This window comes from Yersinia sp. 2466 StPb PI (assembly GCF_041538325.1).
Taxonomy (GTDB): Bacteria; Pseudomonadota; Gammaproteobacteria; order Enterobacterales; family Enterobacteriaceae; genus Yersinia; species Yersinia enterocolitica_E.
The window spans coordinates 1,211,100-1,326,442 of sequence record NZ_JAULSL010000001.1; the positions used below are offsets into that span (position 1 = coordinate 1,211,100).

Below are 115,343 nucleotides of genomic sequence, written 5' to 3' on the forward strand. Positions count from 1 at the left end.
TACAAGGAAGCGATGATTGTGATTTTGTGTGTGGTGTTAAACGTGAGCTTAATGATATTTTTGAATCATTTAAGATTAAATATGATTTTAATCAAAAGTCAAAGTTTAATGAATTTGAGATCAATTTGGGTAAAAGTGATAATGAAATTGATCTTGTAACACTCATTAATAATTATATGGGGAGTGAGAATAAGCTTACGAGTAGAGTAAATGGTATTCATTATAATTTTATTAAAAGTATTAACTTGAATTTTAATCAATCAACACTTAGTAAAAAATATGAACTTACTTTAAATCATAACGGTCGTTATGATTTAATAAAAAAAGAGTCGCCAACCTCCGTGGTTAAAAGTGCCGGTTATAATGATTTTATTTCTTACCTAAATATATCAGTTGGAACTCCAAGTGAGCAGGTAATAAACGTAAAGTCTTTAAAAAATGAAAATGTGGGGTTTGAATATTGTCAGGGTGATGAAATAGTAGATATATGCAGTGCAAATTTCCCTAAGTGGAAGGATGTTATAATTACTCATGGAAGAGGTGGGTTGAGTAATAGTGAATGGAATGAAAATTATAATTCAATCAAATCGGAAAACTCTGGAAAAGGATGTAAGTTTTGGAATGAATATTATACGTTAACAATAACTAATACTACATTACCGCAAGCTTTAGAGAATGATTTAATTTATCTTAAAAATAGAATAATCCCAAGTATATCCGATATGATTAAAGTGGTAATGGATAAAGCATACCCCCCTTCAAAGGGATTATGGGGGCGATTAATTTATTTTATTGTTGCTCATTTATTTCCTTCACTATCTAAGGAAGTAAATGAGAAAATGATTAAGTCTAAAAGTGAACTTGAAGATTTTTATTTGTTACTATTGGGTGCAAAAAAAGAAGTGCAAGATGCAGAGCAAAATATAGACAAAGCCCCCTGTATTTATCACTTGGCCCTTCAGTTATTAAAACAATGCATACCTGCGCAATACCCTTTCGACCCTCTCAATATATTATCCCCAGATCGTAAAGTTTGGTTAGCACTGCAAAAGGAATGGCTAGAGCCGCTAAAGCCACCAAACCAGAACCCGCTCAATAGTTGAATAAAGATAAACTGCCGTTTCCGCACTTTGTTGTCGTGGCAGTTCGCGGTAAACTGGGGCTAAGTTTTGGCTCACTCATCAGGAAGCACTATGCATTGCCCGTTTTGTGCCGCTGTGGATACTAAAGTCATTGACTCCCGTCTGGTGAGCGATGGTTCGCAAGTGCGCCGTCGCCGCCAGTGTTTAGATTGTAATGAACGTTTTACCACTTTTGAAGTGGCTGAGCTGGTGCTACCGCGCGTGGTTAAAAGTGATGATGTGCGCGAACCCTTCAACGAAGATAAATTACGGCGTGGCATGCTGAAAGCATTAGAAAAGCGTCCGGTTAGCTCTGATGATGTCGAAACAGCAATAAGCCATATCAAATCCCAATTGCGCGCCACGGGCGAGCGGGAAGTTCCGACGAAAATGGTGGGTAACCTGGTGATGGAAGCCCTCAAACGGCTCGATAAAGTGGCCTATATTCGCTTCGCCTCGGTCTATCGTAGCTTTGAAGATATTCGTGAATTCGGTGAAGAAATTGCCCGTTTGCAGGATTAATTCGCGTCAAATGGTTATTTAGCGAGGGTCGCGTAGCCATAAAGCGGCGCAATAAACGGAAGGAAAGCCATGCAGACTGATGAGTTCTATATGGCCCGCGCTTTTGAACTCGCGCGGTTAGGGCGGTTTACTACCTCGCCAAACCCAAATGTTGGGTGTGTGTTGGTGCGTGATGGTGAAATTGTCGGCGAAGGGTATCATCTGCGTGCCGGAGAGCCACACGCCGAAGTACATGCATTACACATGGCGGGTGAAAAAGCGTGCGGTGCAACGGCTTATGTCACCCTTGAGCCTTGTAGTCACCACGGGCGCACGCCGCCTTGTGCGGATGCACTGGTGGCCGCTGGTGTAACCCGAGTCGTGGCGGCAATGCAGGACCCCAATCCGCAAGTTGCCGGGCGCGGGTTATATAAATTGAAACAGGCCGGGGTTGCAGTCGACCACGGTTTGATGTTGGCGGAAGCTGAAGCCGTGAATCTTGGTTTCCTAAAGCGGATGCGTACCGGTTTTCCTTATTTGCAATTGAAAATGGCGGCATCATTAGATGGACGTACCGCGATGGCCTCGGGTGAAAGCCAGTGGATTACGTCGCCACAGGCACGCCAGGATGTGCAGCGTTTTCGAGCTGAGAGTTCGGCGATTCTCAGTACCAGTGCCACCGTAATAGCGGATGACCCTTCGCTCACGGTGCGCTGGTCGGAGTTAGATGCCCAAACGCAAGCCTTGTATCCCCAAGATTCGCTGCGCCCACCGGTTCGGATTATATTGGATAGCCATAACCGTGTAACGCCTGAACACCAAGTGACACAACAAAATGGCCCATGCTGGCTGGCGCGCGTTGAGGCGGATCAGCAGCCATGGCCAGATAATGTCGAGCAGTTATTGTTACCTCGCCATGGTAATGGTGTGGATTTGGTATTATTGATGATGCAACTTGGCAAGCGGCAAATTAACTCAGTGTGGGTTGAAGCTGGGCCACAATTGGCAGGCGCACTATTACAGGCCGGTGTGGTTGATGAGTTAATTCTGTATATCGCGCCAAAACTGTTGGGTAGCGATGCCCGCGGATTGTGCCAGTTGGCTGGATTAACGCATTTAGCACAAGCCCCTGAATTTGTCTTCAGTGATGTACGTCAGGTGGGGCCAGACTTACGTTTGCGTTTGAAACCGAAGTATTAATTGAATTTTCTGGCAGAATTTCCCGAAGCTCAATCATCGTCTTGCCAAGCGTTTTGTAAATGCGCAGGGGCGGGGCGTGAAAGAATATGATAGAATCCGCCCCCCTGCGGGGTATGAACCCATATTGAGGAAAGCTATGAACGTTATCGAAGGTGTTGTTGCTACTCCTAATGCCCGCGTGGCGATTGCAATTGCGCGTTTTAACAACTTTATCAACGACAGTCTGCTGGAAGGTGCAATTGATGCCCTGAAGCGCATTGGTCAGGTAGCTGATGACAACATTACTGTTGTTTGGGTACCGGGTGCCTATGAGTTGCCGCTGGTTGCCAATGTATTAGCAAAAACAAATCGTTACGATGCGGTAATTGCGCTGGGTACGGTTATCCGTGGGGGAACTGCGCACTTTGAATATGTTGCTGGTGAAGCGAGTTCTGGCTTGGCAAGTGTCGCCATGAATAGCGATATTCCAGTCGCTTTCGGTGTGCTGACCACAGAAAGTATTGAGCAGGCAATTGAGCGTGCTGGTACTAAAGCGGGTAATAAAGGTGCAGAAGCTGCCCTGACCGCACTTGAAATGATTAATGTAATCAAAGCTATTAAAGGCTGAATTTAGTTAAGGGGAATTCCGTGAAACCTGCTGCTCGTCGCCGCGCTCGTGAGTGCGCTGTTCAAGCGCTTTACTCTTGGCAGTTGTCTAAAAACGACATCGCTGATGTTGAATTACAGTTCCTGTCGGAGCAGGATGTCAAAGATGTAGACATCTCCTATTTTCGCGAATTGCTGTCAGGGGTCGCAGTTAATGCCACATCTTTGGATGCGTTAATGACACCTTTTCTTTCCCGCCAGCTCGAGGAATTAGGTCAGGTTGAAAGAGCTATTCTGCGTATTGCACTGTTTGAACTGAGCAAACGTAATGATGTCCCTTATAAAGTGGCAATCAATGAAGCTATCGAACTGGCCAAAACTTTCGGTGCGGAAGATAGTCACAAGTTCGTAAATGGCGTGCTGGATAAAGTAGCTCCGACAGTACGTAAAAAGAAATAATATACCCAAAGTCATTGGCAGCGCTAACACCGCGTCAAGTGAAGAGGGATATGATTAAGGCCGGGAACCGGCCTTAATCATATATCGGTAAACACTCCTGGAATTGTATTATGGCATGTGGCGAATTTGACCTCATTGCCCGCTACTTTGACCGGTTTAGAAGTAATCGCCGGGATGTAGAGCTGGGTATTGGAGACGACTGCGCACTTCTCACAGTGGCAGAAAAACAGCTGTTGGCCATCAGTACGGATACACTGGTGTCGGGCGTTCATTTCCTACCGGATATCGATCCGGCCGATCTTGGTTACAAATCTTTAGCGGTAAACCTTAGCGATTTAGCTGCAATGGGTGCCGATCCTGCCTGGTTATCTCTTGCTCTAACCCTACCCAATGTAAATGAAGACTGGTTGCAGGCATTCAGTGATAGCTTATTTGATCAGCTTAACTATTACGGTATGCAACTGATTGGTGGTGATACGACTCGTGGGCCATTGAGTCTAACGCTGACCATTCAAGGGTTGGTACCGGAAGGGCGGGCATTGACCCGAGCTGGTGCGCGAATTGGTGACTGGATTTATGTTACCGGTACGTTGGGTGACAGTGCCGCAGGACTGGCGATTTTGCAAAATGCGTTGCGAGTTGATAACGAAGCCGATAGGTCTGCATTAATTCACCGTCATTTGCGGCCACAGCCACGCGTGCTGCAAGGGCAGGCATTGCGCGACCTTGCCAGCTCTGCCATTGATATCTCCGATGGGTTGATTTCTGATCTGCAACATATCCTGAAAGCGAGCAATTGTGGGGCGCGTATTGAGTTGGATGCATTGCCTTACTCTGATGCGCTAACACGTCAGGTTGACGCTGAACAGGCTCTACGCTGGGCGTTGAGTGGTGGTGAAGATTATGAGTTGTGCTTTACCGTACCTGAGATAAACCGTGGTGCACTGGATGTCGCGCTCAGTAATACCGGCGCAGGCTATACTTGTATTGGGCAGGTAGGCCCGCAATCGGAAGGTGTTAAATTCTTCCGTGAAGGTAAGGCAGTACAACTGGATTTTCGTGGTTTTGATCACTTCTCAACAGGTAAATCCCATGGATGAAGCCAAACGCCGTTTGCGGTTAACCAATCCTTGGCATTTGCTGGCCACCGGCTTTGGTAGTGGTTTATCACCATGGGCACCCGGTACCATGGGGTCAATTGCGGCAATCCCATTCTGGCTGCTATTGATCCAGCTCCCATGGCAGCTTTATTCTTTGGCTGTGATGTTCAGCATCTGCATTGGTGTCTACATTTGTCATCGTACCGCCAAAGATATGCAGGTTCATGACCATGGCAGTATCGTTTGGGATGAATTTGTCGGCATGTGGATAACCCTGATGGCATTGCCCGTCAATCATTGGCAATGGGTCGCTGCGGGTTTTGTCGCGTTCCGAGTTTTTGATATCTGGAAGCCTTGGCCGATTCGCTGGTTTGATCGCAATGTCCATGGTGGCATGGGGATCATGATCGATGACATTATTGCCGGGGTGATTGCGGCTGCTATTATTTTTGTCGTGGGGCATTACTGGCCAGCAGATCTGTTCTACTGATACCCGTCATCTTTCAAGTTGCAGGTGTGTTGGCTGCATTCGCTTACCCGAATCACTGACTCATGTCAGCTCATCGGGATGCACTTACTTGCCGCCTTCCTGCACCTTGAAATCTATAGGGTATATGTGTGGCCATCTTTCAAGTTGCAGGTGAAATTCGAACCAAGGGAAACACTCCGTTCGGGTCGTAGTGGCGCGAGCCACCGGAGTGGCTGTAGGAGTGGTCGGCCTTGGCTCAATCTGCGTAAATTAAGTTGTTATCACGCCAGCCACGTTTCAATCTGGCGTTGTATACCCGCAGCATCTAACCCAAACTCAGCGCGCATTTCCTCTTGTTCACCTTGTGGCACAAAGCTGTCCGATAAACCGAGATTCAGTACCGACACTAATTGCCGTTTCGCCATCAGCAATTCATTCACACCACTACCCGCACCACCCATGATGGCGTTCTCTTCCACGGTGACTAATACCTCATGGCTGGCAGCCATTTCCAGTACCAACGCCTCATCCAATGGCTTTACAAAACGCATATCCACCAAGGTGGCATTGAGGTTATCGGCCACGAGCTGTGTCTGAGCCAGTAAAGTACCAAAGCACAATATGGCAATCTTTTCACCTTCACGACGCACAATACCTTTACCTATCGGCATGATCTCTAACGGTTTCAGGTCGGTACCGGTGCCGTTGCCGCGTGGGTAACGTACCGCCGCAGGGCCGTTGTGGTGATAACCGGTGTGAAGCATCTGACGGCACTCGTTTTCATCGCTTGGGGTCATGATGATCATATTTGGAATGCAGCGCATGAATGAGAGGTCAAACGCACCCTGATGGGTTTGGCCATCCGCGCCCACCAGGCCACCACGGTCAATAGCAAATAGAACGGGCAGGTTTTGGATGGCAACATCGTGAATCAGTTGGTCATATGCTCGTTGCAGGAAGGTGGAGTAGATAGCCACAATCGGTTTGTAGCCCCCAATGGCTAACCCTGCGGCAAAGGTCACTGCATGTTGCTCAGCGATAGCCACATCGAAATATTGCTGGGGGTATTCACGAGAGAAACGCACCATCCCAGAGCCTTCGCGCATAGCAGGGGTGACGGCCATTAACTGGCTGTCTTTGGCGGCGGTTTCACATAACCATTCACCAAAAATCTTGGAGTAAGTCGGCAGGCTACCCTGGCTTTTCGGCAAAGTACCGGAGGCGGGATCAAACTTCGGCACAGCATGCCAGCCAATCGGATCTTTCTCAGCCGGTGCGTAGCCTTTGCCCTTTTTAGTCATGATGTGCAGCAGCTGCGGGCCTTTCAGGTCACGCATGTTTTTCAACGTTTGTGCCAATGCTTGTACATCGTGCCCATCAACCGGGCCAATATAATTAAAGCCTAACTCTTCGAATAAGGTACTTGGCACCACCATCCCTTTTAGGTGCTCTTCAGTCCGTTTCAACAGGTCTTTAATCGGTGGTAAGCCAGAAAATGCCTTTTTGCCACCTTCACGCAGGCTGGCATAGAGCTTACCCGATAATAACTGAGCCAGATGATTGTTCAAACCACCGACATTTTCTGAGATAGACATTTCGTTATCGTTGAGGATAACCAGCATGTCTGAGTGAATATCACCGGCATGATTCATTGCTTCGAAAGCCATACCCGCCGTAATAGCACCGTCACCGATAACACAAACAGTCCGCCGCCCTTTACCTTCCCGTTCAGCTGCGACAGCCATCCCCAGGCCTGCACTGATTGAAGTTGAGGAATGGCCAACCGAGAGCACATCATATTCACTTTCACCACGCCAAGGGAAAGGATGTAAACCATCTTTCTGGCGAATAGTACCGATCTGTTCGCGACGACCGGTTAATATTTTGTGAGGATAAGCTTGATGGCCTACGTCCCACACCAGATGGTCGAAAGGTGTGTTGTAGACGTAATGCAACGCGACAGTTAGCTCGACTACGCCCAGCCCGGAAGCAAAGTGCCCACTGGAGCGACTGACGGACGCGAGCAAATACTGGCGTAGTTCATCACATAACTTCGGCAGGCTTTCTTTGGGCAACATGCGCAGTTCTTCAGGATTTTCTGCAAGTGCCAATGTCGGGTATTTGGCTATATCAAGGCTCATTCGATGCTCATATCAAAAGTGGGTGCATACCCTTAGAATCTGTTGCAGCAGGAGGGTTCGCTTTACCTGACTGCAACGCTAAGTTCTTGGGGTATAACAGCGTTTATTAACGGTCAGTATATTTCTAATTATCACGCTCAATAATAAAACAGGCTAACGCCTGCAACGGCGCTATGTTATAGGATTGTTCTGACAAGGTATTCAGGGCGCTGAGCGCTTCCTGATACAGATCCATCGCTTTAGCTTTAGCGCAATCTAACCCCAGCAGTGCTGGATAAGTGCTTTTGCCGAGTTGTTGATCTGAACCCTGACGTTTACCAATTGTAGCTGTATCGCCAATAACGTCTAAGATATCGTCCTGAACCTGGAAGGCCAGACCAATGGCCTCACTGTACCTGTCAAGTAACGGTAACGCTTCGCGCCCTGGTGTGCCCGCAGCCAATGCACCGAGGCGAACCGCGGCACGGATCAATGCGCCGGTTTTGTGGCGGTGGATGCGTTCAAGCTCTTCCAGTGAAATCTGGCGCGCTTCGGCTTCCAGATCCAATGCCTGACCCCCACACATCCCCGCGACACCGCTGGCCTTAGCTAATTCGGCAATCATCGATAAGCGATCTTTATCTGCCACATCGGGCATCTGCGCTTCAGCCAGAATAGAGAACGCGAGCGTTTGCAGTGCGTCCCCCGCCAGAATGGCATTGGCCTCACCAAATTTCACATGGCAAGTCGGCTGCCCACGACGTAAATCATCGTCATCCATCGCCGGTAAATCATCATGAATCAATGAATAGGCATGGATACATTCAATTGCCGCCGCAGGAGCATCTAAATTAGTCAGCGACAGACCAAACATTTGGCCGGTGGCGTAAACCAGATAAGGGCGCAGCCGCTTACCGCCGAGCACGGCACCATAACGCATAGCGGCGACTAAGTCGCTGTCGCCAAAGGGTAGCGGAGCAATAAAATCAAGCAGCGCCTGATTGACCCGTTGCTGATGAGCTGCAAGTTGATGATGAAAATCAGCAGATGAGTGGGCGATAGACATAAGGCTATTCAGTATCCGGGGTGAAAGGTGCCAAGGGTGCATCTACATCATCACTGAGAAGAACTTGCACTCGCTGTTCCGCTTGTAACAAGGTTTGCTGCCCCTGGCGGGCCAGTTGCACACCCCGTTCGAATTCGTTTAACGCTTCTTCCAGCGCTAATTCACCGGACTCCAGGCGGGTCACAATCTGTTCCAGTTCACTGAGAGATGTCTCAAAACTGGTCACTTTGGTTTCTGGTGTTGCGGGTTTTTTCGCCATAGCTCTATTCGACTCGATATTTTTATGAAACGTAACATTAATGGTGCGTAACGCATTCCTGCTAATGAGGTTTTTTCTGAGAGTAACTCACCATACCAATTACATTCGGGCCAAAAAATTATTACCGGCTATTCTAGCGGATAATGAAGGGGAAATCGTGACGTTTAAGTCGGGTTTTTAGTACGCAGTGGCACGTCTAATAGTGATATACTCCTCGGCTTGCATGTTTTCGCTAAAGCCTTTGACTGTTGCTATCAATAGCAGCGCCATCACTCCATAACCAGACAACTAAAGACTGCCATGAAGTTTATCATTAAATTGTTCCCAGAAATCACCATCAAGAGTCAATCTGTGCGATTGCGCTTCATTAAGATCCTCACTACGAATATCCGCAATGTACTGAAAAACCTTGAGGACGATACCCTCGCGGTAGTCCGTCATTGGGATCATATTGAAATTCGTACCAAAGATGACAATCTTGGCCCGGTTATCTGTGATGCGTTGACCCGCGTGCCGGGGATTCACCATATTCTCGAAGTAGAAGATCGCAGCTACACCGATATGCACAATATTTTTGAGCAGACGCTGGAAGCCTATCGCGAGACACTGATCGGGAAAACTTTCTGTGTGCGGGTGAAGCGCCGCGGTAAGCATGAATTTTCGTCAGGTGATGTTGAACGCTATGTTGGCGGCGGTCTGAATCAGCATATTGAAAGTGCAAAAGTTAAACTGACCCATCCTCAGGTTACGGTTCATTTAGAAATTGATCAGGACAAACTGACACTGATCAAGGCGCGTCATGAAGGGTTGAGTGGCTTCCCGATCGGCACACAAGAAGATGTGTTATCGCTGATTTCAGGCGGTTTTGACTCGGGTGTGTCCAGCTATATGCTGATGCGTCGTGGTTGCCGCGTGCATTATTGCTTCTTCAATCTCGGCGGCTCGGCCCATGAAATTGGTGTCAAGCAAGTAGCTCATTATCTGTGGAACCGTTTTGGCAGCTCCCATCGGGTGCGTTTTGTTGCCATTGATTTTGAACCGGTTGTCGGCGAAATCCTCGAAAAAGTCGAAGATGGTCAGATGGGCGTGGTACTCAAGCGCATGATGGTGCGTGCGGCATCGCAGGTTGCAGAACGTTATGGTGTGCAGGCACTGGTTACCGGTGAAGCTCTGGGGCAAGTTTCCAGCCAAACATTAACCAATCTGCGGTTAATTGATAATGCTTCAGACACCCTGATTTTGCGCCCACTGATTTCCCATGATAAAGAGCACATCATTAATCTGGCGCGGCAAATAGGCACTGAAGATTTCGCAAAAACCATGCCGGAATATTGCGGCGTGATTTCGAAAAGCCCGACGGTGAAAGCGGTTAAAGCCAAGATTGAAGAAGAGGAGTCCCACTTTGATTTCTCTATTCTGGACCGGGTCGTCAGCGAAGCCAAAAACGTTGATATTCGTGAAATTGCCGAGCAAAGCCGTGAGCAGGTTGTTGAGGTTGAAACTGTTGCTGAACTGGCCGATACCGATGTGTTGCTGGATATTCGCGCACCGGATGAGCAGGACGAAAAGCCGCTTAACGTGGGCAGTGTAGAAGTTCACGCATTACCGTTCTATAAACTGAGTTCGCAATTCGCCAGTCTGGATCAGAGCAAGACTTATCTGCTGTATTGCGATCGCGGGGTGATGAGTCGTTTGCAGGCGCTTTACTTGCGTGAGCAGGGGTATACAAACGTAAAAGTGTACCGCCCTTAAATTATTATATTTAACGGCTACTGCGCTTTGCCATTCTGGACTTGCGCAGTGCTCGCTACGCCTCGTTGGGGATAGTTAACGGCTAGTTCAGGTAAGTAATTCGGGTGACAAATCTGCCCGGAGCAGATTTGAACGCTGCTTGCAGCGGCCTCGCAGAGGTGAGGCTCATGGACGGGCCGAGTAGTGCGCGTAGCTAACAACCCTGCGGCTTCAAGTCCGAAGGGTATAGTTATAAATACCTGGCGGTAGTACCAACTGCCAGGCGATTTCTTCGGCCTTTTCCCTGCCGAGCAGCAAAAATACGATCTTCAGTGCGAAATCGAGGGAAGTACCCGGCCCTTGGCTGGTGACCAAATTCACCCGCCGATCATAAACTACCCGCTGATCCATCCATTTAGTGGCATCGATTTTATCTTTCAGTGCTGGGAAGCCGGTCATATTGCCAACAGGGAACAAATTGTGATGCTCAAGTACCAAGGCGGGAGCAGCGCAAATGGCGGCCACCAGTCGTCCTTCATTATGGGTTTGACGCACAGTAGCAACCAGCAGTGGGCTATCGCGAAAACATTCCGCACCTTTTATGCCACCAGGCAGGACCACCACATCAAATTTCTGATCCGCCACATCCACTAAACGGGTATCTGCCAGCAAGCGGACACCGCGTGAACAGACAATTTCCAATGCTCCATCACTGGCGACACTGGCGGTTGTTACCTCGATACCGGCGCGCACCAGAACATCAATAGTGGTGACCGCCTCGGTCTCTTCGCTACCAGGAGCCAGGCAAACCAGCGCCGATACGCTCATACTCATTTTCCTTACGTTTTATTAAATCATATAAGTGGGCATTTTCCGGCAACGTCATACCGTGGTTGCGCGCACGCCGCAGTAAATAACCAGTAATGTAATCTATCTCGGTATGCCGCTGGCAGCGTAAATCCTGCAATAACGACGAGGTATTATCTGCGGTACTCTGGATAACATCGTTAACATAACTTAACAGGCTGCTGGTTGAGGTGTGGTAGCCCTCCATCTCCATCACACTGGCTACCTCGGCACATAAACTGCTAATCAGCTCCGGGTAGCGCTGCAAGTCACCATTGCGGCAGTTATACAGCCCTGTGAGCGGGTTAATTACACAGTTTACCGCCAGTTTTTGCCAACAAGCTGCTGATATATCGTTATGCCAAGCGACATCCGGCAGTGCCTGATGTAGTACATCGGCCAGATGGCTGATATCTATTGCCGTTGGCGAGGTTGGGCCAATATGTGTAATCCCACTGGCAACATGGACTATCGTGTTGCCGTCATGCCGGGCTGCATGAGTGGTTACACCATGCAGGAAGGTATACTCATGGCGCGGCAGTTCGTCCTCTGTGCCCATACCATTATGCAGCAGTAAAATTTTACACTCAGGGTTAAGCTTGGGTAATAGGGCGATGACAGCGCTGGATACTTGCCACGCCTTTAAGCACACCAGTAATAATTCACTTTTTGACAAGTGCTCTGGATCATTAGTCGGCAGGTTCTGGTTGAACGCCTCATTGCTTAACGTAATAACATTGACTGAACAAAAGGGCTGTGGCACACGGAGCCAGCCTTGTACATCATGGCCTTGCTGATACAGCGCTGATAGCCATAACTGCCCGAGAGCTCCGCAACCAAGCACAGTAATTTTCATTGAAACCCCCTTGGTGTAAGCGGAAAGCACACTGCATCGTTCTAAATGTTATGCTTTGATTATACCCTAAATAATTCGAGTTGCAGGAAGGCGGTAAGCGAGTGAACCCCCAAGAGCTTACATAAGTAAGTGACTGGGGTGATTGAGCGCGGCCAACGTACATGCAGCTTGAAGTATGACGGGGATATAGACTTTTTAGTCATTAAACGCAGGGCTAGCAACAAATCGGGTCCGCTAATAATGGCGGCTTCGTTGAGTAATTGTCTGCGGCATGGCTTTGTCTGCGTAGATAAAGCGGTTATTATGCTTGCCAGTCATCTTATCAGGAGGAGGGAATATGCCATCTTTCGACATCGTATCTGAAATTGATATGCAGGAAGTGCGTAACGCAGTTGAAAACGCCACCCGTGATCTGGCGAACCGTTGGGATTTTCGTAATGTTCCGGCGAGTTTTGAGCTAAATGAAAAGAACGAAAGTATCAAAGTCGTCAGTGAATCTGATTTTCAGGTTGAGCAGTTGTTGGATATCTTACGTGCTCAATTGAGCAAGCGTGGTATTGAAGGTGCTGCATTAGAAATCCCGGAAGAGATGGAGCGCAGTGGGAAAACCTACAGTGTGGACGCCAAGCTGAAACAAGGGATCGAAAGTGTCCAGGCTAAGAAGCTGGTTAAGCTGATTAAAGACAGCAAGCTGAAAGTTCAGGCACAAATTCAGGGCGAACAAGTCCGGGTAACAGGTAAGGCACGTGATGATTTACAGAGTGTCATGGCCTTGATTCGTGGTGCTGATCTGGGGCAGCCGTTCCAGTTCAATAACTTCCGCGACTGATATTGAGTTAACGAGCCAGGTACAAAGGTGTTGATAGCCTTTGTACCTTAGCGCTCTCTTATACCGCGTTAACTAACTGCTCTAACTGGTTGCGATTAGTCTGTTTGGTATCAACTTTGATATATGCACTGCGTTCGGCCATCACTACAACCGCTTCTGTCACCCCTGGTTGAGCCTTGAGCCGCTGTTCCAATGCTGAGTCTTTCACCGCCAATTCAGATAAGGTAATGCGCAGGCTACTGACATAGGGGGGTTCTTGCATAGTTGCACTGACTGCAAACCACACTAGCGCAATCACCGCACCGCCAGCAAACACCATACTTGCCCCTTCCATGCCAAATAGCCATCCCCCCAAGCTGCCGCCAATAGCCACGCCAATAAATTGACTGGTGGAATAGATCCCCATTGCCGTGCCTTTATACCCGGCTGGTGACTCTTTACTGATCAACGAGGGTAAAATAGCCTCCATCACATTGAACGCAATGAAGAATAATTGCACTCCAGCAATAATCACCCAGAGGTTGTGACCGGCAGACCACAGCACTACTTCGGCGGCAAACAGCACCGCAACGCAGCCCATAAAGACCTGTTTCATGCGGCGTTTGACTTCAGCATAAATAATGAACGGCACCACCGCTGCGAATGAAATCAGCATTGTCACCAGATACACTTTCCAGTGTTGAGCCGGGACTAAACCTGCGCTGGCCATAATCTGCGGTAATGCAACAAAGCTCGACATCAGCAAAATATGCAGGCACATAATGCCAAAATTGAGCTTAAGCAACCGGCTGTTACTTAACACCTTACTGACGCTACCTTTAACAATACTGGACTCGCGGTTAAGTACATGGTTATCAGCATCCGGCACCACAGCTAATGTAATGACAATACCTAATAGCGCCAGTATGGCGATAGCCCAGAACAGGGCATGCAGGCCAAAGGCATGGGTGACGATAGGCCCGAGCACCATGGCAATCGCAAAGGTAATACCAAAACTGACACCGATAAATGCCATGGCTTTGGTACGATTTTGTTCACGGGTCAAATCAGATAGCAGCGCCATGACGGCAGCGGCAATGGCACCGGAGCCTTGTAGCGCGCGGCCCAGAATAATGCCCCAAATAGAGTCACTCATGGCAGCAATCACACTACCAAGGGCAAAAATTAACAGGCCGCCCACGATCAGCGGTTTGCGGCCAATACGATCGGAAACTAATCCAAAGGGGATCTGAAAAATAGCTTGAGCCAGTCCGTAGATGCCAATGGCTATGCCGATTAGCGCTTCGCTGGCGCCAGACAGTGCCATACCATAGGTGGTGAGAACCGGCAAAACCATAAACATGCCCAGCATGCGCAGTGAGAAAACGCTGCCCAGCCCCCAGGTTGCCCGAAGCTCAAGCGGAGTCATTTTATTGTCGTTCATTACACCTCAAAAAACATTCTGCACGATATCGTCATCTTTCAAGGTGCCGGTGTGTTGGCCGCACTTTGAAATCTATAGGGTGTATTGTAATGATGTTAATAGGGGCCGGTAAATCTATTGATGTTTAGAATGTATTACAGGCGAGATTTTAGGTGAAAGCAGGGTAGGGCAGAAAGAGAAAGTGGCTGGCAGGAACAGGCCCATCAGCCACTCTATTTGTGTCTATCAATGTGGTAGGTGTTACCCGACGTAAGTCAGTAATCCAACCGAGGAAGGGACATTGAAATCGACTGACATCATGACGCTCAATGACGTAATAGCAATGATTGAGAAGACAAAAAGTTTTCTCGCCCATACGCTGTCATTGGTCGCTTTGTAGCCACGTAATGCCATACCCAGCCACCAGACACTGACCGCCGCTGCGACAACCAGATACTTATAACCGGCATAACCACTTAATGTCAGCATCAGGGTCGCAACCATAAACGCCAGAATATACAGGGTAATATGGTTTTTGGTGACCGATATGCCTTTTATTACCGGCAGAACCGGAATGTTGGCAGCCTGATAATCCTTAAAGCGGAAAATTGCTATGGCATAGGAGTGCGGCATCTGCCACAGACTGAAAATCAGCAGCAAAATCAATGCACCCATATCGAACTGGCCGGTGACCGCACAGTAACCAATTACTGGTGGTGCGGCTCCTGACAAGCTGCCGATCAATGTCCCGTAGACTGACTTGCGTTTCATGTAGAGGCTATAAACCCCGACATAGATAACGAAACCGATAATCGCCAGCATCATTGCTAATAGATTGGCGGCCACGTAGAGCAACAGCATGCCAACAATACCCAGTACGGACGCATAAATCAGGCTCACTTTCGGATCGATAAGCCCTTTGACCAGGACACGATTCTTCGTTCTCTCCATGATGCTATCGATATCACGGTCGATATAGTTGTTAAATACGCACCCGGAGGCAACAACTAACGAGACACCGATCAGGGTGGCGAGAAAAAGGGGGTAATCAATCACGCCTTTGGAAGCGAGGAGAAATCCCCCAACGACAGAAATTAAATTGCCGAAAATAATTCCTGGTTTAGTTACTTGCAGGTATTGCTTAATCATCACATGCAGCTCTTCAGTCAACCATCATATTGATGTTGAGGTTGTACATAATCCAGAGTGAGCCCACTACAACGATTGCGATAATCATAGCGGTGAACAGGAACGCCACCAGATTCCAACGTTCTTCAGACGATCCATTCATATGCAGGAAGTACACCAGATGCACAATAATCTGCACCACAGCTAAACCGACCACTGTGGCCAGAATAGTTGTATGAGAGGCGGTACCGCTCATCACCATAGCGAATGGAATAACTGTCAGAATCACCGATAGAATGAAGCCAATAAGATATGACTTCAAGCTACCGTGGCTGGCTCCACCGTGAGTCGTTGTTGGGTGACTAGATGTTGGATGACTCATTACATGACTCCTAACAGATAGACAACGGTGAATACGCAGATCCACACCACGTCCAGGAAGTGCCAGAACAAGCTCAGACACATCAGACGGGTGCGGTTGGTTTCATTCAATCCGCGTTTTGCTACTTGAATCATCATAATGATGATCCAGACCAGACCTGCGGTAACGTGAATACCGTGGGTGGCAACCAGTGCGAAGAAGCTAGACAGGAACGCACTGCGATCCGGGCCATAGCCTTCAGCAATCAGGTGATGGAATTCATAGATTTCCATTGCCACAAAGCCCAGACCGAACAAGAAGGTCAGACCCAACCAGGTGTTGACCTGGTTTTTATGGCCTTTGTTCATGCCCAGCATCGCAATGCCGTAAGTAATACTACTGAACAACAACAGGAAGGTTTCGACCAGAACAAAGTTCAAATCGAAGATATCCCGCCCTGAAGGACCGCCAGCGGTCCCGTTTACCAGCACTGCATAGGTTGCGAACAATGTCGCAAACAAAATACAGTCGCTCATCAGGTAGATCCAGAAGCCGAAGACTTTCGTCGCTCCCGCATCGTGATGCCCATGCTCTGCATGGGCGACGTTGTGGTTAGTCAGAGTTTCAGTTGACATGATTCACGCCTGCTTTGCTGATTTGTTCATGATGAAGATCCTCAATGCGCTCAACTTCTGCAACTGGCACATAGTAATCAACATCCTCGTCGAAGCTCTTCACAATCCAAGTAACAATCATGCCGACGAAGCCAATAATGGCCAGCCACCAGATGTACCAGATCATGGCAAAGCCGAAGATCAAGCTGAAGCCAGCAATAATCACACCTGCACCGGTATTCTTCGGCATGTGGATTTCTTCGTATTTCGCCGGACGTTTGTACGCTTCGCCTTTCTCTTTCATATCCCAGAACTCGTCACGGTCGACGACGTTAGGCACTACGGCGAAGTTATAGAACGGCGGTGGGGAAGAGGTAGACCACTCCAGCGTACGGCCACCCCATGGGTCACCGGTCAAGTCACGATTTTGTTCGCGGTCACGGATACTGACGAAGACCTGAATAACCTGACACAAAATACCGCAGGCAATCAGTACTGCACCACCAGCAGCCACCATCAACATCGCGTGGAATTCTGGATTGATATCTTGGCTCAGACGACGGGTCATACCCATAAAGCCCAGAACATACAGCGGCATAAAGGCTACGAAGAAACCGATTATCCAGAACCAGAAGGCACGGATACCCCATTTCTCATTAAGCGTAAAGCCAAAGGACTTAGGCCACCAGTAAGTCAGGCCAGCAAAGCAACCGAACACCACACCACCGATAATTACGTTATGGAAGTGGGCAATCAGGAACAGGCTGTTGTGCAGTACGAAGTTCGCACCTGGAACCGCCAGCAGAACCCCGGTCATCCCACCGATAGAGAAGGTGATGATGAAGCCAATGGTCCACAGCATTGCAGAGTGAAACTGAATACGGCCCTGATACATGGTGAACAACCAGTTGAAGATTTTCACCCCGGTTGGGATGGAAATGATCATCGTAGCTATACCGAAGAAGGCGTTAACGTTGGCACCGGATCCCATAGTAAAGAAGTGGTGTAGCCAAACGATAAATGACAATACGGTGATAGCGATGGTTGCCCAAACTAAAGAGGTGTAACCAAACAGACGTTTTTTAGAGAAGGTCGCAGTAACCTCGGAGAACACCCCGAACACCGGCAGGACCAAAATGTACACTTCTGGATGGCCCCAGGCCCAAATCAAGTTGATGTACATCATCATGTTGCCACCCATATCATTGGTAAAGAAATGGGTGCCAAGGTAACGGTCCAGAGTCAGTAACGCGACAGTTACGGTCAGGATCGGGAAGGAAACGATAATCAAAATGTTGGTGCAAAGTGCCGCCCATGTGAAGACAGGCATCTTCATCATCGACATGCCAGGTGCACGCATTTTCAAAATAGTGGCGAAGAAGTTAACACCGGTCAACAAAGTCCCCAGACCGGAGATTTGTAGACTCCATATCCAGTAATCTACCCCGACACCTGGGTTGTACTCTTTACCTGATAGTGGCGGATAGGCCAACCAACCGGTTCCCGCGAATTCACCGACCCCCAGAGAGATGTTAATTAACACCACCCCGACCACAAAGAACCAGAAGCTCAATGAGTTCAGGAACGGGAAGGCAACGTCACGAGCACCGATTTGTAGCGGTACGACCACGTTCATCAGACCCACAACAAAAGGCATCGCCATGAAGAAAATCATGATAACGCCGTGAGCGGTGAAGATCTGATCATAGTGATGAGGTGGCAGGAAGCCGGCCTCACCAGCGGAAGCAAGTGCTTGCTGGCTACGCATCATGATAGCGTCGGCAAAACCACGCAACAGCATGACCATGGCGACCAGGATATACATGATACCGATTTTTTTATGGTCAACCGAAGTCAGCCATTCGCTCCATAACCATTTCCATTTGCCGAAATAGGTCAGAGCAGCAACAAGAGCCAGCCCACCTAGGACAATTGCAGCAACGGTAACCATAATGATTGGTTCGTGTAGCGGAACCGCATCAAGTGTTAATTTTCCCAACATCGTTTTATTCCTCGGCTCCGGCGTGAGCGGCGTGTTCGCCCATATCCATGCCCTGGCTCATATCCATACCTGAATGGGTATCATCGCCTTTCTGGTGCATGTTCATATCGCCCATAAACTTGCCAATAATTCCTTTAAACAGCTCCGGTTTAACACTGGAGAAATACTCAACCGGGTTATTTTCGCTCGGTTCAGCCAGTTTATTGAAATCGTCAGTGGTATTCAGGGTGTTCGGCGATTTTTTCACCTGTGCGACCCACTGGTTGAACTCTTCCTGCGTCGGTGTTGCGATTGCAGTGAATTTCATACCAGAGAAGCCTTTGCCACTGAAGCTACTGGAAATACCATTATATTTACCAGGTTCGTTAGCAATCAGATGCAGTTTGGTTTGCATCCCGGCCATCGCATAAATCTGCCCGCCTAACTGAGGGATAAAGAACGAGTTCATTACTGAGTTAGAAGTGATTTTGAAATTCACCGGAACGTCAGTAGGGAAGGCCAGTTCATTAACTGTAGCAATACCTTGTTCTGGATAGATAAACAGCCATTTCCAGTCAAGGGAAACCACTTCAATAGTGATCGGTTCTTTACCAGCCACTACGATAGGTTTGAACGGGTCAAGTTCGTGGGAGGTTTTCCAGGTTATCGTCGCCAAAATAGCGATGATAATGATTGGAACAGCCCAGACAACAAGCTCAATTTTGTTGGAATGGGACCAGTTTGGGGTGTAGGTCGCACTTTTGTTGGACGCGCGGAACTTCCATGCAAAAGCAAACGCCATAAAAATAACCGGAACCACGACGATCAACATTAAACCGATAGCAGTAAGTATCAGTGTTTTTTGTTCGACTCCGATTGCGCCTTTGGGGTTCATCAATGCCATATCGCAACCACTGAGCATTACAGTGGCTGCAAATAAAGACAACATACCCATATTTTTAATGTATTTCTTAAGTCTCATCTAACGACCTCAATTACAAAAGGGCTCTATTGTCGTTTCATGTGTGCGGGCATTTTACGGGAAGGTTGCAAGACTGTAAACATGCTTAAGATTGTGTCAGCGGCTTGTTGACACTTTATGTTAAGGGGGTCACAGATGTTGCCTTGCGCGGTAATTTACTAATAGCAACAATATGTTGGCGGTAGGACATAGCTGCCAGACTGCGGATGTTAAGGAAAAACAACAGTAATTAGCCTTTTACTCATGGGAAATACTGATTTTAAATTCGTAGATAGACTTATTTTATGTAAATAATATGTGGTGTAAAAGTAAATTAAAATATATTCCGAGGTGATCTAAATAGCCACCTCGGAATCATTTAGCTAGAAATTATATTTAATAGAGTAAATGATGGCATCTTGTAAAAAGTCTTCCCCCAACTTGTTATAAGCATAGCGGTACTGAATACCGGTGGTAAATTGCTTAATCGGTGTCCACCACAGTGAAATGGCACCATTCACACCGTTACGGCCGCCATTGCCTGCTGCATAGCGTTCTGCACGGTTGAATTCAAGCTCGTTCCAGTTGGTAATACTGAATTTTTCATCAAACGCGGTGAAGTCATAACCTGCAACCCAACCCACCACATAACCGTTATTACCTGAATAATAGGTTTGATCAACATAATGTAATGCCACGAAAGGCTTCATCCACACGCCCGCTAGCGTTGCGTTATAGCCAATACCGTACAGGGTGTTCACTTCGTGGAAGTTACTGTAATCATTACCTTCAGCACTCGGTAGCGAGTAAGTACCATAGACGTGACCGTACAGATTGAAACCGGTATCACCTAAATAGTAGCGGCCAGTAGTTTTAAAGGTGTAGCGCTGATTATCGCCGGGTTGTGCTGTTTTTGAATTAAATGGGTTTTCTAGATCAAAGAAACCATAGACCTCCCCCCAGCTATAACCTGCACCCCCTTCTAACTCGATATAAGCGAAGTCATCTTTATGTGATGAACCCCCTGATTTATGCGTAGTGCTTCGGGTCCAGTCAAGATAGTTCATGCTGATATTACCAAAACCCCACTGGTATTCAGCTTGTGCAACTGGAGCCAAAGTGACTGTTGTCAGCGCGAGCGCACCGATAAGAATTTTACGCATAAATGCCTCTGTGTAGTTGAAAGATGTCAGGGGAAACAAAAGGACACAGTCCTTAACAAAAAGTGCGCTCATCATAGTCCCACAGCACGAAAGGATAAATAGTTGAAAGTGATGCGGATCTCATTTTGTGAATAGCAATGTGCAACTGTTACTTAAATATGTGACTCATATCAATAAGTGAGCAAGGAAGGATTCAGGTGGCTTATTTTACTGGCATAAAAAAGGCCGGTATAAGTACCGGCCTTTGTCATCTAATGCAGTTTATTAGGCTAATTTTTCGCGCCTGAGTGCCAGATAATCTAATATTCCACCCAGAAGCATCCCGACTACGCTGAGCTGAATGCCGCGTAACAACAACATATCAGCTACGTGTGGAGCGGCGGTCCAATCCAATGCGTTACTTATCAGTAAAATTAGCCATATAGCTAACAATATGCAGCCAACCGTCAACAAGCGTAGCGCCCAGCGATAAGCGGTTTTAAAAGCAGTTCGAGGCATAAATTCATCAGTTTTCTGGGTGTGTTCCAGCGTTTGGCGACAAATATACAGTAGGAATAGGCCTGGAATGGCTGCCGCAATAGAGAATAGATAGAACAATGGCCAGCCATGTGTTTCAACAAACCATCCAGCAATCGGGCCAACATAAACGCGCCCAACGGCGGACAGCGCCGATAACAGGGCAAATTGTGTCGCGGAGAATGACTTGTTACACAATGTCATCAGCAATGCGACAAAGGCCGCAGTTCCCATGCCACCACACAGATTCTCCAGGAAGATGGCACTGCCCATGGAGAAGATATTCTTGTCAGTGATGGATAACAGCCAATAACCCACATTCGAGATAGCTTGTAAAATACCGAATATCATCAACGCGCGGAACAAGCTCAGGCGTTGCATTAACAGGCCGCCATACAGTGCGCCAATAATTGTGGCAATCAGTCCTAATGATTTATTCACCAACCCGACTTCACCGGCATCAAACCCAACGCCACGGATCAGAAAAGTGGTACTCAAACTCGCGGCAAAGGCATCGCCCATTTTGTACAACACAATTAACAGCAGAATCAGCCATGCATTGTTGCGGCCAAAGAAATCACGCAATGGGGCGACGATCGCCTGTTCCAACGTTTTTGGTGGCGCGATACGGATATCAGGTTCAGGAGCTAATAAGGTAGCAAACACCCCAATTAACATTAACCCGGCCATTAACCAGTAAGTGGATTGCCAGCCAAGATAGCGATCCGCTATCCATAGCGCCAGCCCGCCAGACACCAGCATTGCGAGACGATAACCCAGTACAGAAACTGCGGCACCAGTACCGCGCTCTTCTGCGGTGAGCAAGTCGGTTTTATAGGCATCAAAAACAATATCTTGCGATGCCGAACAGAAGGCGACCAACACGGCGATTGCCGCCAACCACCATAAATGCTTCGCCGGCTCCATAAAGCCCATGGCAATAATCGCGGCGATTAATAACAGTTGGCTTATCACCAACCAACCGCGCCGACGGCCAAGAAACGAGGGAGTGTAGCGGTCCATCAAGGGGGACCAGAGGAACTTGAAGACGTAGGCCTGACCAACCAGAGAGAAGATACCAATGGTTTTCAGATCGACGTTCTCAACCGTCATCCATGCTTGCAGCGTACCACCGGTAAGGGCCAAGGGAAGGCCGGAAGCAAACCCCAACAACAGAAGAATAAGGGAGTTACGTTGGGTAAAAAGGTTTGAATAGCGATTGGGCATGTGAGACCTACATGCTCTGCCCCAAGGTCGGGGCAAAGCATTCTGTTAAGCAGTAATAATGATATTAAGCAAACAACCGATTAGCGGGCATTTTGTTTGATAAAGCCGCTGACGCTAGTATCTTGCGCCATATCTGCAATAACATCGCTCAACACCGTATTAACGGCATTGGTGATTTTTTCGTTAGTTGCAGTAAATGCGCCCTGAACGTTGTAGCTGGCACGGTAGTTTTTAACCTGTTTATTACCATTTTTTGCGGTCGCAGTAATGGAAATATCCGCTTTAGTGGTGATGTTGTAGCGCAGGTTACCTTCCTGTACATCGGCAAACAGTTGGTTTACTACAATCTGCAAATCAACTGGAGCATCGGTACCAATCATATAGCCACGAGCAGTCATCTGTTTTTCCAACACTTCCTGTAACAGGAAGCGCAGGTCACGGGATGGGGTTAATACCACCAGTTGGCCTTCACGATTTACTTTAGCCAGTGCAGCATCTTGACGCTGGTCTGCACCATTAATGCTGATAGTAATCCCCATCAGAGTTGGATCTTGTGGTGGTAATACCACCTTCGGGGTGACATTCAGAGTGTTGTTACTGGCAGCACAACCCGCCAGTATAAAAACAGCCAACAGCGGGAAAAGAATTTTCTTTAGCATGTTCACTTTCTCAATAGTTATGGAATTCTTTAATAATCAGAGCGGGATAGCTGCCATGTTATTTTGCGAATGTGCAGTCGCGCCATCATAGCACTGAGATTGGCTGGTGGAAGATCCTGATGTAGAGAAATTCAGCAAAAAAAGTGATTTTTCGCCCTGTGACCTTTCATTTCGCTTAAAGACCTTACAAGTAACCTTTTCCCCTGACTATCAGATTAGCCTTATACCTTAAATGAGCAGAGGGAGATATTCGGGATATTTTGTATCTGAAATGTTATAAAACAGCGAAAATCAACTAATATTGCAGTAGATAGTGGGCTTGCAATAGATAGGTATTGGGTTTGGAATAGATAGGTAGTAGGCAGCTTTCTGCCTCAGCGGTAAGGAGATTATGATGATTTTGATTCGGGAACAAATTGAAGAAAAACTAAAAGTGGCATTTGAACCGGATCATTTGGAGGTGATTAATGAAAGTTATCGCCACAATGTTCCAGCCGGTTCTGAAAGTCATTTTAAAATTGTGATCGTCAGCGATAAATTTCAAGATCAGCGCTTTCTCAGTCGCCATCGTGCGATTTATAGTGTGTTGGCTGATGAGCTGGCCGGCACTGTTCATGCATTGGCTTTACATACCTACACGCTGAAAGAGTGGGCGGGGTTACAAGACACGGTACCAACTTCTCCATCTTGTCGTGGCGCAGGTACATTGGCTTAAGTGACAGTATTAATCCAAAACAGGCTGGATAACAGTAGTAATTCCGGCCTGATTTAGGGTATTAGTAGGTGAGAATTTAGCAAGCGGCCTCAGGGCCGTTTGTGTTTCTGTATAGGCGACACATTTATTTCCTTAGTGCGCCACAGGAGTTTTAGCTGAGGGAACGATTCACGCGTGAATTTTACCGCGACAACATTCGCTTGCTTTCCTCGACTCATAACCTGTGCGCCGCTATAATGTCGCGTCTTATTTTTCCGGAATGGTTTCGGGACGCTTCTGACATCTGGGATACTCGGTTCTGTATAATGCGGCCGTCCCGGTTCTTAGAGGGTGTTTTCAGAGTTAGCATCATTTAATGGTGTTGCTTTGTTTGCAGCTTCTGGAGTTGACCGAGCACTGTGATTTTTTTGAGGTAACAAGATGCAAGTTTCTGTTGAAACCACTCAAGGCCTTGGCCGCCGTGTAACAATTACTGTTGCTGCTGACAGCATTGAGAAAGCAGTAAAAAGCGAATTAGTGAAAGCCGCTAAAAGTGTTCGTATCGACGGTTTCCGTAAAGGCCATGTGCCGATGAACATCGTTGAACAGCGTTACGGCGCATCTGTTCGCCAGGATGTTCTGGGTGACCTGATGCAACGTAATTTCGTTGATGCGATCATTAAAGAAAAAATCAACCCAGCTGGTGCACCAAACTATGTGCCTGGTGAATTCAAGCAGGGCGAAGATTTTACTTATTCCGTTGAGTTTGAAGTGTACCCAGAAGTTGAGTTGAAAGATCTGGAAAGCATTGAAGTAGAAAAGCCAGTTGTTGAAGTAAACGACGCTGACGTTGATACCATGCTGGAAACTCTGCGTAAGCAACAAGCTACCTGGAAAGAAACTGACGCTGCTGCGACTGCAGAAGATCGCGCAACTCTGGATTTCACCGGCTCTATCGACGGTGAAGAGTTTGAAGGTGGTAAAGCGTCTGATTTCGTACTGGCAATGGGCCAGGGTCGTATGATCCCAGGTTTCGAAGAAGGTGTTATCGGCCATAAAGCCGGTGAAGAATTCACCATCGACGTAAACTTCCCAGAAGATTACCACGCAGAAAACCTGAAAGGTAAATCAGCTAAATTTGACATCGTGTTGAAGAAAGTTGAAGTGCGTGAGCTGCCAGAACTGACTGAAGAATTCATCAAGCGTTTCGGCGTTGCTGATGGTTCAGTAGCAGGTCTGCGTGCTGAAGTGCGCAAAAACATGGAGCGTGAGCTGAAAGGCGCAGTGCGCAACCGTGTTAAAACTCAGGCAATTGACGGTCTGGTCAGCGCTAACGAAATTGACGTTCCCGCGGCACTGGTTGAAGGTGAAATCGACGTTCTGCGCCGTCAGGCTGCACAGCGTTTTGGTGGTAACGAGAAACAAGCTGCTGAACTGCCACGTGAATTGTTCGAAGAACAAGCTAAACGTCGCGTAGTTGTTGGTTTGTTGCTGGGCGAAGTTATCAGCCAGCACGAGCTGAAAGCGGATGAAGATCGCGTTAAAGCACTGATCGAAGAAATGGCATCTGCTTACGAAGATCCACAAGAAGTGATTGAGTTCTACAGCAAAAATAAAGAGCTGATGAACAATATGCGTAACGTTGCTCTGGAAGAACAAGCAGTAGAAACTCTGCTGGCTAAAGCCAAAGTAACTGAAAAACCAACTACCTTCAGTGAACTGATGAATCAGACCACTGCTGCGTAATGTTTTTTAGCGCATCAAGCTGGATGTAATATATCGCCAAAAAATTGGCGTTGCAGGTAGGTTGCAATTGAACAAATACCGATGAGCTAAAGCAGTAAAGTGATTCGGGTGAGTGTCGGTAGCTGGCACTCTGCAACTCCTGATACGAAGGGTATATCCGGTTTTTTGATTGATTAAGCCCGTAGCCTTTGGCTACGGGCTTTTCTTTTTGTAACAATAATCACTCAATAGTATGATTAATCTGGCATGTTTCGCCCTAATCTGCGCTATATTTGAAAAGTGAAATGCAATACTTAACAGATGAACAATCAATAGAGCGTCAGGATTACAGCAAAGATAATGAGCGTCCGCTTGGTTAAAAAAAAGTGCTCAGGGGCTTGAAAAAGACGATTAATCCCCCAATTAACCTAACAGACGTTCATATAAGATGTTGATGAAACACTGGCTGATTACCACCGTCGAATGTGTCTGGGTAACCAGACGGCTTGCACGCGACCTTGATGCATGAACATAGTCATCATTACTTATCTCAAGTAGAATCGGTTATGAATGGCGCCAAAGTAAATTCTATTAGGAGACGGTAATGTCATACAGTGGCGAACGAGATCAATTTGCACCTAACATGGCTCTGGTGCCAATGGTGGTTGAGCAGACTTCACGTGGGGAGCGTTCTTACGATATCTTCTCCCGTCTGTTAAAAGAGCGCATTATTTTCCTGACCGGTCAGGTTGAAGACCATATGGCCAACCTGATTACGGCACAGATGCTGTTTCTGGAAGCAGAAAATCCAGAAAAAGACATCTTTTTGTATATCAACTCACCAGGCGGGGTGATCACTGCTGGGATGTCAATTTATGACACCATGCAATTCATTAAACCTGATGTCAGCACTATCTGTATGGGCCAGGCATGTTCAATGGGTGCGTTCCTGTTGACTGCGGGTGCTAAGGGTAAACGTTTCTGCTTGCCGAATTCACGGGTAATGATTCACCAACCGTTGGGCGGTTTCCAGGGGCAGGCGACAGATATTGAAATTCATGCCAGAGAGATTTTAAAAGTGAAATCGCGCATGAATGAACTGATGGCACTTCACACGGGAAAATCTCTTGAAGAAATAGAGAGAGACACTGAACGTGACCGTTTCTTGTCGGCTGAAGAGGCTGTAGGATACGGATTAGTTGATTCCGTGTTCACCCGTCGTGACTAACGACTTATTTCTGTGAGCCGATATACTATAGTGTATGTAAATAGAACAAATCGTGTAATCGAACAGTTGTATTGCACATTGTTCACTAACTACCCGATATATCGGCTGTCCGCTGAAGGTTAGCGTGGCGTCCAGCAATAGCGAGAATAGTCTCCCTGCCACCATAGTTTCGGGTGTGGCAGATACTGAAGAAGAGGTTTACTGATGACAGATAAGCGCAAAGACGGTTCTGGAAAGCTGCTGTATTGCTCTTTCTGCGGCAAAAGCCAGCATGAAGTGCGTAAGCTAATTGCCGGGCCGTCAGTGTATATCTGCGATGAATGTGTCGATTTGTGTAACGACATTATTCGCGAAGAGATCAAAGAAGTTGCCCCGCATCGGGAGCGCAGTTCGCTGCCTACGCCGCACGAAATCCGCCACCACCTGGATGATTATGTCATCGGTCAGGAACCGGCGAAAAAAGTGTTGGCAGTTGCGGTATACAACCACTATAAGCGTTTGCGCAATGGTGATACCAGTAATGGCATCGAACTGGGCAAAAGTAATATTCTACTGATTGGCCCAACCGGTAGTGGTAAAACACTGTTGGCAGAGACATTGGCTCGTTTCCTGGATGTGCCGTTTACCATGGCAGATGCGACCACGCTAACTGAAGCAGGTTACGTGGGCGAAGATGTTGAAAACATCATTCAGAAGTTATTGCAGAAATGTGATTACGACGTGCAGAAAGCGCAACGTGGTATCGTCTATATCGATGAAATTGATAAAATTTCACGTAAGTCTGATAACCCGTCTATCACGCGTGACGTCTCGGGTGAAGGTGTGCAGCAGGCCCTGTTGAAATTGATTGAAGGGACGATTGCTGCCGTACCACCACAAGGTGGCCGTAAGCATCCGCAGCAGGAGTTTTTGCAGGTTGATACCTCTAAAATTCTGTTTATCTGTGGTGGTGCTTTCGCCGGCCTGGACAAAGTTATCGGGCAGCGCATTAACACCGGAACGGGTATCGGTTTCGGGGCTACGGTAAAAGGCAAGTCAGAAAAAGCAACCGAAGGCGAGTTGTTGAGTCAGGCTGAGCCAGAAGATTTAATTAAATTCGGCTTGATCCCTGAATTTATTGGCCGTTTACCGGTAGTTGCAACACTGAGTGAATTGAGTGAAGACGCGCTGATTCAGATCCTGAAAGAACCGAAAAACGCACTGACCAAACAGTATCAGGCGTTGTTCAATCTCGAAGGTGTGGAGCTTGAGTTCCGCGATGAGGCGTTGACCGCAATCGCCAAGAAAGCGATGGCACGTAAAACAGGTGCTCGTGGCCTGCGTTCTATCGTAGAGGGCGCATTGCTAGATACCATGTACGATTTACCGTCAATGGACAGTGTGGAGAAAGTGGTGGTAGATGAGTCAGTTATTGCTGGCCAATCTGCGCCGATGCTGATTTATGGCCAACCGGAAGCCCAAGCTTCTGGCGAATAATTAGCCAAATAATCCAGATGGTTAGTATGACAATGGGGGATTTTATCCCCCATTTCTTTTTCCTCGCATTGTAATCGTTGAATGTAAGACATTCGTCCCCATATACTCAATTACCTATTTAGTGAAACTCGTGATGACTCGTGTTTCACGAGATTCCCAGTAATCTGGCGGAAGCTAAACTAAGAGAGAGCTCTATGAACCCTGAGCGTTCCGAACGCATAGAAATCCCCGTATTGCCTCTGCGCGATGTGGTGGTTTATCCGCATATGGTGATCCCACTGTTTGTTGGCCGGGAAAAGTCGATTCGGTGCCTGGAAGCGGCAATGGACCATGATAAAAAAATCATGCTGGTTGCGCAGAAAGAAGCTTCGACTGATGAGCCTGGTATCAACGATCTGTTTTCAGTAGGCACTGTAGCCTCGATTTTACAAATGCTGAAGTTACCTGATGGCACGGTCAAAGTGCTGGTTGAAGGGCTACAGCGTGCGCGTATTACCACGCTTTCCGACAGCGGTGAGCATTTTGCTGCTCAGGCAGAATATCTTGAATCGCCAGTGATGGACGATCGTGAACAAGAAGTATTGGTTCGCACGGCGATTAATCAGTTTGAAGGCTATATCAAACTGAATAAAAAGATCCCACCAGAAGTGCTGGCTTCACTGCACAGCATTGATGATGCAGCACGTCTTGCGGATACTATCGCGGCACATATGCCGTTGAAGTTAAATGATAAACAGGCTGTTCTGGAGATGTTCGATGTTACCGAACGTCTGGAGTACCTGATGGCGATGATGGAATCAGAAATCGATCTGTTACAGGTTGAAAAACGGATTCGTAATCGCGTCAAAAAACAGATGGAAAAGAGCCAGCGCGAGTACTATCTGAACGAGCAAATGAAGGCCATTCAGAAAGAACTGGGCGAGATGGACGATACGCCTGATGAGCACGAAGCGCTGAAGCGTAAAATCGAAGCGGCCAAAATGCCGAAAGATGCACGTGAAAAAACCGAAGCTGAGCTGCAAAAACTGAAAATGATGTCACCGATGTCTGCGGAAGCAACCGTAGTACGTGGTTATATTGATTGGATGTTGCAGGTGCCTTGGAACAGCCGCAGTAAAGTTAAAAAAGACTTGGTAAAAGCGCAGGAAGTTCTGGATACCGATCACTACGGTTTGGAACGAGTTAAAGATCGTATTTTAGAATACCTCGCAGTACAGAGCCGTGTTAGCAAGATTAAAGGGCCAATCCTGTGCCTGGTAGGGCCTCCTGGGGTGGGGAAAACCTCTCTGGGGCAATCTATTGCTCGTGCTACTGGCCGCCAGTATGTCCGTATGGCGCTGGGAGGGGTGCGTGATGAAGCGGAAATCCGTGGTCATCGCCGCACCTATATCGGCTCTATGCCGGGTAAATTGATCCAGAAGATGGCGAAAGTTGGGGTGAAGAACCCACTCTTCCTGTTGGATGAGATTGATAAGATGGCATCCGATATGCGCGGTGATCCTGCGTCAGCACTGCTGGAGGTTTTGGACCCAGAACAAAACGTTGCATTCAACGATCACTATCTGGAAGTGGATTATGATCTGTCGGATGTCATGTTCGTTGCCACCTCCAACTCCATGAATATTCCAGCGCCGTTGCTGGATCGTATGGAAGTTATTCGCCTGTCCGGTTATACCGAAGATGAGAAACTCAATATTGCCAAGCAGCATCTGTTGCCGAAACAGTTTGAGCGCAACGCCATTAAGAAAGGCGAACTGACCATCGATGACAGTGCCATTATGAGCATTATCCGTTATTACACCCGTGAAGCTGGGGTGCGTAGTCTGGAGCGTGAAATCTCCAAACTGTGCCGTAAAGCAGTAAAAAATCTGCTGATGGATAAAACGGTTAAGCACATTGAAATCAACGGTGACAACCTGAAAGACTTCTTAGGTGTGCAGAAGGTCGATTATGGCCGAGCTGATACTGAGAATCGCGTAGGTCAAGTGACTGGGCTGGCATGGACGGAAGTGGGTGGTGACTTACTGACTATTGAGACTGCATGCGTTCCGGGCAAAGGCAAGCTGACTTACACCGGCTCGCTGGGTGAAGTGATGCAAGAATCAATTCAGGCGGCACTGACAGTGGTACGTGCGCGCGCAGATAAATTAGGTATTAACCCTGATTTCTACGAAAAACGCGATATCCATGTGCATGTGCCTGAAGGTGCGACGCCGAAAGATGGCCCGAGTGCAGGTATTGCTATGTGTACCGCGCTGGTTTCTTGTCTGACCGGTAACCCAGTGCGCGCGGATGTGGCGATGACCGGTGAAATCACCTTGCGTGGTTTAGTATTGCCAATCGGCGGTTTGAAAGAGAAATTGCTGGCAGCTCACCGTGGCGGGATCAAAATTGTGCTGATTCCCGAGGATAACAAACGTGATTTGGAAGAGATCCCAGACAATGTTATCGCTGATCTGGAGATTCATCCGGTTAAACTAATTGATGATGTTTTAGCCATCGCGTTGCAAAATCCAGCCTTCGGGGCACAGCCGGTAGCGTCAAAATAGTGACGGATCGCAAGAAGTATTGATAAAACTGATGCTGGTAAGTGAAATGCTACTTGCCAGCTATTTTTTGTGCCGCTAAGTTAGTTCGTCTGTCCGACAAAAGTTTATGCCTTTGGGCTGCTTGCCAAGGTTGGATAGGATTGATATAACAGCTGCGCTGTCGTGTTGTCCGTAGGGATTTTCGGCGCGACGATAGAATTCTAAAGGGGATGAAAGAGTGAATAAGTCACAACTGATCGACAAAATTGCCGCAGGTGCAGATATTTCCAAAGCGGCCGCTGGGCGCGCGTTAGATGCAATTATTGCTTCTGTTACTGAATCTTTGAAAGAAGGGGATGATGTAGCTCTGGTTGGTTTTGGTACTTTTGCAGTACGTGAGCGTTCTGCACGTACTGGCCGCAACCCTCAGACAGGCAAAGAAATCAGTATTCCTGCTGCTAAAGTACCAGGCTTCCGTGCCGGTAAAGGCTTGAAAGACGCAGTAAACTGATTGCCGCGTCAATTCTCATCTGCGCGTATACCCAAAGGAAATGAAGTAGCAGCCAGGTTGTAAGCGAACGAATACCGATGAGTCTGCTCAGGTCAGCGATTCGGGTTAGTGAAAGTAGCGGGCACCTGTGCAACTTCAAGTACCAAGGGTATATATTGTTTGTGTTAAACAATAACCTGACGCAGTTGAGCTGGTAAGGTAAGATACAAGGCGCATCGTTAATGATGCGCTTTTTTTTCGCTTAGGCAGTTGAACTGGCTGAGCGCTAAACGGGGGTAAAATGTTAGTCTGACGAGAGAATATCAGCGACCCGTTTAGAGCAAAAATAGGCAGTAACAAATAGAGTAAGCAGTTTAACGCGCAGCAGCACGAAGGGCTGTCGCAAGGAATGCTGGGTTTATTTAGACCTGCGCAACAGTTTTAATCCATATTACAGCGGAGTATTGTCACATTATGATGGACAATTTACGCGCGGCTGCTAATAACGTCGTGCTCAAAATCATTCTGGCCTTGATCATGTTGTCCTTTATCCTGACCGGGGTTGGCAGCTATCTGATTGGCGGTTCCAACGACTTCGCAGCCAAAGTTAATGGCCAAGAGATTAGTCGTGCTCAGTTAGAACAAGCTGTACAGAGTGAGCGTGGCCGCTTGCAGCAGCAATTAGGTGAACAATTCTCCGCACTGGCCGCCAATGAAGGCTACATGCTGCAATTACGCCAGCAGGTATTGGGGCAGTTGGTCAACAACATGTTGCTTGACCAGTACGCCAAAAAACTGGGCCTGACTGCTAGCGACGAACAAGTTAAAGATGCCATCCGCCAGGCACCTTATTTCCAGACCGATAATAAGTTCGATAACAACAAATATCTCGAACTGGTTAATCGGATGGGCTACACCCCTGATCAATTCGCGCAATTACAGCGTCAGCAGCTCATTAATCAACAATTGCTGCAAGCGTTTGGTGATACTGGCTTTGTTCTGCCTATCGAAGCACAGGCGATGTCAGAGCTGATTTTGCAGCAACGTGAAGTTCGTCTGGCGACAGTTGATCTCAAAGCCCTTCAGGCACAGCAGAAAGTCACTGATGAAGAGCTGCAAGCCTACTACGACCAGAACAAGAATAGCTTCATTGCACCGGAACAGATGAAAGTCAGTTTCATTACGATGGATGCTGCCGCGATGCAGGACAAAATCACGCTCACCGAGGAAGATATCGCGGCGTATTATGAACTGCATAAAAGCAGCTATACCCAGCCGGAACAACGCAACTACAGTGTGATTCAGTTTAAAACTGAAGCTGAAGCCAAAGCGGCGTTAGAGGAGCTGAAAAAAGGTGCTGATTTTGCTGCGATGGCAAAAGAGAAATCTACCGATATCATTTCCCGCAAAAATGGGGGGGAACTGGGGTGGTTGGAACCAGAAACTACGGCTGATGAACTGAAACAAGCGAATTTGACCGAGAAGGGCCAACTGTCTGATGTGGTTAAATCTTCGGTGGGTTATCTGGTTGTTCGCTTAAATGACATCAAACCTGCCCTGGTTAAACCTTTGTCAGAAGTGCATGATGCACTGGCAAAACAAGTTAAGCAGGAAAAAGCTGTTGACGCTTACTACGCGTTACAGCAAAAGGTCAGTGAAGCCGCTACCAGTGATAACGAATCTCTAGCCTCAGCGGAAGAAGCAGCAGGTGCTAAAGCTAAGCAAACTGGCTGGTTTACTCGCGACGCAGTACCTGCTGAGGTTAACTTCAAACCGGTTGTACAGGCAATCTTTGACGGTGGCCTGGTCGGTGAAAATGGTGCGCCAGGTAGTAATTCAGATGTAATCACTGTTGACGGCGACCGTGCTTTTGTTATCCGCATTGATGCTCATAAACCTGAAGGTATTCAACCATTTGATCAAGTACGTGATCAGGTTGCTGAGTTGGTGAAACGTCAGAAAGCAGAACAATTGGCACGTGTTGATGGTGAGAAACTCCTGACTGCTCTGAAACAAGGTAAAGGCGAAGAGGCGATGAAAGCTGCTGGTATCAGCTTTGGCGAGAAGAAAACCTTGTCACGTGCACCAGACGATGATCAATTAGTGCAGACTATTTTTGCCTTGCCTCATCCGCAAAAAGATCAGTCGGTTTATGGCTTATCCCAGGATCGTCAAGACAACATCGTACTGATCGAACTGCTATCAGTAACGCCGGGTAAATTGCCGGAAGGCGAGATGAAGACCTTTAGCGCTAAAATGCTAGAAGGGTCAAGCGGTGTGACTTTTGATGCATTGATGGCAAATCTGCACAAACAGGCAACCATTAAGATGGGGCCAGCGGAGCAACAGCAGCCGCAATAAAACCATAATTGCCATGAGTCTCGCATACATCTGCAACTCGATGTAATAAAGAAAGGTCGCTTTGGCGACCTTTCGCATATCTGAAATCTACCCTTTGTGATGAATCGGAGGTTGCGGCAAGGTAGTCATGCTGTCAAACACAAGGAGGATACAGCATGAAATTCATAGGAAAATTATTTGTTATAACCGCATTGTTCGCAGGTCTGAATATCCAGCAGGTAGTTTTTGCCGCTCCCGTCAGCCCTACGAGTACGACTCAGAATAAAGACCTCAATTCGCAAAGCCATACTCCAATAAATAGCCAGCTAAAAGCAGGCTCTTCGCCTGCCAAAGTGGCGGATAAGACCAATGCAACGGCAACAACCACAGCTGGCAGCTCAACGGACAGTGCATATAGCCAAATCAATATTAATAGTGCTAATGCGGAACAGTTGGCCCAGTTCCTGAGCGGAATTGGCAGGAAGAAGGCAGAGGCTATCGTTAATTATCGCGAGCAGTTCGGCCCTTTTACTGATGTTGAGCAGTTACTCGAAGTTCCAGGTATCGGCCCCTCGTTTTTAGAGAGAAACAATACCAAGCTTAAAATGTAACTTTAGTTGGTGATGGGGATGTGCTGTGGTCAGACAGATATCAGTGACTATTTTCACCACAAATAATCCCCATCTTTTCATAATGTAAGTCGCAGTAGCAGAGGGAAACTGTGATTTCGCTCTAGATTATATCGTAAGCATGCGATGAAGTGATTTCCCTCTGCTAATCTTGCTGTGAGGTCGTACCAGTTGTGCGGGTATTCTCTTGCCAACTCTATTTTACTGCCGAAGGTACGTAATTTTTATTCACTGTCTGGAGAAGCTCGCTGTCATGCATACTCATATTAAAGTCCGGGGTTTTCATATTGATGTTTTCCAACATGTTAATAATGCCCGCTACTTAGAGTTTCTCGAAGAAGCGCGTTGGGAATGGCTTGATGGGGAGCCAGCAGCGCAATGGATGGCTGAAAACCAAATCGCTTTTATCGTGGTTAATATCAATATCAACTACCGTCGGCCTGCAGTATTGGGGGATCTGCTACGAATCGATAGCCAGTTATTAAAGCTAAACGGTAAAAGTGGTGTGATGAAACAGACTGTCACGCTAGAGCCTGAATCTATTCCGGTGGCAGATGCAGAACTAACGTTTGTCTGTATCGATCTGCGTAGTCAGAGAGCATTGCCCATTGAGGGAGAACTAAGGGAAAAACTGGACGAGTTTGTCAATCGAGGTATTACAGGATAACTCGGCTTTGTTGCCGGGGAGGGATATTTTCCCTGAATATCTGGTTAAATGTGCAATGGCCGCGATATACCTCGCTCTGATGAGCGAGGTCACGATTAGAACAAGGCAATGGGTCGATTACAGTGGCTATCTGAGTGAACAATAATCAAGCTAGCCCGGTTTTTTGTTTCAAGCTCAATAATACTTTTGGCTTATTAGCAAGATAGAACGCCAGCCCTTTGGCTCGTAAATGGCAGGCAGCACATTGGCCGCAACCATCGCCTTGAATCCCATTGTAGCAAGTAAGTGTCTCGTGGCGGACCAGCTCGAGTTGCTGATAATAATCAGCTAGTGCCCAGGTTTCTGCTTTATCCAGCCACATTAAAGGGGTAATGAAAGCGATATCTCGGCCAATACCCAAATCGATTGCATGGTTGAGTGCCTTCACGAACTCATCCCGGCAATCAGGGTAGCCGGAGAAGTCAGTCTCACAAACCCCTGTGATAACCGTCGGAGCTTGCACTTGATAAGCATAAATTGCGGCTAAGGTCAGGAATAGAATATTGCGACCAGGGACAAACGTACTGGGAACCGTATCGGCATCCTCTTCATCAAAAGAGGGGATAGGGATACTGTCTCGGGTCAGACTGCTCACCGCTAACTCATTGAGCATGCCAACATCTAGCACTTTGTGTGCTTTAGCACCAAGCTGCGTGGCAAGCGCGCGAGCAACATCAATTTCTGCGCGGTGGCGCTGTCCGTAATCGAATGTAATGCAGTGGACTTCATCATATTGCTGTAATGCTTGAATTAAACAGGTAGTGGAATCTTGCCCACCACTAAATACAACGACAGCGCGTTTCATACTGTGACCTCGTACGGCTGTGAGCCTCGAAAGAGCCAACCCACAGCAAAATAAAGAATTGGCGGTATGTTACTCAGTTCACGGACGAAAGGGTAGCAACCTGCATTTGGCAATCAGGTAGTCGCCGGTGGGAGCCATGCCTGATTGAAATCAAACCAACCATATGCGGTTAGGGTAACACCGTTAATCCGTGGCGGAGCATTGACCTGATACTGATAATTGAATAGTGGGAGAATCAGCCCTGCCAGCATCAGACCATTATAATATTCACGCAATTGGCGGAAACGCTCAGCCGCAAGTTCAGTTTGCTGAATCTGTATCAGTGTTTGTTGCTGTAGTTCTAATTGAGCAGGGGAGAGTATACCGCGCCACAGCGGATCAAGTTGGAGCCAGCTTTCCATCGCCGCTTCAGGAGATTCACCAACTAAGTGGTCCGCTAATAATAAGTCTGCCTCTTCAATTTGATGAGTATCTTTCCACTGCTTATCACGACTGGCGCGGATTTCTAATGTGCAACCATGGGTTGCCAATACCGCTTTTAGTTGTTCGGCAACACTCTCAAGTTCCATTGGAGGTTGATAGGTCAGTATCAGATGGGCAGGCAATGGCGGGTTTTCATCGGCGCTAAACCGGGGGATAGGCCAGCCGGGTAGCATTTCATGACTAGGCGTTATCACACCACGCCGAATGGATAACTCTTCTAAGATGCCGGAAGTTTGCACTAGCATCAGCAATTTGGCTATTTGCTGGGGAGTAATATTATTGAGGTGCCGATTGATGGCCAGATAGCAAAATCCAAGGCTCATACTGCGCTGAACAGGGCGGGCTAAAGGGAAATCCTCCTCCTGTCCAATGGTTATACGTACCGGGTGTTGGCAACTCCCATCCGCTGACTGTACGACAAGGCTTGGAGTTATCCAGTATTCAATGAATTCCAGATAAGGATGTTGCAAATGGTAAAATTCGTGCTGCTCCAACCGGACCAGATGTGGGTTAAAGGTCGCTAACTTAAATGGGCCAGCCCCCAGAAGTGAGGCGTCGGGATGAAACAGTTTACACGGTAAATCTGCCAGCCGATGTGCCAGCCAGTAATCAGGATGCAGCAGCGTAAATTTCAGGCATAAAGCATGGGGCAGGGTAATCGTTGCAATATTGGCAAAACTCGGTTGGCTGCGTGGATTTGCCCGCAGCAGTGCCAGCGTTTGCAACAACTGCTCGCTGCGGATATGTTCCCCATTATGCCAACGTAATTGACTGCGTAAGAAGAATTGCCAGGTTAAACCATCATCGCTGACTTGCCAGTGATGGGCCAGATCCGGTTTTGGCAGTGGGTCTCCGGTGTTAAATCGGGTCAGGCCAGCATGTAAAGTATAAATCAGATGCTGCTCTGCCCGGCCACTGACGGTCATTGGATTTAACGGTTCAAGCTCCCGATAATAAGGGATTCGCAGTATTGGGCTATCGGCTTGCCATTGTCCCCCCATGTGAGGGTTTAGTAACGCTTGAAGGCGTTCAGGTTCCAGTTGGGCGAGTGCGAGAGCAGCTTGATGGTCACCTTGCTCAAGGAACAATTGCAGGTAGGTTGCGCGCAGCGCATCTGGTTTTTTCAGGCATTGTAGTTGCGCGCGTTTGCCGCGGCCAACTTGTGAATGCCAACTGAGCCAGTCATTCGCTTGTAGTTGTTGAATCAGAGTGCGGGCATGTCGCTCACTGCAAAATAGTAGGCCTGCCAGTTCACTGACGGTGGTAGCCGCCGGTTGATCGCCGAACTTTTGGTACAAGCGCTGATATTGGGTTAGTCGGTGAATAATGCGCATAATTAAGATGTTATCCCATTAAGGCTATTTTAGCTCTTGGACGAACTCATCAAATGCCTTTATTTTTAAATGACTTAGGGATCTGCACGGTTCATTCTCATGTGGCGATGAGTTACAACGTGATCTGGCACTCTCAGTGCTGTGCGTGTTCAAACTGATAGTATCCATTACGCCTATTCGGGCTGCTTATAAATCAGGAATAGTTTAATTTAATTGTTCACTATTAGTTCCGTAAATAGTACGTCATAATTTTATTCATACCACCAGTTTTGCTGTTATCGAGGTTTTAAATGTACCGTTTAGCCGCTTTTGATATGGATGGAACCTTACTGATGCGCGACCATAAAATTGGCGGCGCTACATTGAATGCGTTACACCAGTTGGTGGACAACGGGATGATCCTAACCTTTGCTACCGGTCGACATTATATTGATATGAAAGGGATTTTATCTCACTCAGGCATAAATGGTTATTTGATCACTGGCAATGGGACCCGAGTCTGTGATGTAGAGGGTGAAGCATTATACGGTATGGATTTGCCCGCAGAACTGGTGGAGTTTGTGTTACGAACTCCGTGGCAGACCCGTGCCAGCATCCATATTTTCCGTGATGATGGTTGGTTTACTGATTGTAATGACCCTGCGCTGCTGACTGCACATAAAACCAGTGGCTTCCAGTTTCAGCTCACGGCACTGAGCGCATTGCCTCTAACTGGTAATCATAAGATTTGCTTTATTGCCTCACATCAGGAATTGACCGAGCTTAAAACCCAGCTTGAGCAGCAGATGGGCGGCGAAGCCGATTTTTGTTTTTCAGCGGTTGATTGCCTTGAAGTGTTGCCTCGTGGATGCAACAAAGGGGCGGCTTTAGAGCGATTAAGCCATCATCTCAATTTAACACTGGCCGATTGTATGGCCTTTGGTGATGCGATGAATGATAAAGAGATGCTATCGCGGGTAGGTCTTGGCTTAGTGATGGGAAACGCATTACCGCAATTGAAGCAAGAGTTACCTCAGTTACAGGTTATTGGGCGCTGTGAACAACAAGGCGTCGCTCACTATTTGCAACATTGGCTAAGTTCACCACACCTCACCTATTCCCCCGAATTCTGAGGTTTATCTCCTTGGTACTTAGAGTTGTAGCAGTGTTAACGGGCTTACTCACCCGAATCACTGATGGTGTCAGCTCAGCGGATCACTCGCTTGCTGCCTAACTGCACCTTTTGATGACTTGAGGATAGCTATTAGCCAGCCGGATAATCATCCGGTTTTTTTCTGCCAAAATTCGGTTTTCCTCGGTCATCCAAGAGGGGAAAACCGAATTTTATCGGTTAATTACAGGTTATTTAATTCATTACTAAATGGGGTCAGATCACCAATGTTATTACTGACCCATTCGGTATTGTAATAGGTATCCAGATAGCGTTCGCCACTGTCGCAGAGCAACGTCACAATAGCGCCGGTTTTGCCTCGCTCACGCATCTGTTTGGCTAATTGTAATGCGCCCCAGACGTTAGTGCCGGTGGATGCCCCCACTTTGCGTCCCAAAATACCTTCCAACCAATGAATGGTTGCAACACTGGCAGCATCGGGTACGCGCAACATACTGTCGATCACTTCTGGAATAAACGAAGGCTCAGCCCGTGGGCGGCCGATCCCTTCAATACGGCTGCCGCAACTACCGGTAACCGTGCGGTCGCGGTTACAGAAACAGTCATAAAATACTGAGTTCTCTGGGTCGACTACCATCAATTGGGTGTCATGCCCTTGGTAGCGGATATAGCGGCCTAAGGTCGCCGATGTGCCGCCAGTGCCAGCACTCATGACGATATAGTCAGGTACCGGGAAAGGTTCACGCGCCATTTGGCGGAAGATGCTATCGGCAATGTTGTTATTGCCACGCCAGTCGGTAGCGCGCTCTGCATAAGTGAACTGATCCATATAGTGGCCATTCAGGTCACGAGCCAGTTGTTCAGATGCTGCATAAATTTGTCCAGCGCTTTCAACAAAATGACAGCGACCACCATAGAAGGTGATCTGCTCGACTTTGCGCCGCGCAGTGCAACTTGGCATAACTGCAATAAAGGGCAGGCCAATCAGCCGGGCAAAGTAGGCTTCAGACACTGCCGTGCTTCCTGAGGAAGCCTCGATTATCGTTGTTCCTTCTGTAATCCAGCCATTACATAAGCCATAAAGAAACAGTGAACGAGCTAAACGGTGCTTTAGGCTACCGGTTGGATGGGTGCTCTCATCTTTTAAATAGAGATAAATACCGGGGAAAGCCGGCAGGTTTAGGCGGATCAGGTGAGTATCAGCGGAGCGTTGGAAGTCAGCTTCTATTTCACTGATAGCATTTTTTACCCAAGTGTTGGTCATTTCATGGCCTGCGATGTAGGTAGTAAACTAATGATGACTAGATTAACGGTTATTAAAGAAAAAAACGTTGCCATTTTTCCTTCTTTATCGCCAAATGGTAGAAATTTATTCTATGGTTGCTCGTTATGTTAGATAAAACTGACCGTAAACTCCTCTGTATGTTGCAAGAAGATTGCACTCAATCACTGCAAGTACTGGCCGAAGCCGTCAATCTTACCTCCACACCCTGCTGGAAACGGTTAAAACGCCTTGAGGATGAAGGATTTATCCGTGGGCGCGTGGCACTGCTGGACAGCGAAAAATTGGGGTTGGGGCTTACGGCATTTGTGCTGATTAAAACTCAGCAGCATAATAGTGGCTGGTATCAGGAATTTGTTGAATTTACTAAGCAAATGCCAGAGGTGTTGGCGTTCTATCGTATGGCCGGAGAATATGACTATCTGATGCAGGTCGAAGTTGCCGATATGAAAAGTTACGACAATTTTTACAAACGCATGGTTAATGGTGTTCCGGGGCTGATTGATGTGACATCAAGTTTTGCGATGGAAAAAATCAAATATACAACTATGTTGCCTGTTCCTGAGTGAATATTTGGATTAAAAGCCCTTTTACCGATGCTATGCTACCCCCTTCATCGCGCGTAGCGAGAAAATACCGATGTATTCGGTGTCAGACCAGGAATAAAACTGAGTGAGATTGTTTGCACAACTAGGCTGGTATTTTCGCCGTGAATGGCGCCGCTATGTAGGCGCGGTGTTGTTGTTAATTATTATCGCTATCCTACAACTGTTGCCGCCTAAACTGGTCGGAGTAATTGTGGATGGTATCAGCACAAAACAGATGCCTACCAATATGTTACTGGTATGGATTGGTGTGATGCTGATAACCGCTATTGTGGTCTACCTACTGCGTTATGTCTGGCGTGTTTTATTATTTGGTGCCTCTTATCAATTGGCTGTGGAGTTGCGGTCAAACTTTTATCGCCAACTTAGCCGCCAGGCCCCTGGTTTCTATTTACGTCACCGTACCGGCGATTTAATGGCTCGTGCGACGAATGATGTTGATCGCGTGGTCTTTGCTGCCGGTGAGGGGGTGCTGACGCTGGTGGATTCGTTGGTGATGGGATGCGCGGTGCTGATTGTAATGAGCACCCAAATTAGCTGGCAATTAACACTGTTATCATTGTTACCTATGCCGGTAATGGCGGTGGTGATCAAATATTACGGTGACCAACTGCATCAACGTTTCAAATCGGCCCAAGGGGCATTTTCTACGCTGAATAACCAGGCGCAAGAAAGCCTGACCAGTATTCGCATGATTAAAGCTTTTGGCCTGGAAGATCATCAATCACAGCAGTTTGCTCAGGTAGCGGCAGAAGCCGGTGCCAAGAATATGTATGTCGCACGTATCGATGCCCGTTTTGATCCAACTATCTATATCGCCATCGGGATCGCGAATTTATTGGCGATTGGCGGCGGCAGTTGGATGGTGGTTAATCACAGTATTACTTTGGGTCAACTTACCAGTTTCATCATGTATCTGGGGTTGATGATCTGGCCCATGCTTGCCTTGGCGTGGATGTTCAATATCGTTGAACGAGGCAGTGCCGCCTATAGCCGTATTCGCAGTTTGCTGGAAGAAGCGCCGGTGGTTAAAGATGGTGATATTGAGCTGAGCGATGGGCGTGGCACACTCGCGGTGAATATTCGCCATTTCTATTACCCAGGTAGTGAACAGCCTGCGTTACATGATGTGGCGCTGAAATTAGCACCGGGGCAGATGTTGGGGCTATGCGGGCCTACAGGGTCGGGTAAGAGTACCTTACTGGCATTGATTCAGCGGCAGTTTGATGTGGATGATGGTGCTATTTGTTATCAAGGGCATGCGCTGTCTGATATTAGGTTGCATGACTGGCGTGGCCGTTTATCTGTGGTCAGCCAAACGCCATTCCTCTTTTCTGATACGGTTGCTGGCAACATTGCATTGGGTAAACCTGATGCCACGCAGGCTCAAATTGAGCGGGCCGCTCGTTTAGCCAGTGTGCATGAAGATATTTTACGCCTTCCTCAGGGTTATGACACTGAAGTGGGTGAGCGCGGTGTGATGCTATCTGGCGGGCAGAAACAGCGGATTTCCATCGCCCGCGCACTGTTGCTGGATACTGAGATCCTGATTCTCGATGATGCGCTATCCGCAGTTGATGGTCAGACCGAATATGAAATCCTAAAAAATCTGCGTGAATGGGGTGAGCATCGTACCGTGATTATCAGTGCGCACCGTCTTTCAGCGTTGACCGAAGCCAGCGAAATTTTAGTGATGCAACATGGTGGCGTGATGCAGCGCGGGACACATAACGTATTAGTCAGTCAATCCGGCTGGTATCGGGAGATGTACCGTTATCAACAACTGGAGGCAGCATTAGATGATGGTGAGTCGGAGGCCAAAACCGATGAGTAAAGTTCAGCAACTTTGGCCGACACTTAAGCGCCTGCTCTCCTATGGCTCCCCTTATCGTAAACCGTTAGGGTTGGCGGTATTGATGTTATGGATTGCGGCTGCCGCCGAGGTCAGCGGCCCGCTTTTGATAAGTTATTTTATTGACCATGTGGTCGCAAAAGGCACTTTGCCCCTCGGTTTAGTCAGTGGGTTGGCATTGGCTTATCTGTTGCTGCAACTGTTGGCAGCAGCATTGCATTATTTTCAGGCATTGCTTTTTAACCGTGCTGCCGTAGGTGTGGTTCAGCGCCTACGTATTGAAGTGATGGATGCCGCTTTGCGTCAACCTCTCAGTGCGTTTGATACCCAGCCGGTCGGGCAATTGATTTCCCGTGTCACAAATGACACCGAAGTCATTAAAGATTTATATGTGATGGTGGTCTCCACCGTATTAAAAAGCGCGGCATTAATTGGCGCGATGCTGGTGGCGATGTTCAGTCTGGATTGGCGTATGGCGCTAATTTCTATCTGTATCTTTCCAGCAGTGCTGGTAGTGATGGCCATTTATCAACATTACAGCACACCCGTAGTGCGGCGAGTCCGGGCTTATTTGGCTGATATTAACGACGGTTTTAATGAAATTATTAACGGCATGGGCGTGATTCAGCAGTTTCGCCAGCAAGCTCGTTTTGGCGAACGTATGGAGTCTGCCAGCCGTGCGCACTATATGGCACGCATGCAAACTTTACGCTTGGAAGGGTTTTTATTGCGCCCGCTGCTGAGCCTGTTTTCTGCCTTGGTACTGTGTGGTTTGTTACTGTTGTTCGGTTTCAGTCCTGATGGCTCAGTGGGGGTGGGTGTGCTGTATGCTTTCATTAACTATCTGGGCCGCTTAAATGAACCCTTAATTGAACTCACATCACAGCAGTCAGTCATGCAGCAAGCTGTGGTGGCTGGGGAACGTATTTTTGATCTGATGGACCGCGCCCAGCAAGGATACGGTACTGATGATCGCCCACTGACCAGTGGCCGTATCCAGGTGGATAATGTCAGCTTTGCTTATCGTAGCGATAAAATGGTGCTGCAAAATATCTCCCTTGATGTACCTTCGCACGGGTTTGTTGCTCTGGTCGGGCATACCGGCAGCGGAAAGAGTACGTTGGCTAACCTGTTGATGGGCTACTACCCGGTGCAACATGGTGAGATTCTGCTAGATGCTCGTCCTTTATCCGCGTTATCCCATCAGACCTTGCGCCAAGGGGTGGCCATGGTGCAACAGGACCCAGTGGTGTTGGCTGATTCCTTTTTCGCCAATGTGACTTTAGGCCGTGATATCTCTGAACAGCAAGTGTGGGAAGCTCTGGAAACGGTGCAACTGGCCCCTTTAGTCCATGCGCTACCCGATAGATTGCACAGTCTGCTTGGTGAGCAGGGGAATACCTTGTCAGTTGGGCAAAAACAGTTGCTGGCGATGGCGCGAGTATTGGTACAGGCTCCGCAAATCCTGATTTTAGATGAGGCGACTGCCAATATTGACTCTGGTACTGAGCAGGCCATTCAGCGGGCATTGCGGCTAATCCGAAAAAATACCACGCTGGTAGTGATTGCTCACCGCCTTTCAACCATTGTTGATGCTGATACCATCTTGGTGTTGCACCGTGGTGTGGCAGTGGAGCAGGGTAAGCATCAAGAGCTGCTGGCCGCCCATGGGCGTTATTATCAAATGTATCAATTGCAATTGGTTAGCGAAGATTTAGCCGCCATTGATCAGGTAGAGACGGCGGTAAGTTAATTAATAAGTTGTGGGGCTAAGCGGCCCCGCACTATTTTCTGTGTTTTCCTAAGTCAAATCGTTAATGCATATCCCCGTTAATGCCCATTTTGCAGCTTTCGTGCACCATAATCTTGCAATGCAATAGGTCGTCGATGCTGTCGTGCACTTCTGTGACGCGCTTCGCACTATTTTGGTGCGCGAAAATTATTCAATACGATGAATTCAGCCGCTACACGGCTGACTCATGTATCTCAACCGCCCTAGCTTCGCCATTTCCGCATTAAATTATATCTATCATTACTTATGGCATAGCCTTTGCTTTACTTCATTTGTGGCAGACATGAATTCGACTTAATTCGAGAAGGGGCAAATATGAAGCTGGTTACCGTGGTTATCAAACCATTTAAGCTGGAGGATGTGCGTGAAGCCTTATCCTCTGTGGGTATTCAGGGGCTGACCGTAACCGAAGTAAAAGGATTTGGTCGCCAGAAGGGACACGCAGAGCTCTATCGGGGAGCTGAATACAGTGTCAATTTCTTACCTAAAGTGAAAATTGATATCGCAATTGCTGATGATCAATTGGATGAAGTGATTGACGTGATCAGTAAGGCGGCCTATACCGGCAAAATTGGTGATGGCAAAATTTTCGTTGCTGAATTGCAACGTGTTATTCGCATCCGTACCGGCGAAACCGACGAAGCAGCACTGTAATTTGCAGGCTCAAATTTAGTGAATAGGGATGGGTTGATGATGAAAAAACTTTTATCCATGTTGGGCCTGAGTTCGGTAGCGATGCTGCCTTCTTTGGCAATGGCCGCAGCACCGGCTGTAGCTGACAAAGCTGATAATGCTTTTATGATGATTTGCACCGCGCTGGTGCTGTTTATGACTGTGCCCGGTATTGCCCTGTTCTACGGCGGTCTGCTGCGTTCCAAGAACGTATTATCGATGATGACTCAGGTCATGGTGAGCTTTGCTCTGATCTGTGTGCTGTGGGTGCTCTATGGCTATAGTCTGGCTTTCGGCACCGGCAATGCATTCTTTGGTAGTTTCGATATGGCGATGCTAAAAGGTATTGGTTTGACCAGCCTGAGTGGCACTTTCTATCAATATATCCATGTGGTGTTCCAGGCTTCATTTGCCTGTATCACGGTCGCACTGGTGGTGGGATCATTCGCCGAACGTATTCGTTTCTCTGCGGTATTAATTTTTGCAGCACTGTGGTTCACCTTCTCATATTTGCCGATGGCACATATGGTATGGGGTGGTGGTTTCCTGGCAATGGATGGCGCACTGGACTTTGCCGGTGGTACTGTTGTGCATATCAACGCCGCGATTGCTGGTTTGGTGGGCGCTTACTTACTGGGTAAACGTGCTGGTTTTGGTAAAGAAGCGTTCAAACCTCATAACTTACCTATGGTGTTTACCGGTACTGCGATTCTGTATATCGGTTGGTTTGGCTTCAATGCCGGTTCAGCCAGTGCCGCGAATGAAATTGCTGCACTTGCCTTCTTGAATACGGTAGTTGCAACAGCGGGTGCTATCTTGTCTTGGGTCTTTGCTGAGTGGATTTTACGCGGCAAACCGTCGCTGCTGGGGGCATGTTCCGGTTGTATCGCAGGTTTGGTTGCGATTACGCCAGCGGCAGGTACAGTCGGGGTTGGCGGTGCATTGATTATCGGTCTGGTCGGGGGTGTTGCCGGTCTGTGGGGTGTGGTTCTGCTGAAAAAATGGCTGCGGGTAGATGATACCTGCGACGTATTCGGTGTCCACGGCGTGTGTGGGATTGTCGGTTGTATCCTGACCGGTGTCTTCACCTCGGCTTCACTGGGCGGTACAGGTTACGCCGCTGGCGTCACTATGGGCCATCAGGTAGGTGTGCAACTGTTCAGCGTCGGTGTGTGTTTGGTCTGGTCTGGTGTTGTTGCCTTCGTTGCCTTTAAAATTGCTGACCTGTTGGTTGGCCTGCGGGTACCAGAAGAACAAGAACGCGAAGGTCTGGATGTTAACAGCCACGGCGAAAATGCATACAACCAATAAGCTAGAAGTAGCAGTAAAATAAATAATAATGATGATAGCAGCAGGGGCGATATGATATCGCCCCTGTTCTATTTTTGGCAAAGGCTATCGAGGTATCATCGATGCAAACGAATGACACCTTCCTGCACGGTAGAAGCCACTAATATCCCTTCCCGGCTGTAAATCTGGCCACGGACAAAGCCCCGCGCGCCGGAAGCAGAAGTGCTTTCTACTGCATACAGCAGCCAATCGTCCAGGCGAAATGGCCGATGGAACCACATAGAATGATCTATCGTGGCAATCTGCACTCCTGGCTCCAGGAAACCAATCCCATGTGGCTGCAAGGCCGTTGGCAGGAAATTAAAATCAGAGGCATAACCCAGTAAATACTGATGAACCCTCAGGTCATCTGGCATGGCACCGTTGGCGCGGAACCAGACATAGCGATTCGGTTCTTCTACCGAGCCTTGCAATGGGTTGTGGAATTTCACCGGGCGCATTTCAATTGGCTGATGGCCGATAAACTTTTCCCGTACTTTTTCGGGGATCATATGTGCGAACTGGCGGGCAATGTCTGTTTCTGACATCAACCCTTCCGGTGGGGGAACGTCCGGCATGGTATTTTGGTGTTCGAACCCCTCTTCTTGACTCTGGAACGATGCCGTCATATAGAAGATGGGTTTACCATTCTGAATCGCACTGACCCGGCGGGCGCTGAAGCTGTTGCCATCACGTAGTGTTTCGACGTCATAGATAATGGGCTTGCTGCTGTCCCCTGGGCGCAGAAAATAGCTGTGGAAAGAATGTACTGCCCGCTCTGCCGGTACGGTTTGTTTTGCTGCATAGATAGCCTGACCCACTACCTGACCACCAAATACCTGGCGCAAGCCCAGATCTTCACTTTGGCCACGAAAGATACCTTCTTCAATTTTCTCAAGGAAGAGCAGATCGAGTAGTTTTTCTAATGCTTGACTCATGTTGTGGCCCCTGATGGTTGAGTTTATACACAGTGTGCTGAATCCGTTGGGCGCTCGTCAATATATTGCTGTGAAAGGCCTGTTCAACTGAGGAATATCGGATAAGGAATAGTCTGATAAATGCCTCAATGGGGTAAGCGTCAGCGGGAAGTAGAATATTGTGCTATAATTGGCTTGCTAGGTGGTTGAAGCCACTTATTAAACGCCGGCTGTTGTGTAGATAGCTTGCATCTTAATAATAAGAAGGAGTGCGACCTATGAAACCTTGGCAATCAATGAAATTCTGGCAGATAGCGGGTGGGGCAGCATTAGTGGTAAGTTTGGCTGGGTGTGCTCATCGAGGGGCTGATGTTCCGGTTCCCGCGCCGGCAGGTGTAACCACTGCTGCCGCACCTATTGCACAGCCTGCTGTACAGGGGACAGTGAACATCCGCGAGCGCATTGCATTACCACCTGATGCCGTAGTTACGGTTACGCTGTCGGATGCCTCACTGGCTGATGCACCATCACGGGTTATCGCCCAGAAAGCAATTCGTACTGAGGGCAAACAGGCTCCGTTTAGTTTTGCTTTGCCGTTTAACCCAGCCGACATCCAGCCAAATGCACGTATTATTGTAAGTGCAGCGATCACTCGCAATGGCCAGTTATTGTTTATCACCGATACCATTCAAGAAGTGATCAACCGTGGCGCGGGTACCCAGGCTAATCTGTTATTGGTCCCTGCAACCTCTGTTGCTATAGAAACAACCCCAGGGGGACCGGCAACAATACAGGGCGCGCCTACCATAACAGGCAGTGCGACCATCCAGTAATGTTTAACCCGCCATGAGCCGGTTTTTCAGAAAAGCCAATTAATTTGGCAATAGCGCCACAGGATAGCCACTATTCTGTGGCGTTTTTATTAGCGGTATTGCCAGCGATAGCGGCGTAAATCAATTCGACCCGAAGTATCGATATCAATGCCTTCAGCCAGTAATGCCTTTTTTTGTCTAAGATAATCATCACCAATTAATGATATTTCGCCATGACGATTAATCACCCGATACCAGGGTAAGGCAGAGCCTTCCGGCAAGCGTTTGAGAACTCCACCGACTTGGCGTGCAGCTCTGGGGGAGCCAATCAGCCGCGCGATATCGCCATAAGTGGTCACCTGTCCATAGGGGATAGCGGCCACCACTTGGAAGACCCGTTGGCGGAAACTGTCGACAAACGGTAGGTCACCCGATTCTGTGGGCAAATCTGATATTGCAGATTCCCACTGATTTTGGCTCTCTGTTTTTGATGATGTCACAGCATTCTCTTTTTTATCTGCATGGGCGGATAGTGCGACGTTATAGAAATAAATAGAGCGATATAAATAGAACGAGATAAATAAATAACATCATCAATGCTTTTGGTGCCAGCAGAAAAGAGATTTAACCCAAACCTGAGGGGAAGTGGGCAAGAAACCACCGGTTAGTGCGGGTTGTCTTGCTATTTGGTGGGTCATGGTCGATAATGCCCACCGCTCCAGAGTACAAGGAGCCGTTAACGTCAATGGAGGTCCTGTTGGTTCTCCCGCAACACTAACTTGTGAACTCGGTCAGATCCGGAAGGAAGCAGCCGTAGCAGGCGAGGTGTGTGCCGGGATGTAGCTGGCAGGGCCTCCACCATTTCTGATAAGTGCATGATATCCATCATATTAAACACTTGTTTCGTGCATTGAAACGGCAGTGATACAACTTTTGTGTATCGCCTAGGGCGCTAATCAATGTCACATCTTATACTTTCCCGTCATGGAATCTGGTACTACCATAGAGTCTACCTGACACCTAGAAAACGTCGTGAAATTCGAATCAGCTTTATCACAATGATATTATGCCGGTGCATAGTGTTTTTGGTGCTTCCGTATCGATAATCTGAATCCTATTCAAACCTTTCTACTTTGAAACTAGCTTGTTTTTTATTATCTGTCCGTCTTTCATGATGATAGTCAGGTTTTTTTCAGGATCTGCCAGCAGTCCGATATCAGCGAGTGGATCGCCGTTAACCAGCAATAAATCAGCTAAGGCTCCGACTTCGACAACACCAAGTTTTCCTGGATATGGATTGCGTCGATCTGATAGCGCTAACAATTTTGCATTATCAGATGTTGCCATTCTGAGCACTTCGGCGGGCGTATACCACCGTGTCATTGTAGAAAGCTGTGAGCCTTGTCGGGCTGCCAAATTTCCATCAAATAAAACATCTGTTCCGAACGCAACTTTCACCCCGTATTTTTTAGCTAAGCGATAAGCGTTATCAGTCCCGGCAAAAATCTGCGCTGCTCTGGCTTGTCCTGCGGGATCGGGCAGTTGATTTGCATTCTCGTCCGCCAAAAAAGGCTGCAGACTCCACCATGTACCTGTATCTGCCATTAATTTTGCAGTTGCATCATCTGCCAATTGACCATGCTCAATTACTTTTGCTCCAGCTTTGATAGCATTGCTAATGGCTTCAGGGGTATAAGCATGGACTGTCACATAAGTACCCCAATTAGCCGCGGCCTCGACTGCGGCGTGAATTTCATCGACGCTAAGTTGAACTGTATCTAATGGGCCATAGGGAGAAGATACGCCACCGCCTCCTGTCAACTTGATTTGGCTAGCTCCTTGCAACAATTGCTCTCTGGTGCGCTTTCGAATTTCATCGGCTGAATCAGCTATCGCAGACATGCCAATTCGTTCTGGGTAACTTAATTGATCAGGGGTAGCCGGTATTTCTGAAAGCATCCGAAAATCACCATGACCACCCGTTTGTGAAATCATTGCTCCTGATGGCCAGATGCGTGGCCCTTTGATTACGCCATTATCAATTGCGAGTTTTAAGCCAAACGCGGGTCCACCCAAATCTCGAACGCTGGTAAAACCACGTAGAAGTGTTGACTCTGCTTCAGCACCGGCCAGCAATGTGATAAAACTTAACGGAGCGGTTGAAGCTAATGCCATGGAAGGACGAGCCATAAAAGTATGCCAGTGGGCATCGATAAGGCCCGGCATCAATGTTTGACCATTGCCAGCGATATGCACGGCATCAGTTGCTGGATTAATCGGTTGAGCAGAAATTTGAGTGATTTTATTGCCTTCAACAACCACATTCATTTTGGACGTTAAGGTTGTGCCGTCAAAGACCCGGACATCTTCGAAGATAGTCATTGGTAATTTATTTGGCGATTGAGCATAAGATAGTGAGGGTAGGAGGCTGACCATACAGGCAGCCACAAATGTTGTTTTGATTGTCTTTGACATCAGTATTTTCCTCTCGTATCTGAGAACAAGATAGCGTTGAATATTATATATATCTTATCATCTCTTTTATTTTGGCACTGTTGCAAATAGCTGCTTAGGGCAAACTGTTGATGATAGGAGGTTGGATCCATTTTTTGCCCGACTGCTGCCGTGATTATATCTGGCATGATCTCGCGGCGGTGCTTTATTTCCTTAGCGATGGATACCTATTTCTTCGTCAGCCAGGGAGACGTTGTGCTCCAAAAAATAATATCTGCGCCAAGATAATCGTCGGCAAATTGTACAAACTCATCCTTGCTAAATGGCTTACCCGTGTTAGGGTTCTTGTAGGTCAAAGTCGGCTCCTGCACTGCCATGGCAATGAGTGCTAGCCTCCACCATTTCTGATGTTATCTTCCTAGTGTGCTTACCTAAAGTGTCAACCCTTCTTGTTGAACCTCTTCTTTACGTTTTCTTATGCTATTGGTCAGATATTTTCAGTTAGACGTATTAATGAAGGGGGAAATAAGATTTTTCTCATTTATTTATTGGTTTAGGTGTCTATTTACATTTAAGATTTAGCAAAGGATTAATAATATTTTGAAATTATTAGCGCTAAGAGTGAATTTTAATAAATGAAGCGGACAAAGCACTTTGACTTAAATGCCCTTCCACTCTGCTGATAACTCACTGGATTTACCTAAATCCTGATATGCAATAACGCGGGATTCAAGTTAACCTTCAATACCGTGGGCCTATCAAGACATTTATCTCAAATTAAAACACGAACGAATTGCCTGGTTCATTGAAGCCGATAACGACTATCGGCTCAACGTTGTGTGTCTTAACCAGCGTTAAGCAGACTATTTCACATGTTGCCAAACCGTAGGTGGGATTTTATCATAAAGCTTATTCATTGTGAGTTCAGCCAGGCGATGGTCTGCCGCTGAGTAAAATAATTCCAACTCATCATCGGAAAGCTCATACTTATTCTTTTCAATTACACGTTCCAATGTATCAATAGTCGTACATTTTCTTAAACGCATCAGGTAGTCAGTTTTTGTCATGGTGGTTTTTCTTCTCGATATACAAATTAATATAGGGAAACTATCCCTTAAGTTTTCATCAGGGTACAGATGTATTCTCCTGAGAAAAGTCTGAATAAACGCTCTTTGGTTTTTTGCCAGCGCCGCAATTCAGGATCATTGATTCCGTAACTACTAAACAAAGTATATGTATCGTCTAAATATTCTTCCACTAACTCTGAAAGGTCGCCGTCATCCGGGTATTTTATTTTAAAACTCATCACAAATGAAGCTATATGCTCGATCAAATCATTGAGTTGCAGATTTACGGCAGATGTTGGGTCATTTACCCACCCATGATGGCTGTCGCCAAGGGTAGCAATGCCTTCATCATACAAGTTTTCACATAGAAACTTCAACTGGGCAATGTCATGCCGTTTAGGCGAGTACTCATCCATATCATCCCCTCCGTAAAGTCTTAATTCGGTGTTGATAACACAATGTGAGTAGATAGATAATCATATAAATGTAGAAGCTTATCGTTAACGTAAATAAACTTGTCTTGATATGAATATAAATCATTTCTTCGCTCACCGCGCAACTTTATTACTTAATCTTACAATTCGTCAGCGGTTGAGGGCCTGTCATTGTTAATTATATCAAAAGTGATTCTTTCTGGATGTACAATAAATGTTACAGCACCGGTTAAGGTTTCTTCAGTATTGATATCCAAACAGGGGTTAAAGATATGCCATTGATAACAGTAAGTCATTGAATAGCAGTTATCTTCTACGTGAGAAATATCAAGAATTTCTAATGAACCCGCCGTGTACCTGGCATTTTCTGAATAATACATTAAGCCGGAAACCAAACTTCCTTCAATTTCACGGATATTATTGCTGATAACACTCTTGAGTAATGAAATCGCGTAACACCCTGAGGTGAAGTCCCCGGCTATTTCATTGTTCATTAATTGTCCGCTCATGGTGGCAAGATTAATTCATTCCTGTATCGCTATTGTAACAAAAAATGCTTTGGCATTTGTTTTTCAGCAACTACGAGCATGATTTGAATCAAAAAAATCAAATTTAATGAGATTTTTTCAACTAATACTATCAGCTACATGTTGTGATGTTATTTGATGCACTTGCTTTCAATAACACGCTCTTCCTATAAAATAACGCAGTCTAAATAGGATTCTTCATATTTAGGGTTATTACTCACGATTAATTTAACTACTCTCTATTAACCTAGAATGCTCAGCGGGTTTGGTCAAGAGCAGGGGGGGGATATTACCTGTTTTCTATTGTGTAATTTATCGTTTTGCGAGCATTACCGAACAATGTTGAGGTTAGAATACCAAAACCCTGCCTGACCTCACCAGTGGAGTAACAGTAAAAATTGTTTAATTTACTGTTACTAAGCATGTTTGCGCTGTCTAGTTTGCCATTAGCGGCAAGTTTGCTTCCGTTTACTGAGGGCGGTGGGGCTAGCGTGCTAAAACTTGTTACTTTTAAAACTCGTCAATCATGATGTTTTCTTGAATTTAATAATTTTATGTGATGTTATAATGTATCACATGAAAACACATGCTCTGTTCTACTATGAATAAACACGCTTTCCTTACCTGGTTAAACCAGCCTTCCTACTGGACATTGTTCTCACTTTCGTCATTACAGCGCATCTCTGGCGTCGCCTTACTTTGCTTGCTGCTGTGGGGAGCTATTTATTGGGCGAATATATTGCCATGATAAAGTTGAGAAATATTGAGATTGGATATGATCGGCATGCACTTACCCCGCCAATTAAGGGTGGTTTTGCTGCCGGGTCTCTCACGGCCATTATTGGGGCAAATGGAGCGGGTAAATCAACCCTACTTAAAACATTGGCAGATTTACAACCCGCAGTGATGGGGGAAATAACTTTTACCGGAGAAGATCGCCCTCAAATAGCCTATCTCCCACAGCAAGCTGAGTTAGATAAACAGTTCCCCATTGTCGTTCAGGATGTCGTGGCGATGGGATGCTGGCCCCAAAGTGGGCTACTAGGGGGCATTAATCATCAATCACGGCAACGAATCAAAAAGGCATTAGACACGGTCGGTATGCCGGAAATAGCGCGCCAACCCGTCGCTGAGCTTTCCGGCGGGCAGTTACAGCGGGTGCTGTTTGCCCGTCTTTTAGTGCAACAAGCACAACTGATATTACTGGATGAGCCTTTTACCGGTATTGATAGCCAGACCGTGCGGCTGTTACTCGATGTTATTCATCGGTTACACGATGAGGGGCGGACGATTATTGCTGTCTTACACGATATGTCGATGGTCGCTGAACATTTCCCCCGCGCCTTGTGGTTGACACCTCTTGGTAACTGTTGGGACTCATCTGAGCAGGTTCTGGCGCAATGGCATCACTGCCACAGCTCATCTTGCGCACTCTCTTCTCTGGCTCCTCAACCCGAACAGCAAAGGGTTATCAACTGATGACATTGTTCCATTTATTTGCTGATCCTTTTGTAGATTTTGGCTTTATGCGGCGGGCATTAGTCGCCTGTCTGGCTTTGTCACTCAGTTCAGCTCCTTTAGGGGTTTTCTTGTTATTACGGCGAATGAGCCTGGTGGGGGATGCTCTATCTCACGCGGTATTGCCGGGAGCGGCTATCGGTTACCTCATTTCAGGAATGTCACTGGTGGCAATGGGCGTGGGTGGGTTTATTGCCGGATTAGCGGTTGCTATGTTGTCCGGTTGGGTCAGCCGACGAACACTATTAAGAGAAGATGCCAGCTTTGCCGGTTTCTATCTGGGCTCGCTGGCATTGGGGGTCACGCTGGTCTCTCTACGTGGCTCGAGCATGGATCTGCTCCATGTGTTATTTGGTTCTATTTTGGCTGTTGATGTCAGTGCCATGACCATGGTCGGCGTTATCACGACGGTCTCGATGTTGGCTTTAGCGGCGATTTATCGCGCACTGGTGATTGAGTCATTCGACCCTGTCTTTCTACGGGTCAGTATGGGGCGCTGGCTGATGGTGGTCCACGCTCTGTTTTTATCGCTGGTGGTTATCAATCTGGTCGCCGGGTTTCAGATTCTTGGCACCCTGATGTCGGTAGGATTAATGATGTTGCCTGCTGCCAGTGCCCGTTTTTGGGCCAAAAATCTCCCTCATACATTAGGTATTGCCATGGCCATCGGCATGGTTGCCAGTTTTGTCGGCTTGTTGTGGTCTTATTACGCCTCGTTACCTGCCGGGCCGGCAATAGTCCTTAGCGCCAGCCTGATTTTCTTTGTATCTATTTTATTTGGAACGCGTGGTGGTGTTTTAGCAACCGCGCGCCGTTAAGAAGTACCGGTCGTTAAAGGAGAGTTAAATGAAGCGTTTACCTATTAGTTTGGCGGTAGCTGCCCTACTGTCTAGCCCATTGGCGATGGCAAAAACTGTTGAAGCTGTAGCCAGTTTTTCTATTTTAGGCGATATCGTCCAGCAGGTGGGGGGCGAGCATGTCAATGTGGTGACATTGGTCGGCCCGGATGGGGATCCCCATAGTTTTGAACCGATGCCGAAAAATAGTAAACAGTTATCTAACGCTGATGTGGTGTTTATCAGCGGGCTAGGGCTTGAAGGGTGGTTGGAGCGTTTGATCAGTGCTTCTGGCTATAAAGGGCAGGTCGTTGTCGCCTCAACCGGGATCGATACGCGTAAAATGGATGAAGAGGGAAAGAGGGTGACGGACCCCCACGCATGGAACAGCATGGCGAATGGTATCAAGTATGCCAACAACGTAATGAATGCATTGATTGTCGCCGATCCTGAGGATGCTGATTATTTCCGTAAACGTGGTGGAGAATACATTCAGCAATTGGAAAAACTGGATGCTTATGCGAAAGCTCAGTTTGCCACGATCCCGATAGATAAGCGTAAGGTCCTGACCAGCCATGATGCTTTCGGCTATTTTAGCCAAGAGTATGGGGTTAACTTCTTATCGCCCGTCGGATTCTCCACTGAGGCTGAAGCCAGTGCCAGCGATGTAGCCGCGCTAATTAAACAGATCAAACAAGAGAAAATAAAAACGTATTTTATTGAAAATCAGACTGATCCGCGTTTAGTAAAACAGATTGCCGCAGCCAGTGGTGCTAAAGCTGGTGGTGAGCTTTACCCTGAAGCCTTATCCGCAACCGGTGGCCCGGCAGCAACCTATGCTGAAGCTTTTAAACACAATGTAGATACCATTGTGAACAGTATGAAGTAACTATAAACCAATAAACAAAGTGGCTAGTGCTCAGTCTTTGATTTTGGTCAGAGGCTGAGTACTTGACCTTGGTTGATAACTCTCTTCTTTAACATGAAAAAGCCCCGTTGGGCAGCAACGGGGCTTATCAATACCATCAACTGATGGGCTAAAAACCAAATCAAAATCAACGCTTCTTATGAGTCCCTCCCTGAACTGCTTTAAAACGTGGATTACTTTTACAAATAACGTATACCCGACCACGGCGACGAACGATTTTACAATCGGGATGACGGTTTTTAGCTGAACGTAATGAACTCAATACTTGCATGATTAACTCTCAGGATTAGCTGGTTTTTTTAGTCAAGAAGCGACCAAAACGTTGATTGAAGCGCGCAGTACTGCCTTCTTTGGAGAACTCTTTTTGTTTACCGGTGTAGTACGGATGTGAGGCTGAGGAGATATCCAGCGTGACATAAGGATAGGTCTGCCCATCGCGCTCAATGGTGCGTGCTGTGGCAATGGTGGAACCCACGGTGAAATAGGTATCTGCGCTGGTGTCGTGAAAAACTACTGTCCGGTAGTTAGGGTGGATGCCGGGTTTCATAAAAACTCCAATTGTTATGTTATACTATAACAATAATTATGCGCTATTCACTTTTGAGTTTCAAGTACAGAAAATAAAAAACCCGCAAACCTAAGTCTGCGGGTTTTCTTAATGATGTATTTCATCAATTGTGGTGACGTAAGGTTTACTTGGCCTTATGGTCAACCGCATGCGAGTGTTCTACATCTTCGTTTTTTCGACTAAAGCGACGGCGAACCACCACGAAGAAGACCGGAACAAAGAAGATAGCCAGTACAGTTGCGGTTACCATCCCGCCCATAACACCTGTACCTACCGCATTCTGTGCACCAGAACCTGCGCCACTACTGATAACCAGTGGCAGAACCCCTAGGATAAAGGCTAATGACGTCATCAGAATTGGTCGCAGACGCATACGTACTGCTTCCAAGGTTGATTCCACCAAACCTTTCCCTTCTTTGTCCATTAAGTCTTTAGCAAACTCAACAATCAAGATGGCGTTCTTGGCCGATAGTCCGATAGTGGTCAATAAGCCTACCTGGAAGTAAACGTCGTTATTGAGCCCACGCAGAGAGGCCGCCAGTAACGCGCCCACAACACCCAGCGGTACCACCAACATAACTGAGAATGGAATCGACCAGCTTTCATACAGCGCAGCCAGACATAAGAACACCACAATCAGTGAGATGGCATACAACGCGGGAGCCTGGTTACCTGACAGACGTTCTTGATAAGACATGCCGGTCCAGTCATAACCGATGCCGCTTGGCAATTTAGACGCCAGATCCTGCATCAGGTCCATTGCCTCACCGGTACTTTTACCCGGCGCTGCCTGACCCAGAATTTCCATGGATGGCAGACCGTTATAACGTTCAAGTCGAGGTGAGCCGTATTCCCATTTCGCGGTGGAGAAAGTATTAAACGATACCATCTGACCGGTGTTGTTACGGACATACCACTTATCGATATCGCCCGGTAACATACGGAAAGGCGCATCAGCTTGTACATAAACTTTCTTCACACGACCACGGTCGATAAAGTCGTTTACGTAACTGCCGCCCATCGCTGAACCGAGCGTGGTATTGATATCGGAAATCGAAACACCAAGAGCCTGTGCTTTTTCCTGATCAACTTCCACTTTGAACTGAGGTGTATCTTCCAGTCCGTTCGGCCGCATACCGACCAGCATATCTGAGTGTTGCGCCGCCATACCGAGCAGTTGGTTACGCGCTTCAGTTAATTTCTGATGGCCGACGTTACCCTGATCAATTAACTGGAAGTCAAAGCCGGTAGCAGTACCCAACTCCACAATCGCTGGCAAGTTAAAGGCGAAGACCAAACCGTCTTTGATTTGCGAGAAGGCAGCAGATGCGCGGCCGACAATTGCTGGAACTTTGTTCTGTTCTCCCGGACGCTCATCCCAGTTTTTCAGACTGACGAATGCCAGACCCGTGTTCTGACCCTGACCACTGAAACCGAAGCCGTTAACGGTAAATACAGAGTTAACCACGTCTTTTTCTTTGTCGAGATAATAGTCAGTAACCTGATTTAGCACTTTCTGAGTACGTTCTTGCGTCGCACCCGCAGGCATTTGCACCATGGTCAGGAATACACCCTGATCTTCTTCTGGTAAGAATGATGTCGGCAAGCGTAGGAACAACACGCCCATACCAATCACTATCAGCAGATAGATCAGCAGATAACGGCCAGTGCTGCGCAAAATGTTGGCAACGCTGTCAGTGTAGTGATGGGTGCTTTTCTCGAACATGCGGTTAAACCAACCGAAGAAGCCGGTACTCGGCCCATGTTCACCTTTGGTTATAGGTTTCAGCATTGTCGCGCACAGTGCGGGTGTCAGAATCAATGCCACCAGAACCGAGAGCACCATGGCTGAAACAATGGTGATAGAGAACTGACGATAAATCGCCCCGGTTGCGCCGCCAAAGAAGGCCATCGGGATAAATACTGCCGACAGTACCATCGCGATCCCCACCAATGCGCCCTGGATTTGCTCCATAGACTTTTTGGTGGCTTCTTTCGGCGGTAGCCCTTCTTCCTGCATCACACGTTCGACGTTCTCTACCACCACGATGGCGTCATCTACCAATAGACCTATCGCCAACACCATCCCGAACATCGTTAGGGTGTTTATCGAATAGCCAAAGGCGGAGAGAATAGCGAAAGTACCCAGCAATACGACCGGTACTGCAATCGTTGGAATCAATGTTGCCCGGAAGTTCTGCAAGAACAGATACATTACCAAGAACACCAAAATGATAGCTTCAACCAGTGTTTTAACCACTTCGTTAATAGAGATTTTAACGAATGGGGTGGTGTCGTACGGATAAACCACTTTCAACCCATTCGGGAAGAAGGGTTGTAATTTTGCCAGTTCAGCTTTTACTGCAGCAGAGGTGTCCAGGGCGTTAGCACCGGTTGCCAGTTTAATACCGATACCTGCCGCAGGTTTACCATTATAACGGGCGATGATGTTATAGCTTTCAGCACCCAGTTGAACGATAGCCACATCTTTCAGGCGAACCTGCGAACCGTCAGTATTCACTTTCAGCAAGATCTGGCTGAATTCTTCTGCGTTGGTTAAACGGGTCTGCGCAATGATTGATGAGTTCAGCTCTTGACCAGGTACGGGTGGAGTCCCCCCTAACTGGCCTGCTGCGACCTGATTGTTCTGTACTTTAATGGCATTAATAACATCAACCGGTGTCAGTTTGAAATTATTCAGTTTATGCGGATCCATCCAGATACGCATTGCGTATTGGGAACCAAATAACTGAACGTCACCCACACCGGCGGTACGGCTAATTGGATCTTTAACGTTAGAACCCACATAGTCCGCGATATCTTCTTGTTTCATGGTGCCGTCTTCAGAAATAAAGCCGGCAACCATGAGGAAGCTACTACTGGACTTTTCAACGCTCACGCCCTGCTGCTGCACTTCTTGCGGCAGTAATGGCATCGCTAATTGCAGTTTGTTCTGGACCTGAACCTGAGCGATATCTGGGTCAGTGCCTGAGTTAAAGGTCAACGTCAACTGAACGTTACCGGAGGAATCACTGCTGGAAGACATATACAGCAGGTTATCGATACCGTTCATGTTCTGTTCGATAACCTGCGTAACTGTATTCTGAACAGTAGTCGCATCGGCGCCAGGATAGTTGGCGGAGATTGTAATTGCCGGTGGCGCAATGGTTGGATATTGCGCAACGGGTAATTTCATTATCGCAAGTGCACCAGCCAACATCAGAATGATGGCGAGAACCCAAGCGAAAATAGGGCGATCTATAAAGAACTTAGCCATGAATTACCGGCTCCTTTTAAGACTTCTTCGCTGTATCAGCCGGAGCTGCTTTTTGCGCCGGGTCAGTAACTTCCTGCACTTTTACCTGCACGCCCGGTCTGATTTTCTGCAAGCCGGAAACAATAAGACGATCACCTGCTTTCAATCCTTCAGTAACCAACCATTTATTACCAATGGCCTGATTAGCAACCAGCGTGCGCATTTCAACTTTGTCATCTGCGCCGACAACCATAGCAGTAGCTTCGCCACGTGGGTTACGCGTCACACCTTGTTGAGGCACCAACAGTGCATCAGGTCTGACACCTTCATCCAAACGGGCACGAACAAACATGCCAGGCAGCAGCGCCTCGTTCGGGTTAGGGAAGATGGCACGGATAGTAATTGAACCGGTCGTTTCATCGACGGTGACACCAGAGAATTCCAGAGTACCGGTTTCTGCGTATTCAGAGCCGTTTTCCAGTAACAAGCGAACCTTGGCCTTACCGTTTTCTTGCTTGAGCGTGCCATCAGCCAGCTCTTTTTTCAGGCGCAAGAATTCATCGCTTGATTGAGTCACATCGACATACATCGGATCAAGTTGCTGAACTGTGGTCATTGCCGTTGCCTGACCACTGGTCACCAATGCACCTTCAGTAACTGAAGATTTACCGGTACGCCCACTGATTGGCGACGTAACCTGAGTATATGCCAGGTTAATACGCGCTGTTTCTACCGCCGCTTTTGCTGCCAGAACACTCGCATTAGCTTGCATTGAGTCAGACATAGCCTGGTCATACTCTTGCTTACTGATGTAATTGGTACCCAGTAATGGTTTGTAGCGATTCACTGTCAGGCGGGCAATTTCAGCGGCAGCTTGTGCTTTCGCTAAATCACCTTTGGCGCTGTCATAAGCGGCCTGATATGTGGCTGGATCAATTTGATAAAGTGATGTTCCTGCGGTGACATCACTGCCTTCAACATAGTTACGTTTAAGAATGATCCCGCTAACTTGTGGGCGAACTTCTGCAACACGGAATGCGGACGTGCGGCCCGGTAGTTCGGTTGTGATATTCAGTGGTGCTGCTTTCAATGTCACAATACCAACTTCAGGTGCCTGTTGAGCATGGGCTTGCGCCGCATCTTTATCATTACATCCTATAAGTACTAAGCTGCCTGAAAGTACCAGAATTGCAGCCAGAGGCATTACCCCTCTGTTTTTGCTCATAGATAAACCTCAAGTGTCCGATTTTTAATTTAATTCAATGGATCACAAGCTTTAAAACCCATTGCTGCGTAAATTATATGTGCGTGCTATGGTACATACATTCGTGAATGTATGTAAATCGCACCCCCTCGAAAAAACAACGCTATGGCACGAAAAACCAAACAGCAAGCCGAAGAGACCCGGCAACAAATTCTTGATGCCGCAGTGCGGGAGTTTTCTGCGCATGGCGTTTCCGGCACTTCACTTACTGATATTGCCGCCGCCGCAGGCGTAACCCGAGGCGCAATTTATTGGCACTTCAAGAATAAGGTAGACCTGTTTAACGAAGTTTGGGAGTTATCAGAGTCTAAAATTGATCAGCTCGAATTAGAGTATCAGGCAAAATATCCCGATAATCCACTCCGCATCCTGCGTGAAATACTCATCTATGTTCTTGTTTCTACGCGTGAGGATTGCCGACGCCGTGCACTAATGGAGATTGTATTCCATAAATGTGAGTTTATCGGTGAGATGACCTCAGTCCATGACGCGCGTAAAGTTCTTGATTTAGCTAGTTATGAGCGAATTGAATCGGTTTTGCAAGACTGTATTGATGCAAATCAATTGCCCGTCAACCTTGATACTCGTCGAGCTGCGATTATCATGAAAGCTTATATTACAGGTTTGATGGAAAACTGGCTCTTTATGCCAGAAAGTTTTGATATAAAACAAGAGGCACCGGTATTAATTGATGCCTATCTGGAGATGCTAGGCCATAGTCTTTCGTTGCGAAAAGGGCTAAATAGCAAAGCATCGGATTAACTGGAGGTTTATATGAGTAGTTCACTGGTTGTGATTGCGAATGGGGCTGCCTATGGCCATGAGTCATTATTTAATGCTCTGCGTTTATCTATTGCGTTAAAAGAACAACAAGCCGATCTCGATTTACGCCTTTTTTTAATGTCTGATGCCGTCATTGCTGGCCTTAACGGGCAACAACCACGTGAAGGTTACAATTTACAGCAGATGCTAGAGATTCTTACAGCACAGAATGTTCCGGTTAAATTATGCAAAACTTGCGCCGATGCCCGTGGTGTGACTGGGTTAACGCTGGTTGATGGTGCAGAAATCGGTACTTTGGTTGAGTTGGCTCAATGGACGTTAGCCGCTGATAAAGTTCTCACATTCTAAGTAATAATGGGATTACTGCTCTTCCCCGAATCAACCGATATTGCTGGTTGTTACATCCTATTCAACAACAACTGCGTAACAGCCCGCATTATTACAGCTATTCACGTTCTGAAAGATTTTTCTTATTATTACTCGAGACTGAACGTGATAGGATTTCAGCCTCTCTGTTGAAATGAAGTTCAAATATGAGCAGCAGATCCCATAATCAATATTCTTTACCCTTATCCATGCCAGTCATGACGTCAGTGGGGGCATTTTTATTACGCCTTCAGACAATGCTTACCCTGCTTATAATTGCCTTTATATCTTTGCCATCGACTTTTGCATCTGGAATCAATATTGATGTGCCGACCCGCACTGAGGTATTAAGCCAACTGGATACACTATCAAAACAAAAAATATTGTCGCCAGCGGAAAAGCTATCACAGCAGGATCTAACTAAAACGTTGGAATACCTTGATACCATTGAGCGTACCAAGCAAGAGGCCAGTCAACTTAAACAACAACTGGCACAAGCTCCCGCAAAATTACGGCAGGCGACAGAGGGGCTGGATGCGCTTAAGAATAGTACCGCTGACACGCTGACTCGGGAGTCATTGGCGAATTATTCGCTGCGCCAATTGGAATCACGTCTAAATGAAACGCTGGATGATTTACAATCAGCTCAGGAAGACCTCTCCGCTTATAATAGCCAGTTAATTGCCCTGCAAACTCAGCCCGAACGGGTGCAGAGTGCGATGTATAACGCATCAATGCGTTTAATGCAGATTCGCAATCAACTCAATGGATTAGCGCCAAATCAAGAGGTTCTGCGTCCAACCCAGCAGCAAGAGTTATTGACTGAGCAGGTGATGTTAAATGCGCAGCTGGATTTGCAACGTAAAAATCTGGAAGCTAACACCACCTTACAGGATTTACTGCAAAAACAACGGGATTACACTACTGCTCACATAAACCAACTGGAGCGCTACGTACAGCTACTGCAAGAGGTGGTCAGCGGCAAACGATTAATCCTATCAGAAAAAACAGCCAAAGAAGCGCAAGCACCTAATGATGCAACTGATATTCAAAATGATCCGTTAGTTAGCCGAGAACTGACGATTAACAAAGAATTAAGTCAGCGCCTGATTAATGCCACGAAAGAAGGCAACACCCTGGTACAACAGAATATTAGAGTTAAAAACTGGCTGGACCGCGCGCTGCAATCGGAACGTAACTTAAAAGAACAAATTACCGTATTACGCGGTAGCTTGTTGCTTTCGCGTATCTTGTATCAACAGCAGCTCAATTTACCGGCTGCTGGTTTGATAACCAATATGGGTCCACGTATTGCTGACTTGCGCTTGGAGCAATTTGAAATAAATCAGCAACGTGACCAGCTATTCCAGGGGGATGACTATATCCAAACCCTGATGAATGACAGTAAAGAGAAGATCAGTCCTGATGTAGAAGACGCGCTGGGGCAAATTGTTGATATCCGCCGTGAGCTACTGGATCAGTTGAATAAACAGTTGGGTAACCAACTGACATTGGCTATCAATCTGCAAATTAACCAACAGCAGTTGCTCAGCGTCAATGAATCACTGCAACATACTCTGACACAGCAGATTTTTTGGGTCAGTAGCAATAAACCGATGGACTGGTCTTGGCTAAAAGCCTTACCGGGCGCACTTAAATCTGAACTGAGCAATTTTCACTTTACCCTGTCACCGGGTGATGTGTTAGCGGGGTTGATCAAATCAGTGGTGTTCTTGCTACCCATGTTGATTGTGGTGGGGGTGATCCGATCACGCTATAACATCATTAATAAACATTTGGATAGACTGGCGGCTGACGTCGGGCAACTCAAGCACGACAGCCAAATGCATACGCCAAATGCCATTATGCTCACTTTACTGAAAGTCTTGCCTGGGGCCTTAATTATCCTAGGTTTTGGCTATTGGTGTCTGCGTTCAGACTTTAATCTTAGTGACTTCCTCTGGAGCTTATTCCAACGTTTGGCGCTGTTCTGGCTAATATTTGATCTGACCTATCGTATGCTCTCGCCAGGGGGAATTACCGAGCGACACTTTATGATTGCGGCTGACCGATGCGCGCATTATCGCCGCCAAATGGTGCGATTAGGGGGGGCATTGTTGCCGGTGATATTCTGGTCGGAATTGGGAGAGAAAAGTCCACTTCGATTGGTCGATGATGTCATCGGGCAAATTGTTATTGTTATTGCATTGGCACTGCTGGCCCTGTTTGTCTATCCATTCTGCCGCGATAGTTGGCGTGAAAAAGATTCCCATGCGGTGCGGTTGGTGATTGTGACTGCGGTTGCTGTAACCCCCATCATATTGATTGGCTTAATGATGGCAGGATATTTTTATACGACACTGCAACTGGCTGGTCGCTGGATTGATAGCCTGTACTTATTGTTCCTGTGGAATATCGTTTACCTGACGGCAATTCGAGGTTTAGGGGTTGCCGCGCGGCGTTTGGCCTATCGTAGGGCAATTGCCCGGCGGCAAAGTTTGGTGAAAGAGGGGGCTGAAGGTGGTGAGCCGGTTGAAGAGCCGCCATTAGCCTTGGACCAAATTAACCAACAGTCATTACGCCTGACAACGATGGCGCTCTTCCTGATTTTTGCCACTTGTTTCTATTGGATTTGGGCGGACCTGATAACGGTTATTTCCTATCTGGATAGTATCTCTTTGTGGCATTACACCTCAACAGTCGCTGGTGCTAGCGTCGCGCAGGCTGTGACCTTGGGGAATATGCTGGTGGCTTTGATGGCATTGGTGGTGGCCTATGTTCTGACTCGTAACTTGCCGGGCTTACTTGAGGTTGTGGTATTGTCGCGCCTGCAACTGCGCCAAGGCACTTCTTATGCCATCACCACCATTCTGACTTATCTCATCACGGCGGTCGGTGGGATAACCGCGTTAAGTTCGCTCGGTGTTTCGTGGGATAAATTGCAATGGTTAGTGGCGGCACTGTCTGTTGGTTTGGGGTTTGGCTTGCAGGAAATCTTTGCCAACTTTGTATCCGGTTTGATTATTCTGTTTGAGCGGCCCGTTCGTATCGGCGATACCATTACCATTGGTACTTTTTCGGGGAATGTCAGCAAGATACGCATCCGTGCGACGACAATTACCGATTTTGACCGTAAAGAAGTCATTATTCCGAACAAAGCATTTGTTACCGAGCGCCTGATCAACTGGTCACTATCAGATACCATTACGCGCATCATCATTAAAGTGGGTGTCGCCTATGGTTCTGATCTGGCGAAAGTAAAAGATGTACTGTTACAAGCCGCCCATGAGAATCCACGAGTTATGGTTGATCCTGAACCACAAGTCTTCTTCCTAAACTTCGGTTCCAGCACTCTTGATCATGAGTTACGCCTGTATGTTCGTGAATTGAGAGATCGCAGCTATACGGTGGATGAATTGAACAGGGCTATTGATAAGTTATGTCGTGATAATGACATTAATATCGCCTTTAACCAGTTGGAAGTGTATCTGCACAAACCAGATGGTACCGAGGTTCAGGAAGTCAGTCGCCCGCTTGATAAACAAGGCTTACCGGCTGAGCAATCGGAATTGGGAGATACTAAGCCTGACTTACCGGATATCAATAAGCCGCTTGCTTAAGGCATTAGGCTGTATAGGCAGTAGCGCGCCATTACTGATGGAGTCTCTACAGGTCGGGTCATATACCTGCATCACTAAGGCGACACGTTAGTGTATCGCCTTGGCTAAATAGCAGAAGTGATATCTTCAATCTGAGTTTTGACGGCGGAGCTTACGCTGATAATCAAGTTGCACGATCGCTAACGCCGCCAGTGCTGTCTCGGGCGCTATCTCATTGCATTCCAGCAGATAGATAAGATCTACTGCCAGTTGCAGTTCTGGTGGAGCTTTTTCAACTGACATAATCTGACCAACATTTGATTTGCAGTTAATCGGGAAGTCGGGTGTGAATATCGTACCAGGGTTCCACCTGACCTGATTCAACCTATATACCCACTAGATTTCAACATGCTGGAAAGCGGTAAGCGAGGTAATCCCGATTAACTGACACCAGTCAGTAATTCGGGTGAACGCAAGCCGTCAACATCTGCATTTGAAAGAGGGCGGGCATAAACATTATAGAGAACTATTTGCTGTCGGAATCTCAATGATTCAAAAAATGTGACAAATATTCAAAAACCGTTCTCTTTTTTCTCAATACTGCGTTCTATTCTTATCAACGCCTGCCGGCAGCGCATTAGGCGCCCCTCGAGTGCCGCTAGCTCTTTCTGTATTTTCTGCTGCTCAGATAACAAACTTTGCTTACCAAGTTGGCTCTCTCTATCCTGAATCATGGCCAATATTCGCCGTTCATAATCTTGATGTTCAGCCAGCTTATGGTAAGGGTCCAATTTATTATCCCGAGGTTCAGGATTGGATTTTCTTAATTTTTGTGTAGCCAATTCTCTTTGCAATGCAGAAATCTGGGCAACCAGTTTTTCAGCGAGAAAAGCAACCTGTTGTGTGCGATTATCAGCAACCACCTGCTTTAGTTGGACCATATTTTTACGTATTTCCTGAAGATAATCGCGGAAACGGTTGCCATGATTACCAAACAGGTTTAGATCAAAACGGGCTTGCTGAGAGGGGGTGTTTGCCTGAGGGCCAACTTGCGCTGACAGCGCTTCAATTTGGCTTTCAAGCACCTGCAATAATTTTTCCGTACTCATGGCGCTTCTCCTTGGCATTTCCCGCCAGCTTGCCTTCGAATGGCGGCAGATACAAGCTTGGAGGAGGGTAAATAAAATAGATACCGATGTCTTGTGCAAATAATGGCAAGAATATCTATTGATGATGTTCAACGCATGGGTTAATGATAACGCTTCATTAAAGTGATGATAAAGGGAGCTTATGTCTCGTTGGTTTTTGATAACCTTGGGTTGGCTGGCGGTGATATTGGCAACGTTAGGTGTCGTGCTTCCTCTGTTACCCACCACACCGTTTTTGCTGTTGGCCGCTTGGTGTTTTGCACGATCCTCCCCGCGATTTCATCACTGGTTGCTCTACCGTTCATGGTTTGGTAGCTATATACGTACCTGGCAACAACATCGAGCATTGCCTGTGGGCACTAAATGGAAGGCAATACTGGTTACCATACTTACATTTGCTGTTTCACTTTGGTTGGTGAAAATCTGGTGGGTGAGAGGCGTATTACTTATTATGTTAATCCTACTGTTGACCTTTATGTGGCGAATGCCAGTTATTGACCTATCGCAACAAAAACGGCGCTGAGCAATTCACACTAGTTGCATTTTAGTGCCAGTTTGCATAGATTTGAGCGTTTTCGTGCGCGGGGTAATCCCTCGTTGCATCCTTAATGTTAAGGATGCAGTGACTTTAACTATCGGAGTATTATCGATAGTGAGACTAAGTTACTCAGCCGATGCCATTTAACATCGACTGGCCGCGCTTAAGTATGTACAGCAGTTTTATCAGGCACAAATTATGACCGCTACTGCACCTAATACAGCACAACAGCTTCAATATATTAAAGACAGTATCAAAACCATCCCCGATTATCCAAAAGCGGGAATACTGTTTCGTGATGTGACCAGCTTGCTAGAAGATCCATTAGCCTATGCCGCTAGCATCGAATTGCTGGTAGAGCGCTATCTGGGTAAAGGCGTGACTAAAGTAGTGGGTACTGAAGCTCGCGGCTTTCTGTTTGGTGCTCCGGTCGCCCTGTCGCTGGGTGTCGGTTTTGTTCCGGTGCGTAAACCCGGTAAATTGCCGCGGGAAACTATCAGCGAAAGCTATGAGTTGGAGTATGGCACGGACAAACTTGAGATCCACACCGATAGCATTAAACCGGGCGATAATGTCTTAGTGATTGACGATTTGCTGGCTACCGGCGGCACAATCGAGGCAACGGTTAAGCTCATACGTCGGCTGGGTGGCGTCGTGACTGACGCTGCATTTGTGATTGATTTGCCTGAATTGGGTGGCGAAGCGCGCCTGACTCAGCAAGGGATCACTTGCTATAGTTTGGTCTCGTTCAGCGGGCATTGATTTTATCCCCAAAGAATGTGGAGTTGCAGGTAGGCTGCAAGTGAATACATCCCGATAAACTTACCCAGATAGATGATTTGGGTGAGTGAAAAAAGCCAACAGCACTCTGGACTGAAAGATGGTAGGCATAATAATCTGGTGGTCATCAACGGTGACTGTCAGATTATTCGATGAATGTTGGGAAAATATTATCAATGCAAACTGCCATTCACTTATTAGAGTGGCAGCGAATAAATACGTGAAGACTCGCCCCATGGGTGATAACCCAATCCAGTAAAAGTAAAACCATACTTTTCGTAGAACCCGATATGGTCAGTACATAAATGTAGTGTATCAAAACCTAATTGTTTGGTTTCTTTAGCAATATGCTTGATCAGTAATTCACCATAAGCATACCCTCGGTGTTGCTCTTCAATATAAAGCGCACATAACCAAGGGTACAGATCCATACGGCTAATAAAATCATTGGTGATTAATCCAGCGCAACCAATAATTTCATTATTCATTTCCATCAAATACCATTGAGGTAAAGGATTTTTAGCTGCAATACAAAGACTGATGCAATCCTGATAAAGCATTTTAGTCTCTTCCGTGGCCCACTTATTCTGAAAATAGCGGATAGATTGATCTTTATACTCAGGGTGACTTCTCACCGAGATGATTCTTATCATTATTGTTTTCCTAACGCACTAATTATACTCACTATTTTTGGTAAAGATCCCAGCGATTACCGTAAATATCTTCGAATACAACCACCATGCCATATTCCTCTTTGCGAGGTTCTTCGCAGAATGTCACTCCTTTTGATTTCATCAACTCATAATCACGCCAGAAGTTATCTGTCTCAAGAAAAAGGAATACTCGACCACCACATTGATTACCAATAAACGCAGTTTGATGGTCATTGGATGCCCGAGCTAGCAATAAACGACACTCACTGTCTTCTGTCGGCGAAACCGACACCCAACGTTTCCCTGGTTGTGCCTCATCTTCTCGCAGAAAAAAACCTAACTTTTCGGTATAAAATTCAATCGCTTTATCGTAATCATCAACGACGATAGCAATATAGCCCATCCCTCTTTTTTTACTTGTCATAAATTCGTCCATTGTTAATTGACCCAAACTGGGTGCCGCTGATTATTAACTATAACTTCTTGATAGCCTAGGCATCGGCACCGATTGAATACCATGCAAAATCCAGCAGTCAGGGAAGCACCTTACACTCTGCTAATCTCCGTTACCTGTCAGAGCAAATTTCCAATCGTACTAAGGCCGGTATTTCGGAATAGATTGCCAGCATAACATCCAGATTGTGGAATAAAAATGAACAGGCCACCGTTGTAAAATTCATTGCTGGCAATATCGATTCTTTCAACATGGGGGAGAGTCCGAAAGGAAATAAGAACGGGTTTATTACGGCATCGCAGGGTACAAAGAATCGACAACTCTACTTCCACAAAGTAAATTTGTGGGAATGACGATGGGCGTACTGGTACACTAAGATTCAACCTGTAGCTATTCGGGTTAATGTGTTCAAAAACAAACCACTTAATATATGTAGGTTAAATAGTGGTTTTTTTACTGGTGATTAAATTATTCTTTATAAATCAATGATGAAGTATTAATGAGCTATCAGGTCCTTGCCCGTAAGTGGCGCCCCCAAACGTTCGCAGACGTCGTTGGTCAGGAGCATGTCCTGACGGCGCTGGCTAATGGCCTTTCATTAGGGCGAATTCATCACGCCTATCTATTCTCCGGCACCCGTGGCGTTGGCAAGACGTCGATTGCACGGCTATTAGCCAAAGGTCTTAACTGCGAAACCGGCATTACAGCGACGCCTTGCGGTACCTGTGCTAACTGCCTGGAGATCGAGCAAGGCCGTTTTGTTGACCTGATCGAGATAGATGCCGCCTCGCGCACGAAGGTAGAAGATACCCGAGAACTGCTGGATAACGTTCAATATGCTCCAGCCCGTGGCCGCTTCAAAGTGTACTTAATTGATGAAGTGCATATGCTGTCGCGCCACAGTTTCAATGCGCTACTAAAAACACTTGAAGAGCCGCCAGCCCATGTGAAATTCTTGCTGGCGACTACGGACCCTCAGAAACTGCCGGTGACCATCCTTTCCCGCTGTTTGCAATTCCATCTCAAAGTGATTGATGTTGAGGTTATCCGTGGGCAGCTTGAAAAAATATTATTGGCAGAGCAAATCAGTAGTGATGCGCGTGCATTGCAATTATTGGCACGGGCGGCCGATGGCAGTATGCGAGATGCGCTTAGTCTGACAGATCAGGCCGTTGCGATGGGCGATGGGCATGTGACGACAGCTACAGTCAGTCAAATGCTGGGAACGCTGGATGACGAGCAACCCTTGGCGATTATCGAGGCGCTGGTCAGTGCCGATGGTGCGCGGGTGATGGCTCAGGTAGAACAAGCGGCATCACGTGGTGTCGATTGGGAAAACTTATTGGTCGAAACCCTAAGTTTGCTGCACCGCATTGCGATGGTGCAACTGCTGCCATCAATGTTGGATAATCACTATGCGACGGTTGAGCCTCGGTTACGCGAACTGGCCCGCACATTGCCACCTGCTGATATTCAGTTATATTATCAAATTCTGTTAGTGGGCCGCAAAGAGCTGGCTTATGCGCCGGATCGCCGCATGGGGGTTGAAATGACCTTATTGCGAGCGTTAGCTTTTCATCCTAAAGCGATAATTGCCGAACCGCAGAGTGTATCTGTCAGTGCGCCAGCAGCGATTGGGGGTAACAATGCACCGCAGCACTCCCCAAATACGCAACAGCCCGCATCTACTCACTCAGGGCCACCGCAAGATGCACCACCGCTAGGGCTTGCCGCTGAAGTGAGTACTCAGCTCCCAGATTCTACTGCGCAGCTCCTTCAGGCACGGACCCAGTTGTTGCGACAATCCGGGACAACCACACCAAAAAAGAATGAGCCGGCAGCGCCAGGAAAAGCGCGGCCGGCAACCTCGGCACTGGAGCGTCTAGCTTCGGTGACTGAGCGCAGCCAGCAGCGTCTGGCCGCTAAATCAACCGAAGAAAAGAAACCGGCGAAGAAAGAAGCTTATCGTTGGACCGCGCAGAATCAGTCTGAGGTCGTAGCTGAGCCAGTTACCACGCCTAAGGCGTTGCGCTCTGCGTTAGAGCATGAAAAAACACCGGAGCTTTCTGCCAAATTGGCTGAAGACGCCATGGTGCGGGATCCTTGGGCGGCAGAGATAGATAAGCTACATGTTCCGAAATTGGTACAGCAGCTTGCGTTGAATGCATTTAAAGAAGAAATAGAACCGGGTAATATTTGTCTTCACCTGCGTTCTAGCCAGCGGCATTTAAATTCGCCCACGGCACAAAAGGCGCTGGCTGATGCATTGAGTGAATTACACGGTAATGCTGTCACACTTAGCGTTATCGAAGATGACAACCCGGCGGAGCGTACTCCGCTGGAATGGCGGCAGGCCATTTATGAAGAAAAGCTGGCACAAGCACGCCAGTCGATTATTGCGGATAATAATATTCAGACACTGCGTCGTTTCTTCGATGCAGAATTGGATGAAGAGAGTATCCGGCCGGTTTAACCGCTGCGGTAAGTGCATGGTGTACTGACGCGGCCCCTTGCTATGAGAGATGACTATGTTTGGTAAAGGCGGTATTGGCAATTTAATGAAACAAGCCCAGCAGATGCAGGAAAAAATGCAGCAGATGCAGGAAGAAGTCGCCAAATTGGAAGTTACCGGTGAATCTGGCGCGGGCTTGGTAAAAGTAACCATCAATGGGGCGCATAACTGCCGCCGGGTTGAAATTGACCCAAGCCTATTGGTTGAAGAAGATAAAGAAATGCTGGAAGATTTGATTGCTGCGGCATTGAACGATGCCGCGCGTCGTATCGATGAAACGCAAAAAGAGAAAATGGCTTCGGTCTCCAGTGGTATGCAATTACCACCAGGCTTTAAGATGCCGTTCTGATGCAAACCAGTCCACTCCTTGAGTCATTAATGGAGGCGTTGCGCTGCCTGCCGGGCGTTGGCCCGAAATCAGCGCAACGTATGGCATTCCAACTGCTACAGCGTGATCGTAGTGGTGGAATGCGGCTGGCGCAGTCATTGACCCGTGCGATGTCCGAAATCGGTCACTGTGCTGATTGCCGGACATTTACCGAGCAAGACCGTTGCACTATCTGCTCCAACCCACGCCGGCAGCAGAATGGCCAACTCTGTGTGGTCGAAAGCCCGGCAGATATCCATGCTATTGAACAAACCGGCCAGTTTGGTGGGCGTTACTTTGTGTTGATGGGGCATTTATCTCCCATGGATGGCATTGGCCCTGGCGATATTGGTTTGGATTTGCTGGAAAAACGGCTTGAAACTGAAACTATCACTGAAGTCATTTTGGCAACTAATCCGACCGTAGAAGGGGATGCCACTGCCAACTATATCGGCCAGATGTGTGGTCAGTATGGCGTATTAGCCAGCCGTATCGCTCATGGCGTACCAGTAGGCGGCGAACTGGAAATGGTTGATGGTACGACATTATCGCACTCACTGGCTGGGCGTAATCCTATTAAGTATTGATCCCATTATTTATTGTGGGCGACAGTCTTGTTATTGATTATCTTACGAATAAATTCGTTAGGGATAATAAGTCAATCGCCCTCGATTCTCTATTTTTTTCTATCCTCATACTTGAAACTTTCACCTATTGGCCCCATCTGATACTCATTGTTCGATTTTATGTACCTGTCGGTAATTTGGATTGAGGTAATTAATGAGTATGAAAGGTCAAGAAACCCGTGGATTCCAGTCTGAAGTAAAACAACTCCTCCATTTGATGATTCACTCGCTTTATTCCAATAAAGAAATTTTCTTGCGCGAGTTGATCTCTAATGCCTCTGATGCGGCAGACAAACTGCGTTTCCGCGCGCTGTCTAATCCTGAATTATTTGAGGGCGACGGTGAGCTGAGAGTGCGTTTATCTTTTGATAAAGAAAAGCGTACTTTGACTCTAAGTGATAACGGCATCGGTATGAGCCGTGACGAAGTTATTGATAATCTTGGTACCATCGCGAAGTCAGGGACCAAAGCATTCCTTGAGTCTATTGGTTCAGATCAAGCCAAAGATAGCCAATTAATCGGCCAGTTTGGTGTCGGTTTCTACTCCGCATTTATTGTGGCAGATAAAGTCACCGTCCGTACCCGTGCAGCCGGTGCGCCTGCTGATGCTGGCGTATTCTGGGAATCGGCAGGCGAGGGTGACTACACCATCGCGGATATCACCAAAGAAGAGCGTGGTACAGAGATAACCCTGCATCTGCGTGAAGGTGAAGACGAGTATTTGGATGATTGGCGCTTGCGCTCAGTCATCAGTAAATATTCAGACCATATTGCTTTGCCAGTTGAAATTCAAAGCAAAAATGAAGAAGACGGCACGGTCACCTGGGAGAAAATCAATAAAGCTCAGGCATTATGGACGCGCGGCAAAGCAGAGATTACTGACGACGAATATAAAGCATTCTATAAACATATCGCGCATGATTTCACCGACCCGATGAGTTGGAGCCATAACCGCGTCGAAGGTAAGCAGGAGTATACCAGCTTGCTGTATATCCCAGCTCAGGCCCCGTGGGATATGTGGAATCGCGACCATAAGCATGGTTTGAAACTTTACGTGCAGCGCGTGTTCATTATGGATGATGCTGAGCAGTTCATGCCGAATTACCTGCGTTTTGTTCGTGGTTTAATAGATTCTAATGATCTACCGCTGAACGTCTCGCGTGAGATTCTGCAAGACAGCCGCATTACTCAGAATCTACGTAGTGCGCTGACTAAACGTGTGCTGCAAATGCTGGAAAAACTGGCTAAAGATGATGCTGAGAAATATCAGCAGTTCTGGCAGCAGTTCGGTATGGCGCTTAAGGAAGGCCCAGCGGAAGACGGTAGCAATAAAGAAACTATTGCCAAGTTACTACGCTTTGCTTCAACCCATACCGACAGCTCAGCGCAGACAGTGTCTTTGGAAGATTATGTCAGCCGTATGACTGAAGGGCAGGAGAAGATTTATTACATCACTGCTGACAGCTATGCTGCGGCGAAGAACAGCCCTCATCTGGAACTGTTCCGCAAAAAAGGCATTGAAGTATTGCTGTTATCTGATCGCATCGATGAATGGATGATGAGCTACCTGACCGAGTTTGACGGTAAAGTTTTCCAGTCAGTCAGCAAAGCAGATGACTCACTGAATAAGCTGGCAGATGAAGAGCGTCCAGATCAGCAAGAGGCCGATAAAGCGCTGGAGCCATTCGTTGAGCGGGTTAAAACCCTGCTGGGCGAACGCGTGAAAGATGTCCGCCTGACGCATCGTTTGACGGATACGCCAGCGATAGTGACGACTGATGCCGATGAAATGAGTACGCAGATGGCGAAATTGTTTGCTGCTGCGGGCCAACAGGCACCAGAAGTGAAGTATATCTTTGAATTAAATCCTGAACATAGCTTGGTTAAACGCGCTGCTGATGTGACTGACGATGCTCAGTTTGCTGAATGGGTAGAGTTATTACTGGATCAATCGCTGTTAGCTGAACGGGGAACATTAGATGATCCTAACCAGTTTATCCGCAGAATGAATCAGTTATTAACGGCTTAATTGAGTAATAGAGCGCCTCAGATAGATATGTTATCTGAGGCATTTTTTTATTTATTTTCAATGGGTTGTTTTTTTATTTCTCCTGGATGTCATTGATTCTCTCCTGCTAACCGGCCTCGCGCGCCTTGAGCCAACCCCCCTGAAAATGGTATGGTTGCTTGTTTTCCGCAATTTCGATTTTTTTAAGAGCTTATCCCCGTTGGCGTCATTGTTGCGGCCAGTTTGAACATGGACAGCGCGGAAGAGCCGGAGCGTACACATCGTACGTGAGGATCCTGAGCACTGCCTTGGTTCAAAATGGCAAATAAAATAGCCCTAATGGGATAGGCTCTAAGTAAAAACACATAGAAAAACTACATAGCAAGGGGATTTACGCAATGCGTATCATTCTGCTGGGCGCTCCGGGCGCTGGTAAGGGTACTCAGGCTCAATTCATCATGGAGAAATACGGTATTCCGCAAATCTCTACTGGTGATATGTTGCGCGCCGCTGTAAAAGCAGGTTCTGAGTTAGGTCTGAAAGCGAAAGAAATAATGGATGCCGGCAAACTGGTTACTGATGAGCTGGTTATCGCATTGGTTAAAGAGCGTATCACCCAGGACGATTGCCGTGATGGTTTCCTGTTAGACGGGTTCCCACGTACTATTCCTCAGGCTGATGCCATGAAAGAAGCCGGTATCAAGGTTGATTATGTGCTGGAGTTTGCTGTACCAGACGAGTTGATTGTTGAACGCATCGTCGGGCGTCGAGTACATGCTGCTTCAGGCCGTGTTTACCACATTAAATTCAACCCACCTAAAGTTGAAGATAAAGATGATGTGACAGGTGATGAACTTACTATTCGTAAAGACGATCAGGAAGCCACTGTTCGCAAACGTCTGATCGAATATCATCAACAAACCGCACCACTCGTTTCTTACTATCGTAAAGAAGCTGATGCAGGCAATACGCAATATTTTAAGCTGGACGGAACCCGTAAAGTAGCAGAAGTCAGTGCAGAACTGGCGACTATTCTCGGTTAATTCTGGATGGTAAGATAGCTAAGGCGGCCTAAGGTCGCCTTTCTCGTTTTACGGATCTCGTTGAAGACTTATTCGTAAGCTCGAATAATAAGCGTAATATCCCCCACAAGGATTTTGCATCATGCAAAGTAAGCTCGGCGTATTAATGGTCAACTTGGGGACACCGGACGCCCCAACACCGCAAGCAGTAAAACGCTATCTGACTGAATTCCTGAGTGACCGCCGGGTGGTTGATACTTCCCCGTGGCTGTGGTGGCCTCTGTTACGCGGTGTCATTTTGCCTATTCGATCTCCTCGCGTGGCTAAATTATACCAATCAGTCTGGATGGACGAAGGGTCACCGTTATTGGTCTATAGTCGGCGGCAACAGAAAGCATTGGCGGCACGTATGCCAGAGATCCCGGTTGAGTTAGGTATGAGTTATGGCTCACCAAATCTGCCAGATGCTATCGATAAGTTATTAGCCCAAGGTGTGACTAAGCTGGTGGTTTTGCCGCTTTATCCGCAATATTCCTGTTCGACCAGTGCCGCTGTATGGGACGCTGTTGCCCGTATTCTGAAAGGATATCGTCGGTTACCATCGGTTTCTTTTATCCGTGATTATGCCGAACATCCCACCTATATTTCGGCATTACAGCAAAGTGTTGAACGTGCTTTTGCGCTGCATGGCAAACCTGACAGACTAATACTTTCCTTCCATGGTATTCCTAAGCGCTATGCTCAACTGGGGGATGATTATCCACAACGCTGTGAAGATACTAGCCGCGCGTTACGTGGCAAATTGGTGTTGCCAGCCGAAAATATCATGATGACATATCAGTCTCGCTTTGGTCGTGAACCTTGGTTGACGCCTTATACCGACGAGACATTAAAAAGTCTCCCCGCCCAAGGTATTAAGCATATTCAGCTGATCTGCCCTGGTTTCTCTGCTGATTGTCTTGAAACACTGGAGGAGATCAAGGAGCAGAACCGGGAGATTTTCATGCACGCCGGTGGCGAGAAATTTGAATATATTCCTGCGTTGAACGACGATGAGGGGCATATAGACCTTTTAGAACAGTTGATAAAACAAGAAATTGCTCAACTATCTCTTAATTCGTAATTTTTATGTATCGATTGGTATATTAATGATATGTGATTACATATTTACCTACTCCTTTCTCTTGTAATGCCTGTTTAGATGTATGAGAATTAGGCTTTTATAAACAACAGGTATGTAAGTATGTGACTTAACTGTTTGTTTTTATTTGATTTTTAAGTTGAGCAAAAGACTGAAGTTTTAGAGTAGTGCATTGGTAGCTGTTAAGCCAAGGGCGGTAGCGTGATTTTATTTTTCACGATTTGAATTTATATATTTTTGAGAGATATACTCTGTATTATGAGAGATAAAAATAATTGAGTATCTTTAGCAATCATGAACAATATAGTCTAATCCAATAACTGGAAATGAAAATGTCAGTTTTACGAAGAAATATATTTTCTTTACTTCTATTACAAGGCAGTAACTATATTATTCCACTCCTCACATTGCCATATTTAACTCGAGTTTTGGGCGTGGAAGGTTTCGGTATCTATAGCCTTACTCTTTCTTTAGCACAGTATTTTGTTATTTTAATAGATTTTGGATTTAATTTATCGGCCTCGAAGAAAATTGCTGAACATCAAGATAATCCAGAATATATATCTAAAGTTTTTTTTGAAACACTTTATTCCAAATCAATATTATGCGTCATTTCAATTCTTATAATTATTTTACTTACGATTACAAGTACGCATGCTGTTATCCAAAGTGAGTTGATTTATACTGTATTAATGTTAATTGGTACCACGTTAATGCCTGCGTGGTTTTTCCAAGGCATAGAAAAACTATCTGTTGTGACAAATTTAATGATAGTAGCAAAGCTATCAATGCTACCTTTATTTTTTATTTTTGTTCACAGTGATGCGGATATAAAATATGCAGTAATAATTCAATCGTCAATGAATTTATTGGCTGGTATCATAGCAATAATATATATATATCGGAAAAAACTTGTAAGAGTAGTTAACTTCTCTAGTCTAAAGATAGCGCATACATTAAAAGATTCTTTCCCGATATTTTTTGCAACATTATCTATTAGTCTTTATACCATGAGTACAACAATTATAATTGGTATATTCAGTAATGTTTATGAAGTCAGTATATTTACGGCAGCTGATAGAGTTAAAGGGGCTATTTTAGGTGTATTTTTAGTTCTAGGAAATGCATTTTACCCCAGAATAAATTCGTTATTGGTTAATAAAAAAGAAGAGGCCTACTCTTTAATCAGAAAGATTTTCTATTGGCAGGGGGGCTTGTGCATTGCTATAACAATTTGTGTCATAGTTTTCTCTAAATTGATTACTAAAATAATGTTTGGCTCTGAATATTCGGAGGTATCAACACTTTTAATTTTATTTTCTCCTGTTTATATTCTGGTTATACAATCGACTGTACTAGCTAACTACATTTTATTACCTCATGGGTATAAGAAATCTTATACGATTTTACCAATGATTTCGGCAGTAATTCATATCCCTCTTTGTGCATATCTTGCCTCTAAATATGGAGCTTGGGGCGGTATTATTTCAATTATTACTATTGAGGCTTTATCATTTATATGTTTGATTATGATTCTTAAGAGAAAAAATCTCTTATTTGAAATACTTTCGAGAAACAAACATGGATAATAAAAAAATACTTTCGTTGATTATACCTGTCTATAATGCTGGTAAGTATCTTGAGTCATGCCTAATTTCTGTATTTTCACAATGGGATAACATGCTTGAAGTTATCATTATCAATGATGGTTCAACTGATAACTCTGCTGATATAATCAGTAAATATAGTAAAATATATGACTTTAAATATTTGTCACAAGATAATTCAGGTGTATCCGTAGTGCGAAATAAAGGTGTAGAGATCGCCACAGGAGATTATATAGTCTTTGTCGATGCTGATGATATCTGGTGCGATAAAATATATTCTAGTATCAAAAAAATAATTATAAAAAATGCACCTGATTGTATATTATTTAACTACATTGAATTAACTGAAGGTAAAGAAAATAAATTCGATTTAATAAATAAGAATGAATTCACTAAAAGTAATCTAGAATCAGTTAAGATTGGTATAGCCAATAGTGAAATGTTTTATCTCTGGCGGTGTGTTTTTAATAAAAATATCTTTGACAATATAATTTTTGATGTTGGACGTAGATTTGAAGATCAATTGATTTTTCCTATTTTAATTAGTAAATGTGAATCCATCTATGAAAGTAAGGATTACATTGTTAAATATAGACAAAATCCAGATAGTATTACTAAAAACCTGAATGTTTCAGATCTTGATGATAGCGAGGTCGGGCTGTTAAGATTTAAAGATCAGTATATAAAATATCATAGTAGATATTGGACTGCGATTATCGCAAGTGTATTTGTATCTCATATATCTAAATGTGCCAGAATATACCATATTGATAAAAAAACAGCACTGAGGAGTTATAGGAAATCTTTCGAAATAATATCATTAAGGCCAATTATTTCTTCAGGTAACATAAAGTCTATTTTATATTATATATTTAGCGATATAATGTTTTATCGATTGGTTTCGGCTGTTAAAAATGAGGTGAAAAAATAGTATGGTTACTGTTACTATATTTACTCCTACTTTTAATAGAGCTAAAGTGCTAAAGCGCTGCTATCTTTCCATATTAGAGCAAAATAGAAATGATATTGAGTGGTTAATAATTGATGATGGTTCGATAGATAACACAATTGATGTTGTAAATAATTTTCAAAATGAAAATAGAATAAAAATAAGGTATATCTATCAAGATAATAGTGGGAAGCAAGCTGCTTGGAATAAGGCGGTAGAGAATGCGAGTGGTGAGTATTTTATCGGGTTGGATTCCGATGATGCTCTTATTAGTGGTTCAATAAGTAAATTACTTTCAATAACAAAAGTACTGGATGATAAAGACATTATTGGTATAAGAGCTTTGTCTGTTAGCTCAGAAACAATGAAACCTAATAATTATTACTTATCCAATGAAGATAAGAAAAGCTCATGGTTAGATGAGTTTCGTTCAGGTATCCGTGGTGAGAGAATTGATTTGTTTAAAACAGAGTACTTACAAAAATATTATTATCCAGTTAAGCCAGGAATTAATTTTATTCCTGAAATTTGGTTTTATAGTACGATATCTAAAGAGTATTCATTTTTTTATAGTTCAATTCCAGTTCGCATCTTTTTTGATGATGAGAAAACGAACCGGCTCAGTCAGTCCTCAATAAAAAAGCATGCAATAGGCCATTATATCTCGCGTAAGGCATTACTGGGTAATACTCCAAAGGTTGTATGGTTATATAGGCCATTGGATTTTATAAAAACTATCATACGTATTAATCAGGCTATCGCTATGATGGATGAGAAGTATGTAATTGAAGAAAAAAATTCACTCTTACTTAAAATTGTTACACTGCCTGGTGTAATAATTCGTAAAATTAAGTCACAACAAGGGATTTCATGAAAGTAATTGCTTTCTTTGGTGGCGATATTAGTCTCACCGGTGGTACTGAGAGAGTCAGTTTAGCTCTTGCTAACTATCTGGTTAAAGATGGCTATCGGGTTATTATTATCAGTTTAAGTGGTAATGCTTCGCCTTTTTTTCATGCAGATGAAAGAATAAAAATCGTATCACTTTTTGATAAAAAAAAACGCTTCTCACTTGCTTATTTGTCTGTCGTTTTTAGATTACGCCGTATCTTAATAGATGAATCAATCGATGTTTTGATTGATGTTGATACAATGTTAGCATTATTTAGTACTACAGCTTTATTAGGAACCAAAAAAAAACATATCTCGTGGGAACATTTTAATTATAAAAATGATCTAAATATAAAGTCACGAAAACTAGCCAGGAAAGTAGCAGCCAAATATGCTGACGCAGTAGTCACGTTAACAGAAAAAGATCGCCAGTATTGGCTAGAAGAAAATAAATATCCAGAAAGAATAATATCGATACCTAATCCATTACCCTTTGATGTAAAAGATAAACTAATTAAAAAAAACTCAAAAAATGTTTTGGCTCTAGGACGATTTACTTACCAGAAGGGTTTTGATCTCTTAATCGATATTTGGGCTAAAGTACAAGAGGAAAATCGTGACTGGAAACTTATAATCGCAGGTGATGGTGAGGATAAGCAATTTTTATTAGATAAAATAAAGAGATTAAATCTTAAGAATATAGAGTTACTACCCACCACTCCTTATGTGAGAGAGTTATATAATCAGTCTAATATCTATGTAATGACTTCTCGGTTCGAAGGATTCCCTATGGTTTTGCTTGAAGCTAAAGCAAGTGGACTACCGATAATAGCTTATGATTGCGATACTGGCCCTTCAGAACTCATCACTGACTATGAGGATGGATTTATTATACCCTTTGATGATAGTGATAAATTCGTAAAACAACTTCTTATACTGATTAATAATGAAGAATTAAGAGAAACCATGTCAATTAAATCATTAGAGAATGCAGAACAGTATAGAATAGAGTCTACGATCGGAAATAAATGGAAAAACCTGATCGAAATGTTAATGAGTGAAAATAGAGTTTAGAATTTAACTCCAATTGGATAAGAAGATACCAGTGAATTTATTATACATTATTACAGGGTTAGGTATGGGGGGGGCTGAAAAACAGACGCTCTTGCTCGCGAATAAGATGCTTTCGGCTGGACATAATGTCATGATCATATCGCTGACAGGTGAGACGGTAGTAAGGCCTGAACAGGGTATCCACCTGAGAGAGTTAAATTTAGATAAGAGCATTTTTAATCTATGTAATGGATTCTTCAAAGCTAGACAAATAATAAAGAAATTTAAACCTGATGTCATTCATAGTCATATGTTTCATGCCAACATATTCTCCCGGATACTTCGACTATTCACCAAAATTCCAGTTTTAATATGTACTGCGCATAATACTAATGAAGGTAGTACGCTGAGAATGTTAGCGTATAGATATACTGACCGTCTCGCTTCGCTATCCACTAATGTTAGCCAGGATGCTGTTGATTCTTTTGTTAGCAAACGGGCTTCTACTGCCAATAGAATGATTGTGGTAACAAATGGAATTGATACCTCTCAATTTGATTTTTCGGTAAGTGATAGACAAACGAAAAGAGCTGAGTTAGCTATATCAGATGAGACACCAATGCTATTGAGTGTTGGAAGGTTAATGGAAGCAAAAGATTATCCAAACTTACTGAATGCATACTCTTTACTTCTCAAAAATTATAGCTATAAAATTATTCCACGACTATTCATTGTGGGAACGGGTCATCTTGATAGTTATCTTAAAAACATGGCCAGTGAACTTGCTATTGAGCAGTACGTTACCTTTCTTGGACGCAGGGATGACATCCAGCAACTAATGTGTGCTACCGATATTTTCGTGTTGTCTTCCGAATGGGAAGGGTTTCCGCTGGTTATTACTGAAGCGATGGCATGTAAAAAGTTAATTGTTGCTACAGACTCTGGTGGTATTAAGGAGGCTTTAGGTGAATGTGGCGCTGTTGTCCCAGTTAAAGATCCTGACGCTTTGTCTAATGCTATATATAAAATGATAAATTTATCTGATGACGATAAAGTATCGTTAGGCGAAAAAGTTAGAGCGCGTATCGTAAAAACAAATTCTATTGATAAAATAGTTGACCACTGGATATCTATATATACTTCTTGCAGAAAATAAGAGTTTAATTTATTTTTTTTGTAAGGAAACTAAAAAATATCAGTGTTTATTGTTTTAATTATCACGTCTATGCGGTTTTTCTGGGGGGTATATGCCAACTGTAATGTTATTACTACTTTTTTTTCTGATTGTGTCATTTGTACTAACGTATTTATTACGAATTTACGCCTTTAAAAATAATATTATTGATACTCCTAACTCACGTAGTTCACATGTAATTCCAACGCCAAGAGGTGGTGGTGTTGCTATTGTTATAAGTTTTTTAATCGGCTTAGCGATTTTTTATTTTCAAGGTTATTTAACGACTCTTACGACAGTCGGGTTAATTGCCTCTGGTGGGGTAATTGCTATAGTCGGATTTTGGGATGACCACGGGCATATTGCTGCTCGTTGGCGTCTCATGGCACATTTTTCTTCAGCAGCATTTTTATTGTTTTGTCTAGGCGGTTTCCCGCCATTAACTATTTTTGGGACAATAATCTATTTGGGTATTGTCGGTAACATTTTGGGCCTGCTATTTTTGGTATGGATGCTTAATCTCTATAATTTCATGGATGGTATTGATGGTTTGGCGAGTGCTCAAGCCGTAATGGTCAGTCTCGGTGCGATCGTGATCTATATAATTAGTGGTGATAAAGTTGGCTTAGATAACTATCTGGTTCTTTGGTTGCTGGCGGTGACTGTCTTAGGGTTTTTATTATGGAATTTCCCTCCTGCAAAGATATTTATGGGAGACGCAGGTAGTGGTTTTCTGGGATTAATCATAGGCTCTCTAGCGATAAGTGCCGGTTGGATAGAATCAAAATTTTTCTTCTGTTGGTTGATCCTATTGGGTCTATTTATTGTCGATGCAACATGGACTCTCATTCGTAGAATTTTGGGTGGTTTTAAAGTTTATGAAGCTCATCGAAGTCATGGTTACCAGATTGCATCCAGAAGATTTAAAAGACATTTACCAGTTACATTATCTGCTATCGTTATAAATATTGTTTGGTTATTCCCTATTGCATTGCTCGTCGGACTAAATACCATTAATCCAATGGTTGCTTTGATTATTGCCTATGCTCCAATTATATATTTGGATTATAAGCTTGATGCGGGTGTGAAAAACAATTAAGTCAGTTGCGTTTTATTTTAATTCTGACTAAATTTTCTTAAATAGTCATTAGTTTGAATTGCGTTTTCTGGCTTGGGATTAGGTATTATATGTTTCTCGTATTTCTATTATCTTTACCAAGAACTGTTAAAAGAATTATTATGTTGTTATTAGATGCTACTCTCATCGGGTTAGCATATTGGGGCGCTTTTTGGGTTCGCCTGGATGTTGATAGTCCATTTAGCAGCACTGAACAATGGGCTGCATTGGCCGTAATTATACCGCCAACGCTTTTAGTCTTTATCCGACTCGGGTTGTACCGTACTGTACTTCGCTATGTCAGTGCGAAAATTGTCACTACCGTGTTCGTCGGTGTAATACTTTCTACGGGTTTACTTGTTTTTGGTTCCTACTTCTTAGGTGTCTACTTGCCAAGAACAGTATCAGTCATGTTCTTTGTATTCTCGTTAGTCCTTATTTGTGGTTCTCGGTTGTTCTTCCGCATGTTACTGAACTATGGTGTTAGAGGACAAATTCCTGTTGTTATTTATGGCGCAGGTGCTTCTGGTCGGCAATTGTTGCCTGCTTTAATGCAAGCTAGCGAATATTTTCCTATTGCGTTTGTTGATGATAATCCTAAGTTACACAAAGCAGTTATTCATGGATTTACTGTTTATCCTTCAGAGAAACTTGAGTATTTGATAGGTCGTTACGGTATTAAAAAAGTCTTACTTGCAATGCCAAGTGTTAGCCAAAGCCAGCGTAAAGCTGTGGTTGGTAAGCTAGAAAATCTTTCTTGTGAAGTCTTATCTATCCCTGGTATGTCGGACTTAGTTGAAGGCCGAGCACAAATCAGCAGTTTAAAGAAAGTCTCAATTGAGGAATTATTGGGGCGTGATCCAGTTGTACCTGATGAAAAGTTATTAGCCAAAAATATCACTGGCAAGGTCGTTATGGTAACCGGTGCTGGCGGTTCAATTGGCTCTGAATTGTGTCGCCAAATAATTATTGAAAAACCACAATTATTGGTTCTTTTTGATGTCTCTGAATTCTCTCTTTATTCTATTGAAAATGATATAGCGGCAATATGCAGGAGCCATAAAATTGATTCGGAATTTGTCGCATTACTCGGTTCAGTTCAAAATGAAAGTAGACTAGTGCAAGTAATGACTAACTTTCAAGTGAATACTGTCTACCATGCTGCCGCTTATAAGCATGTTCCACTGGTTGAGAATAATGTTATTGAAGGTGTGAGAAATAACATATTTGGCACTCTATTTTGTGCAAAGGCAGCCATTAAGTCGGGAGTCGAAAAGTTTGTTTTGATATCGACTGATAAAGCGGTGCGGCCAACCAATACCATGGGGGCCACCAAGAGAATGGCTGAACTTGTATTGCAGGCATTATCTAATGAGCAATGTCATACAAAATTCTGCATGGTACGTTTTGGCAATGTTCTAGGTTCCTCAGGTTCTGTTGTTCCGCTATTTAAGAAACAAATCGCTGAAGGGGGGCCAATCACGCTCACCCATAAAGATATTATCCGCTACTTTATGACTATCCCCGAAGCGGCACAACTGGTTATTCAAGCTGGGGCAATGGGGCAAGGAGGCGATGTGTTTGTATTAGATATGGGAGATCCTGTTAAGATTATCGACTTGGCTAAGCGCATGGTCAACCTTTCTGGGCTTTCAGTTAAGAGTGATGAAAACCCTGATGGTGATATTGCGATAGAAATTTCAGGTTTGCGCCCAGGTGAAAAATTATACGAAGAGCTATTGATTGGAGAGTCGGTACAAAATACCTATCATCCCCGAATTATGACTGCTACTGAGGTGATGCTTGAATGGGATAAACTAAATGTATTGCTCAGTACAATTGAAAGTGCTTGTAATGACTTTGATTATGAATATATTCGCTCTTTATTATTAGAGGCTCCTGTTGGTTTTCAACCAACAGATGGTATTTGTGATTTGGCTTGGCAAAATAGCCATCACGAAAAAAATATGTCTATTAATATTAATTGATGGGTTAGGGTTGTTTATAAATAGATTGGTATTTTATAGTTTATGGAAACAATATGAAAAACATTGCATTCGTAATCACTAAATCAATAATTGGTGGTGCGCAAGGTTGGGTTTTAGAACAAGTCAAATTGCTTAAGGATGATTGTAATATAATATTGATAACCTCTGAATCAGGCTGGTTAACAGAAACTATAGTTTGCGATAAAATTATTATCATCCCTGAGATTAGAAAAATGGCCAGTATTAAAGCTATTTATTGTTTATATAAGGTGCTCAAGGATAATAAAATTGATGTAGTGGTTTCAAGTTCAGCTAATGCAGGTCTTTACAGTCGTCTGGCTCGTTTATTTTTACGTTTTCGCGGCGTGTATGTTTCACATGGCTGGTCATGTATATACAATGGCAATGTGTTAAAGTTTATATTTTGTTATGTTGAAAAACTGCTTTCAAATATTACTGATGTGATTTGGTGTGTGTCTCAAAGTGATGCTGATAAGGCGGTTAATATTATTGGTATTAAACCTGAAAAGATTACGGTCCAGCTTAATGCTATAACACCATTGATTGAACGTTCTGATCGACCGTGTAAAAATAAAATAATTTATGTATGTCGACTTGCTTATCCTAAACGACCTGACTTGATGTTGAAAGTTGCTGCCGTTAATCCTCATTTTAATCTCGATATGGTTGGAGATGGTGAGTATTATAAAGAACTTGAGAAAGAATATAGCAGTTATAAAAACATTCATTTCTATGGGGAAATTAAAGGATTTAACAGGTTTAATGACTATGATGTGTTTGTGCTAACATCTGAAAGTGAAGGTTTGCCAATGGCTGCGATTGAGGCGGTCAGTGCTAGTCTACCTATCATCATAAGTAATGTGGGGGGTTGTGCTGAAATAGTCGACCAAAATGGTATTCTGATAAATAACACGACAGAAAACCTAGAAAGTGCTCTCAATACCATATTTTCAAATTATGACTTCTTTTACAAATCTGCACAGATGCAAAAGAGTAAATTCGATATAAAGAATGTTAAAGATAAGTGCAGAGAGATAATATTTGGGCCGTAATATGAAACTCTAAATCATTACATTTTAAAGGTAGATTATGACTGTTTTAGTTACTGGTGGTGCAGGTTATATTGGCTCGCATACGGTATTAGTATTATTGGAGCAAGGGGAAGATATTGTTGTATTAGACAATTTATCTAACGCTTCTGCTGAGTCATTATTACGTGTTTCCGAAATTGCTGGCTGCTCGGCTACATTTTACCAAGGTGATGTATTAGACAAAAGTTGCCTAAGAAAAATATTCTTAGAGCACAGTATTGATTCTGTTATTCACTTTGCTGGCCTAAAGTCGGTAGGTGAGTCAGTGATTAAACCTATAGAATATTATCAAAATAACGTTACAGGTTCTATCACCCTACTTGAAGAAATGTTAATTGCAGGTGTAACGAAGCTGATATTCAGCTCATCAGCCACAGTATACGGTGATCCTGAGTTTATCCCACTGACCGAGGATGCGCGTATTGGAGGCACGACCAATCCATATGGTTCATCGAAAGTCATGGTTGAACAGATATTGAAGGATTTCTCTTTTGCTCACCCCGAGTTTGCGATAAGAGCATTGCGTTATTTTAATCCTGTTGGCGCCCATCCTTCAGGTTTGATTGGCGAGGATCCAAATGGAAAGCCAAACAATCTGTTGCCGTTTATTACTCAAGTTGCGGTTGGTAAACTGCCAAAATTAGCCGTATATGGTAATGACTATCCGACTAACGATGGGTCAGGCGTACGTGATTATATTCATGTTATGGATCTTGCTGATGGGCATGTTTGTGCACTTAATCGGCTGACTGCTGGGTACAAAGTTTATAATCTGGGGTCAGGTGTAGGATATTCAGTACTTCAGATGGTGAGTGAATTTGAACGCATTTCGGGCAAAAAAATCCCCTATGAAATAACGGCGCGTCGGGCTGGTGATATCGCGGAGTGCTGGGCAAGTACTGAACTCGCGCTCAAAGAATTAGATTGGAAAGCTAAGAGGAACCTAACGGAAATGATAAAGGATGCATGGAACTGGCAACAATCAAATCCTAATGGTTATGCCCGCTAAATTCATGCTTACATATGCTAAAATCCCTTATCTTCCCATTTCAATTTGTAACTCAAAACAATGAAATTTCCTGGTAAACGCAAATCTAAGCACTACTTTCCGGTGAATGCCCGTGACCCTTTATTGCAACCGGCGCAGACTGAAAATGAAGTGAGTACCTCTTATATCGTTGGCATTGACCAGACGTTGGTTGATATTGAAGCCAAGGTTGATGAGAGCTTTATTGCCCGTTATGGTCTGAGCCAAGGGCACTCTTTAGTGATTGAAGATGATATCGCTGAAAACCTTTATCAGGAACTAACTGCTAATGGGTTGATTACTCATGAGTTTGCTGGCGGTACCATTGGTAATACCTTACACAACTATTCTGTCCTTGCTGATGATCGTTCCATCCTGTTGGGCACCATGTGTAGCAATATTAAGATCGGTAGTTATGCCTATCGCTATCTGTGTAATACCTCAAGTCGCACTGACCTGAATTATTTGCAGGCAGTTGATGGTGCTATTGGCCGCTGCTTTACTTTGATTAGTGATAATGGTGAGCGGACTTTTGCTATCAGTCCCGGGCAAATGAATCAGCTACGTCCTGAAAGTATTCCTGAAGATGTGATTGCAGGTGCTTCTGCTCTGGTGCTGACTGCTTATCTGGTGCGTTGTAAGCCGGATGAGCCGATGCCTGCTGCCACAATGCAAGCCATCAGCTATGCGAAGAAGCATGATGTTCCGGTCGTGATGACCCTGGGGACTAAATATGTTATTGCAGATAATCCGCAGTGGTGGCGTGATTTTCTCAACGAGCATGTTTCTATATTAGCGATGAATGAAGATGAGGCTTATGAACTGACGGGCCTGAATGATCCGTTGATGGCTTCTAACATGGCATTGAATTGGGTGGATTTAGTGCTTTGTACTGCCGGCCCGAATGGGCTTTATATGGCAGGATATACCGAAGAGGCGAATAAGCGCCAAACACAGCATCCATTATTACCTGGCGCTATCGCAGAATTTAACTTGTATGAATTTAGCCGGGCAATGCGCCAAGCGCATTGTGATCATCCATTACGTATCTATTCTCACATTGCCCCTTATATGGGCGGGCCTGAGAAAATAATGAATACCAACGGGGCAGGGGATGGTGCATTATCCGCTGTGCTGCATGATATTGCGGCGAATGGCTATCATCGTAATAATGTTCCGAACTCTAGCAAACATGTGCGTAGTTACCTTAGCTACTCCTCCCTGGCACAAGTGTGTAAATACGCCAATCGGGTCAGTTATCAGGTATTAAACCAGCATTCGCCGCGTTTAACACGTGGCTTGCCTGAACGGGAAGATAGTTTAGAAGAGTCTTACTGGGAGCGGTAAGATACCCGTCATACTTTAAGTTGCAGGTGTGTTGGCTGCTCTCATTACTCAGCCCATCCTTGGGCCTCGCAAGGCGAGGCCGCTGCAAGCAGCGTTCAAATCTGCTCCCGGCAGATTTGTCACCCCAGTCACTTACTCGTGTAAGCTTCTGGGGATTTGCTTAGTTGCTGCCTTCCCGCAACTCGAATTATTTAGGGTATAGAACTTCAATTATAAACACAGATATAATTTTAAATTGGGCAAACTGGCATTTTATCTTCTTCAGTCAGCGTTTCTATTTTCAGCATATTAAGCATGCTGTTGGCGATTTCGCGCTCCCCCATAACAACCTGGTTAGCGCCACGGTCTGAGATATAAACCACTTCATCGTCATAATGGGCGCGGGCGATTATCTCAAGGTCTGGCCGCTTAATTCTGGCTGATGCGACTATTTCACCGGCTTCGTAGCCATTTGGTATGGTCAGCAATAACCAACGGGCGCAATCCAGACGCGCCAGTGACATAATATCTGCGCTTGCAGCATTACCTAATACCGCATTAATACCTTGTTCACGGAGTGCTTCCACTCGCGGGCGCGAATTTTCTACGACGACCAGCGGGATGCCTTCCGCATGAAGTTTTGCCCCTAATAAGCTGCCAACTCGGCCATATCCCACCAATAATGCATGATTGCATAAATCTACAGGTATCTGTTTTTCCTCTTCTACCGCCTCTTCCAGAATAAGATCTTCCATCGTCTCATTTTTGGCTAAATAGCGATCTAGCAAGGTGAAAAGTAACGGGTTGAGCATAATAGACAGAATCGCTCCCGCCAGTACCAGATTACGGCCATGTTCAGACATTAAACCAAGAGAAATACCCAGCCCCGCCAGAATAAAGGCGAACTCCCCAATTTGGGCCAGGCTAACGGAAATAGTGAGTGCTGTGCGTTTTGAGTGGCCAAACAGCCGCACCAGAATGAAAGCTGCCACCGATTTACCGAAGATAATGATGGTCAATGACGCTAACACTGCTAATGGTTCTCGTAGCAAAATCATCGGATCGAATAACATGCCGACTGAAACAAAGAACAGCACGGCAAAGGCATCACGCAGCGGCAAGGTATCTTGTGCTGCACGGTGGCTCAGCTCAGATTCGTTTAATACCATTCCTGCGAAGAATGCGCCGAGAGCAAATGATACGTCAAACAACCCTACAGCGCCGTAGGCTATCCCAAGCGCCAAGACTAAGACTGCTAGAGTAAAGAGTTCTCGCGAGCCAGTACTGGCTGTTTTAGCCAGTATCCAGGGCACCAGCCGACGACCGACGACAATCATTAAGGTTATGAAAGCGATCACTTTACCAATAGTAATCGCTAGCTCTGTAAACAGTTGGCTCAGGCTCGTGGTTTCGTTGCCCATGACTCCGGCAAATGCGGGTAATAACACTAATGTCAGTACCATTGCCAAATCTTCAACAATCAACCAGCCGATAGCAATCTGCCCTCGCTGACTATCAATCAGTTGCCGTTCTTCCAGTGCGCGCAGTAATACCACGGTACTGGCGGTTGACAGACATAACCCAAAGACCAAGCCGGTGACTAAATCCCAGCCTAATAAATGAGACAAGCCCATACCTAGCAGAGTAGCAACGGCTATTTGTGTCACGGCTCCGGGGATGGCGATTGCTTTTACTGCGAGGAGGTCTTTAAGCGAGAAGTGAAGTCCGACACCAAACATCAACAAAATAACACCGATTTCAGCCAGTTCGGGAGCTAATGAAGTATCAGCAACAAAACCCGGCGTGAATGGCCCGGCAAGCACCCCTGCGGCAAGGTATCCCACCAGTGGTGAGATGCGTAGGCGGTGGGCCAGGGAACCCAAGAGGAAGGCGAGAACAAGGCCTCCGACGATCGTGGTGATTAAGGGTGTTGAGTGGTGCATCCAGACTCCTTCTCGTTATACCCGCCATCTTTCAAATTGCAGGTGTGTTGGCTACGTTTATTACTTGGCCCATCTCTGCGAGGCCGCTGCAAGGAGCGTTTAAATCCACTCCCAACAGATTTATCACGCGCTTGCCGCCTTTGGGATGAGTATTGGGATATGTGGAGCAGCAAGCATTTCACAGCAATAACATCAGTTTATTGTATTTATGCGATCAATGCGCGATAAAAATTCATTTTTTATCGATAAAAGTCTGGTTTGGCATGGAAATTGTTTGAAGTGGTTATTTGTGGGGGACTTGCTGTTTTTGTCACGATTACACAGGGGGCTATCCCGACTGAAGTGCTAGTCTCAGTCGGGATTATAAGGTTATTACTATTACTTATCTTCTATATTGGGCAATAAGGCAGTAAATATCCCCAGTAATGGCAGGAATGCACATATTTGGTAAACCAGCTCAATACTGGTTAAATCAGCAACATACCCTAGTACAGCCGCACCTAACCCACCCATACCGAAAGCAAAACCGAAGAATAGACCGGATACCATCCCCACTTTCCCTGGGATCAACTCCTGGGCATACACCAGTATTGCAGAGAAGGCTGATGCGAGGATGACGCCAATGATTACGGTTAAAACCCCCATCCAATACAACGAAGCATAGGGTAAAATAAGGGTAAATGGCGCTACACCCAGTATTGACCCCCAAATAACATATTTTCGCCCTATCCGATCACCAAGAGGACCGCCAATTATGGTGCCAGCGGCGACTGCGAATAAGAACACAAATAAATGTATTTGGGCGTTTTGTACTGAAACACCGAACTTATGCATCAAATAAAAGGTGTAATAGCTGCTAATGCTGGTCAAGTAGAAGTATTTAGAGAATATCAGCACCATTAAAATAACTAACGTCTTAATAACCGTCTTTTTAGGCAGTAATTTTGCCGATGAGGTTTTTATCACTTTGCCATGTGTTGCTCTTTGCTGTTGCTGATACCACTTACTGACTTGCAATAGCACCACAATGGCCAGTAAGGCTGCGAGAGAGAACCAGCCGACATTGCCTTTACCATAAGGAGCGATAAGAATTGCAGCTAATAGTGGGCCGAGAGCGCTACCGAAGTTGCCCCCGACTTGAAAAACTGACTGAGCCAGGCCATGGCGACCACCGGATGCCATGCGCGCGACCCGTGATGACTCAGGATGGAATACCGATGAGCCGGTGCCAACCAGCGCTGCTGCCAATAAAACCACAGGGAAAGTGGTTGCCACCGCCAGCAGCAATATGCCTGATAAGGTAAAACCCATACCAATAGGCAAAGAGTAAGGTTGGGGGTGCTTATCGGTATACAGCCCTATCAGGGGTTGCAGTAGTGATGCAGTAAGCTGGTAAGTGAGCGTGATTAGCCCTATCTGAGTAAAACTCAGTGAAAACTCGACTTGTAATAAAGGATAAATCGCTAGAATCAACGATTGGATCATATCGTTGAGTAGATGAGATACGCTGATAGCCCCCAGAATAGAGAAGGATGTGCGTTTTACAGCGGCATTAACGGAGGGCTGGAATCCAGTCTCAGAACGATCGGTCATAGTGAGTATTCGCCTAATAATTTCACTGTTAATAATATGTTGGTAACGAATACATATTATGCAGATCGAATGATTTTTACTACATCTGACATAATTTGATATATATTCCAAAGTTATGAAATTCATGCATACATCATCACATTACAATGCCTACGGCGTCACGGTATGGTGTTGATTTATCGTGCTATTGATATGCATTACACTCTTTTCACTCATTAAACCGGGATTTATCAGGCCGGTTTTTAACGACTACATGGAGATTTGCCATGCGTTTTTCATTACCGACCACAGCATGTGCCTTGGCTGTGTCGCTGGCGTTTGCACCGGGATGGGCTGCTGCCTGGGAAAAAGATAAAACTTACGATATCACTATATTGCACACTAATGATCACCATGGGCATTTCTGGCAAAACGATCACGGCGAATATGGTTTAGCGGCACAGAAAACTGTCGTTGATAGTATTCGCAAACAAGTTGCAGCCGAGGGCGGAAGTCTACTACTGCTGTCAGGTGGGGACATCAACACCGGCGTGCCTGAGTCTGATTTGCAAGATGCGGAGCCTGATTTTCGTGGTATGAACCTGGTCGGTTACGACGCGATGGCCATCGGCAATCACGAATTTGATAATCCATTGAGTGTGCTGCGACAACAAGAGAAGTGGGCAACTTTCCCGTTGTTATCGGCCAATATCTACCAGAAAAGTACGCAACAGCGCTTATTTAAGCCTTATACCTTGTTTGATAAGCAAGGGGTGAAAATTGCGGTAATTGGTTTAACGACTGATGATACTGCCAAGATCGGGAATCCCGAATATTTCACCGATATTGAATTCCATGTCCCGGCCGTTGAAGCAAAACAAGTCGTCGATCAACTGCGAAAGACCGATAAGCCTGACATTATCATCGCCGCTACCCATATGGGGCATTACGATGATGGTAGGCATGGTTCGAATGCTCCGGGTGATGTAGAGATGGCAAGCAGCCTTCCGGCGGGCTATTTAGATATGATAGTGGGTGGTCACTCGCAAGATCCGGTTTGTATGGTCAGTGAGAACCATAAGCAGGCTGATTATGTTCCCGGTACACCTTGTGCGCCTGATCGTCAGAACGGAACCTGGATTGTTCAAGCTCATGAGTGGGGTAAATATGTTGGTCGTGCTGATTTTAAATTCCGCAATGGTGAGTTGAAACTGGTGAGTTATCAGTTAATTCCAATCAATTTAAAGAAAAAAGTTGAGAAGGCTGATGGTACCAGTGAGCGGGTCTTTTATACCCAGGAGATTGCGCAAGATCCATCGATGCTGAAGCTACTTACGCCTTTTGAAGAGCAAGGTAAGGCGCAGTTGGATATTAAAGTTGGCAGTGTCAATGGCAAGCTAGAAGGTGATCGTAGCAAGGTTCGTTTCGAACAAACCAACCTGGCGCGGATGTTATTGGCTGCGCAAATGGAACGAGCGGGTGCAGACTTCGCGGTGATGAGTGGTGGTGGGGTGCGTGATTCTATCGATGCCGGTGATATCACGTATAAAGATGTGCTTAAGGTCCAGCCATTTGGTAATACATTGGTTTACGCCGATATGAAAGGCAGCGAGGTCGAGAAGTATCTGGCTGTGGTGGCGAATAAAAAAGTCGATTCAGGTGCTTATGCACAATTTGCCAATGTCAGCTTGGTCGCTGATGGTAATGGCGTCAGTAACGTAAAAATACAGGGTAAGCCATTAGACCCGAATAAAATGTATCGTCTGGCCACCCTGAATTTTAATGCATTAGGCGGCGATGGCTACCCGAAAATTGATACCTTACCGGGCTATGTGAACACCGGTTTTATCGATGCTGAAGTGTTAAAACAGTATATTGAAAAGCACTCTCCGCTGGATGCCAGTCAGTATCAGCCGAAAGGTGAGATTGTTTATAAGTAAGGCGTGAAGCCAGAAGCCTCCATTTGGCAGTGGAGGCTTCTGGTGAATTGCATGAGATATAGGCAGCGCGGTGCGGGTTTGTAATGCAATAAATTAATTAATCGCGCTTAGCAATATCGGCAAAGCTGCCTTGTAGCAACTGGCATAAATCTGTTGCAGCCAATTCAATATCTAACCCCCGCTTTCCGCCAGAAACGAATATAGTGGCATACGCCTGTGCCAAGCTATCGATAACCGTCGGTAAGCGCTTTTTCTGCCCTAATGGACTGATACCACCGACTAAATAACCGGTGGTGCGCTGCGCCAATTGTGGGTCAGCCATCTCCGCCTTTTTGGCACCCAAAGCACGCGCAACTTTTTTCAGATCAAGCTGGGTGGCGACAGGGGTAACGGCAACCGCCAAATTTTTGGCATCACCATTCAAGGCGACCAGCAAGGTTTTATAAACCTGATCAGCATTAAGCCCCAACTTTTTAACGGCTTCATCGCCAAAGTTGGTTTCTGCTGCGTCATGGTGATAAGGATGTAATGTGAACGGAACTTTTTGTTTTTCCAGCAAAACGACTGCAGGTGTCATAATAAACGTCCAATTAAAAATGAAAATTTATTCCAGTGGATTATCCTACACCCAATCATTGCGATAGAGTTAAAAATTAACCTAATAAAATCAATGGCATCATGATGGATTGCCGGAGTTATGATGAATGTAAGTTGCTAATCTAATCGTCAGGTTGCTACCCTGTACCTGCAGCTCATATTATCCGCAAGGAGTGTGGGCGCTTAATAACTAAAATAATGAAAATTCCTCTTTGACTGGCCGATAGCGATATCGGCCATTTTTTTACTTTTATTGGTGATTACTGCTCGCTGAGTTGCAACAAATCAGGAAGATTACCCTCGCCATACAGATGCAGTGCACCGACCGCGACCACATAACGCCCGGCTGGCAGATGTTCTAGTTGCTGCTGCCAGCGTTTATTCCGTTGAATCATCAGCACATCGTATAGATTTTGGCTAAAAGTTGGCGCCAGTGTGGTTAGGTCATTGGTGGGGGGATGTTCCAGCCACCAGCCAATCATGGTTTGCAGCAGGCGTGCGTTGGTGTGCCAATGGGTCAGAGTATCAAGCAGTAAAGACATGCCGTTATCAGGTAATGTCTCCAGTAAATCGAGTTGCATTTGTGTTCCTTCCAACTCTATAACACTTTTTTCTTGTGCTGCTGCCGCTTTCAATAATTGATAATCGATGCCGTATTCCCCACGCAATCCCAGACGTTGAGCCTGGCGAGCCTGAAGCATTAAGGCGACCTGCCATGCCGGTAGAAAGGCCATCGAGTGCGGATCAGTGCTCAGCTCTTCGCAGCGCTGTAACAGTTGCTGATATTGCTCCTCAGGTAATCTATCGATTAATGCTTCGCTGAGGGTATCGGTACCAAAAGGTGAGGAGGTGTCGGTGATATCAGCTTCGACAATAAGTGCATCAGCCTGATTCAATTTATTCAGTAATTCGTGGGGGAGGGGGAACATGTTCTCGGTTCCCATATGAATACTGCCGACCATATGGAAGTGGCGTTCACCGGGTAAGGTGATATCCAACGCCGGATAGGGGTAGGTCGCCGGTGTTAGGATACCGAGAAATCGTGCGATGTGGCGTAATAATTGGCCCATATCCATGTGGTTCCCTTTTTAGCATTTCTTAACATGCTAAACGCTAAATGGCGCACATGAAAGTGTTGTGCGCCATTAGGCTATACCCTTTGTACTTGAAGCCGCAGGGGGTTAGCTGCTCTTGTTACTCGGCCCATCCCTGAGCCTACCTGCAACGCCAATGACTTTGGGGATATCAGGAGCGCTTACTGCTTAGGTTTAAAACGCAGTAAACGGTTAGCGTTGCTGACTACGGTAATGGATGACAGCGCCATGGCCGCCCCTGCCACCACCGGGCTAAGTAATGTTCCGGTGAACGGGAACAGAATTCCCGCAGCAATCGGAATACCCAGTGCGTTGTAGAAAAACGCACCCAATAGGTTTTGCTTCATATTGCGCAATGTTGCTTTGGCAAGCTCCACGGCATCCGCAACCCCATGCAGACTGTGGCGCATTAGCGTGATAGCCGCAGTTTCAATCGCGATATCACTACCACCACCCATGGCAATCCCAACATCCGCTTGTGCCAGTGCAGGGGCATCATTGATACCATCACCAATCATCGCCACTTTATGTCCGGCGGCTTGCAGTTGCTTGATAGCCTCAGCTTTACCCTCCGGCAATACACCCGCGATCACCTGATCAATACCGGCTTCTTTGGCAATGGCATTGGCGGTAATTGGGTTATCACCGGTTAACATCACCAGACTGTATCCCAGTTGATGCAACCGTTGCAGAGCGCTGACACTGTCGCTGCGCAGTGGGTCGCGGATCGACAGCAGTGCCGCGGGTTTACCCATCGCGCTGAGGATAACCGGGGTAGCACCACTTTCAGCTTGCTGCTGCATGAGTGATTGCAACTCACGGGTATCAATGCTCTGTTCCTCCAGCAGGCGGTTGTTCCCTAGCAACAAAGGAATGCCGTCAACTTCACCACTGACACCCAAGCCACGTAAGGTGCGGAACTGACTGACGGTAGCCAGCGTCAGCCCTTCGGCACGTTGCAAAATAGCGCGAGCCAATGGGTGATTAGAACCGGTTTCTAGTGCTGCGGCCCATCCCAGCGCTTGTTGTTCGCTGACACCGTTAAAGGTATGAATTGCCACCACTTGCGGGTGACCTTCCGTTAGTGTGCCGGTTTTGTCGAACACCAACGTATCGAGATTACTGGCTTGCTGCAATGCATCGGCATCACGTACCAAAACACCAAACTCGGCCGCCCGCCCGACGCCAGAGATGATAGACATCGGCGTCGCCAGTCCAAGCGCGCAGGGACAAGCAATAATGAGCACCGTGGTGGCGACCACCAGGGTGTACACCAACTGAGGTTGTGGCCCGAGGAAATACCAAATCAGCCCGGCGATAACAGCAATTGCCACCACGGCTGGTACAAATACCGCCGAGATTCGGTCCGCCAATTTGCCGATTTCTGGTTTACTGCTTTGCGCCTGACGAACCAGTTTGATGATACGCGCCAGTGTAGTTTGGCTACCAATGGCATTGGCGCGGAACAGTACCGACCCATCCTGTACTTGGGTACCTGCATGTACCACATCACCTGCTGATTTTTGTTGTGGGATAGGTTCGCCGGTCAGCATGGCTTCGTCCATCCACACTTCGCCCTGCACAATTTCACCATCAACCGGTACTCGGTCACCGGTAGTCAGACGCAAGGTCATGCCCAATTGGACCTCAGCCAGAGGGATCACTTGCTCGCCGTCGTCAGATACCCGCCGTGCTGTCGGTGGTGCCAGGTCCAGCAGTCGCTCCAACGCATTAGATGAGCGCTGTCTGGCGCGTTGTTCCATCGCATGACCAAGGTTAATCAAACCGATTATCATGGCGCTGGCTTCATAATAGAGGTGGCGCGCCTCCATCGGGAAAACATCCGGCCAGATATTCACCGTAATGGAATAGAGCCACGCCGCTCCGGTACCTAGTGCCACTAAGGTATCCATGGTGGCACTGCCATTTTTCAGGCTGATCCAGGCGTTGCGATAGAAATGGCCACCCGCAAATATCATCACCAGCAGAGTAATCACCCCGACAATAAGCCACGGCGTCTGGGTTTCTGGCGTTAGCGTCATACTGCCGCCGAATAACCCCCATCCCATCAGTGGGATACCCAACAGCAGGCCCAGCGCTGCTTGCCATTGGAAGCGCTTCATACTGGCTTGGGACATCTGTTGCTGACGTGCGCGGCGTTCGCCTTCGTCTTCAATAATTTCTGCACCATAACCGGCATTTTTGACGGCTGCGATTAAGGCTTCATTGCTTGGGTTACCGGTGACTAACGCGCTACGTTCCGCCAAATTGACGCGCGCAACCTCAACCCCATCAACCCCTTCCAGAGCATGTTGTACTTTGGATACGCAACTGGCACAGCTCATTCCGGTTAGTAATAACTGGACGCTATCGATATCTACCGCTGTGGTTGGGTTAGCGGTCTCTGTTTTATTAATCTCAGGTGTTACTGCCGGAATAGTTGAAGAGGCCGCTGCCTGATATTCCGGCTGAGATGGGGCTGAGTGAGTCAGCGGCTCAGTTTTTGGGGACGGGGCACCTGGCAATGCAGCGTGGTAACCCGCCTGTTCCACGGCATTAATCAGCACCTGAGGATCAGCTTTACCATACACTTTAGCGCTATCCACACTCACCACGGCTGCAATTACACCGGGAATGGCTTCCAGAGCTTGGCGTGTGGCTTCAGTACAATGGCCGCAGCTTAAGCCTGAGAGCTGTAATTGTGTATCGGGTGTTTGGGCTGCTTCTGCCTGATAACCGGCTTGTTTGACAGTATCAATCAGCGTGTTGATATCGGCTTCACCGGTCACTTTGGCATAGTTAACGTCGACTTCAGCATGATGAATATCTTCACGACTTTCTAAGGCGGTTTTCACTCGCTTGGCACAATTCATACAGGAAAGACCATGCAAGGCCAGCACTGTGGTTTGCAACATAATTAACTCCTTATCGAGTAACCACTTATCCGTTCATTTCGTCGGGATAAGTTTAGTCGGTAATCCCAGTCACATCGCTTATTGTCGCTGATAATGGATTTATCCATAACCTTAAGCTGTACAGGTTTTATTCCGCTTGACTGACATCGTTATTTTCACTAATTATGGAGGTTAAACCTTCCAGCAAGGGGAAGGTCAAGGGGGAAGTATGAACATAAGCGATGTGGCAAAAAAAACCGGTTTAACTAGCAAAGCCATACGTTTCTACGAAGAAAAAAAACTGCTGACACCGCCTATCCGCACTGATAACGGCTATCGCAGCTACAGTGCCAAACACATTGAAGAGTTAACACTGCTACGTCAGGCACGGCAGGTTGGCTTTACACTGGATGAATGTCGCGAGTTACTGGCATTATTTCATAACCCGGCCCGCCACAGCGCGGATGTGAAAGCGGCGACGCTACTAAAGGTTGCGGAAATCGAGCAACATATTGATGATCTTAACCAGATGCGCTTGCGCTTGTTAGCGTTGGCAGATGAGTGCCCAGGGGATGATGGCGCTGATTGCCCGATTATCAATAATTTGTCGGGATGTTGTCATTCGGCAGCTAAGCAGGCTGGCGATGATAAGGGGAAAGTTGTTAACAAACAGACGGTTGTGGGGGATAAACAGTTGTTAGTTAACTGACAGGCCGCTCAACTGACGGCCTGCTGGTCAATATGCTACTGACGATAATATAGGTATTACTGAGGGATGGCGCGGACATGCAAGGTATTGCCTTCCACGAATATCACTTCAACTTCGGTACCAACACCCAGTTCGGTCGCGCAATAAATACGCCAGCTACTGTCACCAACCCGCATGCGACCAAAACCATCAATAGTCGGTTCGGTCAATGTGGCTCGCGTACCCAATAGCTGATGGGTACGTTGATTCAGCATGGCAGGTTGTGGTTTGATGCGTTTACTCAGCCAATACCACCACAGGAATGCAGCAACCACCGTCAGGACGGAAAATAGCACGCCTTGCATCTCCCAGCTAAAGGGAAATAGCCAGACTAACGCGCCCACGACTACGGCGGCAACGCCACTCCACAGCATATAACCACTGGCACCTAGCATCTCGGCGGCCAGAAGCAGCCCGCCGAGGGATAGCCAAAACCAACTTGGATTCGCGGCAATTTCCTCCAGCATGGTTATTTACCTCGGCTGTTTTTACTCTCGCCAATCAGTTCTGCAATCCCACCGATAGCACCCATCAGGCTGCTGGCTTCTAGCGGCATCATAATGACTTTGCTGTTATTGGCGGAGCCGATGTGTTGCAGTGCGTCGGTATATTTCTGTGCCACAAAGTAGTTAATGGCTTGAATGTCACCGGCAGCAATAGCCTCAGAAACCATTCTGGTAGCTTGAGCTTCAGCTTCAGCACCACGCTCACGGGCTTCTGCTTGCAAGAATGCGGATTGACGTTCACCTTCAGCTTTCAGAATCTGTGATTGCTTCTCACCTTCAGCACGCAAAATTGCGGCCTGACGAACCCCTTCGGCTTCCAGAATATCAGCACGTTTAGTACGTTCCGCTTTCATCTGAGCATTCATCGCAGAAATCAATTCAGCCGGTGGGCGCACATCACGGACTTCAATACGAGTCACTTTAATGCCCCACGGGTTGGTGGCTTCATCAACAATATGCAACAGGCGGCCGTTGATGTTGTCACGTTGGGACAACATTTCATCCAGCTCCATAGAACCTAAAACAGTACGGAAGTTGGTCATGGTCAAATTGATGATGGCCGATTCCAAATTGCTGACTTCATAAGCTGCTTTTACTGGGTCAATAACCTGGATAAAGCAGACTGCATCAATTGCTACGTTGGCGTTATCGCGGGAAATGATCTCCTGGGATGGGATATCCAAGACTTGTTCCATCATATTGATTTTGCGACCAACACGATCCATAAATGGCACAACGATGTTCAAGCCTGGCATCAGGGTTTTGGTATAACGACCAAAACGCTCGACAGTCCACTGAAAACCTTGTGGAACAATTTTGATTGAGGAAAACACCACAATCAGGGCTACAACGATAAGAACAGGGATGACCGTAAACATATTTAACTTCCTGTCAGCAATGATATTTGTTTCTTAATATTACGTGACCGGTGGTTAAATGCCTAACTAAAGGCAGGTAAAAGCGTGTAAATGAGAAAAAACTTGGCTGGGGCAGAATAAAACCGCGCGGGATGCCCCCGCGCAGTAGCAAATAAGGGATCGCCAAAAAGGTTATGGCGATTAACTTTCGCTGTCAGTACAGTAATGAGTAAAGTTGACGACGATATTTGGCGGCCAGTGCATCGCCGGTGCCTAGTGCAGCTAAAATATCCATTAATGTCTTACGTGCAGTACCGTTCGCGGCAGCCAGATCTTTCTTCAAATGGCTCAGCAACAGCTCTAAAGCCTCTTCATTGCGGCCAACCTGATGCAGTTGTAGCGCCAATTGCACCGCGAGTTCGACGTTATCAGGCTGCTCAGTCAATTGCTGTTGTAACTGTTGGATCTCTGGCGTGTCGGCAGCTTGTTTGAGCAACTCAATCTGAGCAATCAGCCCTTGATAACGGGTATCACGGTCTTGCAGTGGAATGGTTGCCAGCACCGTTTCAGCATCTTCACTGCGGTTCAACTGAATTTGCACTTCAGCCAGTTGCAGGCCAATTTCACTGTTTTGCCCACTCAGCGCCCAGGCATCTTTCAGCAGTGGCAGTGCTTCTTGCACTTTGCCTTCGCTTAACAATTGTGCGGCTTCGGCAACTTTCAATTCTTCAGGTTTCGGCAATACCCGTTGTAATAGCTCGCGGATAACCTCTTCCGGCTGTGGTCCTTGGAAGCCATCCACCGGTTGACCGTCTTTAAACAGATAAACCGCCGGAATTGAGCGTAAACCAAACTGTGACGCCACCATCTGCTCTGCATCGCAGTCGACACGAGCCAGAATGAATTGACCGGCATACTCTGCGGCCAGTTTATCCAGCACTGGCGTCAGTTGCAGACAATGCTGGCTGCGTTCGGACCAAAAGTAGAACAGTACCGGCACGGCCATGGATTGTTCTAAGGCCTGGTGTAGGTTTGCTTCAGTAATATCAATCGTAGTAGGTGCTAGCATGAATTATTTCTCTCATCCGTTTTAACACTAGATGGGGGCAGATTATGTTGCTTCAACCCCAACTATTTTTGGATAGTCAGTTAGGCATTACCGCGCAGGACTTTATCTAACATTCGCCCCGGTAGGATGCGGCGCAATAGGGTCAATGCATGGGCCACTAATGTGACAGGATAGCGCAATTGTGGGCGCGGGCTTTCCAGTGCATGGCGTAATTTCGGTAATATAGCCTGCGGGGGCAGGGTAAATCGCTTTGCGATACCGGGATTATTGACCGGTTTATCGGCCTCGGCCTGATTGACGTTTTGTGTAAAATGGGTACTGATAGGGCCGGGTTCAATCAGACAAACATGTACACCACTGTCGTGCAGTTCCATACGTAGTGCATCAGACCACGCTTCCAACGCATATTTGCTGGCCGCATAAGCGCCGCGACCCGCGGTAGAAACCAACCCCATCACCGAACTGGTTTGAATTATACGCCCTTCGCCGTGAGGCAACATTGCTGGCAACAGCAATTGCGTGAGCTGGTGGGTGCCGAATAGATTGGTGGAAAACTGCTTTTCCAACTGCTGGCGTGAAATGGTGTGCAATGGGCCATACAGGCCGAAACCACCATTGTTAAACAGGCCGTATAGGCGCCCGCCAGTCAGTTCGATAACCTGCGCAGCAGCACGTTCCACACTGGCACTGTCATCCAAATCCAGTTCAATACCTTCCAGACCCAATTGCGTCATCTTTGCCACATCATCAGGTTTACGGCAGGCGGCCAGTACGCGATAGCCCCTGTTTTTCAAATCCTGTGCCGCAACCAGCCCGATACCGCTGGAACAACCGGTAATTAATACAGTTTTTTGCATAACTTTACCTGGTGAGTGATTCTATTTGTTTGAACAAGTGTTATTACTGCTTATTGGTCACTAATGGTTTAAGTTGTTGCGCCATCCAATCCGCGATGAAGGGTTGGGCCGCGGCGTTAGGGTGTAAGCCATCATCCTGCATCCACTGCGGTTTCACAGCAACAGCTTCCATAAAGAAAGGGACCAATGGAATGTTAAATTGCTGTGCCAGTTGTGGATACATCGCGGTGAAAGCATCAGTATAACGGCGACCATAGTTAGGCGGAATACGGATTTGCATCAATAAAGGTTGTGCTTTTGCTTCCAATATCTGATTGATAATTTGTGTCAGATCCCGTTGAGTATCTTGTGTTGGAAAACCACGCAGACCGTCATTTGCTCCCAGTTCTATCAGCACCCAGCGCGGCTGGTGTTGTTTGAGTAGGGACGGTAGGCGGGCCAAACCTTGAGCGGCGGTGTCACCACTGATACTGGCATTGACTACCTTCGGCAGTGACGGTGTTCCCTGCCATGTTTTATCCAGCCGTGAAGGCCATGCTTCGGCAATCGGCAGGCGGTAACCGGCGCTTAAGCTATCGCCAAGAATTAACAGTGTATCGGTTGCGGCGGCACGCAAACTGAATAATCCCAACAGTAAAAGGAAGGGAAGATGCCAGCGGAAAACGTTCTTGAAGTTCATCATCTTAATAAATACGTCGGCCAGGGTGAGCAACAGCTCTCCATCCTTACCGGAGTTGAGCTGGTTGTCAAACCCGCCCAGACAATTGCGCTGATTGGTGAGTCGGGTTCCGGTAAGTCAACTTTGCTGGGGATACTGGCAGGGCTTGATGATGGCAGCAGTGGTGAGGTGAGTTTACTCGGCCAGTCTTTGACCGCCATGGATGAAGAAGGGCGCGCGCAATTACGTGCAAAAAACGTCGGCTTCGTGTTTCAGTCATTTATGTTGGTACCCACACTCAATACGTTAGAGAACGTTCAGCTTCCTGCATTGTTGCGTGGAGAGAGCGAACGCAATAGTAAGGCCCATGCGGTGGAGTTATTAGAGCAACTCGGATTGGGCAAACGGCTACATCATCTGCCCGCTCAGCTTTCTGGCGGTGAGCAGCAGCGGGTAGCACTGGCCCGAGCCTTCAGTGGGCGGCCTAAAGTGTTATTTGCCGATGAACCGACCGGTAATCTTGACCGCCATACCGGTGACAGAATTGCTGATCTGCTGTTTTCATTGAATCGGGATTATGACACCACACTGATTCTGGTTACCCATGATGTACAACTGGCGGGGCGTTGTCAGCGCCGCTTGCGGCTGCGGGACGGCAAATTGTGGGAGGAAGCATGATTTGGCGCTGGTTTTGGCGTGAGTGGCGCTCACCCTCACTGTTAATTGTCTGGCTGGCATTAACACTGGCGGTGGCTTGTGTGCTGGCGCTGGGTACCATCAGTGACCGGATGGAAAAAGGGCTGAGTCAGCAAAGCCGCGATTTTTTAGCCGGCGATCGGGTGCTGAGCGCGGCGCATCCGGTTCCTGAAGCGTGGTTGCTGGAAGCTAAACGGCAAGGGTTGACCGTCAGTCGCCAGTTATCGTTTATGACCATGACTTTCGCGGGCGATCGCCCACAACTGGCTGATGTAAAAGCCACAGATTTAGCCTATCCGTTGTATGGCAAATTAGATACGTTGCCTGTTGGCGCGGTGCTGGAACCGGGTACGGTGTTGGTGGCACCAAGGCTGTTGTCGCTGCTTGGGGTTAAGGTCGGCGATATGCTGGATGTCGGTGATACTTCACTGAAAATTGTCGGTGAAGTGATTCAGGAGCCTGATTCTGGCTTTAATCCATTCCAAACCGCGCCGCGTATTTTGATCAATCTGGCTGACGTGGAAAAGACCGGCGCGATTCAGCCGGGTAGCCGTCTGACCTATCGTTATATGTTCGCCGGCCAGCCTGATGGCGTCACCCAATTTAGTGACTGGCTTACGCCACAATTGAAACCAGAGCAGCGGTTGTATGGTTTACAAGAATCAGGTGGCGCGCTGGGGAAATCGCTGCAACGGGCGCAGCAGTTCTTGCTGTTATCGGCGCTATTGACGTTACTACTTTCGATTGCTGCCGTTGCGGTGGCGATGGGCCACTATTGCCGTAGCCGCTATGATTTAGTTGCGGTACTGAAAACATTAGGTGCAGGACACCGTGCACTGCGGCGGTTGATTATCGGTCAGTGGCTGTCGGTGCTGGTGTTGGCAGGCCTGTGTGGCAGCGTGATTGGCCTCTTATTCGAGAAGGTTTTAGTTCGTTTATTGTCACCGGTATTACCGGCCGCATTGCCAGCAGCCGGTTTATGGCCATGGGTATGGTCAATGGGTTCGCTGGTATTGATTTCGCTGCTGGTGGGTGTTCGCCCCTATCGGCAACTGCTCGCGACCCAGCCGCTACGGGTTTTGCGCCGTGATGTTTCCGCGAATGTTTGGCCGCTGCGTTACTTTATTCCTGCAATGCTGGTTATCGTGATTGGCCTATTGGCATTGCTGATGGGGGGGAACGCGTTATTGTGGGCCATTCTGGCTGGCATGGTGGTATTGGCGTTATTACTGGGCGTGATTGGCTGGGGCAGTCTGGTACTGTTGCGCCGCCTGACTGTTACCCGTCTATCATTGCGTCTGGCAATCAACCGTTTGCTACGTCAACCGTGGATGACGTTAACGCAACTGGCGGCATTCTCCTTATCCTTTATGCTGTTAGCATTGTTATTGGTACTGCGTGGGGACCTATTGGATCGTTGGCAGCAACAATTGCCGCCGGACAGCCCGAATTACTTCTTGCTGAATATGACACCGCAACAGGTGCCACAGGTAACTGAGTTTTTGACGCAACATCAGATAACGCCATCAACGTTCTATCCTATCGTGCGGGTACGGCTGTCTGAAATTAACCAGCAACTGGCCACCGAGCGGGTGCGCGAAGATGAACCCGGTGGCGAGGCGGTTAACCGTGAATTGAATCTGACCTGGCAGCAAGATTTACCGGCGCACAATATTTTGACCGCCGGTCAATGGCCACCTAAAGCCGATGAAGTGTCGATGGAACAAGGAATTGCTGACAGACTGGGGATTAAAATTGGCGATAAACTGACATTTAGCGGCGATACGCAGTCATTCGAAGCCAAAGTTAGCAGTATTCGTCAGGTGGATTGGGAAAGCCTGCGGCCAAACTTCTACTTTATCTTCCCGCCGGGTGCATTGGACAAACAGCCACAAACCTGGCTGACCAGTTTCCGCTATCAAGGAGACGGGGAGGTGCTGACACAACTGAATCGGCAATTCCCAACACTCAGTTTGCTGGATATTGGCGCGATGCTTAAACAGGTCGGGCAGGTGTTGCAGCAGGTGAGTCGTGCACTGGAAGTGATGGTGATACTGGTTATCATCTGCGGCACTTTATTGCTGCTGGCGCAGGTTCAAGTCGGGATGCGTCAGCGCCGTCAGGAGCTGGTGGTTTACCGGACACTTGGCGCAAGTAAACGCTTACTGCGAGGTACCTTGTGGTGGGAGTTTGCCTTACTGGGGTTGGTTGCCGGGCTGGCTGCTGCCATCGGAGCTGAGGCGGCACTGTGGGCATTACAGCGCTTAGTGTTTGATTTCCCGTGGCAGCCTAATTGGGTGATGTGGTGGCTGTTGCCGTTGGCTGGCGCGCTATTGTTGTCATTGTGTGGCGGTTGGTTAGGTGCGCGTTTGTTACAGGGAAGGGCGCTGTTCCGCAATTATGACAGTTAGCCTATTTGGGTAACCTGGCGTTGCAGTGTGGCTGCAACGCCAATGATTTGTGGGGCAGGCCAGATGAGTTACAGCTTATCCTGCGCCCAGATCAGCGCGTTCTGGTATTCCGCTGGTAACAACGGCGCGAGTGCGGCCAGAGCTGCACGTAATTGTGCGCCATCGGGATGGTTCAAATTCATATGACCTACTTTACGGCCTGCGCGCACTTCTTTTTCATACCAGTGCAGATGCACCAGCGGCAGAGATAGCCATTCGATGTTCACTGGCGTGCCAATCAGGTTGACCATCGCTGACGGGGTGTTAACCACCGGCGTCGGTAAGGGCAGGTCCAAAATGGCGCGCAGGTGCAGTTCAAACTGGCTTATTGACGCACCATTTTGCGTCCAGTGACCGCTATTATGCACCCGTGGTGCCAGCTCATTGATCAACAGATTGTCGCCAACGATAAAGCACTCCATGGCCATTACGCCAACATAATTCAGCTCATCCATAATGGCTGACAGCATTTTTTCAGCTTGTTGCTGTAATCTGCTATCGGGCTGTGGCAAAGCCACGCTCATACGCAGGATGCCATCTTCATGCAGATTGTGGGTTAACGGGTAAAACACCGATTTGCCTTGGCTGCTGCGTGCGCCGACCAGCGAAACTTCACCGCTGAAGTTAATCCCTTGCTCAACGATGCATTCACCGTAAGCATCAGTTGGCAAGGTATCTTGATCACCTGCCCGCAACCGCCACTGACCACGTCCGTCATAGCCTCCGACCCGACGTTTGACAATGGCTAGCTCACCTAATGTTGCAAAGACCTGCGGCCATTCGCTGCTACTTGCTAATAGCTGCCAGGGTGCGGTTGGCAGATTCAGGCTATCGAGCAATTGCTTTTGTGTCAGGCGATCTGCCAGACGCGGGAAGATATCGCGGTTAACAAAAGCCGTGTGTGTGGCGAGTTCGCGGGTTAACGCTGTTTCTGGCCAGCGCTCAATCTCGGCGGTAATCACACTGTGCTGATAAGGCACGGCTTCAGGTTCTGCATCCAAGCCCACCGGATAAACTGCAATACCCAGGGGTTCGCCAGCCTGACGCAGCATGCGTCCTAGCTGACCATTACCTAATACGCAAACTGGTTTCATGCCTTCACCTGTAAGTCTGGCACCCGAGGATCTGGATTATCCAGCACTTCGTCAGTTTGGCTTTTGCGCCAATCAGCCAGACGAGCGGCTAATTCAGCATCGTGCAATGCCAATATTTGTGCGGCCAGCAAGGCGGCATTGGCAGCACCGGCTTTACCGATAGCCAAGGTTCCCACCGGGATACCGCGCGGCATTTGTACAATCGAATACAGGCTGTCGACGCCACTCAGCGCAGCACTTTGTACCGGAACACCTAAAACAGGTACCAGCGTTTTTGCCGCAATCATACCCGGCAGATGTGCAGCACCACCGGCACCGGCAACTATCACCTGTAGGCCATTGGCTTGGGCTGACTCGGCAAAACTGAACAGCTTATCGGGGGTGCGGTGTGCGGAGACAACTTCCACATGAAATGGAACATTGAGCGTGGTGAGCACGTCAGCGGCGAACTGCATGGTGGCCCAGTCACTCTTGGACCCCATTACGATAGCGATTTTAACCCCGGCTGCATAAGCCGAATCGAGGTTAGCTCCCATGAGTGTAAAGCTCCTGTGATTGCGCAAGCGTCGGCCAGAATGATTTTACTTAAATCGTGACTGGCGAAGAGGGCGTAGAGCATATCATGAGCCAAAGGCGAGGAAAACGGTTGCGTCGCGGCTTTTAGTGGGATTTATCGGTTTTTTATACCCACTCGCCAGATAAACCTGAAGGTCAAAATGGGAATTTAATCAACTCAACACTGTCTGCCGTGACTTTGACCATCGAACCCTCAACATGCCAGGCACCGAGAACCACACGATGGGCGGTTGTGGCGGGGAGTGCTACGGGGTGAACCGCTGGGCGATGCGTATGCCCGTGGATCATCCAACTGACGCCATTACGTTGGAAGCTATCAATCACTGCTTGTTGATTTACATCCATGATAAGTTCAGATTTGCCGCTATTGTTCTGCTGACTTTGGTTACGCATATAAGCCGCAATGCGTAAACGAAAACGCAGAGGTAGCCACAGGAACAGTTTTTGAATCAGTGGATTATGTACTCTACGACGAAAATGCTGATATTCGGTGTCATCGGTGCACAGTGTATCACCATGTAAAATAACAATTTTACGGTCATACAGTTCGACGACTATCTCTTCCGGCAGCAGGATCATCCCACTTTCTTGAGCAAAGTGTTTACCGAGCAAAAAGTCACGATTACCGTGGATAAAGTAGCAAGGTATACCCCGTTGTTGGAGTGATTTCAGCGCAGCGGCAACTTGCCGGTACAGTGGTTCGGGGTCATCATCGCCAATCCAGGACTCGAACAGATCACCCAGGATATATAACGCATCAGCATGAATGGCTTCACGCTGTATAAAATGCAGGAAACCGGCAGTGATTGCCGGTTCCTGAACGCTAAGATGCAAATCTGCAATAAAAAGCGTGCTCATTAAGCTGTCATTATTCGCTGATAGTGACGCTTTTGATGATCACATCTTCTTTTGGTACATCCTGATGCATACCGCTACGGCCAGTAGCAACGTTTTTGATTTTATCAACAACGTCCAAACCTTCAGTAACTTCAGCAAATACGCAGTAACCCCAACCATCTGGGCGCTCTGAACGGAAGTTCAGGAAGTCGTTGTCGGCAACGTTAATGAAGAACTGTGCAGTGGCAGAGTGCGGATCGTTGGTACGCGCCATTGCCAGGGTGCCACGGGTGTTTTTCAGGCCGTTGTTAGCTTCGTTTTTGATAGTTGCATCCGTGGTTTTCTGGTTCATGCCCGGCTCAAAACCACCGCCTTGAATCATGAAACCGTCGATAACACGGTGGAAGATAGTGTTATCATAGAAGCCTTTACGGCAGTAGTTCAGGAAGTTTTCAACGGTAACCGGCGCTTTATCCGCGAAGGTATTGACGACGATATCGCCGTGATTAGTATGAAACGTGACCATAATAATGTTCCTGCTAGTGTAATAGTGTATTCACAAATGAGTCGTAACTCTTTAGACGGCTCTTATATCATAACTCTGAGATTGAGTCAGCACTCGAAACGCCAGCAAGAAGTGTGAAAAAGTGCTGAATCAGTGGCTGATTTACCGCATAATCTGGTGATATCCTTTTATCTCCCTCGCCCTTGACGTTGTTTGCGCTCTACCGGCAACGCCAATGAGTTTGGGTATAAACCATGCTTACCGCAAAACAAAAACCACGGAATGTCCCGATGCTAAAGATTTTTAATACACTGAGTCGCCAAAAAGAGGAATTCAAGCCTATTCATGCCGGTAAAATTGGTATGTACGTATGCGGGATCACCATTTATGACCTGTGTCACATTGGGCATGGGCGTACTTTTGTCGCTTTCGACGTCGTGGCGCGTTATTTGCGTTATTTAGGTTACTCTCTGACGTATGTGCGTAATGTTACCGATGTTGACGATAAAATTATCAAGCGCGCATTGGAAAACAATGAAAGCTGTGAGCAACTGACGACACGTATGCTGGCAGAAATGCATAAAGATTTCGATGCACTGAATCTTGAACGCCCTGATTTAGAGCCGCGTGCGACTCACCATATTCCTGAAATTATTGCGCTGACTGAGCGTTTGATTGCCCGTGATCACGCTTATGTCGCGTCAAATGGCGATGTGATGTTTGCTGTGGACAGTGACCCTGATTACGGTTTGCTGTCCCGTCAGGATTTGGATCAATTGCAGGCCGGTGCCCGGGTTGAAGTGGCTGATGTTAAACGCAATCCGATGGATTTTGTCTTGTGGAAAATGTCTAAACCGGGTGAACCAAGTTGGGCATCACCTTGGGGCCCGGGCCGCCCTGGCTGGCATATCGAGTGCTCGGCGATGAATGGCAAACAGTTGGGCGCACATTTTGATATTCACGGCGGTGGTTCTGATTTGATGTTCCCGCACCACGAAAATGAAATTGCGCAATCTACCTGTGCCCATGATGGTCCCTATGTGAACTACTGGATGCACTCCGGTATGGTGATGATTGACAAAGAAAAAATGTCTAAATCACTGAATAACTTCTTCACTATTCGTGATGTGCTGGCCTATTACGATGCTGAAACCGTACGTTACTTCCTGATGTCTGGCCACTATCGCAGTCAGCTTAACTACAGCGAAGAGAACCTGAAACAGGCACGTGCCTCACTAGAACGCCTGTATACCGCTCTGCGTGGTACTGATGCGAGTGCGATGCCTGCGGGTGGTGCAGAGTTTGAAGCGCGTTTCCGTGCCGCAATGGATGATGATTTCAATACTCCAGAAGCCTATTCGGTACTGTTTGATATTGCCCGTGAAGTAAACCGCCTAAAAACTGAAGATATTATGGCGGCGAATGGCTTAGCGGCAGAATTGCGTAAACTGGCCCATGTGCTGGGATTATTAGAGCAGGATCCAGAGCTGTTTTTACAAAGTGGCGCGCAGACTAATGACGACGAAGTAGCAAAAATAGAAGCGTTAATTAAGCAACGTAACGATGCCCGTAGCAGTAAAGATTGGGCGCTGGCCGATTCGGCCCGTGATCAGTTGAATGAGCTGGGTATTGTGCTGGAAGATGGCCCACAAGGGACGATATGGCGCCGTAAATAGCATGGTATTGGGTGGATAGGTGCAATTTAGCTATCTGCATCTAAAAAAATTGCGGTTCTGGTGCTGACCAGTAACCGCATTTTTTTGCCCTTATCTCGCCATGGCAGTCTTTCGCAATAACCAGCTAGAACTCGCCTTTGCTGAGGTGATTAGGCTTTAACCTGCACTTTCATGCCTTGAAACTCAACAATCTGGTCAGCCAGGATTTTGCAGCGCTTACGTGTTTCTACATTCCCGTCGACTTTCACCTGTCCATCTGCGATGGCGGCTTTCGCTGAGGCACCGCTGTCGTTCCAGCCCTGTAACTTTAATAAGTCACACAGCTCAACGTGTGGGTGTTTTTCCAAATGAAAAATGTCCATTCCTGTCCTTACAATCAATTTTCGTTGATGTCGTGATATTCCTCGCAGGCTTGCAAGGTATTTTGTATCAGTGTTGCAACGGTCATCGGCCCGACGCCACCGGGAACCGGTGTAATCCAACCCGCACGCTCAACGGCGACATCAAATTCTACATCGCCGACTACTTTACCACTTTCCAGACGGTTAATGCCTACATCAATCACGATAGCACCAGGTTTAATCCATTCACCGGGAATAAAACCGGGTTTACCCACGGCAACCACCAGCAAGTCAGCATTTTCCACATGTTGGCGCAGATTTTTGGTAAAACGATGCGTGACGGTGGTAGTGCAACCTGCTAGCAGCAGTTCAAGGCTCATCGGGCGGCCTACAATATTGGATGCACCGACCACAACTGCATTGAGGCCGTATGTCGAGATATTATAACGCTCCAGCAAAGTAACGATGCCGCGTGGGGTGCAAGGGCGCAATTTCGGTGCGCGTTGACACAGGCGGCCCACGTTATACGGGTGGAAGCCATCTACGTCTTTATCTGGGTGGATACGTTCCAGCACTTTGACATTATCAATGCCTGCAGGCAGTGGCAGTTGCACCAGAATCCCATCAATTTCACCATCGTCATTCAGTGAATCAATCAATGCCAGCAACTCTGCTTCAGTGGTGGTCACTGGCAGATCATAAGAACGCGAAACAAAACCGACCTCTTCGCACGCCTTACGCTTACTGGCGACATAAATTTGTGAGGCTGGGTTGACACCAACTAATACTACAGCAAGGCCGGGAGCACGCTTACCGGCAGCCAAACGTCTCTGTACCAACGCAGCAACTTCATTTCTTACCTGCTGAGCAATCGTTTTACCATCAATAATTTTTGCTGACATCAGTGGAGGGATCCATCAATTAAAAAAAGCGGGAATGTGCCTATTTTGTCAGAAGCGGGTCGTGCTGTCAGGCATATAATAACGATTAATTAACGATTAAATAGCCAGATGATAAACCGTAAGGCGAAAACCCATTGACTCGAAAGAGACTGCCCGTATAATCCAACCCGCAACTGACTACCGGCAGTGTTCTGTGCTGCGGTAAATATCAAATGCGCCCTTAGCTCAGTTGGATAGAGCAACGGCCTTCTAAGCCGTAGGTCACAGGTTCGAATCCTGTAGGGCGTACCATTTCGAAGTAAATAGACGTCAACTGACGTCTTTTTTTATGCCTGAAATTCAGTGAGTTGGTTGATTTCAGCGCGTCGAAACTCTCTCAGTATCTACCTACATCTACCTGCATCAAGTAATATCTGTTGGTATATGTGATGGTACATCCCCGTTCAATGAAATCTTGTACCAACAGCCAGCAACGGAGAGCCCCAAATGGCATTAACCGATGTGAAGGTAAGAAGTGCAAAGCCTACCGACAAGCCTTATAAGCTTACCGATGGCGAAGGTATGCATTTAATGGTTCATCCCAATGGATCTAAATATTGGCGCTTACAGTACCGCTTTGACGGCAAACAAAAGATGCTGGCGTTGGGTATCTATCCAGAGATTTCCTTATCTGAAGCCAGACAACGAAGAGATGAAGCTAAGCGGCAAGTCGCTAACGCTATCGATCCCAGCGAACAGAAAAAGGTTGAAAAACAAGCTCGCAAAGCGACTGTAGAAAATACCTTTAAAGCTATTGCTCTGGAATGGCATGAGTACAAACGGCCAAACTGGTCCAAAGGCTACGCGGAAGACATCATGGAAGCATTTGAAAACGATATCTTCCCGGATATTGGTAAGCGCCCAATAGCAGAGATAAAGCCTCTGGAGATCCTCAGTTCACTTCGTAAACTCGAAAAACGTGGCGTCCTCGACAAGCTGCGCAAAATCCGCCAGGCCTGCAACCAAGTGTTTCGTTACGCCATTGTCACTGGGCGCGCTGAATCTAACCCAGCCTCAGAACTGGCAAGTGCACTAACTCCGCCAAAATCTGTGCACTATCCTCACCTGTTATCGGATGAACTTCCAGCTTTCTTAAAGGCTCTCGCCGCTTATTCCGGTAGCCCAATAACTCGGCTAGCAACAAAGATTCTGATGCTAACTGGTGTTCGTACCATTGAGCTCCGCATGGCTGAATGGAAAGAGTTCGATTTCGACAAGCGGGTTTGGGAAGTACCAGTTGAAAGGATGAAGATGCGCCGCCCACATCTGGTGCCATTGTCCGATCAGGTTGTGGCAGCACTACGTGAAATCCAGGTAGTGACAGGTCGCTACAATCTGGTATTCCCTGGGCGTAACGACATCACTAAACCGATGAGTGAAGCTAGTATTAATCAGGTACTGAAACGGATTGGATATCATGGGAAGGCTACGGGGCACGGTTTTCGGCACACGATGAGCACCATCCTGCATGAACAGAGCTATAGCACGGCATGGATCGAGTTACAGCTTGCTCATGTGGATAAGAACACCATTCGTGGCACCTACAACCATGCACAGTATCTGGAGCAGCGTAGGGATATGTTGCAGTGGTATGGAGATTATATTGACGGATTAGAGAATGGAGAGGCTAGTTTGGTGAGTAAAATGATTTTAAGAGAGTGAGGCTGTGAAGGCCGTTTTTAATCCGGCCTTTGAACTGTGTACAGATTTTCGTTTGGGATTAGGGTTATTATCAGCTGACACATTTGCTTGACGATCTGAGCATAGGCCATATCCATTGGCGCTCGTCAGCAGCACATATTATTGCCTTTAGCCGATCTGTTATGTAGAAGAGTTCATCTCTCCTGCGCCATCCCTGAAAAGCCCGGCGATCCATTCCGCAAAAGCGCGCACGGCGGGAGAAAGAAAGCGCTGATGCGGATAGATCATCGTTACCGGCACTGATGGCGGATGCCAGTCCGCCAGAACCTCGATCAGCTTTCCGTGCTGAAGATTCTCAGAGATAATATTCTCCGCAAGCTGTGCCAGCCCAAAACCTTCAAGGCACATTTTTATATAGAGCCCCGTTTCGTTCACGGCGGCATCTCCCTTCACCGGGACGGACATCGTCTCCGAGCCTCGCACAAAACGCAGTTCATTGGTCCGTCTGGCCGAGCCGGAAAAGTAATGGATCGCCCGATGGTGCGACAACGCTTCAGGAGTCTCAGGGACACCGTACTCTCTGAGATAGTCCGGAGAGGCGCAGGTCACCCAGCGAAACCGGCCAAGCGGACGGGCAACCAGCGTGGAGTCTGTTAATTCCCCGGTTCTGATGACGCAATCCACGCCCTCCTGAACGAGATCGACCTGCCGGTCGCTGACGCCAATCATCAGGTAAATATCCGGATAGAGCCGGTAAAAATCTTTCAGGTTTGGCATGACGATGAAATGGGCGA

General features: G+C 46.5%; 103 protein-coding genes, 1 tRNA gene, 1 other RNA gene and 1 other annotated feature (2 of these 106 cut by a window edge). Of the genes, 57 read left to right on the top strand and 48 right to left on the bottom strand.

The annotated features are described in order from the left end of the window. The 7 genes from Q2T72_RS05340 to pgpA form a co-directional block, all read left to right on the top strand. On the top strand, nt 1-1,103 hold the 3' portion of the coding sequence (locus Q2T72_RS05340; protein WP_372568764.1) for a hypothetical protein. 70 nt of this gene lie to the left of the window's left edge; the window shows 1,103 of its 1,173 coding nt (coding positions 71-1,173); the start codon falls outside the window, past its left edge; it ends in the stop codon at nt 1,101-1,103. Between the two features lie 90 nt (nt 1,104-1,193). Next, entirely contained in the window at nt 1,194-1,643 is a 450-nt protein-coding gene (gene nrdR, locus Q2T72_RS05345) for a transcriptional regulator NrdR (protein ID WP_005182112.1), read from the top strand. Nucleotides 1,644-1,712: 69 nt separating this feature from the next. After that, nucleotides 1,713-2,822 (top strand): bifunctional diaminohydroxyphosphoribosylaminopyrimidine deaminase/5-amino-6-(5-phosphoribosylamino)uracil reductase RibD, encoded by a 1,110-nt coding sequence (gene ribD, locus Q2T72_RS05350; RefSeq protein WP_372568765.1) that lies wholly within the window; start codon nt 1,713-1,715, stop codon nt 2,820-2,822. 136 nt (nt 2,823-2,958) lie between these two features. Next, on the top strand, nt 2,959-3,429 hold the full coding sequence (gene ribE / locus Q2T72_RS05355) for a 6,7-dimethyl-8-ribityllumazine synthase (RefSeq protein ID WP_005182120.1): 471 nt from the start codon (nt 2,959-2,961) through the stop codon (nt 3,427-3,429). Between the two features lie 20 nt (nt 3,430-3,449). Beyond that, on the top strand, nt 3,450-3,866 hold the full coding sequence (nusB, locus tag Q2T72_RS05360; protein ID WP_083160059.1) for a transcription antitermination factor NusB: 417 nt from the start codon (nt 3,450-3,452) through the stop codon (nt 3,864-3,866). 110 nt (nt 3,867-3,976) lie between these two features. Then, nucleotides 3,977-4,966 carry a thiamine-phosphate kinase gene (thiL, locus tag Q2T72_RS05365; protein WP_083160057.1) on the top strand — a complete coding sequence of 330 codons (990 nt, stop codon included), beginning with the start codon at nt 3,977-3,979 and terminating at the stop codon, nt 4,964-4,966. Then, a complete protein-coding gene (gene pgpA / locus Q2T72_RS05370) occupies nt 4,959-5,456 on the top strand; it encodes a phosphatidylglycerophosphatase A (protein ID WP_032905591.1) in 498 nt (165 codons plus the stop codon). Before thiL ends, pgpA begins: the two co-directional genes overlap by 8 nt. A 260-nt stretch (nt 5,457-5,716) precedes the next feature. Here the strand turns inward: pgpA and dxs are convergent, their stop codons facing one another. From dxs to xseB, 3 genes are all read right to left on the bottom strand, one after another. Continuing rightward, on the bottom strand, nt 5,717-7,576 hold the full coding sequence (gene dxs, locus Q2T72_RS05375) for a 1-deoxy-D-xylulose-5-phosphate synthase (RefSeq protein ID WP_083160055.1): 1,860 nt from the start codon (nt 7,574-7,576) through the stop codon (nt 5,717-5,719). Between the two features lie 124 nt (nt 7,577-7,700). Further along, nucleotides 7,701-8,621 (bottom strand): (2E,6E)-farnesyl diphosphate synthase, encoded by a 921-nt coding sequence (gene ispA, locus Q2T72_RS05380; protein ID WP_083160053.1) that lies wholly within the window; start codon nt 8,619-8,621, stop codon nt 7,701-7,703. Between the two features lie 4 nt (nt 8,622-8,625). Further along, on the bottom strand, nt 8,626-8,880 hold the full coding sequence (gene xseB / locus Q2T72_RS05385) for an exodeoxyribonuclease VII small subunit (protein WP_083160051.1): 255 nt from the start codon (nt 8,878-8,880) through the stop codon (nt 8,626-8,628). Nucleotides 8,881-9,180: 300 nt separating this feature from the next. On the opposite strand from xseB, the gene thiI reads away from it, so the two are divergent. Then, nucleotides 9,181-10,632 carry a tRNA uracil 4-sulfurtransferase ThiI gene (gene thiI / locus Q2T72_RS05390; protein ID WP_083160049.1) on the top strand — a complete coding sequence of 484 codons (1,452 nt, stop codon included), beginning with the start codon at nt 9,181-9,183 and terminating at the stop codon, nt 10,630-10,632. Nucleotides 10,633-10,842: 210 nt separating this feature from the next. Here the strand turns inward: thiI and yajL are convergent, their stop codons facing one another. Further along, nucleotides 10,843-11,439: a protein deglycase YajL gene (gene yajL / locus Q2T72_RS05395; RefSeq protein WP_083160047.1), complete on the bottom strand. Its 597-nt coding sequence runs from the start codon at nt 11,437-11,439 to the stop codon at nt 10,843-10,845. Continuing rightward, nucleotides 11,402-12,313 carry a 2-dehydropantoate 2-reductase gene (gene panE / locus Q2T72_RS05400; RefSeq protein WP_083160045.1) on the bottom strand — a complete coding sequence of 304 codons (912 nt, stop codon included), beginning with the start codon at nt 12,311-12,313 and terminating at the stop codon, nt 11,402-11,404. The genes yajL and panE overlap by 38 nt, the downstream gene beginning before the upstream one ends. Before the next feature lie 337 nt (nt 12,314-12,650). On the opposite strand from panE, the gene Q2T72_RS05405 reads away from it, so the two are divergent. Next, nucleotides 12,651-13,142, top strand: coding sequence for a YajQ family cyclic di-GMP-binding protein (locus Q2T72_RS05405; RefSeq protein ID WP_083160041.1), 492 nt, complete (start codon nt 12,651-12,653; stop codon nt 13,140-13,142). Between the two features lie 58 nt (nt 13,143-13,200). Here Q2T72_RS05405 and Q2T72_RS05410 read toward each other — a convergent pair whose 3' ends face one another. The 9 genes from Q2T72_RS05410 to Q2T72_RS05450 all read right to left on the bottom strand — a co-directional run bounded on the left by Q2T72_RS05410 (nt 13,201) and on the right by Q2T72_RS05450 (nt 23,154). Next, nucleotides 13,201-14,565, bottom strand: coding sequence for an MFS transporter (locus tag Q2T72_RS05410; protein WP_102970458.1), 1,365 nt, complete (start codon nt 14,563-14,565; stop codon nt 13,201-13,203). Between the two features lie 240 nt (nt 14,566-14,805). Next, nucleotides 14,806-15,693 carry a heme o synthase gene (gene cyoE, locus Q2T72_RS05415; RefSeq protein WP_083160039.1) on the bottom strand — a complete coding sequence of 296 codons (888 nt, stop codon included), beginning with the start codon at nt 15,691-15,693 and terminating at the stop codon, nt 14,806-14,808. Nucleotides 15,694-15,706: 13 nt separating this feature from the next. Continuing rightward, a complete protein-coding gene (locus Q2T72_RS05420; protein ID WP_032812973.1) occupies nt 15,707-16,054 on the bottom strand; it encodes a cytochrome o ubiquinol oxidase subunit IV in 348 nt (115 codons plus the stop codon). Next, a complete protein-coding gene (locus Q2T72_RS05425; RefSeq protein WP_083160037.1) occupies nt 16,054-16,668 on the bottom strand; it encodes a cytochrome o ubiquinol oxidase subunit III in 615 nt (204 codons plus the stop codon). Before Q2T72_RS05425 ends, Q2T72_RS05420 begins: the two co-directional genes overlap by 1 nt. Continuing rightward, complete coding sequence (gene cyoB / locus Q2T72_RS05430; protein ID WP_083160035.1) at nt 16,658-18,649, bottom strand: cytochrome o ubiquinol oxidase subunit I; 1,992 nt, start codon at nt 18,647-18,649, stop codon at nt 16,658-16,660. Before cyoB ends, Q2T72_RS05425 begins: the two co-directional genes overlap by 11 nt. 4 nt (nt 18,650-18,653) lie before the next feature. Beyond that, a complete protein-coding gene (gene cyoA / locus Q2T72_RS05435) occupies nt 18,654-19,610 on the bottom strand; it encodes a cytochrome o ubiquinol oxidase subunit II (protein ID WP_083160033.1) in 957 nt (318 codons plus the stop codon). Between the two features lie 362 nt (nt 19,611-19,972). After that, nucleotides 19,973-20,752, bottom strand: a complete 780-nt coding sequence (locus Q2T72_RS05440) for an outer membrane protein OmpK (RefSeq protein WP_083160031.1) — start codon at nt 20,750-20,752, stop codon at nt 19,973-19,975. Nucleotides 20,753-21,016: 264 nt separating this feature from the next. After that, nucleotides 21,017-22,495: a muropeptide MFS transporter AmpG gene (gene ampG / locus Q2T72_RS05445; protein ID WP_083160029.1), complete on the bottom strand. Its 1,479-nt coding sequence runs from the start codon at nt 22,493-22,495 to the stop codon at nt 21,017-21,019. Nucleotides 22,496-22,575: 80 nt separating this feature from the next. Then, nucleotides 22,576-23,154: a lipoprotein gene (locus Q2T72_RS05450; protein WP_083160027.1), complete on the bottom strand. Its 579-nt coding sequence runs from the start codon at nt 23,152-23,154 to the stop codon at nt 22,576-22,578. A 394-nt stretch (nt 23,155-23,548) separates the two neighbouring features. Here Q2T72_RS05450 and bolA point away from each other — a divergent pair, with 394 nt between their 5' ends. The 9 genes from bolA (at nt 23,549) to Q2T72_RS05495 (ending at nt 34,931) form a co-directional block, all read left to right on the top strand. Further along, nucleotides 23,549-23,869 carry a transcriptional regulator BolA gene (gene bolA, locus Q2T72_RS05455; protein WP_083160025.1) on the top strand — a complete coding sequence of 107 codons (321 nt, stop codon included), beginning with the start codon at nt 23,549-23,551 and terminating at the stop codon, nt 23,867-23,869. Between the two features lie 420 nt (nt 23,870-24,289). Next, a complete protein-coding gene (tig, locus tag Q2T72_RS05460; protein WP_083160023.1) occupies nt 24,290-25,594 on the top strand; it encodes a trigger factor in 1,305 nt (434 codons plus the stop codon). Between the two features lie 583 nt (nt 25,595-26,177). After that, complete coding sequence (gene clpP / locus Q2T72_RS05465) at nt 26,178-26,801, top strand: ATP-dependent Clp endopeptidase proteolytic subunit ClpP (RefSeq protein ID WP_005272733.1); 624 nt, start codon at nt 26,178-26,180, stop codon at nt 26,799-26,801. A 204-nt stretch (nt 26,802-27,005) separates the two neighbouring features. Further along, nucleotides 27,006-28,277 (top strand): ATP-dependent protease ATP-binding subunit ClpX, encoded by a 1,272-nt coding sequence (gene clpX, locus Q2T72_RS05470; RefSeq protein ID WP_004703362.1) that lies wholly within the window; start codon nt 27,006-27,008, stop codon nt 28,275-28,277. A 194-nt stretch (nt 28,278-28,471) separates the two neighbouring features. Beyond that, nucleotides 28,472-30,826, top strand: a complete 2,355-nt coding sequence (lon, locus tag Q2T72_RS05475; RefSeq protein ID WP_005182204.1) for an endopeptidase La — start codon at nt 28,472-28,474, stop codon at nt 30,824-30,826. A gap of 217 nt (nt 30,827-31,043) precedes the next feature. Continuing rightward, nucleotides 31,044-31,316: a nucleoid-associated protein HU-beta gene (hupB, locus tag Q2T72_RS05480; RefSeq protein ID WP_004392663.1), complete on the top strand. Its 273-nt coding sequence runs from the start codon at nt 31,044-31,046 to the stop codon at nt 31,314-31,316. Nucleotides 31,317-31,769: 453 nt separating this feature from the next. Then, nucleotides 31,770-33,656, top strand: coding sequence for a peptidylprolyl isomerase (gene ppiD, locus Q2T72_RS05485; RefSeq protein ID WP_083160021.1), 1,887 nt, complete (start codon nt 31,770-31,772; stop codon nt 33,654-33,656). A 155-nt stretch (nt 33,657-33,811) separates the two neighbouring features. Then, on the top strand, nt 33,812-34,246 hold the full coding sequence (locus Q2T72_RS05490; RefSeq protein ID WP_372568766.1) for a ComEA family DNA-binding protein: 435 nt from the start codon (nt 33,812-33,814) through the stop codon (nt 34,244-34,246). Between the two features lie 271 nt (nt 34,247-34,517). After that, nucleotides 34,518-34,931, top strand: coding sequence for an acyl-CoA thioesterase (locus tag Q2T72_RS05495; RefSeq protein ID WP_372568767.1), 414 nt, complete (start codon nt 34,518-34,520; stop codon nt 34,929-34,931). 145 nt (nt 34,932-35,076) lie between these two features. Here Q2T72_RS05495 and queC read toward each other — a convergent pair whose 3' ends face one another. Both queC and Q2T72_RS05505 read right to left on the bottom strand, forming a co-directional pair. Beyond that, nucleotides 35,077-35,775 (bottom strand): 7-cyano-7-deazaguanine synthase QueC, encoded by a 699-nt coding sequence (queC, locus tag Q2T72_RS05500; RefSeq protein WP_083160015.1) that lies wholly within the window; start codon nt 35,773-35,775, stop codon nt 35,077-35,079. A 113-nt stretch (nt 35,776-35,888) separates the two neighbouring features. Next, a complete protein-coding gene (locus Q2T72_RS05505; RefSeq protein WP_083160013.1) occupies nt 35,889-37,592 on the bottom strand; it encodes an SgrR family transcriptional regulator in 1,704 nt (567 codons plus the stop codon). 290 nt (nt 37,593-37,882) lie between these two features. Between Q2T72_RS05505 and cof the strand changes: the two genes are divergently transcribed. Further along, nucleotides 37,883-38,704 (top strand): HMP-PP phosphatase, encoded by an 822-nt coding sequence (gene cof / locus Q2T72_RS05510; protein WP_372568768.1) that lies wholly within the window; start codon nt 37,883-37,885, stop codon nt 38,702-38,704. A 222-nt stretch (nt 38,705-38,926) separates the two neighbouring features. On the opposite strand, the gene Q2T72_RS05515 is transcribed toward cof, so the two are convergent. Beyond that, nucleotides 38,927-39,967 (bottom strand): PLP-dependent cysteine synthase family protein, encoded by a 1,041-nt coding sequence (locus Q2T72_RS05515; RefSeq protein WP_083160009.1) that lies wholly within the window; start codon nt 39,965-39,967, stop codon nt 38,927-38,929. 125 nt (nt 39,968-40,092) lie between these two features. Here Q2T72_RS05515 and Q2T72_RS05520 point away from each other — a divergent pair, with 125 nt between their 5' ends. The 5 genes from Q2T72_RS05520 (at nt 40,093) to amtB (ending at nt 46,217) form a co-directional block, all read left to right on the top strand. Then, the gene (locus Q2T72_RS05520) at nt 40,093-40,554 is read left to right on the top strand and encodes an Lrp/AsnC family transcriptional regulator (RefSeq protein ID WP_083160007.1); all 462 of its coding nucleotides are present in this window, start codon (nt 40,093-40,095) and stop codon (nt 40,552-40,554) included. A 103-nt stretch (nt 40,555-40,657) separates the two neighbouring features. Next, a complete protein-coding gene (locus Q2T72_RS05525) occupies nt 40,658-42,424 on the top strand; it encodes a SmdA family multidrug ABC transporter permease/ATP-binding protein (RefSeq protein ID WP_372568769.1) in 1,767 nt (588 codons plus the stop codon). After that, the gene (locus Q2T72_RS05530; RefSeq protein ID WP_372568770.1) at nt 42,417-44,195 is read left to right on the top strand and encodes a SmdB family multidrug efflux ABC transporter permease/ATP-binding protein; all 1,779 of its coding nucleotides are present in this window, start codon (nt 42,417-42,419) and stop codon (nt 44,193-44,195) included. The genes Q2T72_RS05525 and Q2T72_RS05530 overlap by 8 nt, the downstream gene beginning before the upstream one ends. Nucleotides 44,196-44,549: 354 nt before the next feature. Next, nucleotides 44,550-44,888 (top strand): P-II family nitrogen regulator, encoded by a 339-nt coding sequence (glnK, locus tag Q2T72_RS05535; protein ID WP_002208627.1) that lies wholly within the window; start codon nt 44,550-44,552, stop codon nt 44,886-44,888. A gap of 39 nt (nt 44,889-44,927) precedes the next feature. After that, on the top strand, nt 44,928-46,217 hold the full coding sequence (gene amtB / locus Q2T72_RS05540) for an ammonium transporter AmtB (RefSeq protein ID WP_083163833.1): 1,290 nt from the start codon (nt 44,928-44,930) through the stop codon (nt 46,215-46,217). Nucleotides 46,218-46,312: 95 nt separating this feature from the next. Here the strand turns inward: amtB and tesB are convergent, their stop codons facing one another. Next, nucleotides 46,313-47,173: an acyl-CoA thioesterase II gene (gene tesB / locus Q2T72_RS05545; RefSeq protein ID WP_083160001.1), complete on the bottom strand. Its 861-nt coding sequence runs from the start codon at nt 47,171-47,173 to the stop codon at nt 46,313-46,315. 257 nt (nt 47,174-47,430) lie between these two features. On the opposite strand from tesB, the gene Q2T72_RS05550 reads away from it, so the two are divergent. Continuing rightward, complete coding sequence (locus Q2T72_RS05550; protein WP_372568771.1) at nt 47,431-47,985, top strand: YbaY family lipoprotein; 555 nt, start codon at nt 47,431-47,433, stop codon at nt 47,983-47,985. An 89-nt stretch (nt 47,986-48,074) separates the two neighbouring features. Here Q2T72_RS05550 and Q2T72_RS05555 read toward each other — a convergent pair whose 3' ends face one another. Beyond that, entirely contained in the window at nt 48,075-48,419 is a 345-nt protein-coding gene (locus Q2T72_RS05555; RefSeq protein ID WP_227746600.1) for an MGMT family protein, read from the bottom strand. Nucleotides 48,420-48,719: 300 nt separating this feature from the next. Between Q2T72_RS05555 and ffs the strand changes: the two genes are divergently transcribed. Then, nucleotides 48,720-48,816: signal recognition particle sRNA small type (ffs, locus tag Q2T72_RS05560), an RNA gene on the top strand. 276 nt (nt 48,817-49,092) lie between these two features. Here ffs and Q2T72_RS05565 read toward each other — a convergent pair. The 4 genes from Q2T72_RS05565 to Q2T72_RS05580 form a co-directional block, all read right to left on the bottom strand. Further along, the gene (locus Q2T72_RS05565; RefSeq protein WP_083159995.1) at nt 49,093-50,439 is read right to left on the bottom strand and encodes an amidohydrolase family protein; all 1,347 of its coding nucleotides are present in this window, start codon (nt 50,437-50,439) and stop codon (nt 49,093-49,095) included. 842 nt (nt 50,440-51,281) lie between these two features. Further along, entirely contained in the window at nt 51,282-51,485 is a 204-nt protein-coding gene (gene ymoA, locus Q2T72_RS05570; protein ID WP_002208622.1) for an expression modulating protein YmoA, read from the bottom strand. Nucleotides 51,486-51,532: 47 nt separating this feature from the next. Beyond that, nucleotides 51,533-51,901, bottom strand: a complete 369-nt coding sequence (tomB, locus tag Q2T72_RS05575) for an Hha toxicity modulator TomB (protein WP_083159993.1) — start codon at nt 51,899-51,901, stop codon at nt 51,533-51,535. Between the two features lie 158 nt (nt 51,902-52,059). Continuing rightward, nucleotides 52,060-52,413 (bottom strand): hypothetical protein, encoded by a 354-nt coding sequence (locus Q2T72_RS05580; RefSeq protein WP_083159991.1) that lies wholly within the window; start codon nt 52,411-52,413, stop codon nt 52,060-52,062. Nucleotides 52,414-53,190: 777 nt separating this feature from the next. On the opposite strand from Q2T72_RS05580, the gene Q2T72_RS05585 reads away from it, so the two are divergent. From Q2T72_RS05585 to Q2T72_RS05595, 3 genes are read left to right on the top strand one after another with little or no spacing between them, the layout of a single operon-like run. Further along, the gene (locus Q2T72_RS05585) at nt 53,191-53,925 is read left to right on the top strand and encodes a metal ABC transporter ATP-binding protein (RefSeq protein WP_372568772.1); all 735 of its coding nucleotides are present in this window, start codon (nt 53,191-53,193) and stop codon (nt 53,923-53,925) included. After that, nucleotides 53,925-54,782, top strand: coding sequence for a metal ABC transporter permease (locus Q2T72_RS05590; RefSeq protein WP_083159987.1), 858 nt, complete (start codon nt 53,925-53,927; stop codon nt 54,780-54,782). Before Q2T72_RS05585 ends, Q2T72_RS05590 begins: the two co-directional genes overlap by 1 nt. A gap of 28 nt (nt 54,783-54,810) precedes the next feature. Then, complete coding sequence (locus Q2T72_RS05595; RefSeq protein WP_083159985.1) at nt 54,811-55,689, top strand: metal ABC transporter substrate-binding protein; 879 nt, start codon at nt 54,811-54,813, stop codon at nt 55,687-55,689. Nucleotides 55,690-55,855: 166 nt separating this feature from the next. Here Q2T72_RS05595 and ykgO read toward each other — a convergent pair whose 3' ends face one another. From ykgO to acrA, 4 genes are all read right to left on the bottom strand, one after another. Continuing rightward, on the bottom strand, nt 55,856-55,999 hold the full coding sequence (gene ykgO, locus Q2T72_RS05600; protein ID WP_002208618.1) for a type B 50S ribosomal protein L36: 144 nt from the start codon (nt 55,997-55,999) through the stop codon (nt 55,856-55,858). Between the two features lie 15 nt (nt 56,000-56,014). After that, on the bottom strand, nt 56,015-56,275 hold the full coding sequence (locus tag Q2T72_RS05605; protein WP_083159983.1) for a type B 50S ribosomal protein L31: 261 nt from the start codon (nt 56,273-56,275) through the stop codon (nt 56,015-56,017). Nucleotides 56,276-56,420: 145 nt separating this feature from the next. Further along, nucleotides 56,421-59,573 carry an efflux RND transporter permease AcrB gene (acrB, locus tag Q2T72_RS05610; RefSeq protein ID WP_102970455.1) on the bottom strand — a complete coding sequence of 1,051 codons (3,153 nt, stop codon included), beginning with the start codon at nt 59,571-59,573 and terminating at the stop codon, nt 56,421-56,423. 16 nt (nt 59,574-59,589) lie between these two features. Then, entirely contained in the window at nt 59,590-60,777 is a 1,188-nt protein-coding gene (gene acrA, locus Q2T72_RS05615) for an efflux RND transporter adaptor subunit AcrA (protein WP_083159981.1), read from the bottom strand. Between the two features lie 144 nt (nt 60,778-60,921). Here acrA and acrR point away from each other — a divergent pair, with 144 nt between their 5' ends. From acrR to mscK, 3 genes are all read left to right on the top strand, one after another. After that, nucleotides 60,922-61,578 (top strand): multidrug efflux transporter transcriptional repressor AcrR, encoded by a 657-nt coding sequence (gene acrR, locus Q2T72_RS05620; RefSeq protein ID WP_083159979.1) that lies wholly within the window; start codon nt 60,922-60,924, stop codon nt 61,576-61,578. 12 nt (nt 61,579-61,590) lie between these two features. Continuing rightward, nucleotides 61,591-61,947 carry a DsrE/DsrF/TusD sulfur relay family protein gene (locus Q2T72_RS05625; RefSeq protein WP_083159977.1) on the top strand — a complete coding sequence of 119 codons (357 nt, stop codon included), beginning with the start codon at nt 61,591-61,593 and terminating at the stop codon, nt 61,945-61,947. 185 nt (nt 61,948-62,132) lie between these two features. After that, complete coding sequence (gene mscK, locus Q2T72_RS05630; RefSeq protein ID WP_193784714.1) at nt 62,133-65,585, top strand: mechanosensitive channel MscK; 3,453 nt, start codon at nt 62,133-62,135, stop codon at nt 65,583-65,585. Between the two features lie 126 nt (nt 65,586-65,711). Here mscK and rsmS read toward each other — a convergent pair whose 3' ends face one another. Next, on the bottom strand, nt 65,712-65,867 hold the full coding sequence (gene rsmS / locus Q2T72_RS05635) for a pleiotropic regulatory protein RsmS (RefSeq protein WP_050086075.1): 156 nt from the start codon (nt 65,865-65,867) through the stop codon (nt 65,712-65,714). A 269-nt stretch (nt 65,868-66,136) separates the two neighbouring features. Next, a complete protein-coding gene (priC, locus tag Q2T72_RS05640; protein WP_083159973.1) occupies nt 66,137-66,673 on the bottom strand; it encodes a primosomal replication protein PriC in 537 nt (178 codons plus the stop codon). 181 nt (nt 66,674-66,854) lie between these two features. On the opposite strand from priC, the gene Q2T72_RS05645 reads away from it, so the two are divergent. After that, a complete protein-coding gene (locus Q2T72_RS05645; RefSeq protein WP_372568773.1) occupies nt 66,855-67,235 on the top strand; it encodes a DUF454 family protein in 381 nt (126 codons plus the stop codon). A 213-nt stretch (nt 67,236-67,448) separates the two neighbouring features. Further along, complete coding sequence (gene apt / locus Q2T72_RS05650) at nt 67,449-68,012, top strand: adenine phosphoribosyltransferase (protein ID WP_083159969.1); 564 nt, start codon at nt 67,449-67,451, stop codon at nt 68,010-68,012. 215 nt (nt 68,013-68,227) lie between these two features. Here the strand turns inward: apt and Q2T72_RS05655 are convergent, their stop codons facing one another. After that, nucleotides 68,228-68,683, bottom strand: coding sequence for a GNAT family N-acetyltransferase (locus Q2T72_RS05655; protein ID WP_372568774.1), 456 nt, complete (start codon nt 68,681-68,683; stop codon nt 68,228-68,230). Nucleotides 68,684-68,714: 31 nt separating this feature from the next. Beyond that, a complete protein-coding gene (locus tag Q2T72_RS05660) occupies nt 68,715-69,107 on the bottom strand; it encodes a VOC family protein (protein ID WP_372558216.1) in 393 nt (130 codons plus the stop codon). A gap of 529 nt (nt 69,108-69,636) precedes the next feature. Between Q2T72_RS05660 and dnaX the strand changes: the two genes are divergently transcribed. From dnaX to Q2T72_RS05740, 16 genes are all read left to right on the top strand, one after another. Beyond that, entirely contained in the window at nt 69,637-71,610 is a 1,974-nt protein-coding gene (gene dnaX / locus Q2T72_RS05665) for a DNA polymerase III subunit gamma/tau (protein WP_083159963.1), read from the top strand. After that, nucleotides 70,941-71,004, top strand: a sequence feature (DnaX frameshifting element). (Overlaps the previous gene by 64 nt.) Before the next feature lie 55 nt (nt 71,611-71,665). Further along, a complete protein-coding gene (locus Q2T72_RS05670; protein WP_019081276.1) occupies nt 71,666-71,998 on the top strand; it encodes a YbaB/EbfC family nucleoid-associated protein in 333 nt (110 codons plus the stop codon). Next, nucleotides 71,998-72,603 (top strand): recombination mediator RecR, encoded by a 606-nt coding sequence (recR, locus tag Q2T72_RS05675; protein WP_083159961.1) that lies wholly within the window; start codon nt 71,998-72,000, stop codon nt 72,601-72,603. The genes Q2T72_RS05670 and recR overlap by 1 nt, the downstream gene beginning before the upstream one ends. A 199-nt stretch (nt 72,604-72,802) precedes the next feature. After that, on the top strand, nt 72,803-74,671 hold the full coding sequence (htpG, locus tag Q2T72_RS05680; protein WP_372559842.1) for a molecular chaperone HtpG: 1,869 nt from the start codon (nt 72,803-72,805) through the stop codon (nt 74,669-74,671). Nucleotides 74,672-75,048: 377 nt separating this feature from the next. Beyond that, entirely contained in the window at nt 75,049-75,693 is a 645-nt protein-coding gene (adk, locus tag Q2T72_RS05685) for an adenylate kinase (protein WP_083159957.1), read from the top strand. Nucleotides 75,694-75,811: 118 nt separating this feature from the next. Beyond that, a complete protein-coding gene (hemH, locus tag Q2T72_RS05690) occupies nt 75,812-76,795 on the top strand; it encodes a ferrochelatase (protein ID WP_372569857.1) in 984 nt (327 codons plus the stop codon). A 350-nt stretch (nt 76,796-77,145) separates the two neighbouring features. Further along, nucleotides 77,146-78,402 carry a flippase gene (locus Q2T72_RS05695; RefSeq protein WP_372568775.1) on the top strand — a complete coding sequence of 419 codons (1,257 nt, stop codon included), beginning with the start codon at nt 77,146-77,148 and terminating at the stop codon, nt 78,400-78,402. Continuing rightward, on the top strand, nt 78,395-79,351 hold the full coding sequence (locus Q2T72_RS05700) for a glycosyltransferase (RefSeq protein WP_372568776.1): 957 nt from the start codon (nt 78,395-78,397) through the stop codon (nt 79,349-79,351). Before Q2T72_RS05695 ends, Q2T72_RS05700 begins: the two co-directional genes overlap by 8 nt. 1 nt (nt 79,352) lies before the next feature. Beyond that, nucleotides 79,353-80,243, top strand: coding sequence for a glycosyltransferase family A protein (locus Q2T72_RS05705; protein ID WP_083159949.1), 891 nt, complete (start codon nt 79,353-79,355; stop codon nt 80,241-80,243). Beyond that, a complete protein-coding gene (locus Q2T72_RS05710) occupies nt 80,240-81,334 on the top strand; it encodes a glycosyltransferase family 4 protein (RefSeq protein WP_372568777.1) in 1,095 nt (364 codons plus the stop codon). Before Q2T72_RS05705 ends, Q2T72_RS05710 begins: the two co-directional genes overlap by 4 nt. Nucleotides 81,335-81,365: 31 nt before the next feature. Continuing rightward, the gene (locus Q2T72_RS05715) at nt 81,366-82,469 is read left to right on the top strand and encodes a glycosyltransferase (protein WP_372568778.1); all 1,104 of its coding nucleotides are present in this window, start codon (nt 81,366-81,368) and stop codon (nt 82,467-82,469) included. 91 nt (nt 82,470-82,560) lie between these two features. Then, nucleotides 82,561-83,586 carry a glycosyltransferase family 4 protein gene (locus tag Q2T72_RS05720; protein WP_372568779.1) on the top strand — a complete coding sequence of 342 codons (1,026 nt, stop codon included), beginning with the start codon at nt 82,561-82,563 and terminating at the stop codon, nt 83,584-83,586. Nucleotides 83,587-83,726: 140 nt separating this feature from the next. Then, nucleotides 83,727-85,592, top strand: coding sequence for a polysaccharide biosynthesis protein (locus tag Q2T72_RS05725; RefSeq protein WP_372568780.1), 1,866 nt, complete (start codon nt 83,727-83,729; stop codon nt 85,590-85,592). A gap of 53 nt (nt 85,593-85,645) precedes the next feature. Next, nucleotides 85,646-86,665 carry a glycosyltransferase gene (locus Q2T72_RS05730; protein ID WP_372568781.1) on the top strand — a complete coding sequence of 340 codons (1,020 nt, stop codon included), beginning with the start codon at nt 85,646-85,648 and terminating at the stop codon, nt 86,663-86,665. Nucleotides 86,666-86,702: 37 nt separating this feature from the next. Then, the gene (gene galE, locus Q2T72_RS05735) at nt 86,703-87,713 is read left to right on the top strand and encodes a UDP-glucose 4-epimerase GalE (RefSeq protein WP_083159937.1); all 1,011 of its coding nucleotides are present in this window, start codon (nt 86,703-86,705) and stop codon (nt 87,711-87,713) included. 60 nt (nt 87,714-87,773) lie between these two features. Next, nucleotides 87,774-89,078: an inosine/guanosine kinase gene (locus Q2T72_RS05740; protein ID WP_083159935.1), complete on the top strand. Its 1,305-nt coding sequence runs from the start codon at nt 87,774-87,776 to the stop codon at nt 89,076-89,078. A 230-nt stretch (nt 89,079-89,308) separates the two neighbouring features. Here the strand turns inward: Q2T72_RS05740 and ybaL are convergent, their stop codons facing one another. Both ybaL and Q2T72_RS05750 read right to left on the bottom strand, forming a co-directional pair. Then, on the bottom strand, nt 89,309-91,000 hold the full coding sequence (gene ybaL / locus Q2T72_RS05745) for a YbaL family putative K(+) efflux transporter (protein ID WP_083159933.1): 1,692 nt from the start codon (nt 90,998-91,000) through the stop codon (nt 89,309-89,311). Nucleotides 91,001-91,378: 378 nt separating this feature from the next. Then, complete coding sequence (locus Q2T72_RS05750) at nt 91,379-92,593, bottom strand: MFS transporter (RefSeq protein WP_372568782.1); 1,215 nt, start codon at nt 92,591-92,593, stop codon at nt 91,379-91,381. A 266-nt stretch (nt 92,594-92,859) separates the two neighbouring features. Between Q2T72_RS05750 and ushA the strand changes: the two genes are divergently transcribed. Beyond that, nucleotides 92,860-94,512 carry a bifunctional UDP-sugar hydrolase/5'-nucleotidase UshA gene (ushA, locus tag Q2T72_RS05755; RefSeq protein ID WP_372568783.1) on the top strand — a complete coding sequence of 551 codons (1,653 nt, stop codon included), beginning with the start codon at nt 92,860-92,862 and terminating at the stop codon, nt 94,510-94,512. Nucleotides 94,513-94,609: 97 nt separating this feature from the next. Here ushA and ybaK read toward each other — a convergent pair whose 3' ends face one another. From ybaK to copA, 3 genes are all read right to left on the bottom strand, one after another. Next, complete coding sequence (gene ybaK, locus Q2T72_RS05760) at nt 94,610-95,089, bottom strand: Cys-tRNA(Pro)/Cys-tRNA(Cys) deacylase YbaK (protein ID WP_083159927.1); 480 nt, start codon at nt 95,087-95,089, stop codon at nt 94,610-94,612. Between the two features lie 280 nt (nt 95,090-95,369). Further along, a complete protein-coding gene (locus Q2T72_RS05765; protein WP_372569858.1) occupies nt 95,370-96,179 on the bottom strand; it encodes a TraB/GumN family protein in 810 nt (269 codons plus the stop codon). Nucleotides 96,180-96,364: 185 nt separating this feature from the next. Further along, complete coding sequence (gene copA, locus Q2T72_RS05770; RefSeq protein WP_372568784.1) at nt 96,365-99,118, bottom strand: copper-exporting P-type ATPase CopA; 2,754 nt, start codon at nt 99,116-99,118, stop codon at nt 96,365-96,367. 208 nt (nt 99,119-99,326) lie between these two features. On the opposite strand from copA, the gene cueR reads away from it, so the two are divergent. Further along, a complete protein-coding gene (cueR, locus tag Q2T72_RS05775; RefSeq protein WP_372568785.1) occupies nt 99,327-99,806 on the top strand; it encodes a Cu(I)-responsive transcriptional regulator in 480 nt (159 codons plus the stop codon). 56 nt (nt 99,807-99,862) lie between these two features. On the opposite strand, the gene Q2T72_RS05780 is transcribed toward cueR, so the two are convergent. The 5 genes from Q2T72_RS05780 to tesA form a co-directional block, all read right to left on the bottom strand. Further along, nucleotides 99,863-100,312 carry an NfeD family protein gene (locus Q2T72_RS05780; protein ID WP_083159921.1) on the bottom strand — a complete coding sequence of 150 codons (450 nt, stop codon included), beginning with the start codon at nt 100,310-100,312 and terminating at the stop codon, nt 99,863-99,865. 2 nt (nt 100,313-100,314) lie between these two features. Continuing rightward, a complete protein-coding gene (locus tag Q2T72_RS05785) occupies nt 100,315-101,229 on the bottom strand; it encodes an SPFH domain-containing protein (RefSeq protein ID WP_004704953.1) in 915 nt (304 codons plus the stop codon). Between the two features lie 193 nt (nt 101,230-101,422). Continuing rightward, nucleotides 101,423-102,277, bottom strand: coding sequence for a co-chaperone YbbN (locus tag Q2T72_RS05790; RefSeq protein WP_083159919.1), 855 nt, complete (start codon nt 102,275-102,277; stop codon nt 101,423-101,425). An 80-nt stretch (nt 102,278-102,357) separates the two neighbouring features. After that, nucleotides 102,358-103,134, bottom strand: coding sequence for an SDR family oxidoreductase (locus Q2T72_RS05795; RefSeq protein ID WP_372558231.1), 777 nt, complete (start codon nt 103,132-103,134; stop codon nt 102,358-102,360). Between the two features lie 43 nt (nt 103,135-103,177). After that, a complete protein-coding gene (gene tesA / locus Q2T72_RS05800; protein WP_193784833.1) occupies nt 103,178-103,813 on the bottom strand; it encodes a multifunctional acyl-CoA thioesterase I/protease I/lysophospholipase L1 in 636 nt (211 codons plus the stop codon). Between tesA and ybbA the strand changes: the two genes are divergently transcribed. Together ybbA and ybbP are read left to right on the top strand one after the other, a co-directional pair. Next, nucleotides 103,784-104,470: a putative ABC transporter ATP-binding protein YbbA gene (gene ybbA / locus Q2T72_RS05805; protein WP_372558232.1), complete on the top strand. Its 687-nt coding sequence runs from the start codon at nt 103,784-103,786 to the stop codon at nt 104,468-104,470. The genes tesA and ybbA overlap by 30 nt on opposite strands. Beyond that, nucleotides 104,467-106,899: a putative ABC transporter permease subunit YbbP gene (gene ybbP / locus Q2T72_RS05810; protein WP_372568786.1), complete on the top strand. Its 2,433-nt coding sequence runs from the start codon at nt 104,467-104,469 to the stop codon at nt 106,897-106,899. The genes ybbA and ybbP overlap by 4 nt, the downstream gene beginning before the upstream one ends. 68 nt (nt 106,900-106,967) lie before the next feature. On the opposite strand, the gene purK is transcribed toward ybbP, so the two are convergent. The 4 genes from purK to ppiB all read right to left on the bottom strand — a co-directional run bounded on the left by purK (nt 106,968) and on the right by ppiB (nt 109,971). Then, nucleotides 106,968-108,032 carry a 5-(carboxyamino)imidazole ribonucleotide synthase gene (gene purK, locus Q2T72_RS05815; protein WP_372568787.1) on the bottom strand — a complete coding sequence of 355 codons (1,065 nt, stop codon included), beginning with the start codon at nt 108,030-108,032 and terminating at the stop codon, nt 106,968-106,970. Beyond that, nucleotides 108,029-108,568, bottom strand: coding sequence for a 5-(carboxyamino)imidazole ribonucleotide mutase (purE, locus tag Q2T72_RS05820; protein WP_083159909.1), 540 nt, complete (start codon nt 108,566-108,568; stop codon nt 108,029-108,031). Before purE ends, purK begins: the two co-directional genes overlap by 4 nt. A gap of 175 nt (nt 108,569-108,743) precedes the next feature. Further along, nucleotides 108,744-109,466, bottom strand: coding sequence for a UDP-2,3-diacylglucosamine diphosphatase (locus Q2T72_RS05825; RefSeq protein WP_372568788.1), 723 nt, complete (start codon nt 109,464-109,466; stop codon nt 108,744-108,746). Between the two features lie 10 nt (nt 109,467-109,476). Next, nucleotides 109,477-109,971, bottom strand: coding sequence for a peptidylprolyl isomerase B (gene ppiB, locus Q2T72_RS05830; protein ID WP_005182430.1), 495 nt, complete (start codon nt 109,969-109,971; stop codon nt 109,477-109,479). Nucleotides 109,972-110,240: 269 nt separating this feature from the next. On the opposite strand from ppiB, the gene cysS reads away from it, so the two are divergent. Further along, the gene (cysS, locus tag Q2T72_RS05835; RefSeq protein WP_083159905.1) at nt 110,241-111,626 is read left to right on the top strand and encodes a cysteine--tRNA ligase; all 1,386 of its coding nucleotides are present in this window, start codon (nt 110,241-110,243) and stop codon (nt 111,624-111,626) included. Between the two features lie 149 nt (nt 111,627-111,775). On the opposite strand, the gene ybcJ is transcribed toward cysS, so the two are convergent. Next, nucleotides 111,776-111,988, bottom strand: a complete 213-nt coding sequence (gene ybcJ, locus Q2T72_RS05840; protein ID WP_004390634.1) for a ribosome-associated protein YbcJ — start codon at nt 111,986-111,988, stop codon at nt 111,776-111,778. A gap of 14 nt (nt 111,989-112,002) precedes the next feature. Beyond that, a complete protein-coding gene (folD, locus tag Q2T72_RS05845) occupies nt 112,003-112,869 on the bottom strand; it encodes a bifunctional methylenetetrahydrofolate dehydrogenase/methenyltetrahydrofolate cyclohydrolase FolD (RefSeq protein WP_372568789.1) in 867 nt (288 codons plus the stop codon). 214 nt (nt 112,870-113,083) lie between these two features. Between folD and Q2T72_RS05850 the strand changes: the two genes are divergently transcribed. Together Q2T72_RS05850 and Q2T72_RS05855 are read left to right on the top strand one after the other, a co-directional pair. Beyond that, nucleotides 113,084-113,160, top strand: a tRNA-Arg gene (locus Q2T72_RS05850). Nucleotides 113,161-113,355: 195 nt separating this feature from the next. Then, entirely contained in the window at nt 113,356-114,570 is a 1,215-nt protein-coding gene (locus Q2T72_RS05855) for a tyrosine-type recombinase/integrase (protein WP_372568790.1), read from the top strand. Between the two features lie 159 nt (nt 114,571-114,729). Here Q2T72_RS05855 and Q2T72_RS05860 read toward each other — a convergent pair whose 3' ends face one another. Beyond that, nucleotides 114,730-115,343 carry the 3' portion of a LysR family transcriptional regulator gene (locus Q2T72_RS05860; RefSeq protein WP_372568791.1) on the bottom strand. It continues 304 nt past the right edge of the window, so only the last 614 of its 918 coding nucleotides appear in the window; the start codon falls outside the window, past its right edge — the gene reads right to left on this strand; the stop codon is at nt 114,730-114,732.

Coding starts and splice junctions, on each gene's coding strand:
- Q2T72_RS05520 (WP_083160007.1), top strand. CDS start 40,093: ATGTTAGATAAAACTGACCGTAAACTCCTCTGTATGTTGCAAGAAGAT.
- mscK (WP_193784714.1), top strand. CDS start 62,133: ATGAGCAGCAGATCCCATAATCAATATTCTTTACCCTTATCCATGCCA.
- ushA (WP_372568783.1), top strand. CDS start 92,860: ATGCGTTTTTCATTACCGACCACAGCATGTGCCTTGGCTGTGTCGCTG.
- Q2T72_RS05795 (WP_372558231.1), bottom strand. CDS start 103,134: ATGCAAAAAACTGTATTAATTACCGGTTGTTCCAGCGGTATCGGGCTG.
- Q2T72_RS05785 (WP_004704953.1), bottom strand. CDS start 101,229: ATGTTTACGGTCATCCCTGTTCTTATCGTTGTAGCCCTGATTGTGGTG.
- bolA (WP_083160025.1), top strand. CDS start 23,549: ATGATTTTGATTCGGGAACAAATTGAAGAAAAACTAAAAGTGGCATTT.
- cof (WP_372568768.1), top strand. CDS start 37,883: ATGTACCGTTTAGCCGCTTTTGATATGGATGGAACCTTACTGATGCGC.
- Q2T72_RS05780 (WP_083159921.1), bottom strand. CDS start 100,312: ATGCTGGAGGAAATTGCCGCGAATCCAAGTTGGTTTTGGCTATCCCTC.
- cysS (WP_083159905.1), top strand. CDS start 110,241: ATGCTAAAGATTTTTAATACACTGAGTCGCCAAAAAGAGGAATTCAAG.
- Q2T72_RS05605 (WP_083159983.1), bottom strand. CDS start 56,275: ATGAAACCCGGCATCCACCCTAACTACCGGACAGTAGTTTTTCACGAC.
- Q2T72_RS05725 (WP_372568780.1), top strand. CDS start 83,727: ATGTTGTTATTAGATGCTACTCTCATCGGGTTAGCATATTGGGGCGCT.
- recR (WP_083159961.1), top strand. CDS start 71,998: ATGCAAACCAGTCCACTCCTTGAGTCATTAATGGAGGCGTTGCGCTGC.
- ribD (WP_372568765.1), top strand. CDS start 1,713: ATGCAGACTGATGAGTTCTATATGGCCCGCGCTTTTGAACTCGCGCGG.
- tomB (WP_083159993.1), bottom strand. CDS start 51,901: ATGGATGAGTACTCGCCTAAACGGCATGACATTGCCCAGTTGAAGTTT.
- cyoE (WP_083160039.1), bottom strand. CDS start 15,693: ATGATTAAGCAATACCTGCAAGTAACTAAACCAGGAATTATTTTCGGC.
- lon (WP_005182204.1), top strand. CDS start 28,472: ATGAACCCTGAGCGTTCCGAACGCATAGAAATCCCCGTATTGCCTCTG.
- amtB (WP_083163833.1), top strand. CDS start 44,928: ATGAAAAAACTTTTATCCATGTTGGGCCTGAGTTCGGTAGCGATGCTG.
- dxs (WP_083160055.1), bottom strand. CDS start 7,576: ATGAGCCTTGATATAGCCAAATACCCGACATTGGCACTTGCAGAAAAT.
- ppiB (WP_005182430.1), bottom strand. CDS start 109,971: ATGGTCACGTTTCATACTAATCACGGCGATATCGTCGTCAATACCTTC.
- ribE (WP_005182120.1), top strand. CDS start 2,959: ATGAACGTTATCGAAGGTGTTGTTGCTACTCCTAATGCCCGCGTGGCG.
- Q2T72_RS05705 (WP_083159949.1), top strand. CDS start 79,353: ATGGTTACTGTTACTATATTTACTCCTACTTTTAATAGAGCTAAAGTG.
- ppiD (WP_083160021.1), top strand. CDS start 31,770: ATGATGGACAATTTACGCGCGGCTGCTAATAACGTCGTGCTCAAAATC.
- Q2T72_RS05530 (WP_372568770.1), top strand. CDS start 42,417: ATGAGTAAAGTTCAGCAACTTTGGCCGACACTTAAGCGCCTGCTCTCC.
- Q2T72_RS05655 (WP_372568774.1), bottom strand. CDS start 68,683: ATGATAAGAATCATCTCGGTGAGAAGTCACCCTGAGTATAAAGATCAA.
- clpP (WP_005272733.1), top strand. CDS start 26,178: ATGTCATACAGTGGCGAACGAGATCAATTTGCACCTAACATGGCTCTG.
- cueR (WP_372568785.1), top strand. CDS start 99,327: ATGAACATAAGCGATGTGGCAAAAAAAACCGGTTTAACTAGCAAAGCC.
- apt (WP_083159969.1), top strand. CDS start 67,449: ATGACCGCTACTGCACCTAATACAGCACAACAGCTTCAATATATTAAA.
- thiI (WP_083160049.1), top strand. CDS start 9,181: ATGAAGTTTATCATTAAATTGTTCCCAGAAATCACCATCAAGAGTCAA.
- Q2T72_RS05625 (WP_083159977.1), top strand. CDS start 61,591: ATGAGTAGTTCACTGGTTGTGATTGCGAATGGGGCTGCCTATGGCCAT.
- htpG (WP_372559842.1), top strand. CDS start 72,803: ATGAAAGGTCAAGAAACCCGTGGATTCCAGTCTGAAGTAAAACAACTC.
- Q2T72_RS05585 (WP_372568772.1), top strand. CDS start 53,191: ATGATAAAGTTGAGAAATATTGAGATTGGATATGATCGGCATGCACTT.
- Q2T72_RS05425 (WP_083160037.1), bottom strand. CDS start 16,668: ATGTCAACTGAAACTCTGACTAACCACAACGTCGCCCATGCAGAGCAT.
- Q2T72_RS05595 (WP_083159985.1), top strand. CDS start 54,811: ATGAAGCGTTTACCTATTAGTTTGGCGGTAGCTGCCCTACTGTCTAGC.
- ymoA (WP_002208622.1), bottom strand. CDS start 51,485: ATGACAAAAACTGACTACCTGATGCGTTTAAGAAAATGTACGACTATT.
- queC (WP_083160015.1), bottom strand. CDS start 35,775: ATGAAACGCGCTGTCGTTGTATTTAGTGGTGGGCAAGATTCCACTACC.
- Q2T72_RS05700 (WP_372568776.1), top strand. CDS start 78,395: ATGGATAATAAAAAAATACTTTCGTTGATTATACCTGTCTATAATGCT.
- Q2T72_RS05565 (WP_083159995.1), bottom strand. CDS start 50,439: ATGTCAAAGACAATCAAAACAACATTTGTGGCTGCCTGTATGGTCAGC.
- ybaK (WP_083159927.1), bottom strand. CDS start 95,089: ATGACACCTGCAGTCGTTTTGCTGGAAAAACAAAAAGTTCCGTTCACA.
- Q2T72_RS05790 (WP_083159919.1), bottom strand. CDS start 102,277: ATGCTAGCACCTACTACGATTGATATTACTGAAGCAAACCTACACCAG.
- Q2T72_RS05450 (WP_083160027.1), bottom strand. CDS start 23,154: ATGCTAAAGAAAATTCTTTTCCCGCTGTTGGCTGTTTTTATACTGGCG.
- thiL (WP_083160057.1), top strand. CDS start 3,977: ATGGCATGTGGCGAATTTGACCTCATTGCCCGCTACTTTGACCGGTTT.
- Q2T72_RS05410 (WP_102970458.1), bottom strand. CDS start 14,565: ATGAACGACAATAAAATGACTCCGCTTGAGCTTCGGGCAACCTGGGGG.
- priC (WP_083159973.1), bottom strand. CDS start 66,673: ATGAGTACGGAAAAATTATTGCAGGTGCTTGAAAGCCAAATTGAAGCG.
- Q2T72_RS05695 (WP_372568775.1), top strand. CDS start 77,146: ATGTCAGTTTTACGAAGAAATATATTTTCTTTACTTCTATTACAAGGC.
- Q2T72_RS05740 (WP_083159935.1), top strand. CDS start 87,774: ATGAAATTTCCTGGTAAACGCAAATCTAAGCACTACTTTCCGGTGAAT.
- ampG (WP_083160029.1), bottom strand. CDS start 22,495: ATGCCCAATCGCTATTCAAACCTTTTTACCCAACGTAACTCCCTTATT.
- Q2T72_RS05495 (WP_372568767.1), top strand. CDS start 34,518: ATGCATACTCATATTAAAGTCCGGGGTTTTCATATTGATGTTTTCCAA.
- cyoA (WP_083160033.1), bottom strand. CDS start 19,610: ATGAGACTTAAGAAATACATTAAAAATATGGGTATGTTGTCTTTATTT.
- ispA (WP_083160053.1), bottom strand. CDS start 8,621: ATGTCTATCGCCCACTCATCTGCTGATTTTCATCATCAACTTGCAGCT.
- adk (WP_083159957.1), top strand. CDS start 75,049: ATGCGTATCATTCTGCTGGGCGCTCCGGGCGCTGGTAAGGGTACTCAG.
- dnaX (WP_083159963.1), top strand. CDS start 69,637: ATGAGCTATCAGGTCCTTGCCCGTAAGTGGCGCCCCCAAACGTTCGCA.
- ybbA (WP_372558232.1), top strand. CDS start 103,784: ATGCCAGCGGAAAACGTTCTTGAAGTTCATCATCTTAATAAATACGTC.
- Q2T72_RS05750 (WP_372568782.1), bottom strand. CDS start 92,593: ATGACCGATCGTTCTGAGACTGGATTCCAGCCCTCCGTTAATGCCGCT.
- xseB (WP_083160051.1), bottom strand. CDS start 8,880: ATGGCGAAAAAACCCGCAACACCAGAAACCAAAGTGACCAGTTTTGAG.
- Q2T72_RS05710 (WP_372568777.1), top strand. CDS start 80,240: ATGAAAGTAATTGCTTTCTTTGGTGGCGATATTAGTCTCACCGGTGGT.
- Q2T72_RS05515 (WP_083160009.1), bottom strand. CDS start 39,967: ATGACCAACACTTGGGTAAAAAATGCTATCAGTGAAATAGAAGCTGAC.
- acrR (WP_083159979.1), top strand. CDS start 60,922: ATGGCACGAAAAACCAAACAGCAAGCCGAAGAGACCCGGCAACAAATT.
- Q2T72_RS05420 (WP_032812973.1), bottom strand. CDS start 16,054: ATGAGTCATCCAACATCTAGTCACCCAACAACGACTCACGGTGGAGCC.
- ybcJ (WP_004390634.1), bottom strand. CDS start 111,988: ATGGACATTTTTCATTTGGAAAAACACCCACACGTTGAGCTGTGTGAC.
- galE (WP_083159937.1), top strand. CDS start 86,703: ATGACTGTTTTAGTTACTGGTGGTGCAGGTTATATTGGCTCGCATACG.
- clpX (WP_004703362.1), top strand. CDS start 27,006: ATGACAGATAAGCGCAAAGACGGTTCTGGAAAGCTGCTGTATTGCTCT.
- ykgO (WP_002208618.1), bottom strand. CDS start 55,999: ATGCAAGTATTGAGTTCATTACGTTCAGCTAAAAACCGTCATCCCGAT.
- purE (WP_083159909.1), bottom strand. CDS start 108,568: ATGGGAGCTAACCTCGATTCGGCTTATGCAGCCGGGGTTAAAATCGCT.
- Q2T72_RS05490 (WP_372568766.1), top strand. CDS start 33,812: ATGAAATTCATAGGAAAATTATTTGTTATAACCGCATTGTTCGCAGGT.
- tesB (WP_083160001.1), bottom strand. CDS start 47,173: ATGAGTCAAGCATTAGAAAAACTACTCGATCTGCTCTTCCTTGAGAAA.
- acrB (WP_102970455.1), bottom strand. CDS start 59,573: ATGGCTAAGTTCTTTATAGATCGCCCTATTTTCGCTTGGGTTCTCGCC.
- Q2T72_RS05590 (WP_083159987.1), top strand. CDS start 53,925: ATGACATTGTTCCATTTATTTGCTGATCCTTTTGTAGATTTTGGCTTT.
- Q2T72_RS05660 (WP_372558216.1), bottom strand. CDS start 69,107: ATGACAAGTAAAAAAAGAGGGATGGGCTATATTGCTATCGTCGTTGAT.
- folD (WP_372568789.1), bottom strand. CDS start 112,869: ATGTCAGCAAAAATTATTGATGGTAAAACGATTGCTCAGCAGGTAAGA.
- cyoB (WP_083160035.1), bottom strand. CDS start 18,649: ATGTTGGGAAAATTAACACTTGATGCGGTTCCGCTACACGAACCAATC.
- purK (WP_372568787.1), bottom strand. CDS start 108,032: ATGAAACCAGTTTGCGTATTAGGTAATGGTCAGCTAGGACGCATGCTG.
- Q2T72_RS05825 (WP_372568788.1), bottom strand. CDS start 109,466: ATGAGCACGCTTTTTATTGCAGATTTGCATCTTAGCGTTCAGGAACCG.
- tig (WP_083160023.1), top strand. CDS start 24,290: ATGCAAGTTTCTGTTGAAACCACTCAAGGCCTTGGCCGCCGTGTAACA.
- Q2T72_RS05405 (WP_083160041.1), top strand. CDS start 12,651: ATGCCATCTTTCGACATCGTATCTGAAATTGATATGCAGGAAGTGCGT.
- yajL (WP_083160047.1), bottom strand. CDS start 11,439: ATGAGCGTATCGGCGCTGGTTTGCCTGGCTCCTGGTAGCGAAGAGACC.
- acrA (WP_083159981.1), bottom strand. CDS start 60,777: ATGAGCAAAAACAGAGGGGTAATGCCTCTGGCTGCAATTCTGGTACTT.
- Q2T72_RS05730 (WP_372568781.1), top strand. CDS start 85,646: ATGAAAAACATTGCATTCGTAATCACTAAATCAATAATTGGTGGTGCG.
- Q2T72_RS05550 (WP_372568771.1), top strand. CDS start 47,431: ATGAAACCTTGGCAATCAATGAAATTCTGGCAGATAGCGGGTGGGGCA.
- pgpA (WP_032905591.1), top strand. CDS start 4,959: ATGGATGAAGCCAAACGCCGTTTGCGGTTAACCAATCCTTGGCATTTG.
- Q2T72_RS05670 (WP_019081276.1), top strand. CDS start 71,666: ATGTTTGGTAAAGGCGGTATTGGCAATTTAATGAAACAAGCCCAGCAG.
- nrdR (WP_005182112.1), top strand. CDS start 1,194: ATGCATTGCCCGTTTTGTGCCGCTGTGGATACTAAAGTCATTGACTCC.
- Q2T72_RS05855 (WP_372568790.1), top strand. CDS start 113,356: ATGGCATTAACCGATGTGAAGGTAAGAAGTGCAAAGCCTACCGACAAG.
- panE (WP_083160045.1), bottom strand. CDS start 12,313: ATGAAAATTACTGTGCTTGGTTGCGGAGCTCTCGGGCAGTTATGGCTA.
- ybaL (WP_083159933.1), bottom strand. CDS start 91,000: ATGCACCACTCAACACCCTTAATCACCACGATCGTCGGAGGCCTTGTT.
- Q2T72_RS05765 (WP_372569858.1), bottom strand. CDS start 96,179: ATGGGCCAATTATTACGCCACATCGCACGATTTCTCGGTATCCTAACA.
- Q2T72_RS05720 (WP_372568779.1), top strand. CDS start 82,561: ATGCCAACTGTAATGTTATTACTACTTTTTTTTCTGATTGTGTCATTT.
- copA (WP_372568784.1), bottom strand. CDS start 99,118: ATGTTGCAAACCACAGTGCTGGCCTTGCATGGTCTTTCCTGTATGAAT.
- Q2T72_RS05580 (WP_083159991.1), bottom strand. CDS start 52,413: ATGAACAATGAAATAGCCGGGGACTTCACCTCAGGGTGTTACGCGATT.
- Q2T72_RS05440 (WP_083160031.1), bottom strand. CDS start 20,752: ATGCGTAAAATTCTTATCGGTGCGCTCGCGCTGACAACAGTCACTTTG.
- tesA (WP_193784833.1), bottom strand. CDS start 103,813: ATGAACTTCAAGAACGTTTTCCGCTGGCATCTTCCCTTCCTTTTACTG.
- Q2T72_RS05645 (WP_372568773.1), top strand. CDS start 66,855: ATGTCTCGTTGGTTTTTGATAACCTTGGGTTGGCTGGCGGTGATATTG.
- glnK (WP_002208627.1), top strand. CDS start 44,550: ATGAAGCTGGTTACCGTGGTTATCAAACCATTTAAGCTGGAGGATGTG.
- rsmS (WP_050086075.1), bottom strand. CDS start 65,867: ATGTCAGTTGAAAAAGCTCCACCAGAACTGCAACTGGCAGTAGATCTT.
- ybbP (WP_372568786.1), top strand. CDS start 104,467: ATGATTTGGCGCTGGTTTTGGCGTGAGTGGCGCTCACCCTCACTGTTA.
- Q2T72_RS05505 (WP_083160013.1), bottom strand. CDS start 37,592: ATGCGCATTATTCACCGACTAACCCAATATCAGCGCTTGTACCAAAAG.